Source organism: Pseudomonas entomophila, from assembly GCF_018417595.1.
Lineage (GTDB): Bacteria > Pseudomonadota > Gammaproteobacteria > Pseudomonadales > Pseudomonadaceae > Aquipseudomonas > Aquipseudomonas entomophila_C.
Genome location: NZ_CP070982.1, coordinates 5,447,338 through 5,562,680 on the forward strand (window position 1 = coordinate 5,447,338; position 115,343 = coordinate 5,562,680).

At 64.8% G+C, this 115,343-nt stretch carries 93 protein-coding genes and 2 pseudogenes (2 of these 95 only partly in view); 41 read left to right on the plus strand and 54 right to left on the minus strand.

Going from position 1 to position 115,343, the window contains the following annotated elements:
* From phaC (JYG34_RS23885) to JYG34_RS23900, 4 genes are all read left to right on the plus strand, one after another.
* Positions 1 to 1,038: the 3' portion of a class II poly(R)-hydroxyalkanoic acid synthase gene (gene phaC / locus JYG34_RS23885; protein WP_213658628.1), read on the plus strand. 642 nt of this gene lie to the left of the window's left edge; only the last 1,038 of its 1,680 coding nucleotides appear in the window; its start codon lies off the left edge, out of view; its stop codon occupies positions 1,036 to 1,038.
* 64 nt (positions 1,039 to 1,102) lie between these two features.
* Positions 1,103 to 1,954, plus strand: coding sequence for a poly(3-hydroxyalkanoate) depolymerase (gene phaZ, locus JYG34_RS23890; protein ID WP_011536060.1), 852 nt, complete (start codon positions 1,103 to 1,105; stop codon positions 1,952 to 1,954).
* A gap of 81 nt (positions 1,955 to 2,035) precedes the next feature.
* The gene (phaC, locus tag JYG34_RS23895) at positions 2,036 to 3,718 is read left to right on the plus strand and encodes a class II poly(R)-hydroxyalkanoic acid synthase (RefSeq protein ID WP_213658629.1); all 1,683 of its coding nucleotides are present in this window, start codon (positions 2,036 to 2,038) and stop codon (positions 3,716 to 3,718) included.
* Positions 3,719 to 3,722: 4 nt separating this feature from the next.
* Entirely contained in the window at positions 3,723 to 4,337 is a 615-nt protein-coding gene (locus JYG34_RS23900) for a TetR/AcrR family transcriptional regulator (protein WP_011536062.1), read from the plus strand.
* 105 nt (positions 4,338 to 4,442) lie between these two features.
* Here JYG34_RS23900 and JYG34_RS23905 read toward each other — a convergent pair whose 3' ends face one another.
* From JYG34_RS23905 to JYG34_RS23915, 3 genes are all read right to left on the minus strand, one after another.
* Positions 4,443 to 5,156 carry a phasin family protein gene (locus JYG34_RS23905; RefSeq protein ID WP_213658630.1) on the minus strand — a complete coding sequence of 238 codons (714 nt, stop codon included), beginning with the start codon at positions 5,154 to 5,156 and terminating at the stop codon, positions 4,443 to 4,445.
* 10 nt (positions 5,157 to 5,166) lie between these two features.
* The gene (locus JYG34_RS23910) at positions 5,167 to 5,586 is read right to left on the minus strand and encodes a phasin family protein (protein ID WP_011536064.1); all 420 of its coding nucleotides are present in this window, start codon (positions 5,584 to 5,586) and stop codon (positions 5,167 to 5,169) included.
* Between the two features lie 234 nt (positions 5,587 to 5,820).
* On the minus strand, positions 5,821 to 6,096 hold the full coding sequence (locus JYG34_RS23915; RefSeq protein WP_213658631.1) for a polyhydroxyalkanoic acid system family protein: 276 nt from the start codon (positions 6,094 to 6,096) through the stop codon (positions 5,821 to 5,823).
* A 125-nt stretch (positions 6,097 to 6,221) separates the two neighbouring features.
* Here JYG34_RS23915 and ubiE point away from each other — a divergent pair, with 125 nt between their 5' ends.
* The 12 genes and pseudogenes from ubiE (at position 6,222) to JYG34_RS23970 (ending at position 16,481) form a co-directional block, all read left to right on the plus strand.
* Positions 6,222 to 6,992 (plus strand): bifunctional demethylmenaquinone methyltransferase/2-methoxy-6-polyprenyl-1,4-benzoquinol methylase UbiE, encoded by a 771-nt coding sequence (gene ubiE, locus JYG34_RS23920; protein WP_011536066.1) that lies wholly within the window; start codon positions 6,222 to 6,224, stop codon positions 6,990 to 6,992.
* Positions 6,992 to 7,615 carry a ubiquinone biosynthesis accessory factor UbiJ gene (locus JYG34_RS23925; protein WP_213658632.1) on the plus strand — a complete coding sequence of 208 codons (624 nt, stop codon included), beginning with the start codon at positions 6,992 to 6,994 and terminating at the stop codon, positions 7,613 to 7,615. Before ubiE ends, JYG34_RS23925 begins: the two co-directional genes overlap by 1 nt.
* Complete coding sequence (ubiB, locus tag JYG34_RS23930) at positions 7,612 to 9,225, plus strand: ubiquinone biosynthesis regulatory protein kinase UbiB (protein ID WP_213658633.1); 1,614 nt, start codon at positions 7,612 to 7,614, stop codon at positions 9,223 to 9,225. Before JYG34_RS23925 ends, ubiB begins: the two co-directional genes overlap by 4 nt.
* A gap of 72 nt (positions 9,226 to 9,297) precedes the next feature.
* Complete coding sequence (gene hisI / locus JYG34_RS23935; protein ID WP_213658634.1) at positions 9,298 to 9,690, plus strand: phosphoribosyl-AMP cyclohydrolase; 393 nt, start codon at positions 9,298 to 9,300, stop codon at positions 9,688 to 9,690.
* Between the two features lies 1 nt (position 9,691).
* On the plus strand, positions 9,692 to 10,027 hold the full coding sequence (locus JYG34_RS23940; protein WP_213658635.1) for a phosphoribosyl-ATP diphosphatase: 336 nt from the start codon (positions 9,692 to 9,694) through the stop codon (positions 10,025 to 10,027).
* Between the two features lie 135 nt (positions 10,028 to 10,162).
* Positions 10,163 to 10,435, plus strand: coding sequence for a twin-arginine translocase TatA/TatE family subunit (locus tag JYG34_RS23945; protein ID WP_213658636.1), 273 nt, complete (start codon positions 10,163 to 10,165; stop codon positions 10,433 to 10,435).
* 3 nt (positions 10,436 to 10,438) lie between these two features.
* Positions 10,439 to 10,807: a Sec-independent protein translocase protein TatB gene (gene tatB, locus JYG34_RS23950; RefSeq protein ID WP_213658637.1), complete on the plus strand. Its 369-nt coding sequence runs from the start codon at positions 10,439 to 10,441 to the stop codon at positions 10,805 to 10,807.
* On the plus strand, positions 10,804 to 11,595 hold the full coding sequence (gene tatC, locus JYG34_RS23955; RefSeq protein ID WP_213658638.1) for a twin-arginine translocase subunit TatC: 792 nt from the start codon (positions 10,804 to 10,806) through the stop codon (positions 11,593 to 11,595). The genes tatB and tatC overlap by 4 nt, the downstream gene beginning before the upstream one ends.
* Positions 11,592 to 12,299, plus strand: coding sequence for a 16S rRNA (uracil(1498)-N(3))-methyltransferase (locus tag JYG34_RS23960; RefSeq protein ID WP_213658639.1), 708 nt, complete (start codon positions 11,592 to 11,594; stop codon positions 12,297 to 12,299). Before tatC ends, JYG34_RS23960 begins: the two co-directional genes overlap by 4 nt.
* 210 nt (positions 12,300 to 12,509) lie before the next feature.
* Positions 12,510 to 13,460 (plus strand): annotated as a pseudogene (locus JYG34_RS26760) (methyl-accepting chemotaxis protein); the annotation flags it as partial.
* A gap of 141 nt (positions 13,461 to 13,601) precedes the next feature.
* Positions 13,602 to 14,315, plus strand: coding sequence for a methyl-accepting chemotaxis protein (locus JYG34_RS26765; protein WP_430624231.1), 714 nt, complete (start codon positions 13,602 to 13,604; stop codon positions 14,313 to 14,315).
* 222 nt (positions 14,316 to 14,537) lie between these two features.
* Positions 14,538 to 16,481, plus strand: coding sequence for a methyl-accepting chemotaxis protein (locus tag JYG34_RS23970; RefSeq protein ID WP_213658641.1), 1,944 nt, complete (start codon positions 14,538 to 14,540; stop codon positions 16,479 to 16,481).
* A 142-nt stretch (positions 16,482 to 16,623) separates the two neighbouring features.
* Here the strand turns inward: JYG34_RS23970 and JYG34_RS23975 are convergent, their stop codons facing one another.
* The 7 genes from JYG34_RS23975 to pip all read right to left on the minus strand — a co-directional run bounded on the left by JYG34_RS23975 (position 16,624) and on the right by pip (position 25,551).
* A complete protein-coding gene (locus tag JYG34_RS23975) occupies positions 16,624 to 17,358 on the minus strand; it encodes an amino acid ABC transporter ATP-binding protein (protein ID WP_213661250.1) in 735 nt (244 codons plus the stop codon).
* Positions 17,351 to 18,313 (minus strand): amino acid ABC transporter permease, encoded by a 963-nt coding sequence (locus tag JYG34_RS23980; RefSeq protein WP_213658642.1) that lies wholly within the window; start codon positions 18,311 to 18,313, stop codon positions 17,351 to 17,353. Before JYG34_RS23980 ends, JYG34_RS23975 begins: the two co-directional genes overlap by 8 nt.
* Before the next feature lie 237 nt (positions 18,314 to 18,550).
* Entirely contained in the window at positions 18,551 to 19,348 is a 798-nt protein-coding gene (locus JYG34_RS23985) for a transporter substrate-binding domain-containing protein (protein WP_044488904.1), read from the minus strand.
* Between the two features lie 237 nt (positions 19,349 to 19,585).
* Positions 19,586 to 22,153 (minus strand): glucans biosynthesis glucosyltransferase MdoH, encoded by a 2,568-nt coding sequence (mdoH, locus tag JYG34_RS23990; protein ID WP_213658643.1) that lies wholly within the window; start codon positions 22,151 to 22,153, stop codon positions 19,586 to 19,588.
* Positions 22,146 to 23,882 (minus strand): glucan biosynthesis protein G, encoded by a 1,737-nt coding sequence (locus JYG34_RS23995; RefSeq protein ID WP_213658644.1) that lies wholly within the window; start codon positions 23,880 to 23,882, stop codon positions 22,146 to 22,148. Before JYG34_RS23995 ends, mdoH begins: the two co-directional genes overlap by 8 nt.
* Positions 23,883 to 24,145: 263 nt before the next feature.
* Complete coding sequence (dtd, locus tag JYG34_RS24000) at positions 24,146 to 24,583, minus strand: D-aminoacyl-tRNA deacylase (protein WP_213658645.1); 438 nt, start codon at positions 24,581 to 24,583, stop codon at positions 24,146 to 24,148.
* Positions 24,580 to 25,551: a prolyl aminopeptidase gene (pip, locus tag JYG34_RS24005; RefSeq protein ID WP_011536083.1), complete on the minus strand. Its 972-nt coding sequence runs from the start codon at positions 25,549 to 25,551 to the stop codon at positions 24,580 to 24,582. Before pip ends, dtd begins: the two co-directional genes overlap by 4 nt.
* Positions 25,552 to 25,712: 161 nt before the next feature.
* On the opposite strand from pip, the gene JYG34_RS24010 reads away from it, so the two are divergent.
* Positions 25,713 to 31,286, plus strand: coding sequence for an NEL-type E3 ubiquitin ligase domain-containing protein (locus JYG34_RS24010; RefSeq protein ID WP_213658646.1), 5,574 nt, complete (start codon positions 25,713 to 25,715; stop codon positions 31,284 to 31,286).
* Between the two features lie 120 nt (positions 31,287 to 31,406).
* On the opposite strand, the gene hutG is transcribed toward JYG34_RS24010, so the two are convergent.
* From hutG to hutC, 7 genes are all read right to left on the minus strand, one after another.
* A complete protein-coding gene (hutG, locus tag JYG34_RS24015; RefSeq protein ID WP_213658648.1) occupies positions 31,407 to 32,210 on the minus strand; it encodes an N-formylglutamate deformylase in 804 nt (267 codons plus the stop codon).
* Between the two features lie 10 nt (positions 32,211 to 32,220).
* Positions 32,221 to 33,426 (minus strand): imidazolonepropionase, encoded by a 1,206-nt coding sequence (gene hutI, locus JYG34_RS24020; protein WP_213658649.1) that lies wholly within the window; start codon positions 33,424 to 33,426, stop codon positions 32,221 to 32,223.
* Positions 33,427 to 33,445: 19 nt separating this feature from the next.
* Positions 33,446 to 34,849 (minus strand): amino acid permease, encoded by a 1,404-nt coding sequence (locus tag JYG34_RS24025; RefSeq protein WP_213658650.1) that lies wholly within the window; start codon positions 34,847 to 34,849, stop codon positions 33,446 to 33,448.
* A 149-nt stretch (positions 34,850 to 34,998) separates the two neighbouring features.
* Positions 34,999 to 36,531 (minus strand): histidine ammonia-lyase, encoded by a 1,533-nt coding sequence (gene hutH / locus JYG34_RS24030; protein WP_213658651.1) that lies wholly within the window; start codon positions 36,529 to 36,531, stop codon positions 34,999 to 35,001.
* An 87-nt stretch (positions 36,532 to 36,618) separates the two neighbouring features.
* Positions 36,619 to 38,292, minus strand: coding sequence for a urocanate hydratase (hutU, locus tag JYG34_RS24035; protein ID WP_213658652.1), 1,674 nt, complete (start codon positions 38,290 to 38,292; stop codon positions 36,619 to 36,621).
* Between the two features lie 201 nt (positions 38,293 to 38,493).
* Positions 38,494 to 39,066, minus strand: a complete 573-nt coding sequence (locus tag JYG34_RS24040; protein WP_213658653.1) for a HutD/Ves family protein — start codon at positions 39,064 to 39,066, stop codon at positions 38,494 to 38,496.
* Positions 39,063 to 39,773 (minus strand): histidine utilization repressor, encoded by a 711-nt coding sequence (hutC, locus tag JYG34_RS24045; protein WP_162042970.1) that lies wholly within the window; start codon positions 39,771 to 39,773, stop codon positions 39,063 to 39,065. The genes JYG34_RS24040 and hutC overlap by 4 nt, the downstream gene beginning before the upstream one ends.
* A 145-nt stretch (positions 39,774 to 39,918) precedes the next feature.
* Between hutC and JYG34_RS24050 the strand changes: the two genes are divergently transcribed.
* Complete coding sequence (locus JYG34_RS24050; RefSeq protein ID WP_213658654.1) at positions 39,919 to 41,283, plus strand: formimidoylglutamate deiminase; 1,365 nt, start codon at positions 39,919 to 39,921, stop codon at positions 41,281 to 41,283.
* A gap of 123 nt (positions 41,284 to 41,406) precedes the next feature.
* Here JYG34_RS24050 and JYG34_RS24055 read toward each other — a convergent pair whose 3' ends face one another.
* Complete coding sequence (locus JYG34_RS24055; RefSeq protein ID WP_213658655.1) at positions 41,407 to 41,979, minus strand: lipocalin family protein; 573 nt, start codon at positions 41,977 to 41,979, stop codon at positions 41,407 to 41,409.
* The gene (gene bamE, locus JYG34_RS24060) at positions 41,976 to 42,230 is read right to left on the minus strand and encodes an outer membrane protein assembly factor BamE domain-containing protein (protein WP_011536093.1); all 255 of its coding nucleotides are present in this window, start codon (positions 42,228 to 42,230) and stop codon (positions 41,976 to 41,978) included. Before bamE ends, JYG34_RS24055 begins: the two co-directional genes overlap by 4 nt.
* A gap of 224 nt (positions 42,231 to 42,454) precedes the next feature.
* On the opposite strand from bamE, the pseudogene JYG34_RS26770 reads away from it, so the two are divergent.
* Positions 42,455 to 43,492: pseudogene (locus JYG34_RS26770) on the plus strand (HAMP domain-containing protein); the annotation flags it as partial.
* A gap of 129 nt (positions 43,493 to 43,621) precedes the next feature.
* Positions 43,622 to 44,347, plus strand: coding sequence for a methyl-accepting chemotaxis protein (locus tag JYG34_RS26775; RefSeq protein WP_420806634.1), 726 nt, complete (start codon positions 43,622 to 43,624; stop codon positions 44,345 to 44,347).
* Positions 44,348 to 44,425: 78 nt separating this feature from the next.
* On the opposite strand, the gene JYG34_RS24070 is transcribed toward JYG34_RS26775, so the two are convergent.
* The 3 genes from JYG34_RS24070 to JYG34_RS24080 all read right to left on the minus strand — a co-directional run bounded on the left by JYG34_RS24070 (position 44,426) and on the right by JYG34_RS24080 (position 48,714).
* Positions 44,426 to 45,022, minus strand: a complete 597-nt coding sequence (locus JYG34_RS24070) for a DUF924 family protein (RefSeq protein WP_213658657.1) — start codon at positions 45,020 to 45,022, stop codon at positions 44,426 to 44,428.
* A gap of 3 nt (positions 45,023 to 45,025) precedes the next feature.
* A complete protein-coding gene (locus JYG34_RS24075; protein WP_011536096.1) occupies positions 45,026 to 46,036 on the minus strand; it encodes a class 1 fructose-bisphosphatase in 1,011 nt (336 codons plus the stop codon).
* A 212-nt stretch (positions 46,037 to 46,248) separates the two neighbouring features.
* Positions 46,249 to 48,714: a glycogen/starch/alpha-glucan phosphorylase gene (locus JYG34_RS24080; protein ID WP_213658659.1), complete on the minus strand. Its 2,466-nt coding sequence runs from the start codon at positions 48,712 to 48,714 to the stop codon at positions 46,249 to 46,251.
* Between the two features lie 198 nt (positions 48,715 to 48,912).
* Between JYG34_RS24080 and JYG34_RS24085 the strand changes: the two genes are divergently transcribed.
* Entirely contained in the window at positions 48,913 to 49,317 is a 405-nt protein-coding gene (locus JYG34_RS24085) for a YkgJ family cysteine cluster protein (RefSeq protein WP_213658660.1), read from the plus strand.
* A gap of 20 nt (positions 49,318 to 49,337) precedes the next feature.
* On the opposite strand, the gene JYG34_RS24090 is transcribed toward JYG34_RS24085, so the two are convergent.
* Entirely contained in the window at positions 49,338 to 49,496 is a 159-nt protein-coding gene (locus tag JYG34_RS24090) for a YqaE/Pmp3 family membrane protein (protein WP_009681539.1), read from the minus strand.
* Positions 49,497 to 49,662: 166 nt separating this feature from the next.
* On the minus strand, positions 49,663 to 50,940 hold the full coding sequence (locus JYG34_RS24095) for an aspartate aminotransferase family protein (protein ID WP_213658661.1): 1,278 nt from the start codon (positions 50,938 to 50,940) through the stop codon (positions 49,663 to 49,665).
* A 210-nt stretch (positions 50,941 to 51,150) separates the two neighbouring features.
* Between JYG34_RS24095 and JYG34_RS24100 the strand changes: the two genes are divergently transcribed.
* A complete protein-coding gene (locus JYG34_RS24100) occupies positions 51,151 to 52,074 on the plus strand; it encodes a LysR family transcriptional regulator (protein WP_213658662.1) in 924 nt (307 codons plus the stop codon).
* A gap of 326 nt (positions 52,075 to 52,400) precedes the next feature.
* On the opposite strand, the gene JYG34_RS24105 is transcribed toward JYG34_RS24100, so the two are convergent.
* The 9 genes from JYG34_RS24105 to bioB all read right to left on the minus strand — a co-directional run bounded on the left by JYG34_RS24105 (position 52,401) and on the right by bioB (position 62,978).
* A complete protein-coding gene (locus JYG34_RS24105; RefSeq protein ID WP_213658663.1) occupies positions 52,401 to 54,179 on the minus strand; it encodes an acyl-CoA dehydrogenase C-terminal domain-containing protein in 1,779 nt (592 codons plus the stop codon).
* Between the two features lie 123 nt (positions 54,180 to 54,302).
* The gene (locus JYG34_RS24110; RefSeq protein ID WP_213658664.1) at positions 54,303 to 55,586 is read right to left on the minus strand and encodes a GGDEF domain-containing protein; all 1,284 of its coding nucleotides are present in this window, start codon (positions 55,584 to 55,586) and stop codon (positions 54,303 to 54,305) included.
* 317 nt (positions 55,587 to 55,903) lie between these two features.
* Positions 55,904 to 57,709 carry a phenylacyl-CoA dehydrogenase gene (locus tag JYG34_RS24115; protein ID WP_011536103.1) on the minus strand — a complete coding sequence of 602 codons (1,806 nt, stop codon included), beginning with the start codon at positions 57,707 to 57,709 and terminating at the stop codon, positions 55,904 to 55,906.
* Positions 57,710 to 57,981: 272 nt separating this feature from the next.
* Positions 57,982 to 58,281 carry a pyrroloquinoline quinone biosynthesis protein PqqE gene (locus JYG34_RS24120; RefSeq protein WP_213658665.1) on the minus strand — a complete coding sequence of 100 codons (300 nt, stop codon included), beginning with the start codon at positions 58,279 to 58,281 and terminating at the stop codon, positions 57,982 to 57,984.
* Between the two features lie 240 nt (positions 58,282 to 58,521).
* The gene (bioD, locus tag JYG34_RS24125; RefSeq protein ID WP_213658666.1) at positions 58,522 to 59,202 is read right to left on the minus strand and encodes a dethiobiotin synthase; all 681 of its coding nucleotides are present in this window, start codon (positions 59,200 to 59,202) and stop codon (positions 58,522 to 58,524) included.
* Position 59,203: 1 nt separating this feature from the next.
* Entirely contained in the window at positions 59,204 to 60,028 is an 825-nt protein-coding gene (gene bioC, locus JYG34_RS24130) for a malonyl-ACP O-methyltransferase BioC (protein ID WP_213658667.1), read from the minus strand.
* Complete coding sequence (locus JYG34_RS24135; RefSeq protein ID WP_213658668.1) at positions 60,021 to 60,752, minus strand: alpha/beta fold hydrolase; 732 nt, start codon at positions 60,750 to 60,752, stop codon at positions 60,021 to 60,023. Before JYG34_RS24135 ends, bioC begins: the two co-directional genes overlap by 8 nt.
* Positions 60,745 to 61,917, minus strand: coding sequence for an 8-amino-7-oxononanoate synthase (gene bioF, locus JYG34_RS24140; protein ID WP_213658669.1), 1,173 nt, complete (start codon positions 61,915 to 61,917; stop codon positions 60,745 to 60,747). The genes JYG34_RS24135 and bioF overlap by 8 nt, the downstream gene beginning before the upstream one ends.
* Before the next feature lie 2 nt (positions 61,918 to 61,919).
* Positions 61,920 to 62,978, minus strand: coding sequence for a biotin synthase BioB (gene bioB, locus JYG34_RS24145; RefSeq protein WP_213658670.1), 1,059 nt, complete (start codon positions 62,976 to 62,978; stop codon positions 61,920 to 61,922).
* Positions 62,979 to 63,067: 89 nt separating this feature from the next.
* Between bioB and JYG34_RS24150 the strand changes: the two genes are divergently transcribed.
* The 4 genes from JYG34_RS24150 (at position 63,068) to rarD (ending at position 66,691) form a co-directional block, all read left to right on the plus strand.
* Positions 63,068 to 63,805 (plus strand): ComF family protein, encoded by a 738-nt coding sequence (locus JYG34_RS24150; protein ID WP_213658671.1) that lies wholly within the window; start codon positions 63,068 to 63,070, stop codon positions 63,803 to 63,805.
* Positions 63,806 to 63,863: 58 nt separating this feature from the next.
* Positions 63,864 to 64,628: a TOBE domain-containing protein gene (locus JYG34_RS24155; RefSeq protein ID WP_213658672.1), complete on the plus strand. Its 765-nt coding sequence runs from the start codon at positions 63,864 to 63,866 to the stop codon at positions 64,626 to 64,628.
* Between the two features lie 136 nt (positions 64,629 to 64,764).
* On the plus strand, positions 64,765 to 65,739 hold the full coding sequence (locus JYG34_RS24160; protein WP_213658673.1) for a serine/threonine protein kinase: 975 nt from the start codon (positions 64,765 to 64,767) through the stop codon (positions 65,737 to 65,739).
* Between the two features lie 64 nt (positions 65,740 to 65,803).
* Positions 65,804 to 66,691 (plus strand): EamA family transporter RarD, encoded by an 888-nt coding sequence (gene rarD, locus JYG34_RS24165; protein ID WP_213658674.1) that lies wholly within the window; start codon positions 65,804 to 65,806, stop codon positions 66,689 to 66,691.
* A 261-nt stretch (positions 66,692 to 66,952) separates the two neighbouring features.
* Here rarD and JYG34_RS24170 read toward each other — a convergent pair whose 3' ends face one another.
* On the minus strand, positions 66,953 to 67,471 hold the full coding sequence (locus tag JYG34_RS24170) for a glycine cleavage system protein R (protein WP_213658675.1): 519 nt from the start codon (positions 67,469 to 67,471) through the stop codon (positions 66,953 to 66,955).
* 461 nt (positions 67,472 to 67,932) lie between these two features.
* Between JYG34_RS24170 and JYG34_RS24175 the strand changes: the two genes are divergently transcribed.
* Positions 67,933 to 70,110: a malate synthase G gene (locus tag JYG34_RS24175; protein WP_213658676.1), complete on the plus strand. Its 2,178-nt coding sequence runs from the start codon at positions 67,933 to 67,935 to the stop codon at positions 70,108 to 70,110.
* 140 nt (positions 70,111 to 70,250) lie between these two features.
* Here the strand turns inward: JYG34_RS24175 and JYG34_RS24180 are convergent, their stop codons facing one another.
* Positions 70,251 to 70,700: a response regulator gene (locus tag JYG34_RS24180; protein WP_249746197.1), complete on the minus strand. Its 450-nt coding sequence runs from the start codon at positions 70,698 to 70,700 to the stop codon at positions 70,251 to 70,253.
* 220 nt (positions 70,701 to 70,920) lie between these two features.
* Between JYG34_RS24180 and JYG34_RS24185 the strand changes: the two genes are divergently transcribed.
* The 8 genes from JYG34_RS24185 (at position 70,921) to JYG34_RS24220 (ending at position 82,209) form a co-directional block, all read left to right on the plus strand.
* Positions 70,921 to 72,858, plus strand: coding sequence for a DUF294 nucleotidyltransferase-like domain-containing protein (locus tag JYG34_RS24185; RefSeq protein WP_213658678.1), 1,938 nt, complete (start codon positions 70,921 to 70,923; stop codon positions 72,856 to 72,858).
* The gene (locus JYG34_RS24190; protein WP_213658679.1) at positions 72,855 to 73,565 is read left to right on the plus strand and encodes a 3'-5' exonuclease; all 711 of its coding nucleotides are present in this window, start codon (positions 72,855 to 72,857) and stop codon (positions 73,563 to 73,565) included. The genes JYG34_RS24185 and JYG34_RS24190 overlap by 4 nt, the downstream gene beginning before the upstream one ends.
* Before the next feature lie 205 nt (positions 73,566 to 73,770).
* Positions 73,771 to 74,289 (plus strand): RNA polymerase sigma factor, encoded by a 519-nt coding sequence (locus JYG34_RS24195; RefSeq protein WP_213658680.1) that lies wholly within the window; start codon positions 73,771 to 73,773, stop codon positions 74,287 to 74,289.
* Positions 74,286 to 75,242: a FecR domain-containing protein gene (locus tag JYG34_RS24200; protein WP_213658681.1), complete on the plus strand. Its 957-nt coding sequence runs from the start codon at positions 74,286 to 74,288 to the stop codon at positions 75,240 to 75,242. Before JYG34_RS24195 ends, JYG34_RS24200 begins: the two co-directional genes overlap by 4 nt.
* A 114-nt stretch (positions 75,243 to 75,356) precedes the next feature.
* On the plus strand, positions 75,357 to 77,789 hold the full coding sequence (locus JYG34_RS24205; protein WP_213658682.1) for a TonB-dependent siderophore receptor: 2,433 nt from the start codon (positions 75,357 to 75,359) through the stop codon (positions 77,787 to 77,789).
* Between the two features lie 39 nt (positions 77,790 to 77,828).
* A complete protein-coding gene (locus JYG34_RS24210) occupies positions 77,829 to 78,941 on the plus strand; it encodes a PepSY-associated TM helix domain-containing protein (protein ID WP_213658683.1) in 1,113 nt (370 codons plus the stop codon).
* A complete protein-coding gene (locus tag JYG34_RS24215; RefSeq protein WP_213658684.1) occupies positions 78,938 to 79,114 on the plus strand; it encodes a hypothetical protein in 177 nt (58 codons plus the stop codon). Before JYG34_RS24210 ends, JYG34_RS24215 begins: the two co-directional genes overlap by 4 nt.
* A 71-nt stretch (positions 79,115 to 79,185) precedes the next feature.
* Positions 79,186 to 82,209, plus strand: coding sequence for a dermonecrotic toxin domain-containing protein (locus JYG34_RS24220; protein WP_213658685.1), 3,024 nt, complete (start codon positions 79,186 to 79,188; stop codon positions 82,207 to 82,209).
* Here the strand turns inward: JYG34_RS24220 and JYG34_RS24225 are convergent.
* The 8 genes from JYG34_RS24225 to glnE all read right to left on the minus strand — a co-directional run bounded on the left by JYG34_RS24225 (position 82,170) and on the right by glnE (position 92,273).
* Positions 82,170 to 83,612, minus strand: a complete 1,443-nt coding sequence (locus JYG34_RS24225) for a lipopolysaccharide kinase InaA family protein (RefSeq protein WP_213658686.1) — start codon at positions 83,610 to 83,612, stop codon at positions 82,170 to 82,172. The genes JYG34_RS24220 and JYG34_RS24225 overlap by 40 nt on opposite strands.
* Positions 83,612 to 84,364, minus strand: coding sequence for a lipopolysaccharide kinase InaA family protein (locus JYG34_RS24230; RefSeq protein WP_213658687.1), 753 nt, complete (start codon positions 84,362 to 84,364; stop codon positions 83,612 to 83,614). Before JYG34_RS24230 ends, JYG34_RS24225 begins: the two co-directional genes overlap by 1 nt.
* Positions 84,361 to 85,095 carry a lipopolysaccharide kinase InaA family protein gene (locus JYG34_RS24235; protein ID WP_213658688.1) on the minus strand — a complete coding sequence of 245 codons (735 nt, stop codon included), beginning with the start codon at positions 85,093 to 85,095 and terminating at the stop codon, positions 84,361 to 84,363. Before JYG34_RS24235 ends, JYG34_RS24230 begins: the two co-directional genes overlap by 4 nt.
* A complete protein-coding gene (rfaP, locus tag JYG34_RS24240; protein WP_213658689.1) occupies positions 85,095 to 85,901 on the minus strand; it encodes a lipopolysaccharide core heptose(I) kinase RfaP in 807 nt (268 codons plus the stop codon). The genes JYG34_RS24235 and rfaP overlap by 1 nt, the downstream gene beginning before the upstream one ends.
* A complete protein-coding gene (locus JYG34_RS24245) occupies positions 85,898 to 87,019 on the minus strand; it encodes a glycosyltransferase family 4 protein (protein ID WP_213658690.1) in 1,122 nt (373 codons plus the stop codon). Before JYG34_RS24245 ends, rfaP begins: the two co-directional genes overlap by 4 nt.
* Positions 87,019 to 88,077 (minus strand): lipopolysaccharide heptosyltransferase I, encoded by a 1,059-nt coding sequence (gene waaC / locus JYG34_RS24250; RefSeq protein WP_011536129.1) that lies wholly within the window; start codon positions 88,075 to 88,077, stop codon positions 87,019 to 87,021. Before waaC ends, JYG34_RS24245 begins: the two co-directional genes overlap by 1 nt.
* A complete protein-coding gene (gene waaF / locus JYG34_RS24255; RefSeq protein WP_213658691.1) occupies positions 88,078 to 89,127 on the minus strand; it encodes a lipopolysaccharide heptosyltransferase II in 1,050 nt (349 codons plus the stop codon). It abuts the gene before it with no gap.
* Between the two features lie 212 nt (positions 89,128 to 89,339).
* The gene (gene glnE / locus JYG34_RS24260) at positions 89,340 to 92,273 is read right to left on the minus strand and encodes a bifunctional [glutamate--ammonia ligase]-adenylyl-L-tyrosine phosphorylase/[glutamate--ammonia-ligase] adenylyltransferase (RefSeq protein WP_213658692.1); all 2,934 of its coding nucleotides are present in this window, start codon (positions 92,271 to 92,273) and stop codon (positions 89,340 to 89,342) included.
* A 383-nt stretch (positions 92,274 to 92,656) separates the two neighbouring features.
* Between glnE and aceE the strand changes: the two genes are divergently transcribed.
* From aceE to JYG34_RS24285, 5 genes are all read left to right on the plus strand, one after another.
* Positions 92,657 to 95,302: a pyruvate dehydrogenase (acetyl-transferring), homodimeric type gene (gene aceE, locus JYG34_RS24265; RefSeq protein ID WP_213658693.1), complete on the plus strand. Its 2,646-nt coding sequence runs from the start codon at positions 92,657 to 92,659 to the stop codon at positions 95,300 to 95,302.
* A 13-nt stretch (positions 95,303 to 95,315) separates the two neighbouring features.
* Complete coding sequence (gene aceF, locus JYG34_RS24270; RefSeq protein ID WP_213658694.1) at positions 95,316 to 96,944, plus strand: dihydrolipoyllysine-residue acetyltransferase; 1,629 nt, start codon at positions 95,316 to 95,318, stop codon at positions 96,942 to 96,944.
* A 306-nt stretch (positions 96,945 to 97,250) separates the two neighbouring features.
* The gene (locus tag JYG34_RS24275) at positions 97,251 to 99,944 is read left to right on the plus strand and encodes a putative bifunctional diguanylate cyclase/phosphodiesterase (protein ID WP_213658695.1); all 2,694 of its coding nucleotides are present in this window, start codon (positions 97,251 to 97,253) and stop codon (positions 99,942 to 99,944) included.
* 166 nt (positions 99,945 to 100,110) lie between these two features.
* Positions 100,111 to 100,779 (plus strand): peptide-methionine (S)-S-oxide reductase MsrA, encoded by a 669-nt coding sequence (msrA, locus tag JYG34_RS24280; protein WP_213658696.1) that lies wholly within the window; start codon positions 100,111 to 100,113, stop codon positions 100,777 to 100,779.
* A gap of 3 nt (positions 100,780 to 100,782) precedes the next feature.
* Complete coding sequence (locus tag JYG34_RS24285) at positions 100,783 to 101,397, plus strand: glutathione S-transferase (RefSeq protein ID WP_213658697.1); 615 nt, start codon at positions 100,783 to 100,785, stop codon at positions 101,395 to 101,397.
* A 148-nt stretch (positions 101,398 to 101,545) separates the two neighbouring features.
* On the opposite strand, the gene creD is transcribed toward JYG34_RS24285, so the two are convergent.
* The 4 genes from creD to JYG34_RS24305 form a co-directional block, all read right to left on the minus strand.
* Positions 101,546 to 102,874, minus strand: coding sequence for a cell envelope integrity protein CreD (creD, locus tag JYG34_RS24290; protein WP_213658698.1), 1,329 nt, complete (start codon positions 102,872 to 102,874; stop codon positions 101,546 to 101,548).
* A gap of 209 nt (positions 102,875 to 103,083) precedes the next feature.
* Complete coding sequence (gene creC / locus JYG34_RS24295; protein ID WP_213658699.1) at positions 103,084 to 104,517, minus strand: two-component system sensor histidine kinase CreC; 1,434 nt, start codon at positions 104,515 to 104,517, stop codon at positions 103,084 to 103,086.
* Positions 104,517 to 105,197, minus strand: coding sequence for a two-component system response regulator CreB (gene creB, locus JYG34_RS24300; protein ID WP_213658700.1), 681 nt, complete (start codon positions 105,195 to 105,197; stop codon positions 104,517 to 104,519). The genes creC and creB overlap by 1 nt, the downstream gene beginning before the upstream one ends.
* Positions 105,198 to 105,344: 147 nt before the next feature.
* Positions 105,345 to 105,845: an ATP-dependent zinc protease family protein gene (locus JYG34_RS24305; protein ID WP_213658701.1), complete on the minus strand. Its 501-nt coding sequence runs from the start codon at positions 105,843 to 105,845 to the stop codon at positions 105,345 to 105,347.
* Positions 105,846 to 106,026: 181 nt separating this feature from the next.
* On the opposite strand from JYG34_RS24305, the gene JYG34_RS24310 reads away from it, so the two are divergent.
* Positions 106,027 to 106,914 carry an acyltransferase gene (locus tag JYG34_RS24310; protein ID WP_213658702.1) on the plus strand — a complete coding sequence of 296 codons (888 nt, stop codon included), beginning with the start codon at positions 106,027 to 106,029 and terminating at the stop codon, positions 106,912 to 106,914.
* A 101-nt stretch (positions 106,915 to 107,015) separates the two neighbouring features.
* On the opposite strand, the gene JYG34_RS24315 is transcribed toward JYG34_RS24310, so the two are convergent.
* The 7 genes from JYG34_RS24315 to JYG34_RS24345 all read right to left on the minus strand — a co-directional run.
* A complete protein-coding gene (locus JYG34_RS24315) occupies positions 107,016 to 107,585 on the minus strand; it encodes a DUF2780 domain-containing protein (protein WP_213658703.1) in 570 nt (189 codons plus the stop codon).
* 155 nt (positions 107,586 to 107,740) lie between these two features.
* Positions 107,741 to 108,940, minus strand: coding sequence for a formaldehyde dehydrogenase, glutathione-independent (fdhA, locus tag JYG34_RS24320; protein WP_011536143.1), 1,200 nt, complete (start codon positions 108,938 to 108,940; stop codon positions 107,741 to 107,743).
* Positions 108,941 to 109,192: 252 nt separating this feature from the next.
* On the minus strand, positions 109,193 to 110,050 hold the full coding sequence (gene purU, locus JYG34_RS24325) for a formyltetrahydrofolate deformylase (RefSeq protein WP_011536144.1): 858 nt from the start codon (positions 110,048 to 110,050) through the stop codon (positions 109,193 to 109,195).
* A gap of 12 nt (positions 110,051 to 110,062) precedes the next feature.
* On the minus strand, positions 110,063 to 110,695 hold the full coding sequence (locus JYG34_RS24330; RefSeq protein WP_213658704.1) for a sarcosine oxidase subunit gamma: 633 nt from the start codon (positions 110,693 to 110,695) through the stop codon (positions 110,063 to 110,065).
* A gap of 171 nt (positions 110,696 to 110,866) precedes the next feature.
* Entirely contained in the window at positions 110,867 to 113,884 is a 3,018-nt protein-coding gene (locus tag JYG34_RS24335) for a sarcosine oxidase subunit alpha (protein WP_213658705.1), read from the minus strand.
* On the minus strand, positions 113,881 to 114,216 hold the full coding sequence (locus JYG34_RS24340) for a sarcosine oxidase subunit delta (RefSeq protein ID WP_011536147.1): 336 nt from the start codon (positions 114,214 to 114,216) through the stop codon (positions 113,881 to 113,883). The genes JYG34_RS24335 and JYG34_RS24340 overlap by 4 nt, the downstream gene beginning before the upstream one ends.
* Positions 114,217 to 114,232: 16 nt before the next feature.
* Positions 114,233 to 115,343 carry the 3' portion of a sarcosine oxidase subunit beta family protein gene (locus JYG34_RS24345; protein ID WP_011536148.1) on the minus strand. Its footprint extends 140 nt past the window's final position, so 1,111 of the gene's 1,251 nt are visible here — the last part of the coding sequence; its start codon lies beyond the right edge, outside the window; it ends in the stop codon at positions 114,233 to 114,235.

Here is a 115,343-nt window from a genome sequence, read left to right on the forward strand (position 1 = left end):
GCCCGCCCCCTGCTGGTGGTGCCGCCGCAGATCAACAAGTTCTACGTCTTCGACCTGAGCCCGGAAAAGAGCCTGGCGCGCTTCTGCCTGCGCTCCCAGCAGCAGACTTTCATCGTCAGCTGGCGCAACCCGACCAAGGCGCAACGCGAGTGGGGCCTGTCGACCTACATCGACGCGCTGAAGGAAGCTGTCGACGCAGTGCTGGCGATCACCGGCAGCAAAGACTTGAACATGCTCGGCGCCTGCTCGGGCGGCATCACCTGCACCGCGCTGGTAGGCCACTACGCGGCGCTCGGCGAGAAGAAGGTCAACGCCCTCACGCTGCTGGTCAGCGTGCTCGACACCACGGTCGACACCCAGGTGGCGCTGTTCGTCGACGAGCAGACGCTGGAGGCGGCCAAGCGCCACTCCTATCAAGCCGGCGTGCTCGAAGGCAGCGACATGGCCAAGGTGTTCGCCTGGATGCGCCCCAACGACCTGATCTGGAACTACTGGGTCAACAACTACCTGCTGGGCAACGAGCCGCCGGTGTTCGACATCCTGTTCTGGAACAACGACACCACGCGCCTGCCGGCCGCCTTCCACGGCGACCTCATCGAGATGTTCAAGAACAACCCGCTGATCCGCTCCAACGCCCTGGAAGTGTGCGGCACCGCCATCGACCTGAAGCAGGTCGACTGCGACATCTACAGCGTCGCCGGCACCGCCGACCACATCACCCCCTGGCAATCGTGCTACCGCTCGGCGCACCTGTTCGGCGGCAAGATCGAGTTCGTGCTGTCCAACAGCGGGCACATCCAGAGCATTCTCAACCCGCCAGGCAACCCCAAGGCGCGCTTCCTGACCGGCGAGGACCGCCCGGACGATCCGGTGGCCTGGCAGGAGAACGCAGTCAAGCACGCCGACTCCTGGTGGCTGCACTGGCAGAGCTGGCTGGGCGAGCGCGCGGGCGAACTGAAGAAAGCACCCACGCGCCTGGGCAACCGCACATACGCCGCCGGCGAGGCATCGCCGGGCACCTATGTCCACGAACGCTGAGTGAAACCGCGGTGGTGCGCCCCGTGGCGCATCACCGCGCTACGTCCACCACAGAGTCACGCGTATGCCGCCACCCTACATCTTCAGGACCGTCGAGCTGGATGATCAGTCCATCCGCACCGCGGTCCGTCCGGGCAAGCCGCACCTGACACCCTTGCTGATCTTCAACGGCATCGGTGCCAACCTCGAGCTGGTGTTCCCGTTCATCGAGGCCCTGGATCCGGACCTGGAGGTGATCGCCTTCGACGTGCCCGGCGTCGGCGGCTCGTCGACGCCCCGCCACCCTTACCGCTTCCCCGGGCTGGCCAAGCTGACGGCGCGCATGCTCGACTACCTGGACTACGGCCAGGTCAACGCGATCGGCGTGTCCTGGGGCGGCGCCCTGGCCCAGCAGTTCGCCCACGACTACCCGGAGCGCTGCAAGAAGCTGGTGCTCGCCGCCACCGCCGCCGGCGCGGTGATGGTGCCGGGCAAGCCCAAGGTGCTGTGGATGATGGCCAGCCCGCGGCGCTACATCCAGCCATCCCACGTGATCCGCATCGCCCCGACCATCTATGGCGGTGGTTTTCGCCGCGACCCCGACCTGGCCCTGCACCACGCCTCGAAGGTGCGCTCCGGCGGCAAGCTGGGCTACTACTGGCAGCTGTTCGCCGGGCTCGGCTGGACCAGCATCCACTGGCTGCACAAGATCCACCAGCCCACCCTGGTGCTGGCCGGCGACGATGACCCGTTGATCCCGCTGATCAACATGCGCCTGCTGGCCTGGCGAATTCCCAATGCGCAGCTACACATAATCGACGATGGCCATCTGTTCCTGATCACCCGGGCCGAGGCCGTCGCCCCGATCATCATGAAATTCCTCCAGCAAGAGCGCCAGCGCGCGGTCATGCACCCCCGGCCCGCCTCCGGCGGCTGACGCCGGGCCGGCGCATGGAATACGCGCCGGCCCGGCCTTGCTGTGTTCCAGCGCTTGCTGGCCTGACGATGGAGTGTTGGCATGAAAGACAAACCGGCATCAGGGACGACACCGGTCCCCGCCACCAGCATGAACCTGCAGAACGCAATCAACGGCCTGCGCGGTCGCGACCTGCTGTCGACCCTGCGCCATGTCGGCCGCCACGGCCTGCGCCACCCGTTGTACACCGCCCGCCACCTGCTGGAACTGGGCGGCACCCTGGGTCGGGTAATACTTGGCGACACGCCGTTCCAGCCCCATGCCCGCGACAACCGTTTCAGCGACCCGACCTGGAGCGAAAACCCGCTCTACCGCCGAGGGCTGCAGGCCTACCTCGCCTGGCAGAAGCAGACCCGCCGCTGGATCGAGGAAAGCACCCTGAGTGACGACGATCGTGCCCGTGCGCAATTCCTGTTCACCCTGGTCAGCGACGCCGTGGCCCCGAGCAATTCACTGCTCAACCCGCTGGCGGTCAAGGAGCTGTTCAACACCGGCGGCCAGAGCCTGCTGCGTGGCGCCAGCTACCTGCTGGACGACCTGCGCCACAACGACGGCCTCCCGCGCCAGGTCGACGAACGCGCCTTCGAGGTCGGTGGCAACCTCGCCGCCACCCCGGGCGCGGTGGTGTTTCGCAACGAGCTGCTGGAGCTGATCCAGTACAAGCCCATGAGCGAACAACAGTACGCCCGCCCCTTGCTGGTGGTACCCCCTCAAATCAACAAGTACTACATCTTCGACCTGAGCCCGACCAACAGCTTCGTCCAGTACATGCTCAAGAACGGCCTGCAGGTGTTCATGGTCAGCTGGCGCAACCCCGACCCGCGCCACCGCGAATGGGGCCTGTCGAGCTACGTGCAGGCACTGGAGGAAGCGCTGAACGCCTGCCGCAGCATCAGTGGCAGCCGCGACCTCAACCTCATGGGCGCCTGCGCCGGGGGGCTGACCATGGCCGCCCTGCAGGGCCACTTGCAGGCCAAGAAACAACTGCGCAAGGTGCGTAGCGCCACCTACCTGGTGAGCATGCTCGACAGCCAGTTCGACAGCCCCGCCAGCCTGTTCGCCGACGAGCAGACCATCGAGGCGTCCAAGCGTCGCTCCTACCAGCGCGGCGTGCTCGACGGCGGCGAGGTGGCGCGGATCTTCGCCTGGATGCGCCCCAACGACCTGATCTGGAATTACTGGGTCAACAACTACCTGATGGGCAAGAAGCCACCGGCGTTCGACATTCTCTACTGGAACGCCGACAGCACCCGCCTGCCCGCCGCCTATCACGGCGAGTTGCTGGACTTCTTCAAGCTCAACCCACTGACCTTCCCCGAGGGGCTCGAGGTGTGCGGCACCCCCATCGACCTCAAGCAGGTCGACCTCGACAGTTTCACCGTGGCCGGCAGCAACGACCACATCACCCCCTGGGACGCGGTGTACCGCTCGGCCCTGCTGCTCGGTGGCGACCGGCGTTTCCTGCTGGCCAACAGTGGGCATATCCAGAGCATCATCAACCCGCCCGGCAACCCCAAGTCCTACTACCTCGAGAACCCCAAGCTGTCCAGCGACCCACGGGCCTGGTTCCACGATGCCCAGCGTCGCGACGGCAGCTGGTGGCCACTGTGGCAGGAATGGATCACCCAGCGCTCGGGCACGCTCAAGCCACAGCGCACGGAACTGGGCAACGCCACCTATCCACCGCTGGGCCCTGCGCCAGGCAACTATGTGATGGCCCGCTGAACGGATGAAGACCCGCGACCGTATCCTCGAATGCGCCCTGCAGTTGTTCAACCGCCAGGGCGAGCCGAATGTCTCGACCCTGGAGATCGCCAACGAACTGGGCATCAGCCCGGGCAACCTGTACTACCACTTCCACGGCAAGGAGCCGCTGGTGATCGGCTTGTTCGAGCGCTTCGAGGAAGAGCTGATGACCTTGCTCGACCCACCGCTGGACGTACAGCTGGAGGCCGAGGACTACTGGCTGTTCCTGCACCTGATCGTCGAACGCATGGCCCAGTACCGGTTCCTGCTCCAGGACCTGTCCAACCTCACCGGCCGCCTGCCCAAGCTGGCGCGGGGCATGCGCAGCCTGATCAACGCCCTCAAGCGCACCCTGGCCGCACTGCTGGCCAGCCTCAAGGCCCAGGGCCAGGTGACCAGCGAGACCCAGGCATTGGGGCAACTGGTGGAACAGATCACCCTGACCCTGATCTGCTCGCTGGACTACCAGCGGGTGATCGGCCGCGAGGGCGATGTGGGGGTGGTGGTGTACCAGGTGATGATGCTGGTGGCGCCACACCTGCAGGCGCCGGCGCGCAGGGCGGCGGAACAGTTGGCGATGCGCTATCTGGAAGGCTGAATTCTGTAGATCGGCGTTGACAGCATTCGCGGCCAAGCCCGCTCCCACAGGGTTTGAGATACGCCTGTGGGAGCGGGAGTTGCCCGCGAAGTTGACGACGCGGTGTCAGGCCTGGGCGGCCGCGTTCACCGGTGCCGACGGGGTGGCGCTGGCCGGCGCCGCGCTGGGTGCCGGGGCGGCGGTTGCTGCTGGCGCAACGCCCGCAGGCTTGGCCGCAGCGGCTTTCTTCACTGCCGGTTTCTTGGCCGCAGCCGGCTTGGCGGCCGGTTTTGCCGCTGGCTTGGCCGCTGCGGTTTTAGCCGCAGGCTTGGCGGCTGGCTTCGCCGCAGCGGTCTTGGCTGCCGGCTTGGCGGCGGCCTTGGCCAGCGGTTTGGCCGCAGTCTTGCTCGCGCCCGCCTTGGAGATCGGCGTGACCGAAGCGCCAGTCAGTTTCTCGATCTGCTTGGTCAGCGTGTCGACCTGCTGGTGCAGGGCCTTGATCTCATTGCGGCTGGGCACGCCCAGGCGCGAGATGGCGCTGTTCAGACGCTTGTCGAAGGCTTCTTCGAGCTCGCTCCACTTGCCCAGGGCACGTTCCTTGACGTCGGACACCCGCGAAGTGGTCGCCGACTTGGCGCTGCCAGCGGCCGAATCGACGCTCTTCTTCGCCTGCTTTTCAGCTTTCTCGCCATCCTTCACCAGCGTGTCGAACAGCTTCGGACCGTCCTGGTCGATCTTCGAGTAGATACCCAGGCCAGCCAGCCAGATCTTGCGGGAGTACTTCTCGATTCCGCCGACCCAGGAGCTACCTTCTTTCTCGGTGTTCTTCTTGCCAGCCATCCTGCTCTCCTTATGGTTTGTGCGCGACGCGCTCGAGCAGCTCATGCAGCTGTTCAAGCTTGATGGACAACGCCTCAACGTCATGTTTAGACGGAATGCCGAGGCGATTCAAGGCGCGACCGACGCGGGCGTCGAAGGCCTTCTCGATTTTGTCCAGTTGGACCTCGACTTTGCCGCGCACGCGGGTCACTTCGCGGGTGGCTTCGTCGAGCTGGCCGTTGGCGGCATCGAGCTCCTTGTCGATGCGCTTCTTGCCGCGCTTCTCGACGCCTTCACCGGCCTTGACCAGCTCCTTGAAGTAGTCGGTGCTTTCCTGGCCGACGCGGGCGTAGGCGCCCAGGCCCGCCAGCCAGATCTTGCGCGCGTAGCCGCGCACTTCGCCCAGGGTGCCCTGGTCGTCGTCTTTGTGCTTGAGACTCACTTTGGCCATGCTCTTCACCTCATGCTCATGATGGGAGGGAGAAACTGCCCATGGATTGCGGGCTTGAGCATAAGGTAGGGGGAGAAATTAGAATCCTCACCCTAAGGTGTGGCGCTTGCGAGGTGTTCGACGTTAGCGCTGCAGCGCCCAGGAGATCGAGCGCCGCCCGCGCGGCGCATCGCGGATGAATCCGCTCCTACGTTTGCCGCAACCTGTAGGAGCGGATTTATCCGCGATGCACTCTCAGGCCAGGGCCTTGTCCAGCGCCCGCTCGATCTCGCCCTTGATGGTGCCGCTCATCATCGACAGCATCATGCCCAGCTTGAGCTCGACACGGATGCTGTCGTCGAAGATCTGCACGCTGCCATTGGCGCCGCTACGCGACACATCGACGCGGTCGCCGTTCCAGCTGGCCTTGAGGTCGTATTCACGGGCCAGCCGGTCCACCAGCGCCTGCGCCTTGGCGCGGACGGCTTCGCGGCCGAGGGAGTGTTTGCGTTCGACGCTGATCTGAGTCATGCGGGTGTTCCTGGATATGAAGACAATGGCGCCATTATGCCCCCGCCCGCCCGACGGCACACCCCGTCAAGACAAATGCGCCCGATCCCCCTAGAATGGCCGTAATTTTTTTCTGGTGAAGCGAAATGACCGACCCGCGCAAAGGCGACCACGCCGAACCCACCACACACTTCGGCTACCAGGACGTGCCCGAGAGCCAGAAGGCGAAGAAAGTCGCCGAAGTGTTCCACTCGGTGGCCGCCAAGTACGACCTGATGAACGACGTGCTCTCCGGCGGCATGCACCGCCTGTGGAAGCGCTTCACCATCGAGCTGTCCGGCGTGCGCAGCGGCAACCGGGTGCTGGACATCGCCGGCGGCACCGGTGACCTGGCCGCCAAGTTCTCGCGCCTGGTCGGCCCGACCGGCCAGGTAGTGCTGGCCGACATCAACGAATCGATGCTCAAGGTCGGCCGCGACCGCCTGCTCGACCGTGGCGTGGCCGGCAACATCGAGTTCGTCCAGGCCGACGCCGAGAAGCTGCCGTTCCCGGACAACCACTTCGACTGCGTGACCATCGCCTTCGGCCTGCGCAACGTGACGCACAAGGATGAAGCCATCCGCTCCATGCTGCGCGTGCTCAAGCCAGGCGGCCGCCTGCTGGTGCTGGAATTCTCCAAACCCACCAACAAGCTGATGTCCAAGGCCTACGACGCCTACTCGTTCGCCTTCATGCCACTGGCCGGCAAGCTGATCACCAACGACTCGGAAAGCTACCGTTATCTCGCCGAGTCGATCCGCATGCACCCCGACCAGGAAACGCTCAAAGCGATGATGGTCGAGGCCGGTTTCGACCGCGTCACCTACCACAACATGACCAGCGGCATCGTCGCCGTGCACCGGGGAATCAAGCCCTGATGCTGCTGGCCGGCCTGCTCGCCAGCGTCGAGCACGGGCTCAACCGCGTCCTGCGCCTGGACAGCACCGCGCTGCCGCGGCTGGCCATGCTCGAGGGCAAGGTGGTCGAGATCGACTGCGTGCAGCCGGCCCTCAAGCTGTTCGTGCTGCCCGATGAACAGGGCCTGATGCTCGCCGCCCACTGGCAGGGCGAGGTCGACTGCACCTTGCGCGCCCCCGCCGGGCGCCTGGCGCAGCTTGCGCTGGCCAAGGACAAGACTGCCGTGCTGCATAGCCCGCAGGTCGCGCTGCATGGCGACAGTGCGGTAATGCTCGACCTGTTCGGCATCCTGCAGGACCTCGACCTGGACTGGGAATACGAGCTGCAACGCTGGCTCGGCCCGGTACCGACGGCATTGATCGCCGGCCACCTGCGCCTGCGCGCGCGCTGGACCAGGCAGGGCCTGGCCCGCTTCGGCCAGAACCTCTCCGAGTACCTGGCCGAAGAGTCCCGCACCCTGGTCGGCAAACGCGAAGCCGAAGCGGCCTTCAGCGAACTCGACGCGCTGAAAGTCGACATCGAACGCCTCGAGGCGCGCCTGCGCCGCCTCGCCCACACTCTTGATACCAGCGATAACGCATGAAGCTGCTCGCCGTCCGCCGTCTGTTGCGCATCCAGCGCGTCGTGATCCGCTACCGCCTCGATGACCTGCTGTTCGAACAACCCCTGCTGCCCTGGTGGCTGGCCAGCCTGCGCCTGCTGATGCCCTGGCGCTGGCTGCCGCGCAAGCCGCTGGAACTGAGCCGTGGCGCGCGCCTGCGTCTGGCGTTGCAGGACCTCGGGCCGATCTTCATCAAGTTCGGCCAGTTGCTCTCTACCCGCCGCGACCTGCTGCCCACCGATATCGCCGACGAACTGATGCTGCTGCAGGACCGGGTGCCGCCATTCGACCCGCAGCACGCCGTGGCGCTGATCGAAGAGCAGCTCGGCTCAACGGTGGGCGAAGTGTTCAGCCGCTTCGATGTCGAGCCGCTGGCCTCGGCCTCGGTGGCCCAGGTGCATGCAGCCCGCCTCAAGAGTGGCGAGGAAGTGGTGGTCAAGGTGGTGCGCCCGGGCCTCAAGCCGGTCATCGCCCAGGACCTGGCCTGGCTGTTCCTGATCGCCAAGGCCGCCGAGCGGGCCTCGGCCGATGCCCGCCGCCTGCACCCGGTGGAGATCGTCGGTGACTACGAAAAGACCATCTACGACGAACTCGACCTGCTGCGCGAGGCGGCCAACGCCAGCCAGCTGCGACGCAACTTCGAGGGGTCCGAGCTGATGTACGTGCCCCAGGTCTACTGGGACCTGTGCCGTCCGAAAGTGCTGGTGATGGAGCGCATCTACGGCGTGCCGGTCACCGACATGGCCACCCTGGCCGACCAGCGCACCGACATGAAGATGCTCGCCGAGCGCGGCGTCGAAGTGTTCTTCACCCAGGTGTTCCGCGACAGCTTCTTCCACGCCGACATGCACCCGGGCAACATCTTCGTCAGCACGGTCAAGCCCTGGAGCCCGCAGTACATCGCCATCGACTGTGGCATCGTCGGCAGCCTGACGGCCGAAGACCAGGACTATCTTGCCCGTAACCTGATCGCCTTCTTCAAGCGCGACTATCGCCGCGTGGCGCAGTTGCACATCGATTCGGGCTGGGTGCCGGCGCAGACCAAGGTCAACGAGTTCGAGGCGGCGATCCGCACCGTGTGCGAGCCGATCTTCGAGAAACCGCTCAAGGATATCTCTTTCGGCCAGGTGCTGATGCGCCTGTTCCAGACCGCCCGGCGCTTCAACATGGAAGTCCAGCCGCAGTTGGTGCTGCTGCAGAAGACCCTGCTCAACATCGAAGGCCTGGGCCGCCAGCTGTACCCGGACCTGGACCTGTGGAGCACCGCCAAGCCGTTCCTCGAGCGCTGGATGCGCGGGCGCATGAGCCCGAAGGCGGTGATCGGCAACCTGTACAACCAGGCCGAGCAACTGCCGCACCTGGCGGACATGACCCGCGACCTGCTCGAACGCCTGTCACAACCGCACCTCAATGATGCGCAACTGCCCGAACGGCGCCGCCAAGGCGACAACTGGGCGCTACGCCTGCTCGGTGCCGGCCTGCTCGGCGGCGGCGCGACGCTGGCGGCCGGTGCCGTCAGCCTCAGCGCCCCGGGCGCCTGGCCGGCATGGTTGATGCTGGCCGCAGGCCTGTACCTGATCGTGCGCCGATAGCCAGCCGCGCGGCTGGCTGGCACACTAGCGCAAGAGGCCCGGTACAGGAGCGGGCCCGGTTTGGAGTCGACGATGAAAGACTGGCTGGACGAGATCAAGTGGAACAGCGATGGCCTGGTGCCGGCGATCGCCCAGGACCACAAGACCGGGCGCGTGCTGATGATGGCCTGGATGAACCGTGAATCCCTCGCCCTGACCGCCGCCGAGCATCGCGCCATCTACTGGTCGCGCTCGCGGGGCAAGCTGTGGCGCAAGGGCGAAGAGTCGGGCCATGTGCAGAAACTGCACGAGATGCGCCTGGACTGCGACGCCGACGTGATCATCCTGATGGTCGAGCAACTGGGGCATATCGCCTGCCATACCGGCCGCGAAAGCTGCTTCTACCGCGTCTATGAAGACGGCCAGTGGAAAACCGTCGACCCGGTCCTGAAAGACCCGCACGCCATCTACAGCGCAGGACACTGACATGAGCGACACACTGAACCGCCTCGCCGAGGTACTGGAAGAGCGCAAGCAGGCGGCGCCGGACAGCAGCTATGTGGCCAGCCTGTATCACAAGGGCCTGAACAAGATCCTCGAGAAGCTCGGCGAAGAGTCCATCGAGACCATCATCGCCGCCAAGGATGCCGCCGTCAGCAAGGATTACAGCGATGTCATCTATGAGACCGCAGACCTGTGGTTTCATAGCCTGGTCATGCTCAGCGCGCTGGGCCAGCACCCACAAGCGGTGCTCGACGAGCTGGAGCGCCGTTTCGGGCTTTCCGGGCATGACGAGAAGGCTGCGCGCCAGCCTTCTGCCTGAATGATTGCGGGGGGCGCAAGGCCGCTCCCACAGGGGCCGCGGCGCCTGAAATTCCTGTAGGGCCTTGTGCCGCGATGGGCTGCACAGCAGCCCCCAGGGCCCGATAGACCGACACATATTTCTCAGGAGTACGAAATGGGCATTTTTGACTGGAAACACTGGATTGTTCTGCTGGTCGTCGTGGTACTGGTGTTCGGCACCAAGAAACTGAAGAACTTCGGCAGCGACCTGGGCGAGTCGATCAAGGGCTTCCGCAAGGCCATGAACGAAGAAGAGAACAAACCCGCCGAGCAGACCCCGCCACCGGCGCAACCGGTCCCACCAGTGCAGAACACCACGCAGCAGGCCCAGGGCCACACCATCGAAGGCCAGGCCCAGCCGGTCCAAGAGCCGCAGCGGAAAGACTGACCCATGTTCGGCATCAGTTTCAGCGAGCTGCTGCTCGTCGGCCTGGTCGCCCTGCTGGTGCTCGGCCCCGAGCGCCTGCCGGGCGCCGCGCGCACTGCGGGATTGTGGATCGGCCGTCTCAAACGCAGCTTCAACGCCATCAAGATGGAAGTGGAGCGCGAGATCGGCGCCGACGACATCCGTCGTCAACTGCACAACGAGCACATCCTGCAGATGGAACAGGAAGCCAAGCGCATCCTCAACCCTCTGGTGCCGCCCACACAACCGCCGGCCACCCCTGAAACGCCCGTCACGCCTGCCACCGAGGCCGCCACCGCGCAGCCCGCCGCAGCGCCACCCTCCGAGCCGCCACAACCGCCACGAGCCCCATGAGCGAAAATCCGGAACATGACCAGCCGATGCCGCTGGTCTCGCACCTGACCGAACTGCGCACCCGCCTGCTGCGCTGCGTCGCCGCCATCTTCCTGATCTTCGCCGGGCTGTTCTCCTTCGCCCAGCAGATCTACACCCTGGTCTCGGCGCCGCTGCGCGCCCACTTGCCGGCCAACGCGACGATGATCGCCACCGACGTGGCCTCGCCGTTCCTGACGCCGTTCAAGCTGACCATGATCGTCTCGATGTTCCTGGCGATCCCGTTCATCCTGCAGCAGATCTGGGGCTTCATCGCCCCGGGCCTGTACCGCCACGAAAAACGCATCGCCATCCCGCTGCTGGTGTCGAGCATCCTGCTGTTCTACGCCGGCATGGCCTTCGCCTACTTCCTGGTGTTCCCGCTGATGTTCAGCTTCTTCGCCGCCGCCACCCCCGAAGGCGTGTCGATGATGACGGACATCGCCAGCTACCTCGACTTCGTCATGACCCTGTTCTTCGCCTTCGGCGTCGCCTTCGAGATCCCGGTGGCGGTGGTGCTGCTGGTGTGGATCGGCGTGGTCGACGTGCAGTACCTGAAGAAGATCCGCCCGTACGTGATCATCGGCTGCTTCGTGGTCGGCATGATCCTCACGCCGCCGGACATCTTCTCCCAGACCCTGCTCGCCGTGCCCATGTGGATGTTGTTCGAGGTCGGCGTGCTGTGCGGCAGCCTGATCCGCAAGCGCAGCCACGCACACGATGAAGCCCCCAACGACCACAACGACCAGCCGCCTGCGACCCAACCGTGAACCTGTTGCTCCTCGAAGAGGCCGACTTCGTGTCGGCCGACCGCGTCATCCTGGCCGACCGCCGCTTCACCCACATGCAGGAGATCCACCGCGTGGCGGTGGGCGACAGCCTGCGCGTCGGCCGCATCGGCGGCCTGATGGGCAAGGCCGAGGTGATTCGCCTCGAAGGCCATGAGGCAGAACTGCGGGTGGCCTTCGACCAAGCGCCGCCGGCCAAGCTGCCACTGACCCTGGTGCTGGCCGTACCCCGCCCGAAGATGCTGCGCCGGCTGTTCCAGACGGTCGCCACCCTGGGCGTGCCACGGCTGATCCTGGTCAACAGCTACAAGGTCGAGAAAAGTTTCTGGCAGACGCCGTTCCTGCAACCCGAGACCATCCGCGAGAACCTCATTCTCGGCTTGGAGCAGGCCCGCGACACCGTGCTGCCGGAAGTGATCATCGAGAAGCGCTTCAAGCCCTTCGTCGAGGACCGCCTGCCCGCCATCGCCGAAGGCACCCTGGGCCTGGTCGGTCACCCCGGCCCCTACCCGGCCTGCCCGCGCGCAGTGGAAGGCCCGGTCACCCTGGCGATCGGCCCGGAAGGCGGCTGGATCCCCTACGAAGTCGAGTTGCTGGGCAGGGCTGGCCTGGCCCCCGTGCAACTGGGCGATCGCATCCTGCGTGTGGAAACGGCGGTCACCGCCCTGCTTTCGCGAATTTTCTGACGCAATAGTCAAGTTTTTACCATCAAGTTTCGCCGCTCCTCGCCGATGGCCTGTGCAAGAGAACAATAATCCGCACTGCCACGCGCCGGGGAGTCGTCTATGTACCGTTGGTTTGCCCAGTCACTGGGGAATGTAAGCGTCAATCGCAAGTTGGGGGTTGGTTTCGGCCTGGTGCTGCTGCTCACCCTGGGCATCACCTTCACCGGGTGGATGGGCATCGACAGCGTGACCAGCCGTGGCGACAAGCTCGGCAACATCTCGGTGATCCACCAGTACACCCAGGACCTGCGCCTCGCCCGCCAGGACTACGAACGCAACCGTGATGACGCCGCTGTCGGCGCGATGGAGAAGGCCCTGGCCAACCTCGAGCGCCAGGTGCAGTTCATGCTTGGGCAGATCGAGCTGCCCGCCGACCGCCAGCGCCTGGACCAGCAGCAGGAGGCCATCCGCCAGTACCAGCAAGCCTTCGCCGAGCTCAAGCAGGCCGGCCAGCGCCGCGAAGCCAGCCGCGGCATGCTCGGCGACAGTGCCGACAAGGCCGCCGAGCTGATCGGCAAGGTCCAGCAGCGCCTGCTGCAGGGCGGCGATATCAGCCAGTACCAGCAGGTGGTGCAAGTCAGCGCCCTGTTGCAGCAGGCACGCTTCCAGGTGCGCGGCTACACCTACAGCGGCAAGGCCGAATTCCAGCAGACCGCGCTGAATGCCATCGACCAGGCCCTGGCCGTGCTCAAGACGCTGCCGGCCAAACTCCCCGCCGAGTTCGCCGCCAGCCTCGACGACGCCGCCACTGCCCTGGCCGCCTACCGTGACGCGGTGAACCAGTTCGGCACCGCCCAGGCTGCCAGCGAACAAGCGATGCAGCGCATGTCTGCGCAGGGCCAGGTGCTGTTGAGCACCAGCCAGGACATGACCGTCTCCCAGACCCAAGTCCGCGACCAGGGCACCCAGCAGGCCAAGTCCATGCTCGCCGGTGCCACCGCCCTTGCCCTGCTGCTGGGCGTCGTCGCCGCATTCGCCATCACCCGGCAGATCATCGTGCCGCTGCGCCAGACCCTGGCCGCCGCCGAGCGCGTGGCCAGCGGCGACCTGCGCCAGGACACGCTGGTCACCCGCCGCGACGAGCTGGGCCAGTTGCAGGCCAGCATGCAGCGCATGACCCAGGGCCTGCGTGAGCTGATCGGCGGTATCGGTGACGGCGTCACCCAGATCGCCAGTGCCGCCGAGGAATTGTCGGCGGTGACCGAGCAGACCAGCAGCGGGGTCAACAACCAGAAGGTCGAGACCGACCAGGTGGCCACCGCCATGAACGAGATGGCCGCCACCGTGCAGGAAGTGGCACGCAACGCCGAGCAGGCCTCGGAAGCGGCGCTGATGGCCGACCAGCAGGCTCGCGAGGGCGACAAGGTGGTCGGCGAGGCCATCGCCCAGATCGAGCGCCTGGCCAGCGAGGTGCAGAACTCCAGCGAGGCGATGAACCAGCTCAAGAGCGAGAGCGACAAGATCGGCAGCGTGCTCGATGTGATCAAGTCGGTGGCCCAGCAGACCAACCTGCTGGCGCTCAACGCGGCCATCGAGGCCGCCCGCGCCGGTGAGGCCGGGCGTGGCTTTGCCGTGGTCGCCGACGAAGTGCGCAGCCTGGCCCAGCGCACCCAGCAGTCCACCGAGGAAATCGAGGAACTGATCGCCGGCCTGCAGAGCGGCACCCAGCGTGTGGCCAGCGTGATGGACAGCAGCCGCGAGCTGACCGACAGCAGTGTCGAACTGACCCGTCGCGCCGGCAGTTCGCTGGACACCATCACCCGCACCGTGTCTTCGATCCAGTCGATGAACCAGCAGATCGCCACCGCCGCCGAGCAGCAGAGCGCGGTCGCTGAAGAGATCAACCGCAGCGTGATGAACGTGCGCGACATCTCCGACCAGACTTCGGCCGCCAGCGAAGAGACCGCCAGTTCCAGCGTCGAGCTGGCGCGGCTGGGCACTCACCTGCAAGGGCTGGTGGGGCGGTTCAGGCTGTAATGGCCAGCCCCCTGTAGGAGCGGCTTGAGCCGCGATCATCCGCAAAGCGGGTGCCGCACACCGCGGTGCCTGCATCGCGGCTAAAGCCGCTCCTACAGAACCCAGCGCGCTCTTCACGATTTTTCTTATTTACCGCTAGGAATTTTCCTACCCAAATCTCAGGTCCAGTCCTACGCAGTCCCGGCCGATGAGTCCCCTGAACCCATTCGCCGGAGACTCACCATGCTCGGACCTTTCAACCGCCTGCTTGGCCACCTCAGCGTGCGCCTCAAGCTGACCATGGGCTTTGCCGTGGTCCTGCTGCTCACCTCATTGACCACCCTGACCGGCTGGCTCGCCCTCGACGATGCCATCGACCGCTCGGAAAAACTCACCCAGATCGCCCAGCTCAACGACTACAGCAAGGACCTGCGCGCTGAGCGCATCACCTTCCGAGTGCTCGGTGACGACGAAAGCCGCGCCCAGCTAGCCCAGACACTCAGCCAGGTCGAAAGCCTGCTGGCCAACATGCTCCCGCGTTACAGCGCCCCGGAAGATGTGCGCCTGTTGACTGAAAAGGGCGAAATCGTCGGCCGCTACCGGAGCGACTTCGACAAGCTCCAGCACGCCTTGCAGGCCCGACAACAGCGGCACGACGCGTTGCAAGGACAAACCGGTGAACTGGAACACGCTATCAGCGACCTGCAAGGCCAGTTCATGAAGCGCCTGAACCAGACCACCGCCCAGGGGGAAGCCCTCAACTTCATCGAAGCCCTTGAGCGGCAGGTGGAAATCGCCAGCCAGCAGGCCTCTGTTCCGGCCTATTACAGCAAACCGCTGCAAGCCTTCGAACAGGTCGGCCAGAACGCTGCAAGCAGAGCCGAGACCACCCTCGAGCAACTGCGCCAGTGGTTGCCTCGCGTCGATCTCGACAGCACCCTGCCCGACCCTGTAGCCAGCAACCTGGCCCGCTTTCGCGAACAGCTCAGCCAGTATGCCAAGGCAGCGATCATCGTCGAACAGCTGCAGAACGACATGGAACAGCTGGGCAACCAGATCACCACCAGCAGCCAGGCCCTGAGCAATCACCAGATCGAGCAGCGCGATGAGCAGGCCCTGGCCGCCCGCAGCCTGATGACCAGCGTCGCCCTGCTGGCCCTGCTGATCGGCGCCCTGGCCGCCTGGGTGATCAGTCAGCAGATCACCGTGCCGCTGAAACAGGCCCTGCGTCAGGCCGAACGTATCGCCCAAGGCGACCTGAGCCAGGTCGACGAGGTAATACGCCATGACGAACTGGGGCAACTGCAAGGCAGCATGCGCGCGATGACCTTGAGCCTGCGCGACCTGCTGGGGGGTATCGACCATGGTGTGACCCAGCTGTCCAAGGCTGTCGATGAGCTGGCGACCGTCAGCGAGCAGACCCAGCTCAGGGTCGGCCAGCAGAAAGAGGAAACCGACCAGGTGGCCACGGCGATGAACCAGATGAGCGCCACGGTCCAGGAAGTGGCGCAGAACGCTGAGCAGGCCTCGCGGGCGGCGACTGCGGCCGATGAGCAGGCGCAACGGGGCGACCAGGTGGTGGCCCAGGCGGTCGGGCGCATCGAGCAACTGGCCGGGCAGATGGAACACTGCCAGGCCGCCATGGGCCACCTGGCCGGGGAAAGCCAACGCATCGGTTCGATCCTCGATGTGATCAAGTCGGTGTCCGCGCAGACCAACCTGCTGGCGCTGAATGCCGCCATCGAGGCGGCGCGGGCCGGAGAGGCCGGACGCGGCTTCGCCGTGGTCGCCGACGAGGTACGCGGCCTGGCCCAGCGCACCCAGCAGTCCACCGAGGAGATCGAGCAATTGATCGACAACCTGCACAGCGGCACCGACCAGGTAATGGGGCTACTGGACGACAGCAGGCAGCTCACCGAGCAGAGCGTCGAACTCAGCCGCCAGGCGGGCGATGCACTGGGGCAGATCACCGAAACCGTGTCGACCATCCAGGGCATGAACCAGCAGATTGCCACCGCCAGCGAACAGCAAAGCGTGGTAGCCGAGCAGATCAATCGCAGCGTGATGAATGTGCGGGATGTGTCCGATCAGACCCATGAAGCCAGTGAGCAGACAGCGGCTTCAAGTGGTGAGTTGGAACAGCTGGGGCGGGCGTTGCGGGGGATGGTGGGGCGGTTCAGCCTTTGACACACATGGATTCGCAGAACGGTCGTGGGAGCGGGCTTGCCCGCGAACACGGGCGAAGCCCGTGCCAGGCGTCGCCGTTGCCAGCGTCGGCCTCATCGCAGGGCAAGCCCGCTCCCACGAGGTACTCGCAGCACCTACAAGATCAGAGCACCTGACGCAGGAACGCCTGCGCGCGCGGATCCTTCGGCGCGGCAAAGAACTCCTGCGGCGCCGAGTCTTCCAGCAGCTTGCCATGGTCGAAGAACAGCACACGGTCAGCCACTTCCCGGGCGAAGCCCATTTCGTGGGTGACACAGACCATGGTCATGCCTTCCTGGGCCAGGGTCTTCATCACGTCCAGCACCTCGCCGACCATTTCCGGGTCGAGCGCCGAAGTCGGCTCGTCGAACAGCATCACCTTCGGGTCCATCGCCAGGGCACGGGCGATGGCCACCCGCTGTTGCTGGCCGCCCGAGAGCCGCGACGGGTACTCGTTGGCCTTCTGGGCAATGCCAACCTTCTCCAGCAGCGCCCGCGCCTTGGCCTCGCGCTCGGCCTTGCCGCGCTTGCGCACCACCTTCTGCGCCAGGCACAGGTTCTCCAGCACAGTCATGTGCGGGAACAGGTTGAAGTGCTGGAATACCATGCCGACTTCACGGCGATAGGCGTTGATATCGGTCTTCGGGTCGTCCAGCTGCAGGCCGTCGATGGCCACATGGCCGTCGTCGAAATGCTCCAGGCCGTTCAGGCAGCGCAGGAAGGTCGACTTGCCCGAGCCCGAAGGCCCGAGCACTACCACCACCTCGCCCTTGGCGACGCGGGTGGTGACGTTGTCCACCGCACGCACCACCATGCCGCGGGTGTCGAAGACTTTCAGCAGGTCACGGACTTCAATCACTTTGCGCAAGCCTCCGCTCGAGCCGGCTGGCGATGTGCGACAGCGGCAGGTTGATCAGCAGGTACAGGCCTGCCACGCAGAACCAGATCTCGAAGGTCGAGAACGACGTGGTGATGGCCTCGCGGCCGCTCTTGGTCAGCTCGGTGATGGCGATCACCGACACCAGCGAAGTATCCTTCACCAGGCTGATGAACTGCCCGGCCAGCGGTGGCAGCACGCGCTTGAAGGCCTGGGGCAGGATCACGTGGCGCATCGACTGGCTGCCGTTCAGGCCCAGCGAGCGCGCCGCTTCGTTCTGGCCCTTGGCGATCGACTGCACGCCGGCACGGACGATCTCGGCCACGTAGGCACCGGTAAACAGCGCCAAGGCCGCAACCCCGGCGAATTCACGGGACAGGTTGAGCACGGTACCGATGAAGAAGTAGAAGATGAAGATCTGCACCAGCAACGGCGTGCCGCGCACCAGTTCGACGTAGACCGTGGACAGGTCGCGCAGGGTCGGGTTGTTCGACAGCCGGCACAAGCCAGCGAACAGGCCGATCACCAGGCCCAGGGCGCCGGAGATCACCGAAATCCACAGGGTGGTCCACAGGCCCCAGGCCAAGGGGCCAGCAGCCCAATGGCGAGTCACGCCGATAGCGTCGCCTTCGGCGACATCATCGCCACGGGCCAGCAGCAGGCTATCCTTGGCAACGTCGATGACCTGGGTGTCACCGCCTTCATCTTTCAGGGTGACCCGGGCGTTGTCGCCGGACACCACGATTTCCTCGATCGTGCCTGGGTTGGCGGCACGCTGGGTTTCCTCGGCCTTGTAGGCGAAGTATTGCGGAACGCGGTTCCAGCGCCACTCGTAGGATATCATCGAGGTGGCCAGGTACAGGCTGAACGCCAGGCCCACCAGGACCAGCGCGGTCAACCCATGCCAGGGCCACTGGGCTTTCTTGTGTTTGATCACTTGGGGTACTTCCGCAAAAAAAGAAACGCGCCGGGTGGAGCTTTGGCGGTGGCCTGCGAAGTGTGCGCTGTACTTGCTGGCCTCTTCGCGGGTAAACCCGCTCCTACACGGTTTGGCGCCACCTGTGGGAGCGGGTTTACCCGCGAAGAGGCCAGCTAAAACATCCGCTGTCCTCGACCTGCCACCCTCGGCGCCACCTGCGCGTCAGGGTCAGAGCCTGGGCTTGTGGCCCGGGCCTTATTCCATTTCCTTCAGCCAGTCCTTGTTCTTGAACCACTTGTCGTGGATACGATCGTAGGTTCCGTCATGCTTGATCTGGTGCAGGAAATTGTTGATGAAGTTAATGCTGTCGTAGTCGCCTTTCTTCAGGCCGAAGGCCAGCGGCTCGTAGGTGAAGGGTTCTTCCAGGAACGCCAGCTTGCCGGCACCGGCCTTTTCCACGGCCACCACGTTGTACGGCGCGTCGTAGACGAAGGCGTCGGCCTTGCCGTTGACCACGTCCATCACCGCTTCCTGCTCGTTGTCGTAGCCGTGGTACTTGGCCTTGCCGATCAGCTTCTTGGAGACCATCTCGCCGGTGGTGCCCAGCTTGGAGGTGATGCGGTACTTCTCGTTGTTCAGGTCCTTGTACGACTTGATCTCGCCCACCAGCTCCTTGCGGATCAGCAGGGTCTGGCCGACGACGATGAAGGGTTCGCTGAAGTTCAGGCGCAGGTTGCGCTCCTGGGTGAGGGTCATGCCGCTGCCGATGAAGTCGAACTTGTCGGTCAGCAGGGCCGGGATGATGCCGTCGTAGGCGGTGGAGACGGTCTCCAGCTTGACACCCATGGACTTGGCCATCGCCTTGAGAATGTCGACTTCGAAGCCGATGATCTCGCCGCGCTTGTTGGTCATCTCGAACGGCATGTAGGTCGGGTCCATGCCTACACGCAGGGTGCCGCGCTTGACCGCGTCGTCGATGGCGCCGGCCTGGGCGGCGGTTACCGCGATGAGGGCGGTCGCACCGACCAGCAGCCGCGACAGGTATTTCTTCATCATCACCAAGTCCCCTAGCAAGAAGTACACGATTTGTTCTTGTAAGCATGGCCTGACAGACCGATGCGTAATGTCGGGTGGGATGCTAACGCATGCGTGGGCTGGGACCTAGAGCCGGTGGGGACTTTGTTGGCCAAAAAAACAATAAGAAGGCGGGGGGGTGTCGCCCCTTGTTCGCCGGCAAGCCGGCTCCTACGAGGTCGAGGGTGAACCTGTAGGAGCCGGCTTGGATCAGACTCACGCCAGGGCTGGCTGAGCCACGTTCTCCGGATGCAGCGGCAACAGCGGCGAGTGCGGATCGTTGTCAATCGACGCACGCCACACATCGATCCAGGCCGCGTTGTGCTCGGCCCAGACCCGCTCGTGCAGGCGCGACAGCGCCACCGGGTCGCTCAGCAGGGCCAGACGGGTGTTGCCGTCCAGGCCTTTCGGGCCGACTTCCAGCGCCTTGGCAACGCGTTCCGCGCGCAGCGCCTCGATCGGTGCGGCCTGGCCGTGACGCGCGGTGGCCATGGCGCAGGCCAGGGCATTCTGGCGCGGGTCGACCACGGCACGCACGAAGCCGTCATGCAGGGCATGCCAGCGGTTCTCGTGGGTGTACTGGTCGGTGGCCAGCAGCTCGGGCGGGGTGGCGTATTCCTCGGGGATGAGGAACAGCTTCTCGTCCCTGGCCGCCAGGCCCAGGCGCACGCGGCTGGAAATCACCGAAACGGGGATCGACAGCACCAGCGAGCCGACGATCGGCGCCAGCCACCACAGGAAGCTCGGGTTCAGCCAGGCAACCAGGCTCGCCCAGGCAATGCCCAGCAGTGTCTGCGGACCATGGCGGCGCACCGCTTCGCTCCATGGGGTGGAGTCGTCGTCACGCTGCGGCGAATTCCAGGTCGCCGCCCAGCCGAGGAACGCGGCCAGCACGAAGCGGGTGTGGAAGATCATCCGCACCGGCGCCAGCAGCATGGAGAACAACATCTCCAGCAGCATCGACAGGGTGACCTTGATGCGCCCGCCAAACTCGGTGGCGCCCTTGGCCCAGATCAGGATGACGCTGAGCAACTTGGGCAGGAACAGCAGCACGATGGTGGTGGAGAACAGCGCGATGGCTTTCTCCGGGTGCCACTGCGGCCATAGCGGGTAGAGCTGGAACGGCTCGATGAAGTATTGCGGTTCCATCAGCGTGTTGGTCGCCAGCAGCGCGGTCGACAGCACCAGGAACAGGAACCACAGTGGCGCCGACAGGTACGACATCACCCCGGTGAGGAACACCGCACGGTGTACCGGGTGCATGCCCTTGACCAGGAACAGGCGGAAGTTCATCAGGTTGCCGTGGCACCAGCGACGGTCACGCTTGAGTTCGTCGAGCAGGTTGGGTGGCAACTCTTCATAGCTGCCCGGCAGGTCGTAGGCGATCCACACGCCCCAGCCGGCACGGCGCATCAGCGCGGCTTCGACGAAGTCGTGGGAGAGGATCGCACCGGCGAAGGCCCCCTTGCCCGGCAACGGCGCCAGGGCGCAGTGCTCGATGAACGGCTTCATGCGGATGATCGCGTTGTGGCCCCAGTAGTGCGACTCGCCCAGTTGCCAGAAATGCAGGCCGGCAGTGAACAGCGGGCCGTACACGCGGGTGGCGAACTGTTGCAGGCGCGCATACAGGGTGTCCATGCCCGAGGCCTTCGGCCCGGTCTGGATGATGCCGGCGTCCGGGTTGGCCTCCATCAGGCGCACCAGGCTGCTCAGGCACTCGCCGCTCATGACGCTGTCGGCGTCGAGCACGACCATGTACTTGTACTCGCCACCCCAGCGACGGCAGAAGTCGTCGAGGTTGCCGCTCTTGCGCTTCACGCGGCGGCGGCGGCGACGGTAGAAGATGCGGCCGAAGCCTTTCGCCTCGCGGCACACGTCCAGCCAGGCCTGTTGTTCGGCGACGGCGATGTCTGTGTCGTTGGTGTCGCTGAGCACGAAGAAGTCGAAACGGTCGAGGTTGCCGCTGGCGGCCACCGACTCGAACGTTGCGCGCAGGCCGGCGAACACGCGCGGCACATCTTCGTTGCAGATCGGCATCACCAGCGCGGTACGCGCTTCGGGGGCGATCGGCTCGTTGCCGGCACTGCTGCCGGAAATCTTGTATTTGTCACGCCCGGTGAGCAGCTCGAGGAAGCCCATCAACGCGGTCCAGAAGCCCGCCGACACCCAGCAGAAGAGGATGCCGAAGAGCACCAGGATGGAGGTCTGCAAGGCATAGGGCCAGACCTGGACCACCGTGTCCCAGAACGGCTGGTGGACGATTTCGTCGAAGTCGACGAACGACCAGCCCTGGTACGGCAGGATGCCCTTCATGTACCAGCCGGCGACGAGGGTCTGGCCGATCATCAGGGTGAGCAGGATGTAGCGGCGGATCGAACCGACCGTGCGCCAGCGCGCCGGCGGCAGCTCGCGCTTGGGCGGCTGCGGGGCGTTGGTGCGGCCGGTCATGCGCCGCCACATGCGGATCAGCACGTTGGTGCGCCACGGTTCGGGAACGACCTTGGTGCGCTTGATCGGCGGGGCGATCTTCAGGCACAGCCGCCCGCTGGCGTCGACGCCGAGCATTTCGGCCTCCTCCAGCTCGGCGGCGCTGCCGACGGTCAGACGCGGGCCCACCGAGGCCTGGGCGGCCTCGGTGGTGCCGGCGGCCGGTTGGGCCGCCAGGTGTTGGTGCAGCTCGCTGAACGAGGTGCAGCGGGCGAGTTCCGCGCGCTGCTCGTCGCTCAGGGGGAGGTGGGCCAGGTACTCGCTCAGCGATTCCGGCCTTGCGCTTGAGTTACTCATCGGCAGGCAACTGATAGCTCCAGGTCTCGGTCAGCACTTTCTCGGTGGTGGCCGGGGTCCCGTTGGTGGATGCCGCGTCGGCGGCGGGTTGCTCGGCAGGCTGCTCGGCCTTGGCCTTTTCGGCCTTGGCGTGGGCATGCTTGGCCGCGGCCTTGTCCTGCTTGCTGTCCTTGGCGGGCTTGGGCGCCTCCACCGGTACGTCACGCAGCAGCGCGGCACGCATCTCGGTGGCTTTCTTCGGGTCCTGCACCTTCAGGCGCAGGGTCAGGCGCCAGCCCTTGGTTTCCGGGTTGTAGCGCAGGTTGTTCTCGACCACTTCGGCGTTGTCGCCGACGCTGACCTGGCTGCGCACGGCGGTGTCCGCCGGCAGGGTGGCCAGGTTCGGGCCGATGAAGTCGACCAGGAAAGCGACGGTGCCATCGGCCTGACGGATCAGGTTGGACTGCTTGACGTCGCCGGTGGAACGCAGGGTCTGCTTGACCCAGCCCAGCTCAGGCGAGTGCAACTGGTCTTCCTTGATAGTCCAGCGCAGGCGGTAGTCGTACTCGAACGGCTTGCCTACTTCCGGCAGTTTTTCCGGGCTCCAGAACGCCACGATATTGTCATTGGTCTCGTCGGCGGTCGGGATCTCGACCAGATCGACGGTACCCTTGCCCCAGTCGCCTTTTGGTTCGATCCAGGTGCTTGGGCGCTTCTCGTATTCGTCGTCGAGGTCTTCGTAGTCGCTGAAGTCGCGCTGGCGCTGCAGCAGGCCGAAACCACGCGGGTTCTCGACGCTGAAGTTGCTCACGGCCAGGTGTTTCGGGTTGTTCAGCGGGCGCCACAGCCACTCGCCGTTGCCGGCATGGATCGACAGGCCTTCGGAATCGTGCAAGGCCGGGCGGTAGTTCATGACTTTCGACGGCTGGTTGGGGCCGAACAGGTACATGCTGGTCAGCGGCGCGATGCCCAGGCGGCTGACGTTGTCACGCAGGTAGACGCGCGACTTGACGTCGACCAGGGTGTCTTCGCCCGGACGCAGGGTGAGCTTGTAGGCGCCGGTGGAACGCGGCGAATCCAGCAGCGCGTAGATCACCAGGTGCTTGTCTTTCGGCTTGGGCTTCTCGATCCAGAACTCGCGGAAGCGCGGGAACTCTTCACCGGACGGCAGCGCGGTGTCGATGGCCAGGCCACGGGCCGACAGGCCATAGCGGTGGCCCTTGCCGACCACGCGGAAGTAGCTGGCGCCAAGCAGGGTCATGATCTCGTCCTGCTTGTCGGCCTTGTTGATCGGGTAGAGCACGCGGAAACCGGCGTAGCCGAGGTTCTTGGTGGCATCGGCGTCATGCGGCACGTCGCCGAACTCGAAGCGGCTCGGGTCGTACTTGATCTCTTCGACTTTGTTGGCGGTGATCTCGTTGATCGTCACCGGCGTGTCGAAGTGCATGCCCTGGTGGTAGAACGAGAGCTTGAACGGCGTCTTGTCCTTGGCCCACTCGGCCTTTTCCTGCAGGAAGCGGATCTTCTGGTAGTCGGCGTACTTCATGTCGCGGAACACCGGAGGCAGGTTGCTCTTCGGTGCCTCGTACTTCTGGCCGGCCAGATCCTTTGCCTTGGCTGCAACATCGTCCAGATTGAATGCCCACAGCTGGCCCGCGCTCATCAGGCCGACCAGCGCCACGCCGGCCAGCATGGCCTTGCGCAGCCGGGTACCGGGGATTCTAGGTGCAATACAGGGGCTTACAATCACGAGCAATCCTCGCCGAAAACAGATCATGAAACCAACGGCCAGCGACCAATGCCGGGTTGGCGAGCACTGTTCGGACCCCGTGAGGGCGTAATGATTCCCCAAACGGATCCTGACAATGCTCGAGTCAAAGTGAAACGAACCTGCGAACGCAGGTCCATGCAGCGCGCGATTATCCAGCAGGTCGCGTTACAACGCATCAGGCTGGACAAACTATTTATCGTACAAAACCCCTTGTTTTTCGACAAACAAAGGGTTTTTTGACCTCATATTTGTAACATAAATGTTACCGGGCCATCATTGACCAGATGCACCTGCATATCTGCGCCGAAGCGACCACTGGCTACATCCGGGTGCTGACCCTGCGCACGTAGCAGCAGATAGTCGAACAGCTCGGCGCCGAGGGCCGGTGGCGCCGCCGTCGAGAAGCTCGGGCGCATGCCGTTGCGGGTATCGGCGGCCAGGGTGAACTGCGACACCAGCAGCAGGCCGCCGCCAATGTCCTTCAGCGAGCGGTTCATCTTGCCCTGCTCGTCGCTGAACACCCGGTAGTTCAGCAGCTTGTGCAACAGTTTGTCGGCATGCTCGGGCGTATCTTCAGGCTCGACCGCCACCAGCGCCAGCAACCCGTTGTCGATGGCGCCCACGATCTCCCCCGCCACTTCCACCCGCGCGCCGCGTACGCGCTGGATCAACCCCTTCATGCTTCTTCCAGGGGCAAGTCGAGCAGGCGACGGGCCATCTGATCGGCAGCGCGCACCAGGGCGTCGGTGATGCCAGGCTCGGAGGCTGCGTGGCCGGCGTCGCGGATCACCTTCAATTCACTGTTCGGCCAGGCCTGATGCAGTTCCCAGGCGTTGTCCAGCGGGCAGATCACATCGTAGCGACCGTGCACGATCACCGCCGGCAGGTGGGCGATCTTCGGCATGTCGCGAATCAGCTGGTCCTGCTCGAGGAATGCATTGTTGGTGAAGTAATGGCATTCGATGCGGGCGATCGACAGGGCGCGCTGCGGTTCGGAGAAGCGATCGACCACCAACGGGTTCGGGCGCAGGGTGGCGGTACGGCCCTCCCACGTGGACCAGGCCTTGGCGGCATGCATCTGGGCGATCTGGTCGTTGCCGGTCAGGCGCTTGTGGAAGGCCTTGACCAGGTCGCCGCGCTCTTCCGGCGGGATCGGCGCGATGTAGTCCTGCCAGTAGTCGGGGAACAGACGGCTGGCGCCCTCCTGGTAGAACCAGCTGATTTCCTGCGGACGGCACAGGAAGATCCCGCGCAGGATCAGGCCATGCACACGCTCGGGGTGGGTCTGGGCGTAGGCCAGGGCCAGCGTCGACCCCCACGAGCCGCCGAACAGCACCCATTTTTCGATGCCCAGGTGCTCGCGGATACGTTCCAGGTCCTCGACCAGGTGCCAGGTGGTGTTGTTCTCCAGGCTCGCGTGGGGCGTGGAGCGGCCACAGCCGCGCTGGTCGAAGGTGATGATGCGGTACAGGTTGGGGTCGAAGTAGCAGCGGCTCTGGGCGTCGCAACCGGCACCCGGGCCACCGTGGATGAACACCACGGGCAGACCTTCCGGCGAGCCGCTTTCGTCGACATACAGCACATGCGGCGCTTCCACGGCCAGATCGTGCCGGGCGTAGGGTTTGATCTGCGGGTAGAGGGTCTGCATCGCGCACTCCGTGTGAGGTTTGGTTCGGCCGTGGGCCATCATAAACCTGAATTGCGCTTTGAGCATGCTCCACCGTTGCCCCTGCCACATATAGTTACCCCTTTACCGACCTTGGCACCCGGGATAGTGCGGTCAGCCTCAAGCAGAGCAAGGACCTGCACATGCCGACAGACCCAACACCCCGCAACCTCCTCCACCATGGGGTAATCGAGCGCAACACACCCTCCTGGATGAAAACCGCGCCAACCGCCACACACAAGGCCCTGCGCGCAGCCTTCGCGGCAGCCCCCGCCACGTTCAAGGCCGCATGCCTGCAACACCCCGACGTCGTCAAGGCGCTGGCGCAGGAGCATGAGCGCTACCGGGCCGGCAATCTCGCGGCACAGGGCCTTTTCGCCAGCCTGCCCGACCTGGAAGCGTTCGCCAGCGAGCAGCTGGCCGCCGCCATCAAGCAGCGATTCAAGCTTGAACTGGATGTGTCGGACACCTATCTGTTCGACGCCGTCGGCTATGCCCAGCAACGTCAGACGGGCCAGGCCAAACCTGAAGATTTCGTTCGCTCGCTGAAACATCATGCGCTGCAGAACTTCGAGGCTTCGGCCACCGAAGCCGGCGGCATGGATGTCCCTACGCCGCACATGCGCTCGGTCATCCTCGACCAGCGGGGTTATGGGAGCGGGCCACCCTTCGACAATGTGGTGGCTATCGAACCGACGGACTTCGCCGCCCTGTGCCGCACACTGGACATCGGCGGTCAGTACCTGGCCCTGATCGACAACATCTACTACCCCTCCCCCGCCCTGTCGGCGGACACCGACGCTTCATGGGAAGAGCGGTTCGCCGCCCAGGCTCCGGTGCTGGATACACTCGGCCAGGTCGAACTGTCAGCCTTCAGGCAAAGCGTGCACTGCGCCTTCCTGCAAGGCCAGGTCGGCCGAGCCGCCTATGACGCGATCCTGGCCACGTCGCTGGAGAGCCTGGACAAGCCAGCGCAGGCCCCGGCCAGGTTCAGTTTTCTGACCCTGTGGGGCACCGAGCTGAACGGCATGGTGCTAATCCAGCTCCAGAGCAGTCCAACCGTGGTGCTCTACACCCCGCACGCAACTGAATCGCCACTGCGTGAATACCCTTCGCTCACGGTGCTAAAGCAGCAATTGCGCGATGCAATCCAGCAAGACCTGAGCGTCATCACCCGCCACATGCCGGACGCGCAAAAGGCACAACTGGCGAGCAAGGTGCAGGATCACCTGATGCCGCTGACCTTCACGCTGAAAAACATCTACGAAAGGGTAGCCGACCCTGAGGCCGAACTGCCTCTCGCGCCGCGCGCGCTCAGCCGCCCGTTGCGCACCGAAATGCTCTACCAGAACTTCACCAGGCTGCGTGACGACGCCAGGCACCATGCCGTCCCGACCCTGGCCATGAATGCCAAGACCTTCAAGGCCCGTCTGGCCTATTTCGAGTCGATCGCCCTTGGCGCGCTGAACGTCGTCGGGTTCGTCGTGCCCGAGGTCGGCTACCTGTTGCTGGCGGCGACGATCCTGCACCTGGGCAGCGAGGTCTATGAAGGTGTCGAAAGCTGGGCCAACGATGACCGCCAGCAGGCTTTTGCCTATCTGCTGGATGTGGTCGAGAACATCGCCTTCCTCGCGCTCAGTAGCGCGGCCGGGCATGCCATCAAGGCAGAGCTGGGAGGCGCGGCGCAAACGTCCGGGGAAGGTACTCCGGTGCCTGCCCCGCCCCCCATTGAGACGCCGTCGTTCATCGAAGAGTTGATAGAGGTCGAACTGCCGGATGGCAACAAGCGCCTATGGAAACCCGACCTGACACCCTATGCGCAGCAACCCGTGTTCCCCTCATCGCTCACCCCGGATGAACTGGGCCTGCAGCGTCACGATGGCAAGCTCTGGCTACGCCTGGACGGCAAGGTTTATTCGCTCAAGCGATCTGCCGAGACTGGCACTTACAGGATCGAACATCCCAGCGATCCCCATGCCTATGCGCCTGCGCTGCGCCACAACGGCACCGGGACCTGGCTGCACGAATCGGACCGCCCCCGGGAGTGGCCAGCCCTGACGCTGTTCAAACGCCTTGGATACCGAGCCGAGCGATTCGACGATGAGGATGCCGCACGGATTCTGGCTGTCAGTGGCATCGACGACGGCGCCCTGCGCCGGGTCGTGAGCGAAAGCCAACCACTACCGGCACCGCTCGCGGATACCTTGGAGCGGTTCCGACTGGACCGCGAAATGGAGGACACGCTGCCCGCATTCTTGCGCCACTCAACATTTACCGAGAACTACCGGCGGTTACCCGCAACCCAGGCGCCAGGCGCAGCCGTGCTGCAACGCATCTACAAAGACCTGCCCAATGCATTCGTCGAAGAGCTGCTTCGCCATGCCGATAGCGCCGAGCTGCAATCCTTGAGCGCAGGTAAGGTCCCCAGGCGCATCGGCGAAGAAGCACGCCTCATGCAGCAGCAGGTCCGCCTCACGCGGGCCTACGAAGGCCTGTACCTACGCTCGGTGGACAACCCCGACACCGAGCGGCTGGTCCTGCACTCCTTGCCGCGCTTGCCTGGATGGTCCAGCGACACGGCCATAGAGCTGCATCGCGGCAGGCTGTCGGCCAGCCGGGTCGATGGGATCGGCCCAGAAGGGACATCCGCCAGGATCATTACCCACACCCCACAGGGATATCGGTTGACCGCTGAAGCCGCCTATTTGCCGGATACCACCCACAGCTCACTCTACCAAGCCCTGTTCGCCGCCCTCCCTGAAACCCAGCGCCAGGCACTGGTAGCTGCCGGCATCTCCGACGCAGAGACCCTGGCAGAACGCCTCAGGCAAGCGCCACTGTTACCCCGCTGGGCCCTGCGCAAAGCGCTGAAAATGCAACGCCCAGGCCCGCGATCGCCCATGCGCCTGGCCGATGGACGCCTGGGCTACCGGCTGAGCGGTGACGGTAAGCTTCCCGAGGCGCCCACCCGCAGCACTCTGCTGTCGCAGCTCGACGACATGGCGCTGTCACCAGCATTTGCGCAGTCATCGGAACGCATACTGATGGCCTTGGAAAGCGCCGAGCTATCGCCCACGCAGATCCAGTCACGTATAGAACAACTGCGTGCCGAGCAGCAAGAACTGCGTCAGAGCCTGGTCGAAGCATTCGCGGGCCCCGGCCAGATACCCGGGCTAGGCGCGCTGACCGCCAACCGGCAAGCGATCGAAATGGCCCTCTGGCAGCACTGGGCTCACAGTGCCATACCGGAGCTTGGCGAACCTACGGGCACGCTACGCCTGGCCAGGATGTTCATCGCCGAGTTCCCACGGCAGCTCCCGGAGTTCATTGGCTCTCGGGTCCAGCGCCTGCAACTGGACAACATTTGGCTCGATTACTCGACTAACCCCCCCCTGAACTGGACACAGTACGAAGCACAGCTGGGCAATCTGTTTCAGCACTTCCCCAACCTGTCGGCGCTGGAGATCGAACGCGAGCATGACGCGCTCGCTGGCGCGTCGGAACTGGCCAACAGCCTGCCGCTGATCGTCAGCAGCTTCCCACGCCTCAGTGAACTGCGGCTGGTCAACCAGAACCTGACGCTGTACCCACTGGACCTCGATCGCTTTGCCAGCCGCGAACAGCTGCGTCACCTCGACCTGAGCGGCAACAGGTTCGCCCCGCTTGCCACATTCAGCTTCCCTGGCATGTACCTTGAGCACTTTGGCCTGGATCGCATGGGCCTCGATCAGTGGCCAACCTGGCTGGACGAGTCTGCGTTGCTGAGAATTGGCACGCTGTCGCTGCGGGACAACAACCTGGTCCGCGTCCCCGACACATTGCCGGCCAATGTCGAGGGGGCCACCGAACGTACGCTGATCCGCCTCGATGGCAACCCCCTGCGCCCAGCACAACTGCTGGAAATGTACCGCAGTCAAGGCATGCCCCAGCGCCGCTTCGACTTCAGCCTGGGTACCACGCGCATCATCGAAGAGTACCAAGGCCTGCGTAACGCCATCGACTCCTGGAGCAACCCCGTTCAACCGCTGGACGAACAGACAACCCGCGCCAGGACAGAAATTGGCCAGTCGATACTGACATTCTGGGAGCGCCGAGTGCGTGATGACACGCTGTCACCCTGGCAATTGGACACCTTCCGCCAGGCGGATTTCCCGCCCACCCTGCCTGCGTTCTTCGCCCCTTATGTCGACATTGTCCGGCTCAACCAGGTGCAACTGACAACACAGCAGCTCGATCAGTGGCTGCGGCGTTTCCCGCACATCACCCACCTGGTCCTCGATGGCCATATCCACCCGTTGCTGGGCCTCCCCGAGGCCCTTACCGACCTGCAGTCGCTCACTCGACTCAGCCTCTTGAACCTCGGCCTGGAGGTCGACCGCCGGGCGATGGCGCTCATTGCACGCCTCCCCACGCTGCGCGAGGTGGACCTCTCCGGGAACGTGCTGAGCGATCGATTGCGCAACCTCAACGCGCTGCCCAGCCGCCTCGACCGCCTGGCCCTGCGCAACATGGGCCTGGAGCGCTGGCCAGACTGGCTGTTCAACCTGATGCCCAGGTTCACCCTGGATTTGCGAGAGAACCGTCTGACGACACTGCCACGGGCAGTATTGGACAACCCACGCAGCCCCTATGGCAGCACCGCCCTCCTGCTGACCGACAACCCCCTGACAGCCGACACGATGCGCGCCGCGCACCTGTCGCAACGTTATGACCGCAGCTTCACATTCGACATGGACCTGCCCTTGGACATCCTCATGGCCTCGCCACAGGGCACCGAGGCCGGCAGCGCCTTTGGCAGCTCGCTTGGCAGCCTGGGCAGCACCGTCAGCAGTGGCAGCTCGCACGGCCACGGCTACGCGCCCTGGGCGGCGTTGCTCGACCTGGATGTCACCCCCTGGCTCGAAGGCAGCGCAGGCTTGCGGCAAACGCGCAGCAACCAGTGGCAACGACTGCGTGACGGTGGCGAGGCAGAGAACCTGCTGCAGTTGGTGACCCAGCTCACGACCTCGGTTCCCTATCGTAATGCCGATTCCAGGCCCGCCTTCATCGAGCGAGTCTGGCGCGTGCTGGACATGGCCGCGAATCAAGCGACGGAGCGTGAATTGTTCGAGGCCATTGCCGAGGACGCGATTGCCGAAGGCACCTGCCCGGATGGCATGCTGCTGCAATTCCAGCAGGTTGAGCAGAAGCACCTGATCGCCCAGGCGGCGCTGGAGACGACCGGCGAACATCGGGAATCGAGTCTGTATCGCCTGCTGCGTCGCTTGTTCCGCCAGCAGCGGCTCGATGAAATCGCCAGCGCCAGGTCGCCGCACCAGGATGCCGCCGAGGTCCGCTTGGCCTATCGGCGTCTGTTGGCTGAGCGCCTGGACCTGCTGACGCCGGCGGACGAAATGATGTTCGGTGCCGACGTCAGTTCGGCGGACGCCACCGATGCGGCCTTGCGTATCTGGGAAGATGAAGAGGGGGAGGATTTCCTCAAGTTCGCCACCAGTACACCCTTCTGGACCGACTACCTGCGTGATGCCTATGCCGATGCCTTTGCCCAGATCCAGAGCACGTTCCAGAGTGCGGTCAACAACCTGCAGTACGACCACCCGCAAGCGAGTCTGGATGAACTGGCGGCACCGACCCGCGCGCTGGAGGCACAGCGGGACAAGCAGGTGGAAAACCTGATCAGCGAGCTGACCTTCCGCATTCGGGCCGATCACCGTTAGTCACGCGCTGTCCCAACACTGCAGGAGCCAGCTTGCTGGCGAACACAAGCACCGCGATGGCAGGTGCCGGTGTTCGCCGGCAAGGCCGGCTCCTACAGGGATCGCGCCAGGCGCTGGGGCCTAGCGACCGTAGCGCTCGCGCGCCCACTGCAAGGTGGTTTCCAGCAGGCGCCGCAAGACCTCCTGGGTCGGTTGCGCCAGGTCTTCGCGGTAGGCGAACGGTTCTTTCTCTTCCATGTAGGTGCTCTGCGCCAGCTCCAGTTGCACCGCATGGATGTGATTGGCCGGATCGCCATAATGGCGAGTGATGTGCCCCCCCTTGAAACGCCCGTTGAGCACATGGCTGTAAGCCGGGAACTCGGCGCAAACACCCAGCAGCCGCTCGGCCAATACCGGATCACAACTAGCACCATTGAAGGTGCCCAGGTTGAAGTCCGGCAACTTGCCGTCAAACAGGTGCGGGATCACCGAACGAATCGAGTGGGCATCCCACAACAACGCATAACCAAACTCTTCACGCAGACGCGCCAGTTCACGGCGAATCGTGTCGTGGTACGGGCGCCATATCCTTTCCAGGTACGTTGCCCGTTCGCCGGCGGTCGGTACCTGAGCGTCCTTGAACAACGGCTCGCCGTCGAACAAAGTCGCCGGGTACAGGCCGGTGGTGGCGCCGACATACAGCGGCTTGTCGTCATCCGGCCGGTTCAGGTCGATGACGAACCGCGAGTACTCCGCCGCCACCACGCTGGCGCCCAGTTCGCGGGCGACGTCGTAGAGGCGCGGGATGTGCCAGTCGGTGTCCGGCAGGCTGCGCGCAGGCTCGACCAGGCCGTCGCGCACCGCGGCGGTCAGGTTCAACCCGGCGTGAGGCATGCTGATCAGCAAGGGCAGGCGGCCCTGGTGGAAACTCAAAACCTTGTCCATGTCGCCTCGCTCAATTGGATATCTCATGGCCCAGGCGCACCACGCGCTTGGGCAGGTCGCCGCCGAGCCAGTAGCTGAGGTCGGCCGGGCGTTCGATCTGCCAGGCGATGAAGTCCGCCACCTTGCCCACTTCCAGCGAACCATGGCTGTGGCCCAGCCCCAGCGCGGTGGCGGCGTGCAGGGTGACACCGGCCAGGGCCTCTTCCGGGGTCATGCGGAAACAGGTGCAACCCATGTTCAGCATCAGGCGCAGCGACAGCCCCGGCGAGGTGCCGGGGTTGAGGTCGCTGGCCAGGGCAATCTTCACCCCATGGCGGCGCAAGGCATCCATCGGCGGCAACTGGGTTTCGCGCAGGAAGTAGAACGCCCCCGGCAGCAGCACGGCGACCGTGCCGGCCTTGGCCATGGCGATGGCGTCCTCTTCAGTCATGAATTCCAGGTGGTCGGCCGACAGCGCCTGGTAGCGCGCGGCCAGGCTCGAACCGTGCAGCGACGACAACTGCTCGGCGTGCAGCTTGACCGGCAGCCCCAGCTCGCGCGCCTTGATGAACAGGCGCTCGACCTGGGCTGGCGAGAACGCCAGGTGTTCGCAGAAGGCATCCACCGCGTCCACCAGGCCCTCTGCGGCCAGTGCCGGGAGCATCTGGTCGCAGATATGGTCGATGTAGTCGTCCGCCCTGCCCGCGTATTCCGGCGGCAGGGCGTGGGCGGCCAGGCAGGTGCTGCGCACGGTCACGGGCAGTTCCTCGCCCAGGCGCCGGGCGACGCGCAGCATCTTGCGTTCGTTCTCGAGGTCCAGGCCGTAGCCGGACTTGATCTCGATCGTGGTCACGCCGTCGCGCATCAGTGCCTGGACCCGCTGGCGGGCACTGGCCAGCAGCGCGTCCTCGCTGGCCGCGCGGGTGGCCCGCACGGTGCTGGCGATACCACCGCCCTGGGCGGCGATCTCGGCGTAGCTGACGCCCTGCAGGCGCTGCTCGAACTCGCCGCTGCGGTTGCCACCGAACACCGCGTGGGTGTGGCAGTCGATCAACCCGGGCGTCACCCAGGCACCGCCCAGGTCGACGACGCGGCCGGCCGCGACCGGCGGTACTTCACCGCGCGGGCCGATCCACTCGATCAGGCCTGCGCTGGTGACGATTGCCGCGTCCTCGATGACCGAGTAACGGCCCTCGGTCATGGTCGCTGCGTGGCAATGCTGCCAGAGGGTTCTCATCAGGATCTCCTTGTAGGCTTCAGCGGTGCAACTCGACCGACTCCCGGGCCGGCTCGCCACGGCCCGCGCGCGGCTTGCACCACAGCAGGTAGGACGCCACCAGGAACACCACCCAGATCACGCCGACGATCAACGCTGCCTGGGTGTCGGGGAAGTAGCCGAGCACACCGAAGATGAACACCATGAATGCGATGGCCAGGGCCGGGCCATAGGGCCAGAACGGTACCGGGAACTTGAGTTGGGCAACCTCTTCGCGGCTCATGCTACGGCGCATGGCCACCTGGGTGACCAGAATCATCAGCCACACCCACACGGTAGCGAAGGTGGCGATGGAAGCGATCAGCAGGAACACGTTCTCCGGGATCAGGTAGTTGAGCAGCACGCCGACCAGCAGCGCCGCGCCCATCACCACCACGGTCATCCACGGCACGCCATGTTTCGACAGTTTGCCGAAGCCACGCGGCGCCTGGCCGTGCTGGGCCAGGCCGTACATCATGCGGCCGGCGCCGAAGATGTCGCTGTTGATCGCCGAGATGGCTGCCGAGATCACCACGATATTGAGCACGGCCGCGGCGGAACCGATCCCCAGGTTGCTGAAGATCTGCACGAACGGGCTGCCCTGGCTGCCGATCTGCGGCCAAGGGTACAGGCACATCAGCACGAACAGGGTGAGCACGTAGAACAGCAGGATACGCAGCGGCACGGCGTTGATCGCCTTGGGGATCACGCGCTGCGGATCCTTCGCTTCACCGGCGGTGACGCCGATGATCTCGATGCCGCCGAAGGCGAACATCACCACCGCGAACGAAGCGATCAAGCCACTGACACCATTGGGCATGAAGCCGCCGTGCTCGAACAGGTTGCTCACCCCGACCGCGTGCCCGGTGTCCACCTGGCTGAAGCCGAAGGCCATGATGCCCAGGCCGGCGAGGATCATCGCGACGATGGCGCCGACCTTGAGCAGCGACAGCCAGAACTCCATCTCGCCGAAGACCCGGACGTTGCACAGGTTCAGGCCGCCGATCAGGAAGACGATGCCCAGCACCCAGATCCAGCGGGCGACCTCGGGGAACCAGAAGCCCATGTAGATACCGAAGGCCGTCACGTCGGCGATGGCGACGATGACCATCTCGAAAGCGTAGGTCCAGCCGAGGATGAAGCCGGCCATGGGGCCGAGGTAGGTGCTGGCGTAGTGACCGAAGGAGCCGGCCACCGGGTTGTGCACGGCCATCTCACCGAGGGCGCGCATCACCATGAACACGGCGGCGCCACCGATCAGGTAGGCCAGCAGCACGGCCGGGCCGGCCATCTGGATGGCCGAGGCGGAGCCGTAGAACAGCCCGGTACCGATTGCCGAACCGAGCGCCATGAAACGGATATGCCGGGCCGATAGCCCGCGCTTGAGACCTTGAGCTTGTTGCATGTCACGTCCTTATTCTTGTTCTGGTCGTGAGAATGAGGGGGCTGCTGCGCAGCCCATCGCGGCACAAGGCCGCTCCTACAGGGGAACGCGTTGCCTGTGCAGGAGCGGCCTTGTGCCGCGAAAGGGCCGCAAAGCGGCCCCCGGCGGTGTTACAGGCTAGGTAGAACCCCAGCCGGCAGCAGGCCGGTCAAGGTGCCTTTGGCCAGCAGCGTGGAGGCCGCCTCGATGTCCGGCGCGAAGAAACGGTCGCGGTCATAGTGCGGCACTTCGCGGCGCAGCGCCTGGCGCGCCTGCTCCAGCTTGACCGAGGTCTTCAGCCCCTTGCGCAGGTCCAGGCCCTGGCAGGCGCCCAGCCATTCGATGGCCAGCACGCCACGGGTGTTTTCGGCCATTTCCCACAGACGCTTGCCGGCGGCCGGGGCCATCGACACGTGGTCTTCCTGGTTGGCCGAGGTCGGCAGGCTGTCGACGCTGTGCGGGTGCGACAGGGCCTTGTTCTCGCTGGCCAGCGCGGCGGCGGTGACCTGGGCGATCATGAAGCCGGAGTTGACCCCACCGTTCTCCACCAGGAACGGCGGCAGCTGGGACATGTGCTTGTCCATCATCAGCGAGATGCGACGCTCGCTCAGCGAGCCGATCTCGGCGATTGCCAGGGCGAGGTTGTCGGCAGCCATGGCCACGGGCTCGGCGTGGAAGTTGCCACCGGAAATCACGTCACCCTCGGCGGCGAACACCAGCGGGTTGTCCGACACGGCGTTGGCCTCGATGCCCAGCACCTCGGCGGCCTGGCGGATCTGGGTCAGGCAGGCGCCCATGACCTGCGGTTGGCAGCGCAGGGAGTACGGATCCTGGACCTTGTCGCAGTTCTTGTGCGACAGCGACACTTCGCTGGAGTCACCCAGCAGGTCGCGGAAGCAGGCGGCGGTGTCGATCTGGCCACGCTGACCACGCACTTCATGGATGCGCGCATCGAACGGCGAGCGCGAACCCAACGCAGCTTCCACGCTAAGGCCGCCACAGGCGATGGCCGCGGCGTACAGGTCTTCAGCCTGGAACAGGCCACGCAGGGCGTAGGCGGTGGACGCCTGGGTGCCGTTGAGCAGGGCCAGGCCCTCTTTCGCGGCCAGGGTCAGCGGCTCCAGGCCGGCGACAGCCAGGGCTTCGGTAGCCGACAGCCATTGCCCCTTGTAGCGAGCCTTGCCCTCGCCCAGCAGCACCAGCGACATGTGCGCCAGCGGTGCCAGGTCGCCGGACGCGCCGACCGAGCCCTTGAGCGGGATGTGTGGATAGACTTCGGCGTTGACCAGGGCGATCAGCGCGTCGATCACCTTGCGACGGATGCCGGAGAAGCCACGGCTGAGGCTGTTGATCTTCAGCACCATGATCAGGCGCACCAGGCTGTCGTCCAGCGGCGCGCCGATACCGGCGGCGTGGGACAGCACCAGCGAGCGTTGCAGGTTCTCGAGGTCATGGCTGGCGATGCGGGTCGAGGCCAGCAGGCCGAAACCGGTGTTGATGCCGTAGGCGGTACGGTCTTCGGCGATGATCTGCTCGACGCAGGCGACGCTGGCGTCGATGGCCGGCGCGGCACTGGCGTCCAGTTGCAGGCGCACGGGGGCGGCATGGATGGCGCGCAGCTGGGCCAGGGTCAGGGTGCCGGGCTTGAGGGTCAATTCGGTCACTTCGCTACTCCAATCGCATGGGGCCGCACGGGGCCCCTTCTTGTTGTTCAGTATCACCCTTGCAGGGTGCGATCCAAAGCGCGGCGATCAGCCGGTGATCATCGGCAGGTCCAGGCCCTGCTCCTTGGCGCAGTCGATGGCGATCTGGTAACCGGCATCGGCGTGGCGCATCACGCCAGTCCCCGGGTCGTTGGTCAGTACGCGGGCGATACGCTCGGCGGCTTCGTCGGTACCGTCACAGACGATGACCATGCCCGAGTGCTGGGAGAAGCCCATGCCCACGCCACCGCCGTGGTGCAGCGAAACCCAGGTGGCGCCGCCCGCGGTGTTGAGCAGGGCGTTGAGCAGCGGCCAGTCGGAGACCGCGTCGGAGCCGTCGCGCATGGCTTCGGTCTCGCGGTTGGGGCTGGACACCGAGCCCGAGTCCAGGTGGTCACGGCCGATGACGACCGGCGCCGACAGCTCGCCGCTACGGACCATTTCGTTGAACGCCAGGCCCAGCTTGGCGCGCAGGCCCAGACCAACCCAGCAGATACGCGCCGGCAGGCCCTGGAAGCTGATGCGCTCGCGGGCCATGTCCAGCCAGCGGTGCAGGTGGGCGTCGTCCGGGATCAGTTCCTTGACCTTGGCGTCGGTCTTGTAGATGTCTTCTGCGTCGCCCGACAGCGCGGCCCAGCGGAACGGGCCGACACCACGGCAGAACAGCGGGCGGATGTACGCCGGCACGAAGCCCGGGAAGTCGAAGGCATTGGTCACGCCCTCTTCCTTGGCCATCTGGCGGATGTTGTTGCCGTAGTCGAAGGTCGGGATGCCCTGCTTCTGGAAGTCGAGCATGGCTTTGACGTGCACGGCCATCGATTGCTTGGCGGCCTTGACCACGGCAGCCGGGTCGGTCTGGGCGCGGTCGCGGTACTGCTCCCAGGTCCAGCCGGCCGGCAGGTAGCCGTTGAGCGGGTCGTGGGCGCTGGTCTGGTCGGTGACCATGTCCGGGCGCACGCCACGCTTGACCAGCTCGGGCAGGATTTCGGCGGCGTTGCCGTGCAGGGCGATGGAGATGGCCTTGCCTTCGGCGGTGTACTTGGCGATGCGCGCCAGGGCGTCGTCCAGGTCCTTGGCCTGCTCGTCGACGTAGCGGGTTTCCAGGCGGAAATCGATGCGGCTCTGCTGGCACTCGATGTTCAGCGAGCAGGCGCCGGCAAGCGTCGCGGCCAGTGGCTGGGCGCCGCCCATGCCGCCCAGGCCTGCGGTCAGTACCCACTTGCCTTTCAGGCTGCCGTTGTAGTGCTGGCGGCCGGCCTCGACGAAGGTTTCGTAGGTACCCTGGACGATGCCCTGGCTGCCGATGTAGATCCAGCTGCCGGCGGTCATCTGGCCGTACATGGCCAGGCCTTTGGCGTCCAGCTCGTTGAAATGTTCCCAGTTGGCCCAGTGCGGCACCAGGTTGGAGTTGGCGATCAGCACGCGCGGGGCGTTGCTGTGGGTCTTGAACACGCCGACCGGCTTGCCCGACTGCACCAGCAGGGTTTCGTCGTCTTCCAGGCGGGTCAGGGTCTCGACGATCTTGTCGTAGCACTCCCAGTTGCGCGCGGCGCGGCCGATGCCGCCGTACACCACCAGCTCTTTGGGGTTCTCGGCGACCTGCGGGTCGAGGTTGTTCATCAGCATGCGCAGCGGGGCTTCGGTCAGCCAGCTTTTGGCGGTCAGCTTGTTGCCACGCGGGGCGCGGATTTCTACGTCACGGTATTTGTTGTTGTCAGTCACGGGAAAGGTCCTCTGCGGTCATCCGACGGCATGTGTGTGTCGTGGCGACTATACAAACACATCTTTACTTGTATGTACAAGCATAGGCAACCAAAAAAGACCGACCGTTCCTCCGAAAAGCATCGCGGGGCAAGCCCGCTCCCACGCCAGCACTCGTTGGTCGTGGGAGCGGGCTTGCCCCGCGATTTTGTTACAGATGGATCAGCGTGAAATCAGCTCGATCAGGCAGAACCGCCCCTGCACATCCAGCTCCAGCAACCCCTCGTTGCCATCAATCCGCAGGCAGTCATAGCGCCCAAGCTGCTGCCTGCCCTGCCCGGCCAGCGCCACCTCGACATGATTGCCGGCGGCAAACAGCAACACCGTCGACGCCGAACTGAACAACCGGCTGGAACCATCGAACCACTGCAAGCGCGCCTGATACCGCTGCGGTGCATAGATCAGGTTGAAATCGCGAATCGCCCCGCCCAGCAGCTTGCAACTGACCTGGCTCTCGCCACTGAAAGCGAACGCGTCGAACGGCAGCAGCGGCCTGCTGGCCTGGCCGTCGACCAGCAGGCGCATGCCATCGCCCTGCAGCACGGTGATGATCCGCTGATAGCCGGCGAAGGTGGAAAAGCCACCGGACTCCTCGATATCGGCGATCGACAGCCGCCAGCCGAAACCGTCCAGGCTGTCGCCTGCGTCACGGGTGATCTCTTCGGTGAAACCGCCACCGTTCTTCCAGGGCATGCGCGGGTAGTCGTGGGCGCGCAACAGCTGCAGCTGGCTCATTTGCTGAATCGTCCTTCAAGGCGATGACGGGAACCGGGGTGGATCAGGCGCGCGGCGGTCACCGGCTGGCGGCCCGACCAGGTGCGGCGGCGGATCAGCAGGCAGGGCTCGCCACGCTCGATCTGCAACAGCTTGCATTCTTCAGGCTCGGCGAGGATGGCCTCGACCACGTGCTCGCCTTCGGTGAGCGGCGCGACCTGCGACAGGTAGGCGTAGGGCGTCTGCCGGGTGAAGTCCTGCTTGAGGTAGTCCGGGGCGATGGCCGCGTTGACGTAGCGGTCCTCGATCTGCACCGGCACGCCGTTCTCGTAATGCACGATAAGCGAGTGGAACACCCGCTGGCCTTCGCGCATGTCCAGGGCCAGGGCCCGCTCGGAGCCGGCGGCTTCCTCGGCGAGCTTGATCACCTGGCAGCTATGCTGGTGACCACGGCCGGCGATCTCGTCGGCGATGTTGTTGACCTCGAACAGCGCAGAGCGGGTCTTGGGCTCGGCGACGAAGGTGCCGACGCCCTGCATGCGCACCAGCAGGCCCTCGGCGGTCAGCTCGCGCAGCGCGCGGTTGATGGTCATGCGGCTGAAACCCAGCTCGTTGACCAGTTCGCTCTCGGAAGGCACCCGATGATGAGGCGGCCAGCTGCCGCTCTCGATCTGCTGGATGATCATCTGTTTCACCCGGGCGTAGAGCGGCGCCGGCCCTTCGCCCATCTGGGCAACCAGCGCGGAGACAGGAAGTGTCGGCACGGCGTTGAGTCCTTTGACGGTTGGAGTGAACGGTAGCTTGCCGGAGTTTACCCGGCAGGCAAACGGCTGTATATGTATATACAAGTTGAACAATAACAGGATTTCACCGATGCCAGCCTTTTTCGCCGAACGTGCCCTGCTCCCTACGGGCTGGGCCCGCAATGTCCGCCTGGAGGTCGCCGCCGATGGCCGGCTGGCCGCGATCATGGCCGACGCCGACGCCGAGGGCGCCGAGCGCCTGGCCGGCCCATTGCTGCCAGGCATGCCCAACCTGCACTCGCACGCGTTCCAGCGGGCCATGGCGGGGCTGGCGGAAGTGGCCGGCAACCCCAACGACAGTTTCTGGACCTGGCGCGACCTGATGTATCGCCTGGTCGGGCGCATCACCCCCGAGCAGTTGCAAGTCATCGCCCGCCAGCTGTACATCGAGATGCTCAAGGCCGGCTACACCTCGGTGGCGGAATTCCACTACGTGCACCATGACCAGGCCGGCCAGCGCTACGCCGACCCGGCCGAGCTGTCCCGGCGCATCAGCGCCGCCGCGGCGGCCAGCGGCATCGGCCTGACCCTGCTGCCGGTGCTGTACAGCCATTCGGGCTTTGGCGGGCAGGCGCCCAATGAGGGGCAGCGCCGCTTCATCAACTCGACCGAACAGTACCTGCAACTGCAGCAACAGCTTGCCCCGCTGCTGGCGCGACAGCCGGCGCAGCAACTGGGGTTGTGCTTCCACTCCTTGCGCGCCGTCACCCCAGGGCAGATCGCCGATGTACTGGGTGCCAGCGACAAGGCTTGCCCGATCCACATCCACATCGCCGAGCAGCAGAAGGAGGTCGACGACTGCCTGGCCTGGAGTGGCCGCCGCCCGCTGCAATGGCTCTACGAGCATGTCGAGGTGGATGAGCGCTGGTGCCTGGTTCACGCCACCCATGCCGAAGCCGACGAAGTCGCCGCGATGGCCCGCAGTGGCGCGGTGGCCGGGCTGTGCCTGACCACCGAGGCCAACCTGGGCGATGGTATCTTCCCGGCCGTGGATTTCCTGGCCCAGAACGGGCGAATGGGGATCGGCTCGGACAGCCATGTGTCGCTGAGCGTGGTCGAGGAACTGCGCTGGCTGGAATACGGCCAGCGCCTGCGCGACCAACGGCGCAACCGGCTGTATCGCGCGGATCAGGCGATGGTCGGGCGAACCTTGTACGACGCCGCGCTGGTGGGCGGCGCGCAGGCGCTGGGGCAGCCGATCGGCGAACTGGCGGTGGGCAAACGAGCGGACTGGCTGGTGCTGGATGGACAGGACCCGTACCTGGCCATGGCCGATGGCGATGCCATCCTGAACCGCTGGCTGTTCGCCGGTGGCGACCGTCAGGTGCGCGATGTGATGGTCAACGGCCAGTGGGTGGTGCGCCAGGGACGGCATGACCAAGAGGAAGAAAGCGCAGTGGCGTTCGTCGAGGTGCTGCGCCAACTGCTGGCCTGAGCACATACCCTGTAGGGGCGGCTTCAGCCGCGAAGCAAACAACGCGGGCCAACCCCGGCCTTGCCGGGGTTCGCGGCTAAAGCCGCTCCTACAGGTCCCTGCAATGCAAGCAGCCTTATGGCCTCAATGCCGGGCAACGATATCCTTGTCCGGCGAACGCCAGATCAACCGACTGGTGTCGAAGCCCTGCTGCCGCGCCCTGGCCAGCAGGTTCTCCCGCTCCCAGGCCGGCAGCGAAGGCGTGCGCGAAAGTATCCACAGGTACTTGCGATCCGGGCTGCCGACGATCGCCGTGCGATAGCGATCATCCACATAGAGGATCCAGTACGCGCCCTTGGCCACGCCAGGCACCAGCCGGGTGAACCAGTTGTCGAACTCCACCCACAGCTTGTCGGTGTGCCCCGGCTGCTGCGGCGTGGCATGCCCCTCGGCGCGCAGCCATTCGTCGCCCAGCGTGCGGCACCGGTTGAGCACGCCCACGCTGCCGTCTGGCTTGAGGTTGTAGTGGGCCTCGGACTGGGCGCAGCCGTCCTGGTACTTCATCGGCAGACGCGCCAGCTCGAACCACTTGCCCTGGTAACGCTTCAGATCGACCGCACCTGCGGTCTTCGGTGCCAGCGGGTCGGTGGCCGAGGTGGCGCAGCCACCGAGCAGCATCACCAGGCAAACCCCCAACAGCAGGTGCAGGCGCCTCATTTGAGCCCCTGACCGGAATACATCAGGACCTTGTCGGCAGCGTACTGCACGCTGATGAAGCTCTTCTCGTCACCCCAGGTGCAACTGCTCATGCCCAGCGCGCCGGAACACTCCTTCGGCGTACCGAGCAACTGCTCGACCTCGGCCTTGTTCATGCCGGCCTTGAGCTTGGAATAGTTTTCCTGGTTGATCTTGCTGCAGGCGGTCAGGACGACACACAAGGACAACAGGGCGAGGGAACGCAACGACATGAAGGGACACTCCTGGAGATAGGTACACAGGTACGAGGGCCTGCAGGGAGCTTAGAAGGGAAAATGGCTGCTCGGTTCCCTGCCCGTCGAGGTTTCGTTGTGCGCCGTTGGTCGCCTGGTGCGCAAACGATTAATGTTTTATTCCGGCGTACCGACACAGAGCCGTGGTGTGGCCTTTTGCCGCACCCACCCCTCCTTCGTGCCCGTGCGCAGACTTCAAAAAAATGACCAAGAACCTCAAGTTCAGCCACAAGATCCTGCTGGCCGCCGCCCTGGTGGTGGCCGTTGCCTTCACCTGCTTCGTCCTGTTCAACGACTACCGACAGCGCCAGTCACTGCGCAGCGACACCGAGTCGACGTTGCAGTCACTGGGCAACCTCACCGCCGGCAACATCCGCACCTGGCTCGACAGCCGCATCCAGCTGGTGAACTCGGTGGCCCAGCAGGTCGCCGTCGACGGCCCGGGCAAGAACAGCCTCGACCGCATCCTGGCGCTGCCGGTGTATGGCAGCAACTTCATCCTCACCTACTTCGGCGGCCAGGACGGCAGCATGCAGTCGGTGCCGGTGGGCAACCGCGCCGCCGACTACGATCCGCGCGTGCGCGGCTGGTACAAGGCGGCCAGCGCGGCAGGCCAGACCATCGTCACCGAGCCGTACATCTCGGTCTCGGCCGGCAAGCTGGTGATCACCCTCGCCACCCCGGTGCAACAGGGCGGGCGCATGATCGGCGTGAGCGGCGTCGACACCGACCTGCAGACCATCAGCAACCTGATCAACACCCTGGACTTTGGTGGCCGCGGGCATGCCTTCATCGTCAACGGCGAAGGCAAGGTGCTCATCCACCCCAAGGCCGAGCTGGCGCTCAAGGCCCTGGCCGACGTCTACCCTGGCAGCGACCTGCGCATCGGCAGCGGCCTGAAAGAGGTCGAGGTCGACGGCCGCAAGCAGTTCATCAGCTTCACCCATGTCGACGGCGTGCCGTCGGCGGACTGGTACGTGGCGCTGGTGCTCGACCAGGACGCGGCCTTCGCCATGCTTGGCGAGCTGCGCACCTCGGCGGTGGTGGCGACGCTGATCGCAGTGGTGGTGATCATCGCCCTGCTGGGCCTGCTGATCCGCGTGCTGATGGAGCCGCTGCACATCATGGGCCGCGCCATGCGCGACATCGCCGAGGGCGAAGGCGACCTGACCCGGCGCCTGAACATCCACGCCCAGGACGAGTTCGGCAGCCTGGCGCAGTCGTTCAACCGTTTCGTCGAGCGGATCCACGAATCCATCCGTGAAGTGGCCTCGGCCACCGGCCAGGTGAATGCCGTGGCCGGCCAGGTGGTCAACGCCTCCAACGCCTCGATCCACAACGCCGACCAGCAGTCGAGCCGCACCAGCAGCGTGGCCGCGGCGATCAATCAGCTGGGTGCCGCCGCCCAGGAAATCGCCCAGAACGCCGCCCTCGCCTCGCAGCACTCCAGCGCCGCCCGTGGCCTGGCCGAGGAAGGCCAGCAAGTGGTCGGCGAGACCATCGACGTGATGAATCAGCTGTCGGCGCGCATCAGCGACGCCAGCGGCAATATCGAGACGCTGAACAACCACACGGCGAACATCGGCCAGATCCTCGACGTGATCAGCGGTATCTCGCAGCAGACCAACCTGCTGGCGCTCAACGCCGCGATCGAGGCTGCCCGCGCCGGTGAGGCCGGCCGTGGCTTCGCCGTGGTGGCGGACGAGGTGCGCAACCTGGCCCACCGCACCCAGGATTCGGCGCAGCAGGTACAGCGCCTGATCGAGGAACTGCAGGCCGGCGCCCAGGTGGCGGTCAGCACCATGAACCAGAGCCAGGCGCACAGCGACCGCAGCGTGGGCATCGCCAACCAGGCCGGCGAGCGCCTGGGCAGCGTCACCCAGCGCATCGGCGAGATCGATGGCATGAACCAGTCAGTGGCCACCGCCACCGAAGAGCAGACGGCCGTGGTCGAGTCGATCAATGTCGACATCAACGAGATCAATACGTTGAACCAGGAAGGGGTGCACAACCTGCAGAGCACCTTGCGTGCCTGCACCGACCTGGAACATCAGGTCGAGCGGTTGAAGCATCTGGTGGGTAGCTTCAGGATCTGAGCAAGCGGCGTGGGAGCGGGCTTGCCCCGCGATGAGCTATCGCGGGGCAAGCCCGCTCCCACGCCCTGTCACCAAGCCTTAAAAGCGGGACCCAGGCTCCAGCAAGAAATCCATCTCCTCGCTGGTACTCGGCCGCTCCAGCACCAGGTTGCGGTGCGGGAAGCGCCCAAAGCGGGCAATCACCCGCTGGTGCTGCTCGGCATAATCGAGGAACCCTTCGAACAACCGGCGATTGGCCTCCGGCTGTTCATCCAGCAGCATCCGGTAACGCTCCACGCACAGGTTCTGCCAGTCCAGCACCTCGGCATGCTCCAGCACCAGCAGCACGAACACCCGCTGGATCGGCAGCAGCTGGTAGTCCCAGCCCTTCTGCAAGCCCTGCATCGCCACCACCTGGGCACGCCGGTCGCCATCGAAGGCCCTAGGTGTGTCGCGGTGGATCATGCGCGGCAGCTGGTCCAGCAGGATCAGCAGGCCCAGCCAGCCCTGCGGGCTCTGCTGCCACTCGTCGAGCCCACCGGCCAGAGCCTGTTCGGTCAGATCACCGAACAGCGCCTGGGCATCGACATCGTGGTGCTTGCCGAACCACAGCGTGCTCTTCTCGTCAGCCACGGCCTGGGGACTGGCGCCCCAACCGAACCACCATTCCAGCAACGGCTGCCAAGGTGCGAGCATGACTTACTCCTTGTGGTAGGCGGTGACGCGCTCGACCTCTTCCTTCGAGCCGAGGATGACCGACACGCGCTGGTGCAGGCTCTCCGGCTTGATGTCGAGGATGCGATCGTAACCGTTGGTGGAGGCGCCGCCGGCCTGTTCGATGATGAACGACATCGGGTTGGCCTCGTACATCAGGCGCAGCTTGCCCGGCTTGCTCGGTTCACGGGCGTCGCGCGGGTACATGAACAGGCCGCCACGGGTCAGGATGCGGTGCACGTCGGCCACCATCGAGGCAATCCAGCGCATGTTGTAGTTCTTTTTCAGCGGGCCGGTCTCACCGGCCAGCAGCTCGCCCACGTAGCGCTGTACCGGGGCTTCCCAGTGGCGCTGGTTGGACATGTTGATGGCGAATTCGGCGGTGGTTTCCGGTACGCGGATGTTTTCGTGGGTGAGCACGAAGCTGCCCAGTTCGCGGTCCAGGGTGAAGCCCTTGACGCCGTTGCCCAGGGTCAGGATCAGCATGGTCTGCGGGCCGTAGATGGCGTAGCCGGCGGCGACCTGCTCGGTGCCCGGCTGCAGGAAGGCTGCTTCGTTGAGGCTTTCGTTCTGGCTCAGGTACTGGTTAGGGCAACGCAGTACCGAGAAGATGGTGCCGACCGAGACGTTGACGTCGATGTTCGACGAACCGTCCAGCGGGTCGAAGACCAGCAGGTAGGCGCCTTTGGGGTATTTGCCGGGGATCTGGTAGGCGTTGTCCATCTCTTCGGACGCCATGCCGGCCAGGTGGCCGCCCCACTCGTTGGCTTCGAGCAGGATGTCGTTGGAGATCACGTCGAGCTTCTTCTGCACCTCGCCCTGCACGTTTTCGGTGCCCATGCTGCCCAGCACGCCGCCGAGGGCGCCCTTGGACACGTGGTGGCTGATCTCCTTGCACGCACGCGCCACCACTTCGATCAGGAAGCGCAGATCGGCAGGGGTATTGTTGCTGCGGGTCTGCTCAATCAGATAGCGACTCAGGGTAACGCGGGACATGTATGGCTCCGAAATGGAAAGGGGGAGAAAAACCCCCGCAGTTTACAGGGAGAGTGCAGCGCTAGCGAGCAAAGAGACTCGTCGGGCGGGCTTGAGTTCAGCGAGAGGCCGGTCAGTGGTCGGCTTGGGCCCCGCGCAGCGGCGGTTCGCCGGCAAAGCCGGCTCCTACGGGTACGTGCAGGAGCCGGCTTTGCCGGCGAACCGCGGCCGCCTCAATCCAGCGCCTTCCAGATCTCGGTCGCATACTCGCGAATGGTCCGGTCCGACGAGAACCAGCCCATCCGCGCGGTATTGAGCACCGCCATGCGCCACCACTCCTGCGGCGCATGCCACAACTCCTCGACCCGGCGCTGGGCATCCCAGTAGGCGTCGAAATCGGCGCACACCAGGAAGCGGTCATAGGCGATCAGCCCGTCGATCAACCCGGCATAGCGCGCCGGATCGTCCGGCGAGAACACCCCGCTGCGGATCGCCTGCAGCACATCCCCCAGGCGGCGCGAGGCGGCGATCGCTGCGGCGGCGCCGAAATCGCCGCTACGTTTGCGCGCCTCCACCTGCTGGGCGGTCAACCCAAAGATGAACATGTTCTGCGCGCCCACCTGCTCGCACATTTCGACGTTGGCGCCATCGAGCGTGCCGATGGTCAGCGCGCCATTGAGGCCGAACTTCATGTTGCTGGTGCCCGACGCCTCGTAGCCTGCGGTGGAGATCTGCTCGGACAGGTCCGCCGCCGGGATGATGCTCTCCGCCAGGCTGACGTTGTAGTTGGGCAGGAACACCACTTTGAGCAGGCCGCGCACGGTGGGGTCGTTGTTGACCACCCGGGCGATGTCATTGGCCAGCTTGATGATCAGCTTGGCCTGGTGATAACTGGCCGCGGCCTTGCCGGCGAAGATCTTCACCCGCGCCACCCAGTCGATGCCGGGGTCGTTGCGGATGGCCTGGTAAAGCGCCACGGTGTGCAGCAGGTTGAGCAACTGGCGCTTGTACTCGTGGATACGCTTGACCTGCACGTCGAACAACGCCTCGGGGTTGACCGTCACCCCCAGGCGGTCCTGGATGATGCTGGCCAGGGCGCGCTTGCTGTGCAGGCGTTGGGCGGCGAACTGCGTGCGGAAGGTGGCCTTGTCGGCGAACGGCACCAGCGCCTTGAGCCTGCCTTCCGGGTCGTCCAGCACCTGCGGGCCCAGCGCTTCGATCAGCATGGTGGTGAGCGGCGGGTTGGCCTGGTACAGCCAGCGGCGGAAAGTGATGCCGTTGGTCTTGTTGTTGATCCGCTGCGGGTAGAGCTTGTGCAGCTCAGCGAACACCGTGCTCTTCATCAGCTTGCTGTGCAGCGCCGACACACCGTTGACGCTGTGCGAACCGAGGAAGGCCAGGTTGCCCATGCGCACCCGCCGGCCATTGTCTTCCTCGATCAGCGACACCGCGCGCAGTACGTCGAAGTCGTGCAGGCCTTTGGCCCGCAGCGAATCGATGTGATAGGCGTTGATCAAATAGATGATCTGCATGTGCCGCGGCAACATGCGCTCCATCAACGCCACCGGCCAGGTTTCCAGGGCTTCAGGTAGCAGGGTGTGGTTGGTGTAGGCCAGGGTGCCGACGGTCAGCTGCCAGGCCTTGTCCCAGGGAATTTCATGCTGGTCGACCAGCAGGCGCATCAACTCTGCGACGGCGATCGACGGGTGCGTGTCATTGAGCTGGATCGCCGCGGCATCTGGCAGGTTCAGCAGGGTTTCGTGCATGTTCAGGTGGCGTCGCAGCAAATCCTGCAACGAGGCGCAGACGAAGAAGTACTCCTGGCGCAGGCGCAGTTCCTGCCCGGCTTCAGTACTGTCGGCGGGGTACAGTACTCGCGAAATGCTCTCGGCCCGGGCCACTTCGGCTACCGCACCCAGGTGATCACCGGCGTTGAACCGCTCCAGGTGCAACTCCTCCAGGGCCCTGGCACGCCACAGGCGTAGTGTGTTGACGCTGGCCCCACGCCAGCCTACCACCGGCGTGTCGTAGGCCACTGCCCGCACCGTCTCGCCTGGCCACCAGACCTGGCGCTGCTGGCCACCGGCTTCAGTCACGGTCTCCACGCTGCCACCAAAGCTGATCGGGTAGATCACCTCGGCCCGCTCGAACTCCCAGGGGTTGCCGAAGTCCAGCCAGTTCTCGGTCTGCTCCTGCTGCCAGCCATCGACCACCGCCTGGCGGAACAGGCCGTGCTCGTAGCGGATGCCATAGCCGTGGGCGGCGATGCCCAAGGTCGACATGCTCTCCATGAAGCACGCCGCCAGGCGCCCGAGACCGCCATTGCCCAGCGCCGCGTCGGGCTCGAGCAGGCGGATGCGCTCGAGGTCCACGTCCAGCCCTTGCAGGGCCTCGCGGGCAATCTCCAGGTAACCGAGGTTGCTCAGGCTGTCGTAAAGCAAGCGACCAATGAGAAATTCGAGGGAGAGGTAGTAGACGCGCTTCTGGCTGCGGCGGTAGGCCCGCCGGGTGTGGTCCATCCAGTGATCGACCATGTGATCGCGGGCCGCCAGGGCGATGGCTTCGAACCAGTCGTGGTCGAAGGCGTGCTCAGGGTCCTTGCCGACCGCGTAGGTCAGCTTGGCCAGCACGGCGGCGCGAAAGGCCGCCACCTCTGCACTATGGTCCTTTTCGTCACGGGCTTCGGTTTCCTGGGACATGGGGCATCCTCGGGCAAATGGGCGAAAGCGCAGGGAGAATGTTCAGCCTAGACGCTCTGACACGGAGCGACAGCGACGGTTCGCGGTTTTCATCGAGCACCGGTAAACCCGGCAAAAGGTTGTTCACAATTTGAACAACTCCGGTATCATCGCGCGCCCTGAAACCGTGATTTCCCTTGCAAGAATAAAACCGCAACCATGAAACCGACCCTGATCGCCGCCGCCGAAGTCGACCGCCTGGAGACCTGGCAGCGTTACGCCAGCCACATGTGCGGCGGCTGCCACTCGACCTGCTGCACCCTGCCGGTGGAGGTGAAGATCAAGGATCTGATCCGCATTGGCGTGGTGGACGAGTTCGAGAAAGACGAGCCACCGAAGAACATCGCCAAGCGCCTGCAGAAGGACGGCATCATCGAGCGCTTCAACCAGAAATCGGGGATCTTCACCCTGACCCGGATGAGCAACGACGACTGCCTCTATCTGGATCGCAAGAGCCGCCTGTGCACCATTTATGACAAGCGCCCGGACACCTGCCGCAATCACCCCAAGGTCGGGCCGCGCCCAGGCTACTGCGCATACAAGCCGAAGGCGACCACCCGCTGATTGGCGGAGGCACCGCCGGCTCAACGCTTGGCGATGATGTACACCGCATGGACGATCCCTGGGATATACCCCAGCAAGGTCAGCAGGATATTCAGCCAGAACGCCCCACCGAACCCGACCTGGAGGAATACCCCCAGCGGCGGCAGGATGATGGCGATGATGATGCGGATGAAGTCCATGGGCTGCGCTCCTTGAAGGGTTTCAACAGAGACCAGCCACCCAGCGCAGAGGTTCCACCGCCGCGCGCGAGGAAAAAAAAACGCCCCGGGCCAAATACTGCAGGCCAGGGGCGATGCGCAGAAACGCGAGACGGTTCGTTGAAATTCGGTTTGCCGGGATGGCCGCTCAGGCCGACACCTCGCGGCGGCCATGCTGCCGGGCATGCAGGCGGGCGAAGGCACGGGCCAGGCGTACCAGCATCTCGTCGATGTTGCCCTTGCTCACGGTCAGGGCTGGCGAGAAGCGCAGCACATCGGCCTGCGGGGCGTTGAGCAGCAAGCCTTCCTGCAGCGCCGCCTCGACCAGTTCACCAGCCTCGGCCGCCTGCAACTGCATGGCCCACAACAGGCCCTGGCCACGCACCTCGCCCTGGCCATAGCGCCCGGCCAGGCGGCTGAGGCCATCGCGCAGATGGCGACCGCTGTCCTGCACGTGTTCGAGGAAGCCGGGTTCCAGCACCGTGCGCAACACGGCCAGGCCGGCGGCGCTCATCAGCGCGTTGCCGTGGTGGCTGCCCTCCAGCTCCCCCGGCTCGGCGCAGCAGGCGCTGCCCCGGGCCAGCAGCGCGGCCAATGGCACACCGCCACCCAGGCCCTTGCCCAGGGTGATGATGTCGGCCCGTACGCCGTAGGTTTCTTCCGCCAGCAACGCGCCACAGCGCCCGACGCCGGTCTGCACCTCATCGAGGATCAGCAGGATGCCCAGCTCACGGCACAGTCGTTCGACACCCAGGAGGTAGTCACGGGTCGCCGGGATCACCCCGGCCTCGCCCTGGATCGGCTCTAGCATGATCGCCACGGTGCGCGAATCGACCTCGGCATGCAGCGCCGCGAGGTCGTTGAACGGCACCTTGCTGAAACCTGGCAGGCCTGGTTCGCAGCGGTTGCATGGCAGCGGATCGGAAGCCGACAACGCCCCCAGGCTACGGCCATGACAGCCCTGGCTGGCGGTGATGATGTGGTAGGCACCATTACGGTGCAGCCGGCCCCATTTGCGCGCCAGCTTGATTGCCCCTTCGCAAGCCTCGGCGCCGCTGTTGAGCAGGTAGGCCTGGTCGCTGCCGGTGCTCTGGCACAGCCGATCGACCAGGTTCAGCAGGCCACGGCTATGCAAACCCGTGCCAGGGTTGATCAACGCCTGGGCCTGGTCGCTCAGCGCCTTGACCAGCACGCTCGGGCTGTGGCCGAGGCTGTTGACCGCGCAGCCCTGGGTGAAGTCCAGGAAAGCATGCCCTTCGCTGTCCCACAGCCAGGAGCCCTGGCCACGCACAAACACCTGTGGCGCATGTTCGCTGCCAGGCATCAAGCGCTTGCGGTCAGTCTGCGCCGGGGCCGGCTCGGCGGCCGGTGCACGCTTTGGCTCTGCGGGCGCAGGGGCCGGGCGGCGCAGGTTGAACAGGTTCATCGGGGTTCCAGCCTTTCACGGTCGTGAGCGGTCAAGGCCCGGTCTGGCGCCGGGTAATGAATATTTTGCCTTGCCTATCAAAAGTGTTTTTCATCCGGGGTAACAATCTTCGCGATGATCGCTGTAACCCTCTGGAATACGGCGATAGACTAGGCGCCAAGGCGCGCTGGGGCCATTCCGATTTTCCAGCTTTTTCGATAAGTATTGCTTATGGATTTCCGCCAACTGCGCTATTTCGTCGCGGTCTATGAAGAAGGCCATGTAGGCCGCGCCGCCGAGCGCCTGTCACTGTCCCAGCCGGCCCTTTCACAACAGATCCGCCAGCTCGAGCACAGCCTCGACCTGAACCTGTTCGAGCGCAGCAACAAACGCCTGCTGCCTACCCTGGCCGCCCACACCCTGTACAACCATGCCCTGCCCTTGCTCGACGGCCTGCAACGGGCCCACGAAGCCATGCGCAACTTCAAGGGCCAGTCGTTGCGTACCCTGGCCATCGGCGTGCTGCAGACCGTGAGGCCGAGCCTGGTGCCGCAGTTGCTGGAGCGTGTACGCAGGGCGCAGCCGCATCTTGTGGTGCAGATCTACGAACTGTCGGGGCTGGAGATCGAGCGGCGCCTGCTCAATGGCAGCCTGGACATCGGCATCAGCTACCTGCCGCCGCGCCAACCCGGCCTGCATGGCTTGATGCTGTACGAGGACGAGCTGCAGTTGGTCATCCCCAGCAACCACCCGCTCAAGGATTTCAAGAAAGTCTCGATCCGCCAGGCGGCGGAGCTGCCGATGCTGATGCTGGGAGAGGAATTCCAGATTCGCCAGATCTGGAAGGCACAGCTGGCCAACCTGGGGCGCAGGCCACAGGTGCAGGCAGAGATGAACAACATGGCAGGGATCCTCGACAGCCTGGCGCACACCGCGCTGGCAACCATCCTGCCCGGGCGGGCCAAGGATGCCGCGGAGGATGACCAGGCGCTGTTGTGGAAACCGCTGAGCGAACCGCGGGTACCGTTGAAGGTCGGCCTGGTGTTTCGCGATGCCCAACGCCAGCAGGCCTCGGTCGAACTGCTGCGCACCCTGCTGGAGGAAGAGACCGACGCACGTCAGCTGGGCGTGTCGCCGCTGGATGTGCTTGGCTGAAACACGCGCACAAAGAAAACCCCGCCGAAGCGGGGTTTTCCAGACTGTTTCCCTGTGACTTCCATTTCACCCCGCCATCCTGGCAGGAAATCCTACGGTGTCCCTGTTCTGTCCATTGCGCTTCCTGCGCTCCGTCCATGTAAGAAAGAGTAACCGTGGATCCAATCTTAGGAAAGAGGAGAAAAGTCACCACGTCGTGTAGGAAAATGCTTACACGAAATTACCTCTCCACACGCCAGAAACAACAAGGGGCTGCAAAGCAGCCCCTTCCATGGATTACACCAGTCTTTATGTGAAAACCAGGCTTGCCGGCGAACGGGCCTGGCTCAGAACTGCGCGGCATCCAGCAGATAGAGCGATTCGCTCCCAGCCTTCACCGAAGCCACCAGCGAATGAACCCGTGGCAGCAGGCGCGCGAAGTAGAAACGTGCGGTGCCCAGCTTGGCGCCATAGAAATCGGCATCGCCCTCGCCCGCCTGCGCGGCACGTGCCATCAATGCCCACATGTAGGCATAGGCGACATAACCGAATGCATGCAGGTACTCGACCGAGGCGGCGCCGATCTCGTTGGGGTTGCCCTTGGCCTTGTCCAGCACCCAGTCGGTCAGCTCGTCGAGCTGGTCGAGGGACGCGGCCAATGGCTTGGTGAACTCACCCAGTTCACCACCCGCACTGGCGATGAACTGGCGGATTTCGTCGGCAAACAGCCGGTAGTAGGCACCACCGCTGGCCACCACCTTGCGGCCCATCAGGTCCAGCGCCTGGATACCATTGGTGCCTTCGTAGATCTGGGTGATGCGCACGTCGCGCACCAGTTGCTCCTGGCCCCACTCACGGATATAGCCATGGCCACCGAATACTTGCTGGCCATGCACGGTGCACTCCAGGCCCAGGTCGGTGAGGAACGCCTTGGCCACCGGGGTCAACAACGCCACCAGCTCCTCGCTGCGCTTGCGGGTCGCGGCGTCCTCACTGTACTTGGCGCTGTCGAGCTGCATCGCCACATAGGTGGAGAACGCGCGGCCGCCTTCGGTCAGCGCCTTCATGGTCAGCAACATGCGGCGCACGTCCGGGTGGACGATGATTGGGTCGGCCACCTTGTCTTTCGCTTGCGGGCCGGTCGGGGCGCGGCTTTGCAGGCGGTCGCGGGCGTACTCAACGGCGTTCTGGTAGGAGCGCTCGGCCGAAGCCAGGCCCTGGATGCCGACGCCAAGACGTTCGTAGTTCATCATGGTGAACATGGCCGCCAGGCCCTTGTTCGGCTCACCGACGATGTAGCCGACCGCTTCGTCGAAGTTCATCACGCAAGTGGCCGAGCCCTGGATGCCCATCTTGTGCTCGATCGAGCCGCAAGTGGCTGGGTTGCGCGCGCCGAGGCTGCCGTCTTCATTGACCAGGAACTTGGGCACCAGGAACAGCGAGATGCCTTTCGGGCCTGCCGGGGCGTCCGGCAGCTTGGCCAGCACCAGGTGAATGATGTTCTCGGTGAGGTCGTGCTCGCCGCCGGTGATGAAGATCTTGGTGCCGCTGACCTTGTAGCTGCCGTCGGCCTGCGGTTCGGCCTTGGTGCGGATGATCCCCAGGTCGGTGCCGGCATGGGGCTCGGTGAGGCACATCGAGCCTGCCCAGACACCGGCGTACATGTTCGGCAGGTACTGTTCCTTGAGCGCTTCGCTGGCGTGGGCGTTGATCGACAGGCAAGCGCCGGCGGTCAGCATCGGGTACAAGCCGAAGGCCAGGCTCGAAGCGTTGACCATCTCCTCGACCTGGGCCGAAATCACCTTGGGCATGCCCATGCCACCAAACAGCGGATCGCCGCCAACACCGACCCAGCCGCCCTCGGCGTAAGTCTTGTAGGCGTCAATGAAGCCTGCCGGAGTGCGTACCGCACCGTTATCCCAATGGCAACCCTCTTCGTCGGCAGCGCGGCTCAGCGGAGCGATGCTCTTGCCGGTGACCTTGCCGGCTTCCTCAAGCACCGCCATGGCGGTGTCCGCGTCGACCACTTCGGCCAGGGCGGGCAGCTGCGACCAGAGCTCGGCCACGTTGAAGACTTCATTGAGGACGAAGCCCATGTCACGCAGGGGCGCTTTATATTCAGCCATGACAACCTCTCGCTATCGGGGTCGGGGCGGCCCGTCGGGGCCGCGGCACTGGGATGAACGCAGTGTAACCGAACAACTTTTACGAGACATAGGGTCATCATGCGACTGAATAGTCGACAATAGTCACGCCATGCGAACGGCTCCACGCCGTGATTGCTGACCGAAGGTCATCACGCAGTTACGCCCTGCGCCTTTGGCGCTGTAGAGCGCCTGATCGGCGGACTTGAGCACCTCGTCGGGGTTGCGATGATCGACCTGACGCTCGGCGACACCGATACTGATGGTTACCGATACCGTGCTGCTGGCCCCGCCCCCTCGGCGCTGGCGGCCGGCAGAATCATCGTTGGGCCGGCTGTTCTGGTCCCGTAACTGGATAGCGTAGTTGGCGATCATTTCGCGCACCGCTTCCAGGTGGGGAAGGCACTCTTCGGCGGTCTTGCCGGCGAACACCAGGGCGAACTCCTCGCCACCATAGCGGTAGGCACGCCCACCTCCGGTGACCTTGGACAAACGGCTGGCGACCAACCGCAACACCTGGTCGCCGACATCGTGGCCGTGGGTGTCGTTGAATTTCTTGAAGTGGTCGACGTCGGTCATGGCGATCACATAGTTGCGCCCCAGTCGCTGCATGCGCTCGTTCAGCGCACGGCGCCCCGGCAGGCCGGTCAGCTCGTCGCGGAAGGCCATCTGGTAGGCCTCGTGGGAAACCGCCGCGGCGATCATCAGCATCACCTGGCTGCACATGATGTTAAGGGTGAAGGGCAGGATGAAGGTCTTGGGCAGCATCCAGAAGATGCCGATCAGGCCGATGACCTGCGCCGCGTGCAGCGGCCTGGGTTCACGCAGGTACTGCACCACCAGCAGGATGAACACCGCCAGAAACAGCGGGTAGGCCAGCTGGATCAGGCTCATCCACTGCCCGTGCAACGAAGGCCAGCGGATTTCCGCCAGCCAGCCTAGCAACGCTTCGGGGAAGCTCTGCTCCAGGGCCACGGCCACACTGCCGACGGCGAACAGCACGGCAAACCGGGCGAGCATGTCCTGGGCCAGGTGGGTGCGCTCCTGCCAGGCGGCATAGAGCCCGAACAACGCGGGCAACAACAGGCAGACCAGGTGGAAGATCACCGCCGCGTCTTCGCGGACCCGGCCATTGTCACGGTAATAGTCGGTCTGGGTGTCGAGCAGGAAATAGGCGATATACACCGCCACCATCAGGAACAGCTCGCGCTGGCGGCGGTACACGGCACAGTAGGCGCCACCCAGCAGCAGCACCAAGGTGGGAAGAACGTTGAACAGCGATGTGAAGAAGACGCTGAGGTCTCTCACATAGGCTGCCGCAAGCCCTGCCAGCAACAGAATCAGCGAAGGCAGGAAATGGCTCGCGCGTACAGCGGATAGACGAAACAAGGGTAATCTCCGACCCGGCAGATCAATAATGGCATTGTGCCCCTACTTCATCGGCAGTGCACATGAATAGATGAATACAGATGCCTGCTTTAACGGCAGATCAGGGGCGAAGCTTGAGACTTTCTCGTTACTGGATGCGACACCCGGTCGGATTTTTCCTGTTTGCGCGGTTCCTGTAGGAGCGGATTTATCCGCGAATGGGTCGGTGCACCCACCGCCCCCATCGCGGCTGAAGCCGCTCCTACAGGGATCGTGTCTTGGGCAAAAAAAAACCGCCTGCCGGTGAGGGCAGGCGGTTTCGCGTACAACCCGCAGGCTTAGATGGACAGACCGAAGTCTTCTTCCTTCATCGCCATCAGGTTGTCTGCGCCGGACAGGATCGCCGCCACGTGCGAGCGGGTGCGCGGCAGGATGCGCTGGAAGTAGAAGCGCGCGGTCTGCAGCTTGGCGGTGTAGAACGCCTCTTCGCTGGTGCCGGCAGCCAGTTTCTCGGCAGCCAGGCGGGCGATGTCGGCCCAGAAGTAGGCCAGGCACGCATAGCCGGAGTACATCAGGTAATCCACCGAAGCGGCGCCCACTTCCTCGCGGTCCTTCATGGCGGCCATGCCGATCTTCATGGTCAGCTCGCCCCACTCCTTGTTGATCGCCGCCAGTGGCTCGACGAACTCCTTGGTGGCGGCATTGCCCTCCTGCCCTTGGCAGAACTTGTGGACGATCTTGGTGAAGCCCTTGAGTGCCTCGCCCTGGGTCATCAGCACTTTACGGCCGAGCAGGTCGAGGGCCTGGATGCCGGTGGTGCCTTCGTACAGCATCGAGATACGGCTGTCGCGTACGTTCTGCTCCATGCCCCACTCGGCGATGAAGCCGTGGCCACCGTAGATCTGCACGCCGTGGTTGGCGGCCTCGAAGCCGACTTCGGTCATGAACGCCTTGGCGATCGGAGTGAGGAAGGCCAGCAGGGCGTCGGCCTTCTTGCGCTCTTCCTCGTCCTGGCTGTACTTGACGATATCCACTTGCTTGGCGGTGAAGTAGACCATGGCACGGTTGCCTTCGGCGAAGGCCTTCATGGTCAGCAGCATGCGACGCACGTCCGGGTGGACGATGATCGGGTCAGCGGCCTTTTCCGGCGCTTTCGGGCCAGTCAGGGAGCGCATCTGCAGGCGGTCACGGGCGTACTTCAGGCCACCCTGGAACGCCACTTCGGCGTGGGCCAAGCCCTGCAGGGCGGTACCCAGGCGGGCAGTGTTCATGAAGGTGAACATGCAGTTCAGGCCCTTGTTGGCCGGGCCGATCAGGTAGCCGGTGGCAGCGTCGAAGTTCATCACGCAGGTGGCGTTGCCGTGGATGCCCATCTTGTGTTCCAGGGAGCCGCAGCTCACACCGTTGCGCTCACCCACGCCGCCTTCGGCGTTCGGCAGGAACTTCGGCACGATGAACAGCGAGATACCCTTGGTGCCGGCCGGTGCGTCGGGCAGGCGGGCCAGGACGATATGGACGATGTTGTCGGCCATGTCGTGCTCACCGGCCGAGATGAAGATCTTGGTGCCGGAAACTTTATAGCTGCCATCGGCCTGAGGTTCGGCCTTGGTGCGCAGCATGCCGAGGTCGGTGCCACAGTGCGGCTCGGTCAGGCACATGGTGCCGGTCCACTCGCCGGACACCAGCTTGGTCAGGTAGGTCTCTTGCTGCTCGGGAGTGCCGTGCTCGGAGATGGTGTTCATGGCACCGTGAGACAGGCCTGGGTACATGCCCCACGACCAGTTCGATTCGCCGACCATTTCGCTGAGCGTGAGGCCCAGCGACTCGGGCAGGCCCTGACCGCCATGGGCGACGTCATGAGCCAGGCTCGGCCAGCCACCTTCGACGAATTGCTCGTAGGCTTGCTTGAAGCCGGTCGGGGTTTTCACGCCCGATTCGCTCCAGGTGCAGCCTTCCAGGTCGCCGACGCGGTTCAGCGGTGCCAGCACCTGCTCACAGAATTTCGCGCCTTCTTCCAGGATCGCGTTGACCATGTCCGGCGTCGCGTCCTGGCAGCCCGGCAGGCTCTGATAGTGCGCCTCATAGCCGAGCAGTTCGTCGCGGACGAAGCGGATATCACGCAAGGGGGCTTTGTAATCAGGCATTGCGATGAACCTCTGTGATGAGTTCGGTGGGGAGACCGCGGATACCGACCAGCTCTTGGCGGCTTTCGGTCAAACAGTTGTTTGAAACTTACGTTTAGGTGGCGCCAATGTCAAGAAGGCACCATAGTGCCATTTCAGTCGCCGAACACGGCATTTACGCCAAGCTCACTTGAATGCATCGCGGGGCAAGCCTGCTCCCACGCAATCACCGCTCAGCGGGGCATGGAAGCGGGCTTGCCCCGCAATGGTGTAGCCGGATGTGATTCAGCGGGTCAGGCGTAGGTGTCGATGAAACGACCGAGCATTTCGTCCGAAGCCTTGGCGACTTTCACGCCCAGTTCGACCTCGTGCTTGCCCAGCGCCAGTTGCACGGTGCTGGTGGCCAGGTCCAACTGCTGGCTGCGATCGACGCCGCGCAGGCGTTCGGCCTGGAATTGGCTGGACTGGCCGCTTTCCTCGCCGCGCTCGGTCGCGCCATTGGCGATCTGCTGGGCAGCCTGGTCGACGCGGTTCTGCCCGTTTTGGATGGCGCCAAGGCCCGCGTAGAAGGCGGAGCTCGCATTGATTTCCATGTCAGGACTCCATGACGCTGGATAGTGAACAGGCCTTATTAAAGCAGCACATCAGGTAAAAGGCCCGTTTAAATCACTAATAGCCTAGTGCCATCCAATAGAGCCCGGCGATCTGGATTCGCGCAGGGAACCGTAGGAGCGGCTTTAGCCGCGATGCAGGCGACGCGGTGCCTGGCACCCGCTTTGCGGGTGATCGCGGCTAAAGCCGCTCCTACAGAGGTCGCGCCAAATCAGACCACACTAGTCCAGCAAGTCCAGTTGCAAGTGCTCGGCGACCGCATCCGCCCCCGCTTGCTTGAGCCAGGGGACACGCCCGAGGCATGGCGCCGGCAAGCGCTCGGCCAGGCTGGAGAGGTTCTCTTCCAGGCGCGATGTGCGCGGATCGACGATGTTCGCCACCCAACCAGCCAGTTGCAGCCCATCCAGGGCGATGGCCTCGGCACTGAGCAAGGCATGGTTGATACAACCAAGGCGCACACCGACCACCAGGATCACCGGTAGCTTCAGGGCAATGGCCAGGTCGGAAAGGTTGGCCGTGTCGGACAGTGGCACCCGCCATCCCCCTGCCCCTTCGATCAACGTGAAGTCGGCACCTTGGGCGAGCACGTGGCGCATGGCATCACTCAAGGTCGACACGTTCAATGCCACCCCTGCCTCACGTGCCGCCACGTGCGGGGCGATGGCAGGCTCGAAGGCGAACGGATTGACCGCTTCGTAAGGCAGTTTGATCGAACTCTCGTCGATCAAGGCCAGGGCATCACTGTTACGCAACTCCTTGCCGGAAACCGCGCAGCCGGAAGCCACGGGCTTGGCCGCCAGGGTGCTCAAGCCCTGCTGCCGCGCCGCGCGCAGCAGGCCGGCGGCGATGGTGGTCTTGCCCACGTCGGTGTCGGTGCCAGCGATGAAATAGGCCTGGCTCATGCTACTGCTCCTGCGCCATGGGTTTGCGCAACACACCATAGACCACCTGGTAGGTGGCCGGCAGGCCCTGCGGCTGACGGAACTGCTCGTAGGCCTGCAACAGGCCCTGCATCCGCGCCCGGCCAGTGAGCCCGGAAGGACGCCCCGGATTGAGGTTGTGGGCACCCAACGCCTTGAGCTCGTGGGTCAGGCTGCGCACGTCCGGGTAGTGGAGGACATGGGGACGACGCTCCAGGTCGAGCAGTTGCAGGCCACTTTCGCCGCACAGCCGCTGATAGTCCTCGAAACGGCGGAACCGGTTGACGTGCACCATGCCGTCCACTGCCTGCCAACTGGCGCGCAACTCTTCCAATGTGCCCACGCACAAGCTGCTGAATGCCAGTACACCGCCTGGGCGCAGGACCCGCCGCGCCTCATCGAGCACGCTGGCGAACTGGCCGCACCACTGCACCGCCAGGCTGCTGAACAACAGGTCGACACTGGCGTCGCGCAACGGCAGGCGCTCGGCATCGCCCGCCACATGGTGGAGCGCGCCCCCCTGCTCGCGGGCATGGCGCAGCATGCCCTCGGCGATGTCCAGGGCCACACCGTTCGCATGGCTGAAACGCTCGGCCAATACCCGGCTGAAATGCCCGGTGCCACTGCCCATGTCGAGCCAGCGCGCAGGCGCCAGGCCGTCGGGCAGTTTGTCCAGCAAGGCAACACCGACCGCGCGCTGCAGGGCCGCGACACTGTCGTAGCTGGCCGCCGCGCGGGAGAACGAAGCCGCCACCTGGCGCTTGTCCGGCAGGGCGCCGGGCAGGGTTGGGTGGGAAAGGTCAGTCATCGCCACTCTCATGCAGGAAACTCTTGATGCCCGCCGCCAGTTCCTGTGGGTATTCCAGCAGGAAGGCGTGGGAACTGTCTTCGACCAAGCCGACTTCCACGTCCGGCAACAGGTCGCTCAGGGCCTTGGCCGCATCGGCCGGCACCAGTGCGTCACTGCCGGCGAACAGGTGCAACTGCGGGCCGCCGTATTGCTCCAGCGCGGCGCGGGTGTCCAGCTTGGCCAGCACTTCGAGGCCGTTGGCCAGGTACAACGGGTCGGTGTCCGGCACCCCCACGCCGAGCTGGCGCAGCAAGGTACGCGGCTGCTGGGCGCCGTCGCTGCACAGGGTGCGGAAGCGCTTGAGGGTGACCTGGGTATGACTGCGGCAACCATCCAGGAAGGTACCGAAGGTGTCCGGCGCCATCCCGTGGGGCCAGTCGGGGCGGGCCACGAAGCAAGGATTGCTGGCCAGGGTCAGCAGCCCGCAGCAATGGTCGCCGCGTTTATGCGCCAGCAGGCTGGCGAGCATGCCTCCCAGTGACCAGCCACCCAGCCACACGTCGGTGGGCAATTTACGGTCGAGATGATCGACCCAGGCCTGGACATCGCTGTCGGCCAGCTCCGGCAGCGGCATCAGCTCGACCTGCAGGCGTGAATCCTGGGCCCGCAGGCTGGCGGCCAGTGGCTCCAGGGACGCGGTGCCCAGGCCCCAGCCGGGCAGGAGGATCAGTCGGTTACGCATCGGCGGACTCCAGCTGTGGATAACAATCGGCCAATGCATTCAACAATAGCTGGACCTGGGCCTCGCTGTGGGCCGCACTCAGGGTCACGCGCAAGCGTGCACTGCCTGCAGGCACGGTGGGTGGGCGGATCGCGGTGACCAGCAAGCCGCGCTCGTGCAGTTTGCGCGACAGCGCCATGGCGCGCCCCGCATCGCCGATCAGAATCGGCTGGATCGCCGTGTGACTGTCCATCAGGGTCAAGCCGATCTGCCGTGCGCCCTCGCGGAACTGGCGGATCAACGCAGCCAGATGCTGCCGTCGCCAGGTGTCGTTGCGCAGCAGCTGCAGCGCCTTGAGCGTCGCGCAAGCCAGCGCAGGCGGCTGGCTGGTGGTGTAGATGTAGGGCCGGGCAAACTGCACCAGCGCCTCGATCAGCTCCTCACTGCCGGCGACGAAGGCGCCGGAAGTGCCACAAGCCTTGCCCAGGGTGCCGATCAGCACCGGCACGTCATCGACGCCCAGGCCAAAATGCTCGACCAGGCCACCGCCATTGGTGCCCAGCGTGCCCAGGCCATGGGCGTCGTCGACCATCAGCCAGGCGCCACGGGCACGTGCCACCCTGGCCAGTGCCGGCAGGTCGGCACAGTCACCATCCATGCTGAACACGCCATCGGTGACCACCAGTGTATTGCCGGTGGCTTTCTCCAGGCGGCTGGCGAGGCTCGCGGGATCGTTGTGCAGGTAACGGCTGAAGCGGGCGCCGCTGAGCAGGCCACCGTCGAGCAGCGAAGCGTGGTTGAGGCGGTCCTGCAGCACCGTGTCGCCCTGCCCCACCAGCGCGGTGATGGCACCGAGATTGGCCATGTAGCCGGTGGAGAACAGCAGCGCACGCGGGCGCCCGGTCAGCTCGGCAAGCGCCTCCTCGACCTGATGGTGTGGGGTGCTGTGGCCGATCACCAGGTGCGAGGCACCGCCGCCGACGCCCCAATGCTCGGCGCCATCGCGCCAGGCCTGGATCACGTCAGGGTGGTTGGCCAGCCCCAGGTAGTCGTTGCTGCAGAACGCCAGCAGTGGTTGGCCGTCGACCACCACCTGCGGCCCCTGCGGGCTTTGCAGCAGTGGCCGTTGCCGGTAAAGGTCGGCGGCACGCCGTTCGGCCAGCCGCGCGGCGAGGTCGAAGGCCATGCTCAGGCCGAGGCTGCGTCGTAGAACAGCTCGCTGTTGCGCTGTTCGACCAGCGCCTGCTCGATGGCCGCCTGGTGCACTTCGTCGGCGTGTTCTTCACGGGCTTCGGGCTTGATGCCGAGGCGGGCGAACAATTGCATGTCCTTGTCGGCCTGTGGGTTGCCGGTGGTCAGCAGTTTCTCGCCGTAGAAGATCGAGTTGGCGCCGGCCATGAACGCCAGGGCCTGCATCTGCTCGTTCATCTTCTCGCGCCCGGCTGACAGGCGCACATGGGACTTGGGCATGAGGATTCGGGCCACGGCCAGCATGCGGATGAAGTCGAACGGGTCGACGTCTTCTTCCTCGGCCAGCGGCGTGCCAGCGACCTTGACCAGCATGTTGATCGGCACCGATTCCGGGTGCTCGGGCAGATTGGCCAGCTGGATCAGCAGGCCGGCGCGGTCGTCCAGCGACTCGCCCATGCCGAGGATGCCGCCGGAGCAGATCTTCATCCCGGCATCACGTACGTAGGCCAGCGTCTGCAGGCGCTCGCTGTAGGTGCGGGTGGTGATGATGCTGCCGTAGAACTCCGGCGAGGTGTCGAGGTTGTGGTTGTAGTAGTCGAGGCCGGCCTGGGCCAGGGCCAAGGTTTGCTCCTGGTCGAGCTTGCCGAGGGTCATGCAGGTCTCCAGGCCCATGGCCTTGACCCCTTTGACCATCTCCAGCACGTAGGGCATATCCTTGGCCGAGGGATGTTTCCATGCCGCGCCCATGCAGAAGCGGGTCGAGCCGATGGCCTTGGCCCGGGCGGCTTCTTCAAGCACCTTCTGCACTTCCATCAGCTTCTGCTTTTCCAACCCGGTGTTGTAGTGGCCGGACTGTGGACAATATTTGCAATCTTCCGGGCAGGCGCCGGTCTTGATCGACAGCAACGTGGAAACCTGCACGCGGTTGGGGTCGAAATGCGCGCGGTGCATGGTCTGGGCCTGGAACAGCAGGTCGTTGAACGGCTGCTGGAACAGCGCCTTGACCTCGGCCAGGGACCAGTCGTGACGTGTAGTTGCAATTGCGCTGGCGCTCATCGGCGTTTCCTTATCTAGGGTCTGACTGACGCCGGGACAGGAAAACCTACCAGCGCATCACGGATAGCTCGCATAGTCATGGAAGGCCTTTGAACTGTCAACCAAACATAAAATCACTGGTTTACAAGTGCATAAATAATAACCACGCATGTTTGCTTTGTGATGAGCCCGCCAGGCAGCCCCACCCACTGTGCGTGGCCTGTGAGAGCGAACTGCCCTGGCTGGGCGAACAGTGCCTGCGCTGTGCCTTGCCGCTGTCACTGGACGGGCTCACATGCGCCAGCTGCAGTCGCCGCCCACCGGCCTACAGCCAGGTCGTCGCCGCCTGGCACTATGGTTTCCCGGTCGACACCCTGATCAGCCGCTTCAAGCACCACAGCCAGTGGCCCCTTGGGCGGTTGATGGCGCAGTTGCTCGGGCATGCCGTGGAGCATTGTCATGGCATGGGCTTGCCGAGACCCGACCGGCTGTTGCCTGTTCCTCTGGCCAGGCGTCGACTGCGCCAGCGTGGCTTCAACCAGGCGGCCATGCTGTGCCGCTGGCTGTCCAGGCAGCTTGAACTGCCCTGGGATGAACACCTGCTGGAGCGCACGCGCGACACGCCCGCCCAGCAAGCGTTGGGCGCCAGCGCCCGACAACGCAATCTGCGCCAGGCGTTCGCCCTGTCGCCCGGCACTGAGGTCGAAGGCCTGCACCTGGCCGTGGTCGACGATGTCATGACCACCGGCGCGACCGCCCAGGCGATCGCCGCGCTGCTGCGCAAGGCTGGCGCCCGCCGCGTCGATATCTACTGCCTGGCGCGCACCCCTCGCCCCGGCCAGGCTTGACTTGGCCGGGTGCGGGCGGCAACGTCGCGGGATATTCACCACATTCGATAACCCGCCCATGTCCCTGCCCGCCCTGCTCACCCAGCACATCGCCCGCCGCCCACAGCGCATCGCCCTGTTGCAGCACGTGGCCGAACAAGGCTCGATCACCCGCGCGGCCAAGGCCGCCGGCATCAGCTACAAGGCGGCCTGGGACGCCATCGACGAACTCAACAACCTGGCGGCGCACCCCCTGGTGGAACGCAGTACCGGAGGGCGCGGCGGCGGTGGTGCGCGGCTGTCCACAGAGGGTGAACGGGTGCTGCGCCTCTATCAGCGTCTGCAAGCCTTGCAAGCGCAGATACTCGAAGCCGCCGAGGAAACCAGCGACCTCGACCTGCTCGGGCGCCTGATGCTGCGCACCAGTGCGCGCAACCAGTTGCAGGGACGGATCAGCGGGCTGCGCCGTGAAGGCCGGCATGACCGCATCAGCCTGGACCTGGGCGGTGGGCTTGAGATCGAAGCGTTGATCACACGCGGCAGCACCGAACGGCTGGAACTGACGTTGGGCGCGACCGTGGTGGCACTGCTCAAGGCGGGCTGGGTGCAGTTGCTTGGCGCGGATGAAACTCAGGAGCCCGGCAGCAACTGCCTGCAAACCACGGTCGAGGAGGTGCTGGCCGATACCGATGGCCCGAGCGAAGTGCGCCTGGCACTGGGCAACGGCCAGACGCTGTGTGCCATTGCCGAAGAGCAATGGTTGGTGCAGCACAAGGTGGGGGCAGGCAGCACGTTGAGCGTGCAGTTCCATCCGTCGTACGTGTTGCTTGGGGTGCCGGTGTAACCCTCTGAACCTGGGCTGCTGCGCAGCCCATCGCCGGCAAACCGGCTCCTACAGGTAGGTCGCGCACCTGCCGAGCACGTTCACCAGGCCAATGCGCTACCATGCGCCCACGCAGTCCCCGCGCCTGGAGCCCTTCATGTCCCACCCCTTCGACACCCTCACCCCCGACCTCGTGCTGGATGCCGTGGAAAGCCTGGGCTTTCTAAGCGACGCACGGGTACTGGCGCTCAACAGCTACGAGAACCGCGTCTATCAGGTGGGTATCGAGGGGGAACAACCGCTGATCGCCAAGTTCTATCGCCCAGGGCGCTGGAGCGATGCGGCAATCCTTGAAGAACATGCCTTCACCGCCGAGCTGGCCGAGTGCGAAGTGCCAGTAGTGGCACCGCTGTTACATGAAGGTCGTTCACTGTTCGAGCACCAAGGTTTTCGCTTTACCCTGTTCCCACGCCGTGGCGGTCATGCCCCGGAGCCTGGCAATCTCGACCAGCTCTATCGCCTTGGGCAACTGCTCGGTCGCCTGCACGCGGTGGGCGCGACCAAGCCTTTCGCTCACCGCGAATCCCTGGCTGTGGACAACTTCGGCCACGCCTCGCTCAAGACCCTGCTCGACGGCGACTTCGTGCCCCGCGAGCTGCTGCCGGCCTACGAGTCGGTGGCCCGCGACCTGTTGCAGCGGGTCGAGGATGTCTACGCTCGCACCCCGCACCAGACGATTCGCCTGCACGGTGACCTGCACCCCGGCAACCTGATGCACCGCGACGACGTCTACCACGTCGTCGACCTCGACGACTGCCGCATGGGGCCGGCCGTCCAGGACCTGTGGATGATGCTCGCCGGCAGCCGCGAGGAACGCCTGGGCCAGTTGGCCGAGCTGATCGACGGCTACAACGAGTTCCACGACTTCGACCCGCGCGAACTGGCCCTGATCGAGCCACTGCGCGCCCTGCGCCAGCTGCACTACAGCGCCTGGCTGGCGCGGCGCTGGGACGATCCGGCGTTCCCGCCGAGCTTCCCCTGGTTCGGCCAGCCGCGCTATTGGGGCGACCAGATCCTCGCCCTGCGCGAGCAGATCGCTGCACTCGATGAAGAACCGCTGAAATTGTTCTAGAAGCGCGTCGCGGTCTGTCTACAATAGGCGTCGCTTTATTTAGCTACCTAAGCAAGGATTTTTCATGCACGCCGCCAACCCGCGCCGCGGGTACCTCCTGGGCCTCGGCGCCTACATCATCTGGGGCCTGTTCCCCCTGTACTTCAAAGCCATCCAGAGCGTCCCGGCGGTGGAGATCATCGTTCACCGGGTACTCTGGTCCGCGCTGTTCGGCTCGCTGCTACTGCTGGTGTGGAAACACCCCGGCTGGTGGCGCGAGCTGCGCGAAAACCCGCGACGCCTGGCGATCCTGGCCCTGAGCGGTGCGCTGATCGCCGGCAACTGGCTGACCTACGTGTGGGCGGTGAACAACGGGCGCATGCTCGAAGCCAGCCTGGGCTACTACATCAACCCGCTGATCAACGTGCTGCTGGGCATGCTGCTGCTCGGCGAGCGCCTGCGCCGCCTGCAATGGCTGGCAGTGGGGCTGGCGGCACTGGGGGTGGTGCAACAGGTGTGGCAGGTCGGCAGCCTGCCGTGGGTGTCGCTGGCGTTGGCGCTGTCGTTCGGCTTCTATGGGCTGATTCGCAAGCAGGCGCCCGTGGCGGCGCTGCCTGGGCTGGTGGTCGAGACCTGGATGCTGGTGCCCATCGCCATCGGCTGGCTATTGCTGCACCCCGCGGCCAGCAGCGCCAGCCCTGAGTTCTTCAGCAGCAGCGAGGCGCTGTGGCTGATCGCGGCCGGCCCGGTGACGCTGGTGCCGCTGGTCTGCTTCAACGCCGCCGCCCGTCACCTGCCCTACACCACGCTGGGCTTCCTGCAGTACCTGGCACCGACCCTGGTGCTGTTGCAGGCGGTGCTGCTGTTCGACGAGCATCTGACGGCGAGCAACCTGCTGGCGTTCGCCTGCATCTGGGCCGGCCTGGCGGTTTATAGCGTCGATGCCTGGCTCAGCTTGCGCAAGCGCGCTTGATCAAAAAACGATCACATTACTGCAGGCCACGGAATACGTGGCCTGTAGCAAGCGCTCCAAAGGTTATCCACACCCTCGTCCCCGGCGTTTGTGCACAAGCTGCTGATTACTGGACGTTTTTTGCTCAAGTCGCGCTAGGCTGCGCCGTTATTGGCCTGCAGCGTGGCGCCCCCAGGTTATCCACAGAGACGTCCCTCTGAAATCGGGGATAACCCTGTTCGCCGGCAAGCCGGCTCCTACAGGGGGCACGCCGCTCTTGAGTCACTCCTCCGGCCGCAACTTCAGTTCCACCATCAGGTCATCCGCCAGGCCCTCCAGCCGCCGCTGCAGGTCCTCCACCGACAAGGTCAACGGCAGTGCCAGCAAGGCATCGGCGCGGAACAGCGGCTCGCTGCTCATCGGTGCCGGGCGAACGTCAGTGGTCAGCCGCTCCACGTTCACCCCTTGCTCGGCCAGCAAGCGGGTGATATCACGCACAATACCTTGTCGGTCGTTGCCCACCAACTCCATGGCAATCGGCTTCCAGGTGCAGGACGGCTCGATGCCGCTTTCGGCGATCAGCACGCGAATGTCGTACTGGGCCAGCTTGTGCAGTGACTCGACGAGCTCGTCGTAGTTCTCCGCCGGCACGGCCACCCGCAGGATCCCGGCGAACTGCCCGGCCATGCGCGACATGCGGCTCTCCAGCCAGTTGCCGTTGTGATTGGCGATGCATTCGGCGATGCGCTCGACCTGCCCGGCCTTGTCGGGGGCGATCACGGTGAGTACGAGATGGTCCACAGGCCACTCCTCTTGGTTCGGTCAGGGCCGCGGCAGACGGCCGAAAAGCGGGGATCGCATCAGTATAGGCAAGGCGCGGCAACCTGCCGCAGGACAGTCCAGCCAACCAATCGTGTACTGTTTCAAGATTTATCTGGAACAATCCACCTGTTTTTTGCGAACATGTCATCTCCCAGCGTGACCCTATGCGACCAACCGGTCGCGGAGCGACGCTTTTAGTCTGATGTTTACCTGCCTGCTGCTTCATGTAGTATGCGTCGACGCGGACTACAAAACGTCGTTTCGATGTCTGCCAAGGCGCCTGTGAAAATACGCCACCCGCTCGCCGACCCGTCTGGCGAGCCGCACCCAGCCGCCCTCGTGAGTCATTGGGGCATGCACTGGTGCCGTGTTTAGAGAAGCGCTACAGGCTTAATACAGAAGAGCGAAAGCGAAATAGCTGAGCAGAGGTGAGGCAAGCAATGACTGGATACGTTCACGTCGGTGGCCTTCAGGTCGCCAAGGTCCTGTTCGACTTCGTCAACAACGAAGCCATTCCGGGGACCGGCATCAACGCCGAGCAGTTCTGGGCCGGTGCCGAGAAGATCATCAACGACCTCGCTCCCAAGAACAAAGCCCTGCTCGCCAAGCGCGACGAGCTGCAAGCGAAGATCGACGCCTGGCACCAGGCGCGCAAGGGCCAGGCCCACGACGCCGTGGCGTACAAAGCCTTCCTCCAGGAAATCGGCTACCTGCTGCCGCAGGCCGAGGACTTCCAGGCCACCACGCAAAACGTAGACGAAGAAATCGCCCACATGGCCGGCCCGCAGCTGGTGGTACCGGTGATGAACGCCCGCTTCGCCCTGAACGCTGCCAATGCCCGCTGGGGCTCGTTGTACGACGCGTTGTACGGCACCGACGTCATCAGCGATGAGGGTGGCGCCGAGAAGGGCCAGGGTTACAACAAGCTGCGCGGCGACAAGGTCATCGCCTTCGCCCGCGCCTTCCTTGACGAGGCCGCGCCACTGGCTGCCGGCTCCCATGTCGACTCCACCGCCTACCGCATCGAAGGCGGCAAGCTGGTGGTCGCTCTCAAGGGCGGCAGCAACAGCGGCCTGCGCGACGACGCCCAGCTGATCGGCTTCCATGGCGATGCCAAGGCCCCGACCGCCGTGCTGCTCAAGCACAACGGCCTGCACTTCGAGATCCAGGTCGACGCCACCACCCCAGTCGGCAGCACCGATGCGGCGGGCGTGAAGGACATCCTGATGGAGTCGGCGCTGACCACCATCATGGACTGCGAAGACTCGGTCGCCGCTGTCGACGCCGATGACAAAGTGATCGTCTACCGCAACTGGCTGGGGCTGATGAAAGGCGACCTGGCCGAGAGCGTGAACAAGGGCGGCAAGACCTTCACCCGCACCATGAACCCGGACCGCGAGTACGCCGCACCGAACGGTGGCAGCGTCACCTTGCACGGTCGTTCGCTGCTGTTCGTGCGCAACGTCGGTCACCTGATGACCAACCCGGCGATCCTCGACGCCCAGGGCAACGAGATTCCGGAAGGTATCCAGGACGGCCTGTTCACCAACCTGATCGCCCTGCACAACCTCAACGGCAACACCAGCCGCAAGAACACCCGCAGCGGCAGCGTGTACATCGTCAAACCGAAAATGCATGGCCCTGAAGAAGTGGCCTTCGCCGCCGAGATCTTCAGCCGCGTCGAAGACCTGCTGGGCATGAAGCGCAACACCGTCAAGGTCGGCATCATGGACGAGGAGCGCCGCACCACGGTCAACCTCAAGTCCTGCATCAAGGCGGCCGCCGAGCGCGTGGTGTTCATCAACACCGGCTTCCTCGACCGCACCGGCGACGAAATCCACACTTCGATGGAAGCCGGCGCCGTGGTGCGCAAGGGCGCCATGAAGAACGAGAAGTGGATCGGCGCCTACGAGAACAACAACGTCGACATCGGCCTGGCCACCGGCCTGCAAGGCCGCGCGCAGATCGGCAAGGGCATGTGGGCCATGCCGGACCTGATGGCCGCCATGCTCGAACAGAAGATCGCCCACCCGCTGGCAGGCGCCAACACCGCCTGGGTGCCATCGCCGACCGCCGCCACCCTGCACGCCCTGCACTACCACAAGGTCGATGTGCAGGCGCGTCAGCGCGAACTGGCCTCGCGCACCCCGGCCTCGGTCGACGACATTCTCACCATCCCGCTGGCTGCCGACACCAACTGGTCCGCAGAAGAGATCCGCAACGAACTGGACAACAACGCCCAGGGCATCCTCGGTTACGTGGTGCGCTGGATCGACCAGGGCGTGGGTTGCTCGAAGGTGCCGGACATCAATGACGTCGGTTTGATGGAAGACCGCGCCACCCTGCGTATCTCGGCCCAGTTGCTGGCCAACTGGCTGCGCCATGGCGTGGTCACCCAGGAACAGGTGCTGGAAAGCCTCAAGCGCATGGCCGCGGTGGTGGACAAGCAGAACGCCGGTGACGCCCAGTACCGCCCGATGGCGCCGAACTTCGATGACAACATCGCGTTCCAGGCCGCTATCGAGTTGGTGGTAGAGGGTGCCAAGCAACCGAACGGCTACACCGAGCCGGTGCTGCACCGCCGTCGCCGCGAGTTCAAGGCGCGTAACGGGTTGTAATCCGTGAGGGGCCGCGATGCGGCCCGTTCGCTGCGCTGTCGTGCAGGGAACAGATCCCTCTGTAGGAGCGGCTTTAGCCGCGATACGAGCAACGCGGTGCCTGGCACCTGCTTCGCAGATGATCGCGGCTAAAGCCGCTCCTACTCGATCTTCAGTTCCTTTTTCACCAGCTCCATCAACCTGTTCATGTCCACAGGTTTGAGCAGGAAGTCCACCACCCCCAGGTGCATCACATCTACCGCTTCTTTCACATCGGTGTCGCCGGACACCACGATGATCGACAGCGCCGCACGCTCCGACTCGCGAATCAACCTGATCAACTCAAGGCCATCCTTGGGCTCCATGCGTAGGTCAGTGATCATCAGGCCGATCCGTGGTTCCCGCTTCAGCCAACTCAACGCCGCCTGGGCACCATCGGCGGTCACGCTTTGAATGCCTTTGGCCTTCAGATAAAAGCTCAGCGCCTGGCTGTTCAACGGATTGTCATCCACCACCAGCACCAGCGGCTCCTGCGCGGGAGGGGCAGTCACCATGGCCAACGCCTCACGCTCGGCGTCACTCAGAATGTCGTCATGCTCAGCCATGGCCATCTCGTCAAAAAAACCCCGTTATTCAAGTTCAGACTGCAAAGCCTGCGTATGCAAACTGCCTTTCGTCGGCAATTTGACACCCAGGACAAGCAGCGAACCACGCCTCGTGCCTCATAGACTTACGTCCAATGGGCAGCGCAGAGCCGTCGTCCGACCATGGAGGCCTAGAACAACAAGGTCTGCGCCTCTCCATGCAGACATTTTTAACGCGGTTGGTTCCATGAGCAAAAAGGACGCCTACACCCAAGCAGGCAGGACAGCAGTGCTGCAGAACATCCAGGGCACCCTGCAGTTCCTGCAGCGCTTCCCGCCGTTCAATCAGATGGAGCAGAGCCACCTGGCCTACCTGGTGGAACAATGCCAGCTGCGTTTCTACGCAAGCGGTGAAAGCATCATCAAGCCCGCCGACGGCCCCGTCGAGCACTTCTACATCGTCAAGCAAGGGCGCGTGGTCGGCGAGCGCCAGCATGTCACCCGGCCAGGCACCGAAACCACGTTCGAGATTGCCAGCGGCGAGTGCTTCCCGCTGGCCGCGCTGCTGGGCGAGCGGGCCACCCGCACCGAACACCTGGCCGGCGAGGACACATTCTGCCTGCAATTGAACAAGGCCGCGTTCATCCGCGTGTTCTCCATGTCCGAGGCGTTCCGCGACTTCGCCCTGCGTGGCGTGAGCAGCCTGCTCGACCAGGTCAACCAGCAGGTGCGCCAACGGGCTGTGGAAACCCTCGGTACCCAGTATTCGCTGAACACGCCATTGGGCGAACTGGCCCTGCGCCACCCGGTGGTCTGCACGGCAGGCACGCCACTGCGCGAAGCGGTGCGGCTGATGCACGAGCAGCAGGTGGGCAGCATCGTCATCGTCGATGAACAGCGCCACCCCACCGGTATATTCACCCTGCGTGACCTGCGCCAGGTGGTGGCGGACGCCAGTGCCGAGCTGACCGCGCCGATCGAGCGCTACATGACCGCCCGGCCGTTCTCGCTCAGCCCCCATGCCAGCGCCTTCGACGCCGCCATGGCCATGACCGAACGGCACATCGCCCATGTCTGCCTGGTGGAGAACCAGCGCCTGTGCGGGGTGATCTCCGAGCGCGACCTGTTCTCGCTGCAACGTGTCGACCTGGTGCACCTGGCGCGGACCATCCGCCATGCGCCACGCCTGGACACCCTGGTATCGCTGCGCGGCGAGATCGGCCAGCTGGTCGAGCGGATGCTCGCCCACGGCGCCTCCTCGACCCAGATCACCCAGATCATCACCCTGCTCAACGACCACACCGTGTGCCGGGTGATCGAACTGGCCATTACCGAGCGCGGCGACCCGGGTGTGCCGTTCAGCTGGCTGTGCTTTGGCAGCGAAGGGCGCCGCGAACAGACCCTGCACACTGATCAGGACAACGGGATTCTGTTCGAGGCGCGCGACGCTGCCGAGGCCGATGCGATCCGCGCGAAACTGCTGCCACTGGCCCAATTGATCAACCACAACCTCGCCCAGTGCGGCTTCACCCTGTGCAAGGGCAACGTCATGGCCGGCAACCCGGAGCTGTGCCTGTCGCGCAGCGAATGGGCACGGCGCTTCGCCGGTTTCGTGCGCGAAGCCAGCCCCGAGAACCTGCTGGGATCGAGCATCTATTTCGACCTGCGTGTGGTCTGGGGCGATGACCAAGGCTGCGAACAGCTGCGCCGGGGCCTGCTGGAGCAGGTGGCGGACAACCGCATCTTCCAGCGCATGCTGGCCGACAACGCACTGCGCCAGCGCCCACCGGTCGGGCGCCTGCGCGAGTTCGTGCTGACCCGCCAGGGCGACGACAAGGCCGCGACCCTCGACCTCAAGGTGCAAGGCCTGACCCCGTTCGTCGATGGTGCGCGGCTGCTGGCCCTGGCCAATGGCATCGGTGCCTGCAACACCCTCGAGCGCCTGCGCCAGCTGGTGGACAAGGGCGTCATCGCGCCGCTGGATGGTGCCGCCTATGAAGAGGCGTACCACTTCATCCAGCAGACCCGCATGCAGCAGCACCAGCGCCAGAGCCGCGACAACCTGCCTTATTCCAACCGCCTCGACCCGGACAGCCTCAACCACCTGGACCGGCGCATCCTGCGCGAATCCCTGCGCCAGGCCCAGCGCCTGCAAAGCAGCCTGGCCCTGCGGTACCAGCTGTGAACCTGTTCGCCTGGTTGCGCCCGGCAGTGCCGGAACTGGACGACCGTCTGCGCCAGCGCCTGGCGCAGTTGCCCAAGCCCGCGCCACCGGCGGTGTGCTCGTTGCGCGAACAGCGCTGGGTGGTGCTGGACCTGGAGACCAGCGGCCTGAACCTCAACCGCGACCAGGTGCTGTCGATCGGCGCGGTGGCCATCGAGGATGGCGCCATCGACCTGGGGCGCCCGTTCGAGCGTACCCTGCACCGCCCCACCCAGAAGACCAATGCCAGCGTATTGATCCACCGCCTCGGCCCCAGTGCCCTGGCGGCGGGATGCGACCCGGCCGAGGCGTTGCTCGACCTGCTGGCGTTCATCGGCGACAGCCCGGTACTGGCCTTCCATGCCCCGTTCGACCAGCGCATGCTGGCCCGAGCCTTGAAGGACAGCTTGGGCCTGCGCCTGCAGCATGTGTTCCTCGACGTTGCGGAACTGGCGCCGATGCTCAACCCCGACACCGTCCTGCGCGAAGCCGGCCTGGATGACTGGATCGCTCGGTTTGGCCTGGAAGTGCAGGCCCGCCACCATGCCAGTGCAGATGCCCAGGTGACGGCGGAACTGGCGTTGATCCTGTTCAGCCAGGCCCGCCGCCAGCAGCTGGACAGTCCGTTGCAGCTGGAGCAGCGGCTCAAGCAGTGGCGCCGGCGCAAGGTGCACAATCACGGCTTCTGACCTGCATTGGCCTCTTCGCGGCCACAACCTGGACTTGAGGCTGGCGCGGTCCTTGTCGGAGCGGGTTTACCCGCGAAGAGGCCGGCACCGACAACCCACAACGTGATGGCAACCCGATAAGCGTCAATTGCGCCGCGCCCCCCGCCTCTGCCACAATCGCGAATAATTATCGTTAGTTAACGCATTCTTTCCCGGGGGACGCTTCTTGACGTCTGCGCAGAGTCCACATGCCGATCTGGTCGGGGCGCTGTACCGCGACCATCGCGGCTGGCTGCTGGCCTGGCTTCAGCGCAGCACCGCCTGCCGTCAGCGCGCCGAGGACCTGAGCCAGGACACCTTCGTGCGCCTGCTCGGCCGCGAACGCCTGGACGCCCCTCGCGAACCCCGGGCGTTCCTGGTGGCCGTCGCCAAAGGCCTGCTGTTCGATCATTTCCGCCGCGCGGCCCTGGAACAGGCCTACCTTGCGGAGCTTGCCCTGCTACCGGAGACTGAGCACCCCTCCCCGGAACTGCAACACTTGATCCTCGAAGACCTCAAGGCCATCGACCACCTGCTCGGCAAACTGTCGAGCAAGGCTCGCGCCGCCTTCCTGTACAACCGCCTGGACGGCCTGGGCCATGCCGAAATCGCCCAGCACCTGGGTGTTTCGGTGTCGCGTGTGCGCCAGTACATCGCTCAAGGCCTGCGTCAGTGCTATATCGCCCTGTACGGGGAACCGACATGAACGCTGCCCCGGTATCCGGCAAGGTGCTGGAAGCGGCCATTGCCTGGAAGCTTTGCCTGGACGAAGACAGCGGTACCCCGGACGAACGCAGCGAGTTCATACGCTGGCATGCCGCCGATGAGGAGCACGCCCGCGCCTGGCAGCAACTGGGCGCCCTCGACCATCGCGTCAGCGCCGCCGCCGGCCCGGTACGCCACACCTTGCTGCAATCACGCGCCGGCCTGCGCCAGCGGCTCGGCGGGCTGAGTGTGGGCCTGGCCGGGATGCTGGTGCTTGGCGGCTTGCTGGCCTGGGCCGGGGTCCCTACCCTCGCACCGGGCTACTGGCTGGCCGACCAGCGCACCGCCACCGGCGAAGTGCGCACCCTGCGCCTTGAAGATGGCACCTTGCTCAGCCTGAACACCCACACCGCGGTGGATATCGACTTCCACGGCGAGCAGCGGCTGATCGTGCTGCACCAAGGCGAAATCTCCGTGGAAACTGGCCACGCTGACAGCCGTCCACTGCTGGTGCGTACCGAGGATGGGCGCCTGCGCCCGCTGGGCACGCGCTTCCTGGTCAAGCGCGAAGCGGGTGGCACGCGACTGGAGGTGCTGCAAGCCTCGGTGGCCGCCAAACCGCGGAACAGTGGCGACGAACAGGTCCTGCGCGAAGGCCAGCAGGTATTGATGAGCGCCGATGGCCTTGGCCGCGTCGACCCCATGACCGTCGGCAGCGACGCCTGGACCCGCGGCATGCTGGTGGTCGACAACGTGCGCCTGGCCGACCTGGTGGCCACCCTCGGGCAGTACCGCAGCGGCCACCTGGGCGTGGCCGACGAGGTCGCCGACCTGCGCGTGAGCGGCAGCTTCCCGCTGACCGACACCGACCTGGCCCTGGCGTCGCTGCAGCCGGCGTTGCCGGTGAAGATCGAACGACACACGCCGTGGTGGGTGACCGTCACCGCCAAATGACGACTAGCGCCCACCTGGACTGCCCCCAAAAAATTTAGTTCAAAAGCCCCTGTCACTTTCCCACTCTCGCTCGGCAAGGAAGCAATCAGCACTATTTCGTCGAGGAGCCGCTGCATGTCCCGTGCCGTTGATGCTTTGCTTCGCCCCAGCCTGATGGCCCTGGCCATCGGCCTGGCCGCGCCGTTGGCCAGCCCCGCCCTGTTCGCCGCCGAGCAGTCCGCCATGCGTGCCTACAACCTGCCCAGCGCGCCGCTGGCCAGCACCCTGAACCAGATCGCCAGCCAGGCCGGCATCGCCCTGGCCCTGGACCCGGCGCTGGCCAGCGGCCGCGCCTCGGCGCCGGTCAACGGCGAGTACAACGGTGTCGGCGCCCTGCAGGCAGCCTTGCGCGGCACCGGCCTGCAACTTCAGCAAAGTGGCGCCGGGACCTACAGCCTGGTTGCAGCGCCGGATGACAGCCTGGTGCTGCCGGAAACCAGCGTGAACGCCGCCAGCGACAGCGAAAGCGCCTGGGGCCCGGTAGACGGTTACGTCGCCAAGCGCACCGCCGCAGGCACCAAGACCGACACCGCGCTGGTCGAAGTGCCGCGCTCCATCTCCGTCGCCACTCGTCAGCAGATGAGCGATCGCGGCGTGCACAGCCTCGATGATGCCGTGCGCTACATGCCAGGGATCGTCTCCGCCAGCTTTGGCAGCGACACCCGCTACGACTGGATGCGCGTGCGCGGCTTCGAGCCGACCCAGTTCCTCGATGGCCTGCCGCTGCCGCGCGGCATCTACGCCAACCCGAAGGCCGAGACCTGGAACCTGGACCGCCTTGCATTACTGCGCGGCCCGGCCTCCTCGATCTATGGCCAGACCCCGCCAGGCGGCTTGCTGGACATGGTCAGCCGTCGCCCGCAGGCCGAAAGCGCCCATGAAATCGAACTGCAGTACGGCAGCGACAACCATCGCCAGATCAACTTCGCCAGCACCGGCAAGATCGACGACCAGGGCCAGTTCCTCTACAGCGTCAGCGGCGTGGTGCGCGACGGTGGTACCCAGATCGACCATATCGACGACAAACGCTACAACATCGCCCCCAGCCTGACCTGGAATATCGACGAAGACACCTCGCTGACCTTCCTCACCCAGTTCACCCGCGACGATACCGGGGCCACCAGCCAGTTCCGCCCGATCCAGGGCACCAAGATCGACATGCCGTTCGGCAAGATCTCCCACCACAAGAACCTCGGCGACCCGGACTACGAGTTCTACGATCGCACCTACTACGCCTTGGGCTACGCGTTCGAACACCGTTTCAACGATGTCTGGCAGTTCCGTCAGAACCTGCGCTATACAAAGACAGAGCTGTCGTTCCAGAACATCACCCCCGGCAGCTACTACACCCCCGATGGGCCAGTGCAGGACGATGGCACCGTCAACCGCATGTCCACCAACGTCGATGAAAACATCGGCCAGTTCGCGGTCGACAACAACTTCCAGGCCGACTTCGCCACCGGCGCCATCAGCCATACCGTGCTGATCGGCCTGGATCACCAGCGCACCAACCACGACTTCCTGTCGATCTACGGTTTCAACGTACCGCCCACCAATGCCGTCAATCCGGTGTATGGCCTGCCGATCACCCGCCCGGACCGCTCCTCGGCCTACTACGACTACAACCAGAAGACCGTCCAGACCGGCCTCTACGTCCAGGACCAGATGGCCCTCGACAAGTGGCGCCTGACCCTTGGCGGTCGTGAGGACTGGGTCCACACCGGCACCAAGTTCTTCAACAAGGGCGATGCCACCAACACCCAGCGTGACAGCAAGTTCAGCGGCAACGCCGCGATCAGCTACGTCTTCGATTCCGGGTTCGTGCCCTACCTGTCCTATGCCGAGTCCTTCCAGCCCGCCAGCAGCGCGGACGCGGACCCGCTGAAGACATTCAAGCCAACCGAAGGCAAGCAATGGGAGCTGGGTATCAAGTACCAGCCACCGGGCTCCAATACCCTGCTTTCCGCCGCCGTGTATGACCTCACCCAGAAGAACATCCAAGTCAGCAATATCGAGGGCGGTGTGAGCGTCACCAGCCAGACCGGTGAAGTGAAGGTGCGTGGCCTGGAGCTTGAAGCCGTTTCCGATGTGACCGAAAACCTGAAGGTGGTTGCCGCCTACACACTGGCCAAGTCCGAAGTACAGGACGGCCAGTACAAGGGCAACCGCCTGCAACTGATGCCGAACCAGCAAGCCTCGCTGTGGGCCGACTACACCTGGCACAGCGGCGTGCTCGACGGTTTCGGGATCGGCCTGGGCGCGCGCTACACCGGCAACACCTATGGCAACCAGGAGAACACCTGGCTGGGCAAGACCAACGCCTACACCGTGTTCGACGCGGCCGTGCACTACGACCTGGGCCGCCTGGACAACAGCCTCAAGGGCGCCTCGGTGGCGATCAACGCCACCAACCTGCTGAACAAGGACTACCTCTCCACCTGCGACGGGTACTACTGCTACTACGGCGACCAACGCAGCGTCGTCGCCAGTGCTTCCTACAAGTTCTGAGTGACCGGGGCTTGCCCCGCGATTGCGTAAGGAACCGTGATGAAAAGCCAAACCATCCGCCGCTGGTCAGCGATCCACACCTGGAGCAGCCTGGTGTGCACGCTGTTCCTGCTGTTGCTGGCCGTCACCGGCCTGCCGCTGATCTTCCACCACGAACTGGAGCACCTGCTCGGCGAGGCGCCAGAACTGCGCGAGATGCCCGCCGACACCCCGCACCTCGACCTGCAGCAACTGGTGCTCAAGGCCGAGCAGCACCGCCCGGGCGAGGCGATGCAGTATTTCGGCTACGAGGATGACGAGCGCAACGGCGTGGTGGCGATCATGGCCGCCACCGCCGGCACCGAGCCCGACCTGTCGCACACCTTCATGCTCGATGCGCGCACCGGCGAGGCCGTGGCCATGCCGGCCGCCAACGGCGGCTTCATCATGCTCATGCTACGCCTGCATGTGGACATGCTCGCCGGGTTGCCCGGCAAGCTGTTGCTGGCTTTCATGGGGGTATTGTTCGTCGTTGCGATCATTTCCGGCACCGTGCTCTATGCGCCGTTCATGCGCCGTCTGGATTTCGCCACGGTGCGCCACGACAAGTCCCGACGCCTGCGCTGGCTCGACCTGCACAACCTGATCGGCGTGGTCACCCTGACCTGGGCCCTGGTGGTCGGTGTCACCGGGGTGATCAGCGCGCTGTCCGATCTGGTGATCGCCGCCTGGCGCAACGACAGCCTGGCCGCCATGGTCGCCCCCTACCGCGACGCGCCAACGCTCACCGAGCGCGCCCCGGCCAGCCGCCTGCTGGACATCGCCGCCGAGGCTGCGCCGGGCATGCGCCCGGACTTCATCGCCTTCCCCGGCACGCGCTTTTCCAGCGAACACCACTATGCGGTGTTCATGAAAGGCAACACCCACCTGACCTCGCACCTGCTCACGCCGGTGCTGATCGACGCGCGTACCCTCGAGGTCACCGCCGTTGGCGAGCGGCCGTGGTACATGGACGCCATGAGCCTGTCGTCGCCCTTGCACTTCGGTGACTACGGCGGGCGCCCCATGCAGATCCTCTGGGCGGTGCTCGATGTGCTGACCATCATCGTGCTGGGCAGCGGCCTGTACCTGTGGTGGGGCAAGCAACGCAAACCCAGGGAGGCGCGTGCATGAGCCACAAGTCGCAATCCACTGCGCGCCTTTTCGCCTGGCCGGTGCTGATCGCCTTGCTGGGGGCCCTGGGACTGTTCGCCGCCTTGCTGGGCGATGGCTGGTGGGATGGGCTGTCCTGGCTCGGCCTTGGGCTACCTGCGTGGTTCTCGATACGCGGCCTGTGGCGCCACTGAGGTAGCCGGCTAACACCGCTGCCCTGATGCCTTGGCGCAGCATGGTCCGCCCTCACAACAGGAGCCGGACCATGACTACCCTGCCGCATTTTCAAACGCTGGATAACCGGCTTGACGCACTGCTCCCCCCCATTCACGGCGTCGAACACAGCCTGAACCTGACGCTTGCTCAACTGTTCCCGGGCCTTACCATCAGTGCGAGCACAGTGTTTTTCGGCACGCATCAATTGTTGCAACTGGTGGGTTTCCATCTGTTCGACGGCGGTACTTTTCGCTTGCCCGCCGCAAGCCAGGCAAAGCAAGCCGACTACCCGGCACTTATCCTGCCGCCTGATTTCAGCAGCCGCATCGACAGTTTCTGCAAAACCATTCGCCAGGAGTTGCAAGCGCGCCTGGCAGCGTACTGGCTGGAGCGCTCCAGTAAAGGACTGACCCGCACCGTTAGCCTGGCAGTGCTGTACCGCGACCAGCTGGATGCGGAAATTCGCTTGCGCAGCACCGACAAGACCCTGTCTGCCGCGCATGCCCAACTGCTCAGGACCTGCCTGGAATTCCCACAACCTTGGCAGCGCCGGCACTTGCCAATCACCGCACGCCCCCAGGTCTACCGCCTGCTGCTGACCAGCACTGCGCCCAACTGGCGCAGCCATGTGCCAGGTTTCCTGGTCCTCACTGAACAGGGGGCTGAAGGGCATATGCTTGAACACCATGAACCCGTCGGCCGAGCGCTGTTGTGCAGTGTCGCCCACGGAATCGAAGCCTTCGACAGCCTGGCCGATCTCCACAAGGAGGTATGCGAGCGCCTGGAAGACCCGCAGCAGAGCCAGCACCTGCTCAAGCTCATGATCGATCCTGACGACCAGCAAAGTGCTCGTCGCTCGGAACGTTTACGTTATGACTGGTATGCGGAGGACTTGGCCGATTACTTCGCCTCGACCCTGCGTGATAGCCAGGCCAAACACTTGAGCCATGCCTGGCAACTGGCATGGAAACAAGGCAAGCAGCGAGATATCAAGCAACTGGACGAGGCGCTGGCCACGGCACTCGACATACGCAAGGCCGTCGGCAGCCGTGGCCCACTTGCCAACCGCTACGGCCTTCTGCTTGAGAAGCACCTGCCCAACTGGCTGCGCACCACATCACGCCAAGGCGTCGCACACATCATGCAAGCCATGCAGGAACAAGTGATGGCCATCGAGGCAGCCAGCGCACCGGGCATCCTCACCCTAGAGCAATTCACCCAGCGGCATAGCCTGCTGAACTGGGTAAACCTGCGCCTGCGCGAGTACCTGCAACGCGACCCAGGCCTGGACTGTGACCCCCGCGATATTTCTATCAACGTCACCCTCGCTCGCCAGATAGGCCCTATCGTGAACCCAATTCCATCGGGTAGCACCGGCTACATACCTGCAGCCAGCCGCCCCCATGCAAGCGCCACCATAGAGTTGGTGCAACACACCTACCGGCTAGACGAACTGGCCTTGCTGAACATCGCCTGGTTCGATGTGGACTACTGGCTGACGGCGCGTGTCTACCTTCACGGTGATCGGCCGCTGCCGGCGCTCACACCGCTACGGGTAAAGCAGATCGTGCGGCGCCTGAACGCCGGCAGTGGCTATCAGGCATATTTGCGCACGCAACTGCTCGACTCGCCAGAGGGCCGCTGGCGCCAAGCGGCGTATGCGCAGATCCTGCGCACACGCATGAACGCCGAAGCGGTGAAAGCACGTTACGCCGGCCATTTTCTCGCCGACACCGACACACAGGGGTACGGCTGGGCCAGCACCGTCATCAGCACGCCCGACAGCCATGTTCGCCCTCAATATGACGGGCAGCAGGTGATAGCCCAGCAACTGCTCGTGCAGGGCGACACGCTGATGGGCGTGCTGCTGCTCGTCTCGCCAGGGAATTCGAAGCGGATCGTCGTCTACTGCCCCGACGTTCCGGACCGGCGCTACTGGCGTGAGTACAACGACACCAAAGCGCTGATCAGGGCTGTGCGCAGTGACCCAGGCCTGCAAGATTACCTGGCCCAGCGATTACCGCTGCCCAGCGGGAAAACACTCAAGGCACGCTTGCGCAAAGGCCGACTGGGCGCGCTGGTCGCGCGCCAGGCGATTACCGGCGACCTGTACCAGGCGCTCTACCGCGCAGAAGTCAAAAGCCTGATGGCCCACAGCGATACCGTTAGCCGCAGCAATCAAGAGTTGCTGGGTGAATTCTCGGTCAATGTGCTCAGGCTGGTGCTGGATATCGTCACCTTCATACTGCCGCAACGGGCACTGATCTCCCTGGCATTTGGCCGTATGGCAATCTCCATATGGGACGGTTTCGAAGCCTTCGATCAGGATGACCATGCCAATGCCTTGCATCATGCCGTGGCCGCCCTCGGCCACGCCTCTGCCGGGCTCAACGAAATGGCTGGGTCCAGCCTCATGCGCCGCACCTTGCGCGGGTTACCCAAACCGCCACCGGTGCCACTGCCCAAACACTACGAAACCGCACCCGACCCCGCCAGGCTGCGTTATCGCATCGACGCGGCCCATGGCGAGGCCGTTTACGAACAACTGTCGGCCGACCCTGGGCTGACCCAATACTTCGTGAGGGACAACCTGGGCCGCTATTACAATGTCAATTTTGACGGCTCACGATGGCGAGCCACCGACCCCGACCAGCCGCATGCCTACCTGAAACTGCCGATCAAGCGTAGACAGGATGGGAGTTGGGTAGTGGACTCCTCCGTGCTGTGGCATGACGGCTTGCCAGACATCACGCAACTGCTTGAGCAATGTCGGCTCACAACGCCTCTACCGGGCATTGCCGTTGAAGAGGCAGAACACCTGTTCAGTCACGGCAGCACGCTGTACCTGCAGCTGAACAATCAACAGTTGCCAGTACGCCACCACCTGCTGCCAGGGCACTATCACCTGACCTTGCCCGACACACTGGCGGGCGAAGTGCCCGTCTGGGCGGTGCTGCGCCGCCAGGACGGTGAATGGCGTATCCGAGTTCGCCAGACCGGCCGCGGCAGCGACTGGCTGACGCTACCTGCAGACTACTCGCCCAGCCTGGGCAACAACCGGTCCAGCCGCTGATACAGGGCACTGCCACTTGGCCAGTTGCGTAGCAGCCGCGCCCGATCACGGGCATAGGCGGGGGCGAAGCTGAGCTGAGTGGCGTGTTGGCACATGGCGTCCAGATCAATCAGCGACCAGTGGCCGTTGTCCCAGAACAGATTGTGGCCCTTGAAATCACCATGGCTGATGCGCTCGCGGATAAGCTGCTGCATCAGCCGCACCAATGCCTCGACTTGCTCGTCAGGCGCCTCGCCACTGTCGACGAAGGGTGCGAAACAGGCGCTCAGGTCCGGGCCATCGGCGTATTCGGTTACCAGGTAGGCGCGGCTGCGCAAGCCCATCACCCGCTGCTCCAGCACCGCCAACGGGCGTGGGGTGGCGATGCCGAGGAACTCCAGGCGATGCCCTTCGATCCACGAGTGCCAGGCCCGGCTCGGGCGCCAGAAACGCTTGAACCAGTGGGCGGTGTTCTTGATGTTGTAGCGTTTGAGCACCAGGGTGCGGTCATTCACGTCGATACGCGCCACGCTGGCGGCACCACCGGTCTTGTACAGGTGGCCCTGATCGATCAGTGTGTCGGCCTGCTCCAACACCGGCAGCATCGCCTGCACCTCGCCACGGCGCACCGCCCGAAGGCCCGATAGCGTGCGCTGGACGCTGAACAGCGTGCATTCACGCCCGGCCTTGTCCAGGTAATCCTTGAGCCGCCAGGTGCGCACCTTGTCCACCTGCTTGAGCAAGGCTTCCAGCGGCAACGCATGCTCGGCGTTGGCCAACAGGTAATGCACCAGCGCCTCTTCGATGAAGGGTTCCAGGCGTTTCGGCAATTGAGCGAACAGCACCCCGAGGTTTTCCAGTACGCGCTGGCGTGATAGCTGCTGCCCGGGCGTCTCGGCCTTGATGCCGGCGCCATCGATCAAGTACAGCCGGCCACCCTGGCGCAGCAGGTTATCCAGATGCAGGTCTTGCTGCCACAGACCCTTGGCGTGCATTTGCGCCACGGCGGTCAATGCCTCGCCGAGCACCAGATGCTGCTCGTCGGCGAGCATCGGCAAGTGCTCCACTTCGGCCCAGGCGTCGCCCAGGCTCTCGGCGTTTTCCAGGAATTCGAACAGCAACCAGCCGCCCTCGCCTTCCTTCAAGCCATCGGCCAGCAGGCGTGGCGTCGTCAGGCCCTGGTCGGCCAGCAAGCGGGCGCCATCGAGCTCGCGCTGGAAATGGCGGGCGGCATTGCCGCCGACCAGCAACTTGGCCAGCACCTTGGTGCCACGCCAGATCCCGGCGCCGACATAGCGCTGGCCCGGCAGCACGCGCAACAGGCTGAGCAGCTGCAGGTCGGCCACGCCCGCGGCATCGGCGAGGGTGACGGTCAGGGGCAACGTCGGGGTGCGCCCGGCGTCCTTGAGTTCGGACAATCGCATCAGCGGGCCTCTTTGTGACGACGGCGTTGCATCAAGCGCTGCAGCCAAGTATCGACCTGCGCGCTGTCCGCCGGCAGGGCCAGGTAGGCGCCGAGCAGCGTGCGCACGTCTGCCTCGCTCCAGGCACCGGCGCGGCGCAACAGGGGCTCAAGATCCTTGAGCCGGTCTCGCATGCCGAGCAGCAGCGGGCGGGTCTTCTCCAGGTCGATGAGCTGTGCCTGCCAGCCTTCGCGGCGCTCGCGCAGGAAAATGTGTTTGGGGTAGAAGCAGCCATGCACCTGCCCCGCCGCGTGCAGGGTGCGCGCCAGCTCACCGCAGGCCTGAAGGATTGGCTGGCGCTGGGCGGCCGTCAGCTGCGGCCATTCAGCCAGCAGGCTGTCCAGGTCGCGCCATTCGTCCAGGGCACGGGTCATGAGGATGGCGCGGTGCTGCCCATCCTGCTTGCGCTCGCCGTAGAACACCGCCTGCAGCGCCGGGATACCCAGCTTCTGGTAGCGGCTGATATTGCGAAACTCGCGGGCGAAGGTCGGTTCGCCGAAAGGGCGGTGCAAAGTGCGAGTGAGGTAGTCGCTCTGGCGCTTGAGGTAGTAGCCCTTGCCCTCCAGCTCCAGGCGGAACACGCTGCTCCAGCCGCCGCGGCCGGTGTTGGGTTCGTCCACGGCTTCGAGCTGCAGCGCCCAGAGCGCCTCGAAATCGCCCAGGCCATGGCGCTTGAGCAGTGCCTGGTCGGCACTGGCCAGGTAATCGGTCATTCCCTTCCCTCGAAAAAGCCCACCACCTGGCGAATGCGCCGCTTGTCACGGGCATTGAGGCGATCATGCCTGCGGTACTGCAGGTAGAAACGCAGGCGCTGGGTCGCCGACAGGTGGTATTTGGCGACCTTGTCCAGGCACGCCAGGTCCTTGATCAGCCGGTGGCGCAGCATGAAGCCGCGCCAGAAATCGCCGGTGGGGCAGTCGATGAAGAACAGCGTGCCCTCGTCGTCCACCAGCAGGTTGCGCCACTTCAGGTCGTTGTGGGCGAAATGGTGATCATGCATCACCCGGGTATGCCGTGCCAGCTGGCGGCTGAGGTGCTCGACCCAGGCGCGATCGCGCAGGCGCGGGTCGTCGCGCTCGGCCAGGGCCGAAAGGTCTTCGGTGCGCGGCAGCTCACGGGTGATCATCGCCCCGCGACCGAAAGCCAGGCCATTGCGCTCCAGCCCCCAGGCGACCACTTCGGCGGTGGGAATGCCCCACTTCTTGAACTGCTTGAGGTTCTGCCATTCGGCCTTGATCCGTGGCCGGCCAAGATAGCGGCGCATGTGCTTGCCGGCGCCGGTGTAGCGCTTGACGTAGTAGTTGACCCCGTCACGCTCGATGCGGATGACCTCGCTGAGCGGGTCGCGGGTCAGGCGCTCGCCCTGCAGGGCGAACACCGCGTCGAGACTGCCGAAGTCCGCCGCCAGGTGCTTGTAGCCCGGCGCCAGTGTCCAACCCGCCATCAGAGTGCGTCCCCATAGCGTTGCTTGCGATCGTAGAGTTTCTGCGCCTTGCGTTCGAGCCAGGCGAGCAGTGCGGCCTCCTCCTTGAGCACCTGGCGCAGCGGACGCTGGAAGTAGCCACGCAGGAAGCGCAGCTTGTCACGGCGGGTGAGGCCGATGTCCAGTGCCGAGAAGTACAGGGCGGCCAGGTCCTTGTCGCGCCAGCGACGGGTAATCTTCGCCCGGGTCTGGGCGCGGTGCAGGTCGATCACCGACAGTTTGAAGTCTTCCGGCGTCACCGGGCGGTCGGTGTGCAACAGGAAGTGGCAGATGTAGCAATCGCGGTGGTTGACCCCGGCGCGGTGCATGCCGCCGGTCATCTTCGCCACCTCGGCGATCAGCGCCCGCTTCAGGCGCGGCTCTGGCGACTGCTTCACCCAATCGATGCTGAAGTCTTCCAGGCTGACGGTTGGCGCCAGCTCCTCGGTGACGATGAACGAGTGCTGGGTGGCCGGGTTGCTGCCGCGCTCGCCATAAGCCACGGCGGTCATGGTCGGTACGCCTGCCTCATGCAACCGCTGGATCGCCCGCCACTCCTGGCCGGCGCCCAGCACCGGCAGCTTGGCGCTGAACAGGTTCTTGAAGATCTCACCCCAGCCGATGCCCCGGTGGATCTTGACGAAGAAACCCGCGCCATCGACCTCGGTGCGCAGGGTGCGGCGACCTTCCAGCTCGCGGTACACCTCGCCCTGCAACTGTTCGACGGCTTCGAACGCATCTCGGCCGGCCCACAGGCGCTTGAACGGCTCTGCCAGTATCAGCTTCATGCAGGCTCCTGGAGAATCACGTCGGCTGCGTGCTGCGGCATGCTGTACAGGTCGGCGCTGTCGGCGAAGGCCACGCCATTGCGCGACCAGGCGGCACGCTGCTGGCCATCTTCGAGCATGCGTTGCAGGTAACGGTTGAGCTGCTCCTGCTCGAACGGTTCATCGAGCACCAGGCCGCTGTCGGCCTCGGCAATGTAGTGGGCGTAGCCGCACACCTTCGACACCAGCACCGGCAGGCCGGCGACCAGCGCCTCCAGCAACACGGTGCCGGTGTTCTCGTTGTACGCGGGGTGGATCAGCACGTCGGCGCCCAGCAGGAAGCGCGGGATGTCGCTGCGCCCCTTGAGGAATTGCACCTGGTCGCCCAGGCCAAGCGCGGTGCTCTGCACCTGGAACAGCTTGGGGTCGTCCTGGCCGATGACCATCAGTTTCGTGCGCTTGCGCAGGCTCGATGGCAGCGCCGCCAAGGCTTTGAGGCTGCGGTCGACGCCCTTGGTCTTGAAGCCCGAACCGATCTGCACCAGCAGCAACTCATCGTCGGCCAGGCCGAACTCCTTGCGAAACTCGGCGCGGATGGCATCGGCGCCGGCCGGGCGACGACGGTCCTGGGAGATGCCCGGTGGCAGCAGGTGGAAACGCGCCTCCGGGGTGCCGTAGTGCTTGATGAACAGCGGCTGCTGCACCTCGGAGATCATCAGGATCTCGGTGCGGGCATCCTTGGCGAACACCGCCCGCTCGTACTCGGCGAAATGGCGGTAGCGGCCCCAGCGGCGGTACAAGCCACCGCGCAGGGTCTGGGCCTTGTCCTCGAAGCAGCCGTCGGCAGCGTAGTAGACGTCGAGCCCGGGCATCTTGTTGAAACCGACCAGACGGTCGACCGGACGCTTTTTCAGGTCCGCCTCCATCCAGGCGCTGAGCTTCTCGTTGCGGCGATGGTTGAACAGCGCCTTCACCGGCGCCACCAGCACCTCGAAGCCCGGCGGAATGTCACCTTCCCAGATCAACGTGTACACACGAATCTGGTGGCCCCGCTTCTGGCACTCGAGGGCGATGCGCATGAAGTCGCGCTGCAGCCCGCCGAAGGGGAAATACTTGTAGAGCACAAAAGCCAGTTGCATCAACGAACATCCTCAGCCAGCAGCAGCGCGCTCAAGCGGCCCGCCACATGCTCGGGATTCAGGCGAGTGAAGCACAACGGCCACTCGCGTTTGAGATCGAACCGACGCAGGTCCTCGGCGCTCGGTTTGTAGGTGCACTTCTTCTGCAGGCATGGTGCGCAGGGGAAGTTGCTCGCCTGGTGGATCTGGGCGCGTCCGTAGGCGCCCGTCAAACCAGGGTTGGTAGGGCCGAACAGCGAAATGGTCGGCACATCCAGCGCCGCGGCCAAATGGCCGAGGCCGGTGTCCACGGCCACGCAGGCCTTGGCCGCCGCCAGCACGCGGGCGACGCCCACCAGGTTCAACTTGGGGAGCACCTGGCAGTTGTTCAAGCCCTGGGCGATGCGCTCGGCACGGGCTTTCTCCGCCGGGTTGCCCCAGGGCAGCATCACCTGCAGCTTGCGCCGGCCCATGCGCTCGGCCAGCTCGCGCCAGTAGGCTTCCGGCCAATGCTTGGTGGCCCAGGTGGTGCCGTGCAGGAACACCACATACGGCGCGGCGGGCGGCAGTTGCAGGCGGTTGAGGTCAAGGCCGTAGTCACCCAGCCCTTCGGGCAGGTCATAGGCCAGGGCCAGGGCGAACAGTTGGCGCACACGCTCCACGGCGTGCTGGCCGACGGCGACCGACAGGCGCCGGTCGTAGAAGCGGCTGGCCCAGCCCTCGCGGGCCGAATAACGGTCCAGGCCGGCCACCGGCGCCTTGACGTAGCGGGTCAGCCAGGCCGACTTGACCAGGCCCTGGGCATCGATCACCAGGTCGTACTTGTGCTCGCGCAGGCGCTGCTTGAACGCCTTCCACTCGCCGCTCTTGAGCGTCTGCCAGATGTTCTTGCGCCAGCGGCGGATCGCCACCGGGATCACCCGGTCGACCGCCGGGTGCCAGCTCGGAATCTCGGCGAAGCCTTCTTCCACCACCCAGTCGAAACGGATGCCGGGGATGGCGTGGGCCGCGTCGGTCAACGCTGGAAGGGTATGGATGACATCGCCCAGCGACGACGTCTTGATGATCAGGACCCGCACTCAGTCGACCTCGGCCACGGTATCGATCAGGTTCGGCCCGCCCAGGCTATGTAAGGCGGCGATGACCTTTTCTGGTTCCAGCAGGCGCAAGCAGTTGTAGTGGCCGAAGCGGCAGGTGCGGTCGAAGCACGGGCTGCATTCGACGCCGGTGCGCACGATCTCGACCTGGTCAGCCAATGGCGGGGTAAAGCCGGGCGAAGTGGAGCCGTACACCGCCACCAGCGGGCGATTCAGCGCGGCGGCCACATGCATCAACCCGGAGTCGTTGGAGACCACGGCGTTGGCGCAGGACATCAAGTCGATGGCTTCGGCCAGCGAGGTTTCACCGGCCAGGTTGTACGACTCTTCCCGCAAGCCCGGGATCAGACGGTCGCGAATCTGTTCGCCCACGGCATGGTCGTTCTTCGAACCGAACAGCCACACCTGCCAGCCCTGGCGGATCATCGCGTCGGCCACTTGCGCGTAGTGCTCGGCCGGCCAGCGCTTGGCTTCGCCGAACTCGGCGCCGGGGCACAAGGCGAGCACCGGGCGGTCCCGCTCCAGCTTGAACTTGGCCAGGGCCGCGTCGCGGCTCTGGGCCTCGATCTGCAAGGATGGACGTGGGTAGGGCTTGGGCAGCTCGACGCCCGACGCGTAGGCCAGGGCCATGAAGCGCTCGATCATCAGCGGGTAGCGCGCCTTGTCCAGCTTGCGCACGTCGTTGAGCAGCAGGTAGCGCATTTCGCCGCGCCAGCCGGTACGCTTGGGGATACCGGCGAAGTACGGCACCAGCGCCGACTTGAGCGAGTTGGGCAGCAGGATCGCCTGGTCGTACTGGCCGGCCAGCGACTTGCCGATGCGCCGGCGCGTGGCCAGCTCCAGCGCGCCGTGGCCGAGCGGGAAGCTCAAGGCCTGGCGCACCTCGGGCATGCGCTCGAGGATCGGCCGGCTCCACTCGGGGGCCAGCACGTCGATCACACAATCGGGGTGCTGCTGTTTGAGGCACTGGAACAGGGTCTGCGCCATCACCATGTCGCCGACCCAGCTGGGGCCAATGATCAGTATTCTCATGCGTTATCCAGAAACATTCGGGGAGGCTGCAGGCTGCGTTAAACCTGGCCTCCCCTCTTTATATTCAGGCTATGTGGCGGACAGTGTACCACCGAGGCTCAAATGCTGTTCATCAGGGCCCATTCGCGGGCAAGCCCGCTCCCACAGGCAGCCCTTGAGAGCTGTGGGCTGCCTGTGGGAGCGGGCTTGCCCGCGAAAAAGCCACCGCTATATCAGCTCAAACCCAACTGCCCCCAGATCCGCCGCACCTCGCGGCGCTCATTGACGAACTGCGCCGCATCGATCACCCCGGCCTGCTTCTGCAGGGCCTGGCGGTGCGAGGCCGAGCGGAACGCCTTGTACACCTCGCGTAGCAGCACGGCATCAGCGGCGGGCATCAACCCGGCCTGCTCGAGCTCTTCGAGGATGCGGATGTTGTCGGTCCAGCGCAGCAAGGCCGGGTGGTCGTGGGACCAGGCCAAAGCGGCGTATTGCACCATAAATTCGATATCGACGATACCGCCGGCATCCTGCTTGATATCGAACGCCACACCGGCGTCGAAGGCATTGGCCGCGGTACCGGCGGCAGTTGCCTTGGTGCCGAGGTTGTCGCGCATCTTGGCGCGCATTTCACTGACTTCGGTGCGTAGTGTGGCCAGGTCGCGGGCCTGGCCCAGCACCTTGGCACGCACCCCCTCGAACGCCGTCGCCACCTGTGGGCAGCCCACCAGCACCCGTGCCCGCACCAGGGCCTGGTGTTCCCAGGTCCAGGCTTCGTTCTGCTGGTAGCGCTCGAAAGCGCCCAACGAACTGACCAGCAGCCCCGAGGCGCCGGAGGGGCGCAGGCGCATGTCCACGTCGTAGAGCTGGCCGGAGTTGGTCTGGGTGGTCAGCAGGTGGATGATGCGCTGGCCCAGGCGAGTGAAGAACTGCGCGCCGTCGATGGGTTTTGCCCCGTCGGTCTCGGCGTTCGGGTCGCCATCGTGGATGAACACCAGGTCCAGGTCCGAGCCATGGCCCAGTTCGAGGCCACCGACTTTGCCATAACCGACGATGATGAATCCCGGGTCGCAAAGGCTGCCGTCGCTGCGTTTGGGCTGGCCATGACGGGCCGCCGTCTGGCGCCAGGCCAGGGCCAGCACCTGGTCGAGAATGGCCTCGGCGAGCCAGGTGAGGTAGTCGCTCACCTTCATCAGCGGCAGGTTGCCGGTGATCTCCGAGGCCGCCACCCGCAGGCTATGGGCCAGCTTGAAGTGGCGCAGGGCCTCCATCTGCTGTTCCAGGTCGTCCTCAGGGATGCGCGTGAGGCGTTCACGCAGTTCGGCGGCCAGTTCCGGCGCCAGCGGTGGGCTGAACAGCCGGCCTTCGTTGAGCAACTCGTCGAGCAGCAGCGGGTAGCGGGCGATCTGCTCGGCGATCCACGGGCTGGCCGCGCACAGGGTCAGCAAACGGCGCAGCGCGCCCGGGTTTTCCGTCAGCAGCACAAGATAGGCAGAGCGCCGCGCCACCGCCTCGACCAGCGGCAGCACGCGCTCCAGCACCAGGTCAGGGTTGTCATGCTCCACCGTCTGGGCCAGCAAACGTGGAATAAAGGCATCCAGACGTTCACGGCCGATGCGTTGCATCGAACGCAACGACGGGCTGGCGCGCAACGCGGTCAGGCGCCGCAACGCCTCGGCGGGCTGCTTGAAACCTGCCTCTTCCAATTGACGGCAGGCAGCCTCTTCATCTTGAGCCTGCTCCCAGAGCGGCGACCACTCGCCGCCAACCACCAGCTCGCCCTCGGCGTCGTCTTCGTCAGGGTCGGCGATCACCTGGCGGAAATGCCAGTCGACGCGGCCACGCCAGTGCATCAGTTGCTCATGGAAGCTGGCCCAGTCAGCGTAGCCGAGCATATAGGCGACGCGCTCGCGGTCGGTTTCATCGTCCGGCAGCATCTGCGTCTGGCGGTCGGCAATGGCCTGGATGGCGTGCTCGGTGTAACGCAGGAACTCGTAGCCCTCGCGCAGCTCGGCGACCACCGCCAGCGGCAGGTAGCCCTGCCCTTCGAGCGTCGCCAGCACCTTGAGCAGTGGCCGTTGCTGCAGGCTCAGGTCGCGCCCACCATGGATCAGCTGGAAGGCCTGGGCAATGAACTCCACTTCGCGAATGCCACCGGCGCCCAGCTTGATGTTCTCGGCCATGCCCTTGCGCCGCACCTCCTGCTGGATCAGCTGCTTCATGGTGCGCAGCGCCTCGATGGCGGAGAAGTCCAGGTAGCGGCGGTAGACGAACGGCCGCAACATTTCCTGCAACTGGGCGCCTGCGGTCTGGTCGCCGGCTACCACGCGCGCCTTGATCATCGCGTAGCGTTCCCAGTCGCGGCCCTGGTCCTGGTAGTACTGTTCCAGGGCATTGAAGCTGAGCACCAGCGCCCCGGCCGAACCATATGGGCGCAGGCGCATGTCGACGCGGAACACGAAGCCATCGACGGTGACTGGGTCGAGCGCCTTGATCAGGCGCTGGCCCAGGCGGGTGAAGAACTCCTGGTTGTCCAGGGAGCGTTTTACGCCCTCGGTCTCGCCGCCCTCGGGGAAGGCGAAGATCAGGTCGATGTCGGACGACAGGTTGAGCTCCACCGCACCCAGCTTGCCCATGCCCAGCACCACCATATGCTGCGGCTCGCCACTGCGGTTGCCGATGGGCGTGCCGAACTGCTGGCAGTGGCGCGGGTACAGCCACAGATAAGCTTCGTCGATGGCGGCGTCGGCCAGGTCGGATAGATCACGGCAGGTTTCCCCCAGCGCCGCCTGGCGGGTGATGTCGCGCCAGATGATGCGCAATTGCTGGCGGTTGCGTTCGCGGCGCAGGTTGCGCGCCAGTTCGTCCTCGGTTTGCGCAGCCTGGGCGGCGGCATTGACCTGCCCACGCAACTCGCCCGGCGCGAACGGGCGGCCCATCAGGCCACTGCCCAGCAACTCGAACAGCATGGCCGGCTCGCGCTGGGCCTGGGCCAGGACGAAGTCGCTGGCCGCGGCCACCTGGTCGAACTGCTGTCGATGCTCGGCACTCCAGCTATCCAGCTGGAGCTCGGGATGGTTGGCCAGGGCATCGCGCAGGAACTGTTGGTTGCGGGCGACCAGCGGTTGGAGTGCGGCGGGCAGATCGAGCGGCAAAGGCAGGCGCATGGTCTATCCTTGATCGGCGTGAAAGTGAGGGGCGCGGGCGCTCAAAAGGAGGCCCGACCACGGTTGGACTGTCATACAAAAGTTGGAAATAGCCGATAAAGCAGAAAAATTGGCAAAAAGCATCAAGAACCACCTGATCGCGACACGCCACCAACCAACATGAACGTTTATCCTCACAACCCGGGATGCGACAAACCGTCGCATTTGTGTAGTTTTACTACTACCCCATAGGTGCAAAAGCATGAAATGCGAAAGCATTTGTAGTAAAACTACACCGCGCCGGATGACTGTCCGGTAATCCAAGAATTCACGACGTCTGCCCATAAGGCCAGTCGCAAACTCAGGCCATCGATTCTGGTGGCCTTTCCGCCCTGGAGCAAGCCATGCAAGACCTCGATCCAATCGAAACCCAGGAATGGCTGGATGCCCTGGAGTCGGTCCTCGACAAAGAAGGCGAAGACCGCGCTCATTACCTGATGACCCGTATGGGCGAGCTGGCCACCCGTAGTGGCTCCCAGCTGCCGTATGCCATCACCACGCCGTACCGCAACACCATCCCTGTCACCCACGAAGCACGCATGCCTGGCGACCTGTTCATGGAACGCCGCATCCGCTCGATGGTGCGTTGGAACGCCCTGGCCATGGTCATGCGCACCAACCTGAAAGACTCGGACCTGGGTGGCCACATCTCGAGCTTCGCCTCCAGCGCCACGCTGTACGATATCGGCTTCAACTACTTCTTCCAGGCCCCGACCGACGAACACGGCGGCGACCTGATCTTCTTCCAGGGCCACGCTTCGCCAGGCGTCTACGCCCGCGCCTTCATGGAAGGCCGCATCAACGAAGACCAGATGAACAACTTCCGCCAGGAAGTGGACGGCAACGGCCTGTCTTCGTACCCGCACCCGTGGCTGATGCCTGACTTCTGGCAGTTCCCGACCGTATCGATGGGCCTGGGCCCGATCCAGGCGATCTACCAGGCACGCTTCATGAAGTACCTGGAAGCCCGTGGCTTCATCCCGGCCGGCAAGCAGAAGGTCTGGTGCTTCATGGGCGACGGCGAGTGCGACGAGCCGGAATCCCTGGGCGCGATCGCCCTGGCCGGCCGCGAGAAGCTGGACAACCTGATCTTCGTCATCAACTGCAACCTGCAGCGCCTCGACGGCCCGGTTCGCGGCAACGGCAAGATTATCCAGGAACTCGAAGGCGTGTTCCGCGGCGGTGGCTGGAACGTCAACAAGGTGGTCTGGGGCCGCTTCTGGGACCCACTGCTGGCCAAGGACACCAACGGTGCCCTGCAGCGCCGCATGGACGAAGTCATCGACGGCGAGTACCAGAACTACAAAGCCAAAGACGGCGCGTACGTTCGTGAAAACTTCTTCAATACTCCAGAGCTCAAGGCCATGGTCGAAGACCTGTCCGACGACGAGATCTGGAAGCTCAACCGTGGCGGCCACGACCCCTACAAGGTCTACGCGGCGTACCACCAGGCTGTTAACCACAAAGAGCAGCCGACCGTCATCCTGGCCAAGACCATCAAGGGTTACGGTACCGGTGCTGGCGAAGCCAAGAACACCGCGCACAATACAAAGAAAGTCGACGTCGACAGCCTGCGTCACTTCCGTGACCGCTTCGACATCCCGGTCAAGGATGCCGACCTTGAGAACCTGCCGTTCTTCAAGCCGGAAGAAGGCTCCGCCGAGGCCAAGTACCTGGCCGAGCGCCGTGCGGCCCTGGGCGGTTTCGTACCGCAGCGCCGTGCCAAGAGCTTCAGCGTCCCCACCCCGCCACTGGAAACGCTGAAAGCGATCCTGGACGGTTCGGGCGACCGCGAAATCTCCACCACCATGGCCTTCGTGCGCATCCTGGCGCAGCTGGTCAAGGACAAGGACATCGGCCAGCGCATCGTCCCGATCATCCCGGACGAAGCCCGTACCTTCGGTATGGAAGGCATGTTCCGCCAGCTGGGCATCTACTCGTCGGTCGGCCAGCTCTACGAGCCTGTTGATAAAGACCAGGTGATGTTCTACCGCGAAGACAAGAAGGGCCAGATCCTCGAAGAAGGCATCAACGAGGCCGGCGCCATGTCGTCGTTCATCGCTGCCGGTACTTCGTACAGCTGCCACAACCAGCCGATGCTGCCGTTCTACATCTTCTACTCGATGTTCGGCTTCCAGCGTATCGGCGACCTGGCCTGGGCCGCTGGCGACAGCCGCACCCGTGGCTTCCTGATCGGCGGTACCGCCGGCCGTACCACGCTGAACGGCGAAGGCCTGCAGCACGAAGACGGTCACAGCCACATGATGGCGGGCACCATCCCGAACTGCCGCACCTATGATCCGACCTACGGCTACGAGCTGGCGGTGATCATCCAGGACGGCATGAAGAAGATGACCGAAGAGCAACAGGACATCTTCTACTACATCACCGTGATGAACGAGTCGTACCAGCAACCCGCCATGCCGGCCGGTGTCGAGGACGGCATCATCAAGGGCATGTACCTGCTCGAGGAAGACACCCGCGAAGCCGCGCACCACGTACAGCTGATGGGCTCCGGCACCATCCTGCGCGAAGTCCGGGAAGCTGCGAAGATCCTGCGTGAAGAGTTCAACGTCGGCGCCGACGTGTGGAGCGTCACCAGCTTCAACGAACTGCGTCGCGACGGCCTGGCCGTGGAGCGTGCCAACCGCCTCAAGCCTGGCCAGAAGCCTCAGAAGACCTACGTCGAAGAGTGCCTTGCCGGCCGCAAGGGCCCGGTCATCGCCTCCACCGACTACATGAAGCTGTTCGCCGAGCAGATTCGCCAGTGGGTCCCGAGCAAAGAGTTCAAGGTCCTGGGTACCGACGGTTACGGTCGCAGCGACAGCCGCAAGAAGCTGCGTCACTTCTTCGAAGTCGACCGCCACTTCGTGGTGCTGGCTGCCCTGGAAGCCCTGGCTGACCGTGGCGAGATCGAACCCAAGGTTGTGGCTGACGCCATCGTCAAGTTCGGCATCGACCCGGACAAGCGCAACCCACTGGACTGCTGAGGAGTATTTTTAAGTGAGCGAACTCATTCGCGTACCTGACATCGGCAGCGGTGAAGGTGAAATCATCGAGCTGTTCGTCAAGGTCGGTGACCGTATCGAAGCAGACCAGAGCCTGCTGACCCTGGAGTCCGACAAGGCCTCCATGGAAATCCCGGCCCCCAAGGCCGGCGTGGTCAAGGAGCTGAAGGTCAAGCTGGGCGACCGCCTGAAAGAAGGCGACGAGCTGCTGGTCCTGGAAGTCGAGGGCGCCGCTGCGGCGCCTGAGGCTCCGGCCGCTGCCGCCCCGGCTCCGGCTGCTGCCCCAGCACCGGCTGCCGAAGCGGCCCCTGCGCCTGCCGCAGCCCCGGCTGCCGCCAGCGTGCAAGACATCCACGTGCCGGACATCGGCTCGTCCGGCAAGGCCAAGATCATCGAAGTCATGGTCAAGGTCGGCGACACCGTCGAAGCCGACCAGTCGCTGATCACCCTGGAGTCCGACAAGGCTTCCATGGAGATCCCGTCGCCTAGCGCCGGCGTGATCGAAGCCGTGCTGTGCAAGCTGGAAGACGAAGTGGGCACCGGTGACCTGATCTTCAAGATCAAGGCCGCAGGCGCCGCCCCTGCTGCAGCGCCGGCTCCGGCCGCTGCTGCTCCGGCTGCCGCGCCTGCCCCAGCTGCTGCACCGGCCGCTGCCGCCCCCGCTGCTGCTCCAGCCCCGGTCGCCACCGCGCCGGCCGCCGGCAGCAACGCCAAGGTTCATGCTGGCCCAGCCGTTCGTCAGCTGGCCCGTGAATTCGGCGTCGACCTGGGTGCCGTCGCGGCCACTGGCCCGCACGGTCGCATCCTCAAGGAAGACGTGCAGGTCTACGTCAAGGCCATGATGCAGAAGGCCAAGGAAGCCCCGGCCGCCGGTGCTACCGGTGGTGCTGGCATCCCGCCGATCCCGGCCGTGGACTTCAGCAAGTTCGGTGAAGTGGAAGAGGTCGCCCTGACCCGCCTGATGCAGGTCGGCGCCGCCAACCTGCACCGCAGCTGGCTGAACGTGCCGCACGTCACCCAGTTCGACTCCGCCGACATCACCGAGCTGGAAGCCTTCCGCGTTGCGCAGAAAGCCGTGGCTGAAAAGGCCGGCGTCAAGCTGACCGTGCTGCCGCTGCTGCTCAAGGCCTGCGCCTTCCTGCTCAAGGAACTGCCGGACTTCAACAGCTCGCTGGCGCCAAGCGGCAAGGCGATCATCCGCAAGAAGTACGTGCACATCGGCTTCGCCGTGGACACCCCGGACGGCCTGCTGGTCCCTGTGATCAAGAACGTCGACCAGAAGAGCCTGCTGCAACTGGCTGCCGAAGCCGCCGCGCTTGCAGAAAAAGCCCGCACCAAGAAGCTCTCGGCCGACGACATGCAGGGCGCCTGCTTCACCATCTCCAGCCTCGGCCACATTGGCGGCACCGGCTTCACGCCGATCGTCAACGCGCCTGAAGTGGCGATCCTGGGTGTCTCGAAAGCGACCATGCAGCCGGTCTGGGACGGCAAGGCCTTCCAGCCGAAGCTGATGCTGCCGCTGTCGCTGTCCTACGATCACCGCGTGATCAATGGCGCCGCCGCCGCGCGCTTCACCAAGCGCCTGGGCGACGTGCTGGCGGACATTCGCACGATGCTGCTGTAAACCGCTGTTTTCCTGCCCCTCCCGTGAGGGGCAGGTACCCTTTCGAGCTGCCACGCTCGTACCTCAACCCCGTCACTTTGGCGGGGCTTTTTTTTGCCCGCATGAATGCCACGGCCCTGTAGGAGCCAGCTTGCTGGCGAACAGGTGCATAGTTCGCCAGCGAGCTGGCTCCTACAGATTTCATGCAGCCGGCCGACAACCTGTTCACAGCATCCCCCATGGCCGCTTGCCAGCCCAGGGGACATGATGCAACCTTGCCCGATGCGCCGCTCTCCAGGCAGCGCCCCCTGTTCAAGCGAGTCTTCGATGAAAAGCCAACCCGATGCCGCCAGCCGTGTGGCGGCCGAGGTCGTCACGCAGCTCCCCGTGCCCTCGCGGCTCGGCATGCTGCGTTTCGAACGGCTCAACGAAGCCAGCTGGGCCATGCTCTACCTCGACCCCGCCTGCGACCGCCAATTCGGCCTGCCCGCCGCCGAACTCTGCGCCCTGATCGGCTCGCCCTACGCCAGCCTCATGGAGCCGGAGGCGCGCTACAAGCTCCACGACGAGATCCAGCGGCAACTGGCCCTGCGCGGACACTACCGGGTGCGCTACACCCTGCACGCCAGCCCGCTGGCGCTGCGCCTGCTGGAAGTGGGCGAGAGCTACAAGCAGCACAACCGCCAGCTGCTGCGCGGCTACCTGACAGTGATGGACGACCAGCAAGACGAGCTGGCGGAACTGGACACCGACGACCTCGAGTCGCGCAACAACCGCCTGCAACTGGCCCTGCAACTGAACCAGCGCGCCCAGCAGGAGCAGCTGGAGCACCTGGAGCGGGTGCGTGCCCAGCAGGACCTGATCCTGCGCCTGGCCCGCCAGCGCTACAGCGTGGGCAATTCGCTGCTCGAAGCCGCCGAACTGATCACCCGCAGCGCCTGCGAGATCTACAAGGTCGACTGTGCCAGCATCTGGTACCTCAACGACCAGCGCCTTGAGCCGATCAGCGCCTGGTACCGCAGCGAACAGCAGCACCGCCTGCCGGAAGCGATCGACGCCAGCCGCTTCCCCGACTACCTCGACGCCCTGCACGCCAGCCGCGCCATCGACGCCCACAACGCCAGCCACGACCCGCGCACCCGCGAGATGGCCGAGTCGCTGTACAGCACCGATGACAACGCCATGCTTGACGCCAGCATCCGCATCGACGGCCAGGTGGTCGGCGTGCTGTGCCTGGAGCAGACCGGCCAGCCACGGGCCTGGCAGACCGACGAGATCGCCTTTGCCGGTGAGCTGGCCGACCAGTTCGCCCAGGTCATCAACAACCACAACCGGCGTACCGCCGCCAGCGCCCTGCACCTGTTCCAGCGGGCCGTGGAACAAAGCGCCAGCGCCTTCCTGCTGGTCAACCGCGACGGCGTGGTGGAATACGTCAACCCAAGCTTCACGGCGATCACCCAATACAGCACCGAAGAGGTCCAGGGCCACCACCTGGGCGAACTGCCGGCGTTGGAAAACCTGAGCGAGCTGCTGTTCGACTCGCCGTCGAGCCTGGCCATGGGCAACAGCTGGCAGGGTGAGTTCAAGAGCCGGCGCAAAAACCTCGAACCCTACTGGGGCCAGCTGTCGATCTCCAAGGTGTACGGCGACAACCGCGAGCTGACCCACTACATCGGCATCTACGAAGATGTCACCCAGACCAAGCTGGCCCAGCAGCGCATCGAGCGCCTGGCCTACACCGACAACCTGACCAACCTCGGCAACCGCCCGGCGTTCATCCGCAACCTCGACGAGCGCTTCGCCCGCGACAGCAACACGCCGATCTGCCTGCTGCTGGTGGACATCGACAACTTCAAGCGGATCAACGACAGCCTCGGCCACCAGACCGGCGACAAGCTGCTGATCAGCCTGGCCCGGCGCCTGCGCAACAGCCTGAGCAGCGGTGGCAGCCTGGCGCGCTTTGCCAGCAACGAGTTCGCCGTGCTGCTCGACGACACCAGCCTGGAAGACGGCCAAAGCGTCGCCCAGCAGTTGCTGCGCACCCTCGACAAACCCATGTTCGTCGACAACCAGCTGATCAACGTCACTGCCTCCGTGGGCCTGGCCTGCGCGCCGCTGCACGGCAGCGACCCGGCCACCCTGATGAAGAACGCCGGCCTCGCCTTGCACAAGGCCAAGGCCAACGGCAAGCACCAGGTGCAGGTGTTCACCGAAGTGCTCAACGCCGAGGCCAGCTACAAACTGTTCGTCGAGAACAACCTGCGCCGCGCCCTGACCCAGAACGAACTGGAAGTGTTCTACCAACCGAAACTGTGCCTGCGCAGCGGCCGCCTGCTCGGGCTGGAGGCGCTGCTGCGCTGGAACCACCCCGAGCGCGGCATGATCCGCCCCGACCAGTTCATCAGCGTCGCCGAGGAAACCGGCCTGATCATCCCGATCGGCAAATGGGTGGTGCGCCAGGCCTGCCGCAAGAGCCAGGAACTGCGCGGGGCCGGCATGGGCAACCTGCACGTGGCCATCAACCTGTCGCCCAAGCAGTTCTCCGACCCCGAGCTGGTCGGCTCGATCGGCAGCATCCTCAAGGAGGAAGCGCTGCCGCCGCACCTGCTGGAGCTGGAACTGACCGAAGGCCTGCTGCTCGAAGCCACCGAAGACACCCACCGCCAGCTCGACGAGCTCAAGGCCCTGGGCCTGACGCTGGCGATGGACGACTTCGGCACCGGCTACTCGTCGCTGAGCTACCTGAAGAAATTCCCGATCGACATCATCAAGATCGACCGCAGCTTCATCAACGAGATCCCCGACAACCAGGACGACATGGAGATCACCTCGGCGGTGGTGGCCATGGCCCACAACCTCAAGCTCAAGGTGGTGGCCGAGGGGATCGAGACACCGGAGCAGCTGGCCTTCCTGCGCCGCCACCGCTGCGACGTCGGCCAGGGCTACCTGTTCGACCGGCCGATTCCCGGCCGCGAACTGGCCGAGAAACTGCGCCGCTATCCGCGCGGGCCGATGGACTGACAGCGGCATAAAGCTCGGGCACTATAGAGACCATTCGGGCCTGTTCGCCGGCAGGCCCGCTCCCACAGGGGAAGCACTCATTCAGAAATCAGTGACTTCCTGTGGGAGCGGGCTTGCCCGCGAACGGGCCAACCCACATCCCACTGGAAAACACAGAGGAACGGCCATGGTCCTGCGTTCGGAAATCCTGGTGAACAAAAACGTCCTGCCCACTGCGGAACAGGCCCTGCCTGGCCGCGAAACCCCGATGGCCCTGCCCGAGTTCCACTACGTGTTCGAGGGTACCCCGCTGCTCGGCCCGTTCTTCGAAGGCGACATCGACTTCGCCATCTTCGCCCTGGGTTGCTTCTGGGGCGCCGAGCGCCGCTTCTGGCAGCGTGACGGCGTGGTCAGCACCGTGGTCGGCTATGCCGGCGGCTTCACCCCCAACCCCACCTACGAAGAAGTCTGCTCGGGCCTGACCGGCCACACCGAAGTGGTGCTGGTGGTGTTCGACAAGAACAAGGTCAGCTACCACCAGCTGCTGACGATGTTCTGGGAACTGCACAACCCCACCCAGGGCATGCGCCAGGGCAACGACGTCGGCACCCAGTACCGCTCGGCGATCTACTGCACCTCGCCGCAGCAGCTCGAGGAAGCCAAGGCCAGCCGTGATGCCTTCCAGGCCGAGCTGAACAAGGCCGGTTTCGGCGAGATCACCACCGAGATCGAACAAGCACCGACCGTGTACTTCGCCGAGGCCTACCACCAGCAGTACCTGGCCAAGAATCCGGACGGTTACTGCGGCATCGGTGGCACCGGTGTGTGCCTGCCGCCCAGCCTGCAAGGTAACTGAGCCATGATCCTGTTCCATTCGCCGTTGTCGCCGTTCGTGCGCAAAGTGATGATCGTGCTGCACGAGACCGGGCAGTTGGACCGTGTCACCGTGAAAGGCGTCAATATCAGCCCGGTAAATGGCGACGACCAGCTCAACCTGGGCAACCCGATCGGCAAGATCCCGGCCCTGCGCCTGGACGACGGCAGCGTGCTGCACGATAGCCGGGTGATCTGCGAGTACCTCGACAGCCAGCACGTCGGCAACCCGCTGATCCCCCGCGAGGGTTCGGCGCGCTGGCGCCGGCTGACCCTGGCCTCGCAGGCCGACGCGATCATGGATGCGGCGGTGGCTTCGCGCTACGAGACCTTCCTGCGCCCGGCGGACAAACAGTGGGACGGCTGGGTCGAGGCGCAAGGCGAGAAGATCCGCCGCAGCTTGGCGAGCCTGGAGCACGAACACCTCGCGGAGATTGCCTCGGGGTTCGATATCGCCACGATCGGCGTAGCCTGCGCCTTGGGTTATCTGGACCTGCGCCAGCCGGAGTTCGATTGGCGTGGGCAGTATCCGGGGCTGGCGGCATGGTATGCCGAGGTGGCAAAGCGATCGTCGATGGTCGCCACAGCACCGGTAGCCTGATTCGGCCTTTTCGCGGGTAAACCCGCTCCCACAGGTGAAATGCCGCACCTGTGGGAGCGGGTTTACCCGCGAAAGGTTCACCTGGATATCACAGGAAACAACTGGCCGATTCGAACGGCCAACCAGCGCCCGATCTCCCTATCCTCCCTCATACCCCCCTCCCCACCTGCGACCAGTCCAGCCGACGGGTCAGCACCATGAACACCCCCAGCAACCCGAAGCACAGCAGCGAACCCATCAAAAGCGCATAGTCCTCGGCACTGAGCAGCCCGTAGAGCATCGCGTACAACGCCGCCAGCCCCGCCGCGAAGCCGACTCCACGCCCCAGGCTGCGCAACACATGCACCAGATAGAAACCGATCAGCAGCACGCAGCCCGACGCCGACAGCCCATAGGCCAGGCCGAAGCCCAGGTGTTCCGACAGCGACAGCAGCAGCAGGTAGAAGAACGCCAGGGCCACGCCCACCAGGATGTACTGCACCGGGTGCACGCTGAGGTTCTTCAGCACCTCGAACAGGAAGAAGCCGGCAAAGGTCAGGGCGATGAACAGCAGCGCGTACTTGATCGCCCGCTCGCTCTTGAGGTACTGGTCCACCGGGTCGACGAAGCTGACGCCGAAGGCACGCTCGTTGAAGTCGCCGCACTTGCCGACGGTTGCGCAAAGGCGCACGACCTCTTCCAGGTTGGTGGCGAAGAACGACGTCTGCCAGTGGGCGCTGAAGCCCTTTTCATCGATGGCGCGACGGCTGGGCAGGTAGCTGCCGACGAAGCTCGGGTGCGGCCAGTTGGCGCGCATGTCCACGGTGGTGCTGCGACCCACCGGCAGCACCGCCAGCTGGCTGGTGCCCAACAGGGCCAGGTCGAAGGCGTAGTCGAATTCGCGGGCCTTCTGGTCACTGAACTGCGGCAGGGGCACATGCACGCCACCGGGCAACCAGTCGACTCCACTGCCAGCCTCGAACGGCAGGCGCTGTTCGTCCAGGGTGAGCTCCAGGCTGTTCTCGATGCCGCGAATGTCGCTGATGCCGACCATCAGGAAGGGTTTGTCGAAGCGGTAGTCGTCGTAGTCCTTCTCGATGCCCCAGCGCTCGGGCAGCTTGAAGCGGCCACTGACCTGGCTCTTGGCGTGGAACAGGCGCGCCTGGTAGATGCCGCGAGCGCGCAGTTCGGTATCGACGCCCACATCCATCGCGAAGGTTTCCGGCAGGAAGTAGAGATTGCCGTGCATCGTGGTGGTCTCCTGGACGCTCGTGCCGTCCTTGTCGATCCAGCGCCGCTCGTACTTGCGGTAGGGCACCACCAGCAGCGGCCCACTGACCACCTGGCCGAAGCTCGAACTGGCGGCGATCTCGCCCAGCACGTTGTTGCGCAGTTGCTGCCGTTCGTCGATCAGGCCGCCGATCATCAGCAGGGGGATAAGCAGCAGCAGGATCAAGGTGCCGATCAGGCCGAGCTTGAAACCTAGGGTCTTGTTCATGGGGTGGGGCTCCGTTTGCGATGGGGGCAGTGTCTGCCCGCCGCATGGAGCCCTCAGGGAGGGAATGTGGAGATTGTGTGGAGATTACCCACGATCCGCGGCACGACATCGCCCCTTGTAGGAGCGGCTTCAGCCGCGATGGCGTCGGCTCAATTTTCACGACTGACGCTATCGCGGCTAAAGCCGCTCCTACAGAGATGTACGCTGATTCAGCTGAGCCGCCGCGCCGGTAGCCACAGACGCACCCGCACCCCACCTTCGACGTTGTCCACCGCCAGCGCCCCGCCGTGCAGCTGCATCACCTCGTCGACGAAGTTCAGCCCCAGCCCGGTGCTCTTGCGGCCCGTCCCAGGCCTGGGCAACGAATAGAACCGCTCACTGACCCGCCCCAAGGCGTACTCCGGAATCGCCTGCCCCTGGTTGAACAGGCTCAACGCTACCCGCTCGCCCTCCCTCTCCAGTTCGAACAGCAAGGCGCCACCCGGCGGGGTGAAGTCCAGCGCGTTGTCCAAGAGATTGGCCAGCGCCTGGCGCATCAGGAACGGATCGCACCACAGCCGGGTGGCGGCCGGGACACGCTGGCGCACTTGCAGGCCGGCCCCTTCGATCCGCGCCGCATGGGCCAGCAGCAGCTCATCGACCAGCGCCGCCAGTGCCACCTGCTGCTCGTCCTCCAGCGCCTGCATCTGCTCGACCCGGGCCAGGTTGAGCAGGCGCTCGATCATCTGCTGCAAGCGCTCGCTCTCGCGCTCGATATTGCCGGCGAAACGCACCCGCTGCTCCTGCGGCATGTCGCCCTGCAGCAGCTCGGAGGCGCCACGTATCGCCGCCAGCGGGCTCTTGAGTTCATGGGTGAGGGTGTGCACGTAGCGCTCCACATAAGCCTTGCCCTCAAGCTGCGTGCGCATGCGTTCCACCGCCGTGGCCAGTTGCAACAATTCGCCGCCCTTGTAGTGCGGCAAGGCAGTGCGCTCGCCCTCGCTGACTGCCTGGGCATACTGGGTGAGCCGGCGCAGCGAGCGGGCCAGCCACCACGACAACGCCGCCCCCACCAGCAGCCCCAGCACGATCAGCCCCAGCCCGAGCGTCAGCAGGTGCTGCTCGGAGCGGTCGATGTACGGTTGCAGCGAACTGTTGGGCTTGGCCACCGTCACCACGCCAATGATCCGGCCCTGATCGAGGATCGGCGCCGCCACGTGCATCACCGAGGTGCTTTCGTCGTCCGGGTCGCTGCGGGTGGAACGCGCGCCATACTGGCCGCGCAAGGTCAGGTAGACATCGTTCCAACGCGAGTAATCCTTGCCCAGGTCCTGGCCGCTGGAGTCGAGCAGGACGATGCCCTTGGCGTCGGTGACGTAGATCCGGTGGCTGACCTGGTTCTTCGCCAGCCCCCAGATCTGCGCGCTGGGGCGCCGCTCGCCATACAAGGCCAGCACCTGGGGCAGGCGGCTCTGGCCGAGGGTGCCGGCCTTGACGTCGTCGTGGAGGATTTCCGCCAGCAGGTTGGCGGTGTCCACCAGGGTTTCCTCGGACGACTGGCGCACCACCGGGCGGATCTGTTCGCGCACGGTGTTGAGCAGGAAGTAGCCCGCCAGCCCGACGAACAGGAAGTACACCAGGAAGATGCGAATCCCCAGGCGCATCAGGTGTGCTCCGGGCTGTAGCTGTAGCCCAGGCCACGGTGGGTCTGGATCGGCTCGGCGTCGCTGACGACCTGGCGCAGCTTGGCCCGCAGGCTCTTGATGTGGCTGTCGATGGTGCGCTCGTAGCCCACGTCCGAAGCCACGCCCAGGCCGTCGAGCAGTTGCTCGCGGCTGAACACTCGCCGGGGCTGTTCCAGCAGACATTGCAGCAGGCGGAATTCGTGGCGAGTCAGCGCCAACGGCTGGCCACGGTAGACGATGCGCATGGCCAGGGTGTCGAGCTGGAATGGCGCAACTTCGGCGACAGGCTCGGGCCGCGGCGCCATGCGCTTGAGGATCGCCCGTACCCGCGCCGCCACCTCGCGGGGGCTGAAGGGCTTGACCACATAGTCGTCGGCGCCGATTTCCAGCCCCAGCACCCGGTCGATCTCGGCGTCGCGGGCGCTGAGGAACATCACCGGCACCTCGCTGAAACGGCGCAGCTGGCGGCAGGTCTCGAAGCCGCTGATGTCGGGCAGGCCGATATCGAGGATCACCAGGTCGGCCGGGCGCAGGCGCTGCTGTTCGACCGCGGCGCTGCCCAGCGACACCCATTCGGTGCTGTGGCCGTCGGCCTGAAGGGCGTAGACCAGGGTATCGGCGATGGCGGCTTCGTCTTCGACGATGAGGATGTGAGGCATGGCGTCCGGCCTTGCTAGGTTGAAGGCTGGACTGTGAAGCATATCCGGATGCCGGTGCAATCCCTGTAGGAGCGGCTTCAGCCGCGATAGCGACGGTCACGTCAATTGGGCTGGCGCCATCGCGGCTGAAGCCGCTCCTGCAAGCGCTTAACAGCCCGGATTGCCGGCCGTGAACTTCTTGCGCGGGTCTACCGCCGCCTTGAACTTGCGCAGGGCCTTGGAACCGATCAGCAAGGGGTAACGGAAATTGCTGCGATCGACCAGGTTGACCTCCACGGTGCGCTTGACGTTGCCCAGGCACATCTCCAGTTCGATCACCGGCCGGTGCGAGAGATCTGGCGTATCGCCTTCGTCTTCTTCCTCGGCGCGGTTCTTGATCTTGCTGATGCGCGCCACTTCATGCTCGTAGACCTTGTCGCCGGCACCCTCGGCCGCCAGGCGGAAACGCACCCACTCGTTGCCATCACGGGTGAACATCTCGATATCCTTGGCCGACAGCGAGGCGGTCCAGGCACCGGTGTCCATCTTGGCGTTCAAGGTCTGGCCGATCTCCGGCAGCTTGATGTTCTCGTATCGGCCGTACAGGGTCGGTTCGGCGGCCATGACCGGCAACGCGAGAAGGGACAACAGGGCAAGCAGGGATTTCACAGGGCAGCTTCCTTGAGAGGGGTCAGTGCTTAGACTGCGCAAGCAGGATAGGTTCGTTGCCACAGGCTAAACAACACAATGTGAAACATTTGTACCAATTAATGGACGTACGACGTTTGGCTAAGGACCTTCCCCTGCTTATCATTGCCGACCGTTTATCTTTCACCACAAGAGTCCCCTTATGCGTCGCCTGCTGACCGGCACCCTCACCCTCACCCTGCTGCTGCTCAACACCCTGGTGATGATCGGCCCGCTGCTGGTGTTCGCCCTGCTCAAGCTGGTGCTGCCCGGCCGTGGCCGCGACTATGCGTCGGCCGCCGTGATGTGGGTCGCCGAAACCTGGTCGGAAGTCGACAAGGTCATCTTCGCCCTGTGCATCCCCACGCAATGGGACATCCGCGGTGTCGACACGCTGCGCAACGACACCTCGTACCTGTGCGTCAGCAACCACCAGACCTGGGTCGATATCCCCGCGCTGATCGAAAGCCTCAACCGCCGGGTGCCGTTCTTCAAGTTCTTCCTCAAGAAGGAACTGATCTGGGTGCCGCTGCTGGGCTTGGCCTGGTGGGGCCTGGACTACCCGTTCATGAAGCGCTACAGCAAGGCATTCCTGGACAAGCACCCCGAGCTCAAGGGCAAGGACCTGGAAATCACCAAGGCGGCCTGCGAGCTGTTCAAGCGCCAGCCGGTGACCGTGGTCAACTATCTCGAAGGCACCCGCTTCACCGAGGCCAAGCGCGAGCAGCAGCAGTCGCCCTACCGCCACCTGCTCAAGCCCAAGGCCGGCGGTGTGGCCTTCGTGCTGGCGGCGCTGGGTGAACAGCTCGACGCGCTGCTCGACGTGACCATCGTCTACCCCGGCAACAAGGCACCGGGGTTCTGGAACCTGCTCAACGGCAGCATCAGCCGGGTGATCATCGACATCCGTGTGCGCGAGCTGGACCCGGCGCTGAGCGAGGGGGATTACGAGAACGATCCGGCGTTCCGCCAGGTGGTGCAGGCCTGGGTGAACCAGCTGTGGGTGGAGAAGGATCAGCGGATAGAAGAACTGCGCGCCGAGATGCGTTGACCAAACGGTTCGCCGGCAAGCCGGCACCTACAGCAGGTTGCCCGTAGGTGCCAGCCTTGCTGGCGGTAGCGAGGCACCGCGGCTCACCAGCAAGGTACGCGTCACACGGAAGGCACAGCGGCGGCCGGGGTGGCCCACAGGTTGCCCAGGTTCTGCAACAGCGAGCTGGCGATGCCCTGCTGACCCAGGTACTGGAGGATCAATGGCGCGAACTGGCCAATCATTCCGGTCTCCATGCCCAGCGCCTTGAACACGCTGTCCAGGTCGTTGCGGTTCTGCACCTCGCCGCCCAGGGCGTTGCTCAGGGCGGAGGAGTTCTTGTCATTGCCCAGCAACTGGCCCAGGCCACTCAGCCCGCCCAAGGCACTGTTGCCCGACAGCAGGTCCAGCCCCGGCACAGCCTTGGCCAGTTGCCCATAGTCGTCACCACTGAGGTTGTTGCGCGCCAGCCCCAGCATCGCTCCCGCCCCGCCGATCGCCTGCTCAGGCGTGATCTTCAGTTCGCTGCCCAGGCTGTTGAGCAGGTTGGCCTGAGCCGCCGGTGCCTGCACCTGGCCCTGTTGATGCGGACTTTGCGCAGCGGACACCGCATTGGCGACATCGCCGAGGTTGAGGGCGAACACCGGGCTTGCGGCCAGGGTCATCAGGGTTGCCAGGGTGAATGCTTTCATCGGGAGGGACCTCGTCGGCCGGGATGGCCGGGAAACGAGGGGTTGGACTGGGTTGCCGAAGGTTTGTTCCAGCCCGGCCATCGGTGTTCATCCCGACGGGCCGGCCTGGGCAGCGTGGGGCCACCACCCATCCGGTGGCGCCCCACTGCCAGCCATCACGCAGCGCTGAAGGTCTTGTGCGGATCGATCACGAATTTCTTCGGCACACCTGCATCGAACTCGCCATACCCTTCAGGTGCCTGGTCCAGGCTGATCACCTGCACCCCCACCACTTCGGCGATATTGATGCGGTCCCACATGATCGCCTGCATCAGCTGGCGGTTGTACTTCATGGTCGGGGTCTGCCCGGTGTGGAAGCTGTGCGACTTGGCCCAACCCAGGCCGAAGCGAATGCTCAGGGCGCCAATCTTGGCGGCGGCATCCACCGCGCCCGGGTCCTCGGTCACGTACAGGCCGGGGATACCGATCTTGCCGGCCACGCGGGTCACCTGCATCAACGAGTTGAGCACGGTGGCCGGGGCTTCGTGCTTGGCGCCTTCATGGCCATGGCCGCGGGCCTCGAAGCCAACCGCATCGACCGCGCAGTCCACTTCCGGCTCGCCGAGGATATCGATGATCTGCTCGTGCAGCGGGGTATCCTTGGACAGGTCGACCACTTCGAAACCTTGCGACTTGGCGTGGGCCAGGCGGGCCGGGTTGAGGTCACCGACGATGACGCAGGCCGCGCCCAGCAGGCGAGCGGAAGCGGCAGCGGCCAGGCCGACCGGGCCGGCACCCGCGACGTACACGGTGCTGCCCGGGCCAACACCTGCGGTGACGGCACCGTGGTAACCGGTGGGGAGGATGTCGGACAGGCAGGTCAGGTCGCGAATCTTCTCCATGGCCTTGTCGCGGTCCGGCAGTTTCAGCAGGTTGAAGTCGGCGTAGGGCACCAGCACGTACTCGGCCTGGCCACCGGTCCAGTCACCCATGTCGACATAGCCGTAGGCGCCGCCGGCGCGGGCCGGGTTGACGGTGAGGCAGACGCCGGTGTGCATTTCTTTGCACGAGCGGCAGCGGCCGCAGGCGACGTTGAAGGGTACCGACACCAGATCACCGATTTTCAGGCGTTCGACGTCACGGCCCATTTCGACGATTTCACCGGTGATTTCGTGGCCCAGGACCAGGCCGACCTGGGCGGTGGTGCGGCCGCGGACCATGTGCTGGTCGGAGCCGCAGATGTTGGTGGAGACCACCTTGAGGATGACGCCGTGCTCGATCTTCTTGCCGCGCGGGTCCTGCATTTTTGGGTAGTCGATCTTCTGCACCTCGACCTTGCCCGCGCCGAGATACACCACTCCACGGTTACCAGACATGCTTCTTACCTCGCTTGATTTGTATTTATGCAGCGGTGGTGGAAAGCGCCGCCGTCCGTGGGCGGCCTGTGTTACTGGAATGAGGGGGATTGTGGGCTGGATAAGCGCTGGGGCGGTGACTGGATGCGACAAGGGTATGTCTTTTTGCGGCAGGTAAAAATGTGCTGGCCCATTCGCGGGTAAACCCGCTCCCACAGGCCTTGCGCGAAACCTGTGGGAGCGGGTTTACCCGCGAATGGGCCAGTGCCAGCGCTAGAGAACTACCGTGCGATTGGCGTTGAGGAACACCCGCCGCTCGATGTGATAGCCCACCGCTCGCGCCAATGTGAGGCACTCGATATCGCGCCCCTTGGCGATCAGGTCCTCGGGATAGTGGGCGTGGTCCACCACCTCCACGCCCTGGGCGATGATCGGCCCTTCGTCCAGGTCGTTGTTGATGTAGTGCGCGGTGGCACCGACCATCTTCACGCCCTTGTTGTACGCCTGGTGATACGGTTTGGCGCCCTTGAACCCGGGCAGCAACGAGTGATGGATGTTGATCGCCCAGCCGTCCAGCCGCCGGCACAGCTCCGGCGACAGCACCTGCATGTAGCGGGCAAGAATCACCAGCTCGGCACCGGTTTCCTCGATCACCTGCAGTACCTTGCGCTCCTGCCCCGGCTTGTCATTGGGGTCGAGGGCGAAATGGTAGTAGGGAATCTTGTGCCAATGCGCCAAGGGCTCGAGGTCGGGGTGGTTGGACACCACCGCGACCACGTCCATGGCCAGTTGGCCGATGCGCTGGCGGTACAGCAGGTCGTTCAGGCAGTGGTCGGCCTTGGACACCATGATCACCACCTTGGGGCGGTGGTTCGGCGCGGTCAGCTCGAAGGCCATGCCGAACGCTTCGCTGCGCTCGGCCAGCCCCGCGCGGAAGGCGTTCTCGTCGAAGCCATCCGGGGCGCGGAACTCCACGCGAATGAAGAACCGCCCCGACAGCCGGTCATCGAAGGAATGGTGCTCGGTGACGTAGCAGCGCTGCTCGTAGAGATGACGCGTCACCACATCGACCGTACCGAGCATGCTCGGGCAATCGGCGGTGAGAATCCAGGTGTCCGGTGCCCGACTCATGATGACTGCTCCTTACGCTTCGATGGCCAGGCCGTACTCGGCCGACGCGTCCTGCAGCCACAGCCACCAGTAGTCGGAGAAGCTGCGGCGGATCACCAGCTCCCAGGTATCCTCGGCGGTGCGGCGGATCACCAGTTGCGACTTGGCGAACACGGTGCCGACGGCCTTGCCGACCGGGAAGTTGTTCGGGTGTACATCATAGCTGGTGGATTTCATCAGCACGTCGCGCACATTGGGGCCACGCAGTTCGAGCAGGGTCTGCCCGCCGCTGACGTTGACCACCTGGATGTGCTGGCCGTCGAGGGCCTCGCGCAGCTTCTGCTCGACGGCGAACTCCTGGCCGCCGGGGACGATCAGCAACCACTCGTCCGGGCCCATCCACTGCAACGACATCTCGTTGTTGGCGACCACGGTCAGGGCCACCGGCAGTTCCAGGCCCAGGGCCTTGTGCACGCCGCCGGCGAAGGCCTGGTCGTGGCCATCACCACGGATAGTCAGGTGGCCAAGCAGTTTCTTTTCCCGCAGGGTCACGCCTGCGTTCTTGCGGCCCTTGCCGACCAGGCTGGCCAGGTCGGCGTGGTGCAGCGGCGACTGGGCCTTGGCATCACTGCCGGGGTTTTGCTGGAAGACGTTGATAGCGCTCATTTCTTACCTGCCTTGAATTCTGTGGGTCACAACCGGTGTTCGGGTCGGCGGCACATCCTGTAGGAGCGGGTTTACCCGCGAATGCGATGGTGGTTTCACCGCCCTATTCGCGGGTAAGCCCGCTCCTACAGGGACCTCATTGCCAGCCAGACACCGTTTGCCTTCCGGGCCTTAGACGTTCTGCCGCTCGCCTTTCGGGTCGAAGAACACCGAAGACACGATCTCGGCCTCGATCACGCTGCCGTCGGCCTGGGGCGAATACACCCGCTCGCCCAGGCGCTTGAGGCCGCCCTTGACCACGCCCATGGCGAACGAATAACCCAGGGAGTTGGCCGCGTAGCTGGAAGTGACGTGGCCGACCATGTCCATCGGGATCGGCTGCTTCGGATCGAACACCAGCTGGGCGCCTTCCGGCAGCCACACGTTGGGGTCGACCGGCTTCAGGCCCACCAGCTGCTTGCGGTTCTCGCGCACGGTGTCTTCGCGGTTCATGCCGCGCAGGCCGATCCACGAGAACGCCTTGTTGCGGCCCACGCACCAGCTCATGTTGAGGTCGTCCGGGGTCATCGAACCGTCGGTGTCCTGGCCGACGATGATGAAGCCCTTCTCGGCGCGCAGCACGTGCATGGTCTCGGTGCCATACGGCGTGAGGTTGTATTTCTTGCCCGCCTCGACGATCTGCTCCAGCACACCCATGGCGTAGTTGGCCTGGACGTTGATCTCGTACGACAGTTCACCGGTGAACGAGATGCGGAACACCCGCGCCGGCACGCCGCCGACCAGGCCTTCCTTCCAGCTCATGAACGGGAAGCCTTCCTTGTCCAGGTCGATGTCGCTGACCTCGGCCAGCAGCTTGCGGCTGTTGGGGCCGGACAGGGTCATGGTCGCCCAGTGGTCGGTGACCGAGGTGAAGTACACCTTCATCTCCGGCCATTCGGTCTGGTGGTACAGCTCCAGCCACTGCAGCACGCGGGCGGCGCCGCCGGTGGTGGTGGTCATGATGAAGTGGTTGTCGCCGACGCAGGCGGTCACGCCGTCGTCGAAGACCATGCCGTCTTCCTTGCACATCAGGCCGTAGCGGGCCTTGCCGACGTCGAGCTTGGTCCAGGCGTTGGTGTAGATGCGGTTGAGGAATTCACGCGCGTCCGGGCCCTGGATGTCGATCTTGCCCAGGGTCGAGGCGTCCAGCAGGCCGACGCTGTCACGCACGGCCTTGCATTCGCGGGCCACGGCGGTGTGGATGTCTTCGCCGGGCTTGGGGAAGTACCACGGGCGTTTCCACTGGCCAACGTCCTCGAACTCGGCGCCGTTCTTGATGTGCCAGGCATGCAGCGCGGTGAAGCGCACCGGCTCGAACAGGTGGCCACAGTGCCGGCCCGCCACCGCGCCGAAGGTCACCGGCGTGTAGTTGGGGCGGAACATGGTGGTGCCCATTTCCGGGATGCCTATCCCGAGCGAGCGGGCGGCGATGGCCAGGCCGTTGATGTTGCCCAGCTTGCCCTGGTCGGTGCCGAAGCCCAGGGCGGTATAACGCTTGACGTGCTCGACCGACTCGAAGCCTTCGCGGGTGGCCAGCTCGATGGCGGCGGCGGTGACGTCGTTCTGCTGGTCGACGAACTGCTTGGGCGCCCGGGCGGTGCCCTTGTCGTGGGGCACCTGGAACAGCGCCACGGTGGCCTCTTCCTTGCGCGCCAAGGTTTTCGGCAGGGTGCCGGCGCTGGCCTTGAAGCCGGCCTCGGTGGCTGCGCGCACGCCGCCTTCGAAACCGTCGGCGATCACATCGCCCAAGGCGTAGACACCGTTCACACCACCGACGCACACCCGCTTCTGCGGCGCGTCACCTGGCACGAAGCCGAGGATGTCTTCACGCCACACCGGGCGACCGCCCAAGTGCGAGGCCAGGTGCACCACCGGGCTGTAGCCGCCGGAAGTCGCGATCAGGTCGCACTCGAGGGTTTCGCCAGGGCTGGTGACCTTGTGCGCCTGCACATCGATGGCGGCCACGCGGGCACCGGTGACGTGCTTGCTGCCCTTGGCCTCGATCACGGCGCTGGAGGTGAGGATACGGATGCCCTTGGCGCGGGCCTCTTCGACCAGCGAGCCACGCGGATTGTGGCGGGCGTCGGCGATGGCGACCACCTGCAGACCGGCATCGTGCCAGTCCAGCGCGCAACGGTAGGCGTGGTCATTGTTGGTCGACAGCACCAGCTTGCGGCCCGGCGCCACGCCATAGCGGCGTACGTAGGTGGACACGGCACCCGCCAGCATGTTGCCCGGCAGGTCGTTGTTGCCGTACACCAGCGGACGCTCGTGGGCACCCGCGGCCAGCACGACGCGATTGGCGCGAACACGGTGCACACGCTGGCGCACCTGGCCAATTGGCGCTCGGTCGCCGAGGTGGTCGGTGAGGCGCTCGTGGATGGTGAGGAAGTTGTGGTCGTGGTAACCGTTGACCGTGCTGCGCGGCAGCAGGGTGACTTCCGGCAGGCTTTCCAGCTCGGCTACCACGGCGTTGACCCAGTCGGCGGCCGGTTTGCCATCGAGGGTTTCACGGCTGTCGAGCAGGCTGCCGCCGAACTCTTCCTGCTCGTCGGCCAGGATCACCCGGGCACCGCTGCGTGCGGCAGCCAGTGCGGCAGCCAGGCCGGCAGGGCCGGCGCCGACGATCAGCACGTCGCAGTGCTGGTTCATGTAGTCGTAGCTGTCCGGATCGTTCTGCAGCGGCGCGCGACCCAGGCCCGCCGCCTTGCGGATGTACTTCTCGTAGGTCATCCAGAACGACTTGGGATACATGAAGGTCTTGTAGTAGAACCCAGGCGGCATCATGTTGCCGCCGACCTTGCCGATGATGCCCATCATGTCGTTGTTGACGTTCGGCCAGCCGTTGGTGCTGTTGGCCACCAGGCCTGCATACAGGGCCTGCTGGGTGGCGCGCACGTTGGGGATCTGGGTGGCTTCGCTGGAGCCGATCTGCAGGATCGCGTTCGGCTCTTCGGTGCCGGCGGCGATGATCCCGCGGGGGCGCGAGTACTTGAAGCTGCGCCCGACGATGTCTACACCGTTGGCCAGCAGCGCGGCGGCTAGAGTGTCACCGGCATAGCCCTGGTAGGTCTTGCCGTTGAAGCTGAAGTTCAGCACCTTGCTGCGGTCGATACGGCCGCCGCTGGCGAGGCGATAGGTCTGGCTCATACTTTTTCCCCTTGGCCCTTGGCGGTCGCTGGCGCGGTACTTTGCTTCGAAGTTGCGGTGACCTGCGGCTTCTCGCCGATCTTGTAGGTTTCCAGGATCTCGTAGGTCACGGTGTCACGGGTGACGTTGAAGTACTGGCGGCAGCCGGCGACGTGATCCCACAGTTCGTGGTGGATGCCACGCGGGTTGTCGCGGAAGAACATGTAGGTGCCCCACTCCTCGTCGGAGCAGGCGTTCGGGTCCAGCGGGCGGGCGATGTGCGCCTGGCCCGACGCGTGGAATTCTTCCTCGGAGCGCAGCTCGCCGCAGTGGGGACAGAAGATTTGCAACATGACGGTTGTCTCCGGGTCAGTGGGCGACGGCAGCGGCGCCGTGTTCGTCGATCAGCGCACCATTGTAGAAACGGTCGATGGAGAAAGGCGCGGCCAGCGGGTGCATCTCGCCCTTGGCCAGGCTCGCGGCGAAGACGTTGCCCGAGCCCGGGGTGGCCTTGAAGCCGCCGGTACCCCAGCCACAGTTGAAGAACATGTTCTTCACCGGGGTCTTGGAGATGATCGGGCAGGCGTCCGGCGTGGTGTCGACGATGCCGCCCCACTGGCGGTTCATGCGCACGCGGGAGAGGATCGGGAACATCTCGACGATCGCCTGCAGGGTGTGCTCGATGATCGGGTACGAACCGCGCTGGCCGTAGCCGACCCAGCCGTCGATACCGGCACCGATCACCAGGTCGCCCTTGTCGGACTGGCTGATGTAACCGTGCACGGCGTTGGACATGATCACGCTGTCGATGATCGGCTTGATCGGCTCGGATACCAGCGCCTGCAACGGGTGCGACTCCAGCGGCAGGCGGAAGCCGGCCAGCTTGGCCATGTGCCCGGAGTTGCCCGCGGTGACCACGCCGACGCGCTTGGCGCCGATGAAGCCCTTGTTGGTTTCGACACCGATCACGGCGCCGTTCTCTTTGCGGAAGCCGATCACCTCGGTCTGCTGGATCAGGTCCACGCCCAGGGCATCGGCGGCACGGGCGAAGCCCCAGGCCACGGCGTCGTGACGGGCCACGCCGCCACGCCGTTGCACGGTGGCGCCAAGGATGGGGTAGCGAGTGTTCTTCGAGCAGTCCAGATACGGGATCTCGGCCGCGACCTGCTCGGTGCGGATCAGCTCGCCGTCCACGCCATTGAGGCGGTTGGCGTTGACCCGGCGCTCGGAGTCACGGATGTCCTGCAGGGTGTGGCACAGGTTGTACACGCCGCGCTGGGAGAACATCACGTTGTAGTTGATGTCTTGCGAGAGCCCTTCCCACAGCTTCATGGCGTGTTCGTACAGGTGCGCCGACTCGTCCCACAGGTAGTTGGAACGCACGATGGTGGTGTTGCGGGCGGTGTTGCCGCCGCCCAGGTAGCCCTTCTCGACCACCGCCACGTTGGTGATGCCGTGCTCTTTGGCTAGATAGTAGGCG

Excerpts from the sequence above, each read along its gene's own strand:
- JYG34_RS24335 (WP_213658705.1), bottom strand. The coding sequence starts at position 113,884 with ATGAGCCAGACCTATCGCCTCGCCAGCGGCGGCCGTATCGACCGCAGC.
- JYG34_RS24070 (WP_213658657.1), bottom strand. The coding sequence starts at position 45,022 with ATGCTCGCACCTTGGCAGCCGTTGCTGGAATGGTGGTTCGGTTGGGGC.
- JYG34_RS24175 (WP_213658676.1), top strand. The coding sequence starts at position 67,933 with ATGACTGGATACGTTCACGTCGGTGGCCTTCAGGTCGCCAAGGTCCTG.
- JYG34_RS23915 (WP_213658631.1), bottom strand. The coding sequence starts at position 6,096 with ATGACTCAGATCAGCGTCGAACGCAAACACTCCCTCGGCCGCGAAGCC.
- JYG34_RS24310 (WP_213658702.1), top strand. The coding sequence starts at position 106,027 with ATGCGTCGCCTGCTGACCGGCACCCTCACCCTCACCCTGCTGCTGCTC.
- hutG (WP_213658648.1), bottom strand. The coding sequence starts at position 32,210 with ATGGACAAGGTTTTGAGTTTCCACCAGGGCCGCCTGCCCTTGCTGATC.
- JYG34_RS23940 (WP_213658635.1), top strand. The coding sequence starts at position 9,692 with ATGAGCGACACACTGAACCGCCTCGCCGAGGTACTGGAAGAGCGCAAG.
- mdoH (WP_213658643.1), bottom strand. The coding sequence starts at position 22,153 with ATGAGTAACTCAAGCGCAAGGCCGGAATCGCTGAGCGAGTACCTGGCC.
- waaF (WP_213658691.1), bottom strand. The coding sequence starts at position 89,127 with ATGAGAATACTGATCATTGGCCCCAGCTGGGTCGGCGACATGGTGATG.
- purU (WP_011536144.1), bottom strand. The coding sequence starts at position 110,050 with ATGAGTCGGGCACCGGACACCTGGATTCTCACCGCCGATTGCCCGAGC.
- JYG34_RS23985 (WP_044488904.1), bottom strand. The coding sequence starts at position 19,348 with ATGAAGAAATACCTGTCGCGGCTGCTGGTCGGTGCGACCGCCCTCATC.
- tatB (WP_213658637.1), top strand. The coding sequence starts at position 10,439 with ATGTTCGGCATCAGTTTCAGCGAGCTGCTGCTCGTCGGCCTGGTCGCC.
- JYG34_RS24285 (WP_213658697.1), top strand. The coding sequence starts at position 100,783 with ATGATCCTGTTCCATTCGCCGTTGTCGCCGTTCGTGCGCAAAGTGATG.
- JYG34_RS26765 (WP_430624231.1), top strand. The coding sequence starts at position 13,602 with ATGAACGAGATGGCCGCCACCGTGCAGGAAGTGGCACGCAACGCCGAG.
- ubiB (WP_213658633.1), top strand. The coding sequence starts at position 7,612 with ATGAAGCTGCTCGCCGTCCGCCGTCTGTTGCGCATCCAGCGCGTCGTG.
- bioD (WP_213658666.1), bottom strand. The coding sequence starts at position 59,202 with ATGAGCCAGGCCTATTTCATCGCTGGCACCGACACCGACGTGGGCAAG.
- JYG34_RS24200 (WP_213658681.1), top strand. The coding sequence starts at position 74,286 with ATGAACGCTGCCCCGGTATCCGGCAAGGTGCTGGAAGCGGCCATTGCC.
- rarD (WP_213658674.1), top strand. The coding sequence starts at position 65,804 with ATGCACGCCGCCAACCCGCGCCGCGGGTACCTCCTGGGCCTCGGCGCC.
- JYG34_RS23925 (WP_213658632.1), top strand. The coding sequence starts at position 6,992 with ATGCTGCTGGCCGGCCTGCTCGCCAGCGTCGAGCACGGGCTCAACCGC.
- JYG34_RS23945 (WP_213658636.1), top strand. The coding sequence starts at position 10,163 with ATGGGCATTTTTGACTGGAAACACTGGATTGTTCTGCTGGTCGTCGTG.
- JYG34_RS24215 (WP_213658684.1), top strand. The coding sequence starts at position 78,938 with ATGAGCCACAAGTCGCAATCCACTGCGCGCCTTTTCGCCTGGCCGGTG.
- JYG34_RS24010 (WP_213658646.1), top strand. The coding sequence starts at position 25,713 with ATGCCGACAGACCCAACACCCCGCAACCTCCTCCACCATGGGGTAATC.
- JYG34_RS24340 (WP_011536147.1), bottom strand. The coding sequence starts at position 114,216 with ATGTTGCAAATCTTCTGTCCCCACTGCGGCGAGCTGCGCTCCGAGGAA.
- JYG34_RS24205 (WP_213658682.1), top strand. The coding sequence starts at position 75,357 with ATGTCCCGTGCCGTTGATGCTTTGCTTCGCCCCAGCCTGATGGCCCTG.
- rfaP (WP_213658689.1), bottom strand. The coding sequence starts at position 85,901 with ATGAAGCTGATACTGGCAGAGCCGTTCAAGCGCCTGTGGGCCGGCCGA.
- JYG34_RS24105 (WP_213658663.1), bottom strand. The coding sequence starts at position 54,179 with ATGGCTGAATATAAAGCGCCCCTGCGTGACATGGGCTTCGTCCTCAAT.
- JYG34_RS24085 (WP_213658660.1), top strand. The coding sequence starts at position 48,913 with ATGAAACCGACCCTGATCGCCGCCGCCGAAGTCGACCGCCTGGAGACC.
- JYG34_RS24040 (WP_213658653.1), bottom strand. The coding sequence starts at position 39,066 with ATGAGCCAGCTGCAGCTGTTGCGCGCCCACGACTACCCGCGCATGCCC.
- JYG34_RS24160 (WP_213658673.1), top strand. The coding sequence starts at position 64,765 with ATGTCCCACCCCTTCGACACCCTCACCCCCGACCTCGTGCTGGATGCC.
- JYG34_RS24050 (WP_213658654.1), top strand. The coding sequence starts at position 39,919 with ATGCCAGCCTTTTTCGCCGAACGTGCCCTGCTCCCTACGGGCTGGGCC.
- JYG34_RS23970 (WP_213658641.1), top strand. The coding sequence starts at position 14,538 with ATGCTCGGACCTTTCAACCGCCTGCTTGGCCACCTCAGCGTGCGCCTC.
- phaZ (WP_011536060.1), top strand. The coding sequence starts at position 1,103 with ATGCCGCCACCCTACATCTTCAGGACCGTCGAGCTGGATGATCAGTCC.
- bioB (WP_213658670.1), bottom strand. The coding sequence starts at position 62,978 with ATGAGCGCCAGCGCAATTGCAACTACACGTCACGACTGGTCCCTGGCC.
- dtd (WP_213658645.1), bottom strand. The coding sequence starts at position 24,583 with ATGAAGGGGTTGATCCAGCGCGTACGCGGCGCGCGGGTGGAAGTGGCG.
- JYG34_RS24275 (WP_213658695.1), top strand. The coding sequence starts at position 97,251 with ATGAAAAGCCAACCCGATGCCGCCAGCCGTGTGGCGGCCGAGGTCGTC.
- JYG34_RS24075 (WP_011536096.1), bottom strand. The coding sequence starts at position 46,036 with ATGTCCCGCGTTACCCTGAGTCGCTATCTGATTGAGCAGACCCGCAGC.
- aceE (WP_213658693.1), top strand. The coding sequence starts at position 92,657 with ATGCAAGACCTCGATCCAATCGAAACCCAGGAATGGCTGGATGCCCTG.
- JYG34_RS24095 (WP_213658661.1), bottom strand. The coding sequence starts at position 50,940 with ATGAACCTGTTCAACCTGCGCCGCCCGGCCCCTGCGCCCGCAGAGCCA.
- phaC (WP_213658629.1), top strand. The coding sequence starts at position 2,036 with ATGAAAGACAAACCGGCATCAGGGACGACACCGGTCCCCGCCACCAGC.
- JYG34_RS24080 (WP_213658659.1), bottom strand. The coding sequence starts at position 48,714 with ATGTCCCAGGAAACCGAAGCCCGTGACGAAAAGGACCATAGTGCAGAG.
- JYG34_RS24330 (WP_213658704.1), bottom strand. The coding sequence starts at position 110,695 with ATGAGCGCTATCAACGTCTTCCAGCAAAACCCCGGCAGTGATGCCAAG.
- bamE (WP_011536093.1), bottom strand. The coding sequence starts at position 42,230 with ATGTCGTTGCGTTCCCTCGCCCTGTTGTCCTTGTGTGTCGTCCTGACC.
- JYG34_RS24120 (WP_213658665.1), bottom strand. The coding sequence starts at position 58,281 with ATGGAAATCAATGCGAGCTCCGCCTTCTACGCGGGCCTTGGCGCCATC.
- JYG34_RS24135 (WP_213658668.1), bottom strand. The coding sequence starts at position 60,752 with ATGCGTAACCGACTGATCCTCCTGCCCGGCTGGGGCCTGGGCACCGCG.
- JYG34_RS24235 (WP_213658688.1), bottom strand. The coding sequence starts at position 85,095 with ATGGCGGGTTGGACACTGGCGCCGGGCTACAAGCACCTGGCGGCGGAC.
- JYG34_RS24230 (WP_213658687.1), bottom strand. The coding sequence starts at position 84,364 with ATGACCGATTACCTGGCCAGTGCCGACCAGGCACTGCTCAAGCGCCAT.
- JYG34_RS24185 (WP_213658678.1), top strand. The coding sequence starts at position 70,921 with ATGAGCAAAAAGGACGCCTACACCCAAGCAGGCAGGACAGCAGTGCTG.
- JYG34_RS24245 (WP_213658690.1), bottom strand. The coding sequence starts at position 87,019 with ATGCAACTGGCTTTTGTGCTCTACAAGTATTTCCCCTTCGGCGGGCTG.
- hutI (WP_213658649.1), bottom strand. The coding sequence starts at position 33,426 with ATGAGAACCCTCTGGCAGCATTGCCACGCAGCGACCATGACCGAGGGC.
- creB (WP_213658700.1), bottom strand. The coding sequence starts at position 105,197 with ATGCCTCACATCCTCATCGTCGAAGACGAAGCCGCCATCGCCGATACC.
- JYG34_RS23910 (WP_011536064.1), bottom strand. The coding sequence starts at position 5,586 with ATGGCCAAAGTGAGTCTCAAGCACAAAGACGACGACCAGGGCACCCTG.
- JYG34_RS24225 (WP_213658686.1), bottom strand. The coding sequence starts at position 83,612 with ATGCGATTGTCCGAACTCAAGGACGCCGGGCGCACCCCGACGTTGCCC.
- hutC (WP_162042970.1), bottom strand. The coding sequence starts at position 39,773 with ATGGGCGAAGGGCCGGCGCCGCTCTACGCCCGGGTGAAACAGATGATC.
- msrA (WP_213658696.1), top strand. The coding sequence starts at position 100,111 with ATGGTCCTGCGTTCGGAAATCCTGGTGAACAAAAACGTCCTGCCCACT.
- JYG34_RS24025 (WP_213658650.1), bottom strand. The coding sequence starts at position 34,849 with ATGCAACAAGCTCAAGGTCTCAAGCGCGGGCTATCGGCCCGGCATATC.
- JYG34_RS24100 (WP_213658662.1), top strand. The coding sequence starts at position 51,151 with ATGGATTTCCGCCAACTGCGCTATTTCGTCGCGGTCTATGAAGAAGGC.
- bioC (WP_213658667.1), bottom strand. The coding sequence starts at position 60,028 with ATGACTGACCTTTCCCACCCAACCCTGCCCGGCGCCCTGCCGGACAAG.
- JYG34_RS24115 (WP_011536103.1), bottom strand. The coding sequence starts at position 57,709 with ATGCCTGATTACAAAGCCCCCTTGCGTGATATCCGCTTCGTCCGCGAC.
- creC (WP_213658699.1), bottom strand. The coding sequence starts at position 104,517 with ATGCGCCTGGGGATTCGCATCTTCCTGGTGTACTTCCTGTTCGTCGGG.
- hisI (WP_213658634.1), top strand. The coding sequence starts at position 9,298 with ATGAAAGACTGGCTGGACGAGATCAAGTGGAACAGCGATGGCCTGGTG.
- JYG34_RS24220 (WP_213658685.1), top strand. The coding sequence starts at position 79,186 with ATGACTACCCTGCCGCATTTTCAAACGCTGGATAACCGGCTTGACGCA.
- pip (WP_011536083.1), bottom strand. The coding sequence starts at position 25,551 with ATGCAGACCCTCTACCCGCAGATCAAACCCTACGCCCGGCACGATCTG.
- JYG34_RS24210 (WP_213658683.1), top strand. The coding sequence starts at position 77,829 with ATGAAAAGCCAAACCATCCGCCGCTGGTCAGCGATCCACACCTGGAGC.
- ubiE (WP_011536066.1), top strand. The coding sequence starts at position 6,222 with ATGACCGACCCGCGCAAAGGCGACCACGCCGAACCCACCACACACTTC.
- creD (WP_213658698.1), bottom strand. The coding sequence starts at position 102,874 with ATGAACAAGACCCTAGGTTTCAAGCTCGGCCTGATCGGCACCTTGATC.
- tatC (WP_213658638.1), top strand. The coding sequence starts at position 10,804 with ATGAGCGAAAATCCGGAACATGACCAGCCGATGCCGCTGGTCTCGCAC.
- bioF (WP_213658669.1), bottom strand. The coding sequence starts at position 61,917 with ATGGCCTTCGACCTCGCCGCGCGGCTGGCCGAACGGCGTGCCGCCGAC.
- JYG34_RS24055 (WP_213658655.1), bottom strand. The coding sequence starts at position 41,979 with ATGAGGCGCCTGCACCTGCTGTTGGGGGTTTGCCTGGTGATGCTGCTC.
- JYG34_RS23905 (WP_213658630.1), bottom strand. The coding sequence starts at position 5,156 with ATGGCTGGCAAGAAGAACACCGAGAAAGAAGGTAGCTCCTGGGTCGGC.
- JYG34_RS24315 (WP_213658703.1), bottom strand. The coding sequence starts at position 107,585 with ATGAAAGCATTCACCCTGGCAACCCTGATGACCCTGGCCGCAAGCCCG.
- JYG34_RS24180 (WP_249746197.1), bottom strand. The coding sequence starts at position 70,700 with ATGGCCATGGCTGAGCATGACGACATTCTGAGTGACGCCGAGCGTGAG.
- JYG34_RS23900 (WP_011536062.1), top strand. The coding sequence starts at position 3,723 with ATGAAGACCCGCGACCGTATCCTCGAATGCGCCCTGCAGTTGTTCAAC.
- JYG34_RS24090 (WP_009681539.1), bottom strand. The coding sequence starts at position 49,496 with ATGGACTTCATCCGCATCATCATCGCCATCATCCTGCCGCCGCTGGGG.
- fdhA (WP_011536143.1), bottom strand. The coding sequence starts at position 108,940 with ATGTCTGGTAACCGTGGAGTGGTGTATCTCGGCGCGGGCAAGGTCGAG.
- JYG34_RS24155 (WP_213658672.1), top strand. The coding sequence starts at position 63,864 with ATGTCCCTGCCCGCCCTGCTCACCCAGCACATCGCCCGCCGCCCACAG.
- glnE (WP_213658692.1), bottom strand. The coding sequence starts at position 92,273 with ATGCGCCTGCCTTTGCCGCTCGATCTGCCCGCCGCACTCCAACCGCTG.